The sequence below is a fragment of the Ruegeria sp. F12 genome (assembly GCF_056533885.1).
Map to the genome: position 1 here is coordinate 332,789 of NZ_JBQFOV010000001.1, position 112,972 is coordinate 445,760.

Consider the following 112,972-nt stretch of genomic DNA (forward strand, 5'->3'; position numbering starts at 1 on the left):
TTGGTCTTCGGCGGGGATCGGGTTAGCCACGAGTTGCCCGCCGGGCAGCCCAAGGGCGCGGCGAGTGGCGTGGGCCTTGGCGATGGCTTCGGCGGTGTCCATACGCAATGGCGCGGCATAAGGGGATTTGGCGGACCAGAAGGCGGGGAATTCGTCCTGCCCGTGAGCTATGACGGGGACGCCCAGCGTTTCAAGAACCTCGAGCGTTTTGGCCAGATCGAGGATGGCTTTTGCACCGGCGGCCACAACAGTCACAGGGGTTTGAGCCAACTCATGCAGGTCCGCTGAAATATCGAACGAAGTTTCGGCGCCTTGATGCACGCCGCCTATCCCGCCGGTGGCGAAGACCGGAATTCCAGCGTAGTGCGCTGCGATCATTGTGGCGGCGACGGTTGTGGCTCCGGTCCCGCCGGTCGAGATACAGGCCGCCATGTCCGCGCGCGAGATTTTGGCGACACCTTGCGCCTGACCAAGCGCTTTGAGCTGATCCTCTTCCAGCCCCACGTTCAGCACGCCGTCGATGACCGCAATCGTTGCTGGAACGGCACCTGCATCGCGGATGTCCTGTTCGACCTGCGCCGCGACCTCGATATTTTGAGGGTAGGGCATCCCGTGGGTAATGATGGTGCTTTCCAGCGCAACGATGGGGTGGCCTGCGTCTTTGGCGGCGCGGACCTCGGCCGAGTAGTGGATGTCGATCACAGTGGGGTTTCTCCGGAAACGTAAGTAGCAGCGGCGTGCAAGGCACGGGTCAGGGCAGCGTCGGGGGCGGCCCCGGCGGCCTCGGACGCGATATGCGCCGCCATGAAAGTGTCGCCCGCGCCAGTCACGCGTGTGACCAGAACGGACGGGGGTGTTTGGGTCAGAATCTCATCTGCGGTGCCCACGGTGGCCGAGTTGCCGCCATCCGTGACCAGCACCCGCAGCGCGCCGCGATCCAGCAGACCTTTGGCGGCGGATTCGGAATCGGTGAACTCGCGCTGACACAGGAGCCCAGCCTCTTCGAGGTTCACATAAAGCGTCGCGCGGGCATGTTTGAGGAAGGGCAACAGGCGCTCGGCCTTACCGGGTGAGGCAGGGGCCACGCGCAAATCGGCTTTTGCGAAGGCCGGGCTTTGGGCGATTTCTTCCAGCAAAGTTAGCGTCAGGTTGCCATCCAATGCGATGGGGCCTTCGAACGGTGTGTTCTCGTAGCCCAACGGTCCGTGCATCAGCGGGCGTAGGATTTTGTCCCCAGCAGCCTCAAGCGAATGCGCGTCGGCGATGGCGGCGATCAGACCATTGGCACCTTCGACAGCCATATAGCGGTCGGTCGGCAAATCCTGCGAGCGGTAGACGTGATCCGTGACCATGCCCAGCCGTGCGCAGGCATTGACCAGTTCGTCGCCTTCAGGGTCGCGGCCAATTGCGGTCAGCAGGGTGGGCGTCATACCGAACCGCACCAGCGTCATGGCGATGTTCATGGCCACGCCGCCGGGCAGGCGGGTGATCCGCCCCGGCACGTCTGACCCCTGCCGCATGGCGCTGGCAGATCGCCCGATCACGTCCCAAAGGACCGAACCGATACACAGGATTTCGCTAGTCTGAGTCATGCCCGTGTCATGCCGCAGCGCCCGCGCGGGTGCAAGGGTTAACGCTCACATCGCGCCGGTCAGGGCTTTCAGCGCGGCGACCGGATCGTCCTGCGACCAGATCTCGTCGCCAATACCGAAGAAATCGGTGTGCGGCGACAGTTCGCGGATCAGCTCGGGGGTCAGACCGCCTTCGGCCACGACCGGAACTTCGATCATTTCGGACCACCACTGAAACAGGTCTTTTTCTGCAATGGTGCCGTCGCCCAGGGCTGATGTGCCAACCGGGCCAAACGCCACGTAATCCGCGCCGTTTTCGCCAGCGGTCATGCCGTCATGGCTGGAGGCCGCGCAAAAGCTGCCCACGATGGCATCCGCGCCCAGTTCTTTGCGTGCCGCCCGGACCGAGCGCGCGCCGTCATCCAGATGCACCCCGTCCAGCCCCAGCCGCTGCGCCAGCAGGACATGGTTCGAGATCACGATCGCCACATCCCGTGCGTGTGCGACCTCGCGGCAGGCATCGGCGGCGCGGGCGATGGTGTCTTCGTCGCTACCCGCCAAGGCGAGGCGGATGCAGGCGATCTCGGTGCTGTCCAGCACGCGGCCCAACTGCTCGGGGAAGGTGCTCAGGGTGATCGTGGGCGGTGTGATCAGGTAAATCTGCGGCTGCTCGGGGGTGTCCATTGGCGCGTCCTTCGCTTTCAGTCTTTGGCGCGGTTTAGCGGATTGGGCCGGGGAAGCAATCTTTTTAGCCGGATATTGGCGCAATTGGCCGCCCGGACGGCTTGCCCTGCGCCAATGTGCCGATTACAGCAGGCGGAACTTTCGGAGACAGCCATGCCCAGCGACAAATCCCAGCCTTCCTTTGTGCTCGTGCGCCCTCAGATGGGCGAAAACATCGGTGCTGCCGCGCGGGCGATGTGGAACTTCGGGTTGGACCGGATGCGGATTGTTGCGCCACGTGATGGTTGGCCAAACCCCAAGGCTGTGGCCATGTCCAGCGGGGCGGGGCGGTTGCTGGATGAGGCGCAGCTTTTTGACGATCTGGCCGGGTCGTTGGCTGACAGCACCTTTGTGTTCGCCACCACGGCACGTCAGCGCGGGTTGACCAAGCCGGTCTACAGCCCCGAACGCGCCATGCAGATTGCCGCTGAAAAAGTCGCGGCGGGCGAAAAGGTTGCCGTACTGTTTGGCCCCGAACGCGCGGGGCTTGAGAATGAGGATATCGCCAAGGCCAACGCCATCATCTCGGTCCCGGTGAACCCCGAATATGCCTCGCTCAACCTCGGGCAATGTGTGCTGCTGACTGCCTATGAGTGGATGCGCCAAAGTGCCGATGTGGTGCATGAGGCCACTGATTTGGGCAAGGGCGATTGGGCGACAGGGATCGAGGTTGAAAAACTGGTCGAACATTACGAGGACCGGCTGGAAGAGGCGGGGTTTTTCTACCCGCCTGAAAAGGCCGAAGGGATGAAGACCAACCTGCGCAACCTGTGGTCGCGTATGCGGATGACGCGGGCCGATGTGCAGATGCTGCACGGGATCATGCGGCAGATGGTCCGCTGGAAGGACAAGGGCTAAGGCTGGACCTATCTTCCGCTTCACCCTAGCGTGCGACGAAACAAGGACATGAGGACAGCATGAGCGGCAAGCGCAGCATCTTCGAAGAGGTCTCGGGCGACCAGAAACAAGAGGCGGTTCAGCCCGGTATGATCGACCGTGGCCGGGGCGGCACGCGCAAGGCAATCCGGGCGTGGCTGATGATGCTGTTCGCGCTGGTCGTGGTGATGATCGCTGTGGGTGGCCTGACGCGCCTGACCGATAGCGGGTTGTCGATTACTGAGTGGCGACCGATCACCGGGGCTATCCCGCCGATGTCCGAGACAGATTGGCAATCCGAGTTCGACAAGTACAAGGAAATCGACCAGTGGCGCATCCAGAACCAGTGGATGGAGCTGGACGATTTCAAATTCATCTACTGGTGGGAATGGGGTCATCGTCAGCTGGGCCGCGTGATCGGTCTGGTCTGGGCCATCGGGTTCTTTGGTTTCTTGGCCGCGCGGAACATCCCCACGGGTTGGACTAGTAAGCTTTTGATCCCCGGCGTTCTGGGCGGGGTGCAGGGGGCTGTCGGTTGGTGGATGGTCGCCTCGGGCGTGACACAGGGCGAGGGGATGACTGCCGTTGCCAGCTACCGCCTGGCCACCCATCTGGGGCTGGCCTTTGTGATTCTCGGGTTCCTTGCGTGGTACATCTTTGAGTTGGGCCGCGAGGAGCGTGACCTGATGCAGGCCCGCCGCGCGAAAGAGGCGAAGCTGTTCTCGCTCTCGACCGGTTTGATGCATTTCGCCTTCCTGCAAATCCTGATCGGCGCACTGGTCGCCGGGATTGATGCCGGGCGGTCTTACACCGACTGGCCTTTGATCGGCGGACAGCTTTTGCCGCCCGATGCCACGATGCTGGAGCCGATGTGGCGCAACTTCTTCGAAAGTCCTGGTCTGGTGCAGTTTATTCACCGCTGTGCGGGCTATCTGCTGGTGATTTTCGGCTTCATCGTCTGGAGGCGCGGCGGCTCCAGCGCACATCCGCAGACGCGGTTTGCCTTTAACGCGGCTTTTGCAGCGCTGGCACTGCAAGTGGCGATCGGTATCGTGACTGTGGTCTACGCCGCGCCGTGGCAGATCGCGATTGTCCATCAGTTCATGGCCGTGGTCGTCTGGACCCTGATCCTGCGCGCGCGTTTCCTGACCGCTTACCCAATCGCAACCTCGATCCGCGGAGCGTGACATGACCGCCTTTGACGACCTGATGGCCTTTCAACGGGAAACCTCGGCGCTGGGGCAGATTGCCGGGCGGCTGGGCTGGGACCAGGAAACGGTGATGCCGCGCGGAGCTGCGCCGCAACGGGCCGAGGAAATGGCTGCGATCGAAGCTGTTCTGCACGCGCGCCGATCCGACCCGCGCGTGGCTGAATGGCTGGATCAGGCCGACCCGCAGGATGAGGTCGGCAAGGCGCAGCTGCGCGAAATCCGCCGATCCTATGAGCGCACGGTCAAAGTTCCCGCTGACTTGGCCAAAGCGATTGCGCGTGTCACATCCGCTGCGCAGGGCACATGGGCGCAGGCCCGCGCGGACGAAGATGTGGCCGCGTTCCTGCCCGCGCTGCAAAACGTCGTTGCCTTGAAACGTGAAGAGGGCGCGGCGCTGGCGCAAGGCGGTGACGTCTATGACGCCATGGTCGAGGATTATGAGCCCTACACCACGGGCACTCAAATTGCCGAAATCTTCGACCAGATGCGCCCGCGTCTGGTGGCCCTGCGCGCAGCTGTTCTGGACTGCCCCGCGCCGCAAGCCCTGACCGGTACATTTGACGAACTGACCCAGATGCGCCTGTCGCAGAAATTGGCGACCACCTTCGGCTATGACCTGAACACGGGTCGCGTGGACAAGGCGGTGCATCCGTTCAGCTCGGGCAGCGGGCTGGACGTGCGGATCACCACCCGTACCAGCGAGACCGATCCGTTCAACTGTTTCTACTCGACCATTCACGAAGTCGGCCACGCCGCATATGAGCAAGGTATCGACCAAGCTTATGCGCTGACCCCGCTGGGCAGTGGGGTGTCGATGGGCGTGCATGAAAGCCAAAGCCGGATTTATGAAAACCAGCTGGGCCGCTCGCGTGCGTTCACCGGCTGGCTGTTCGATCAGATGACAGCGGCCTTTGGCGATTTCGGGATTAGTGACGCCGACGCATTCTATGCCACCGTCAACGGTGTTCATAACGGCTATATCCGAACCGAGGCGGATGAGGTGCAATATAACCTGCACATCATGCTGCGCTTTGATCTGGAGCGCGCCCTGATGGCCGAAGACCTGCAGGTCAGCGATCTGGAGGCCGCGTGGAATGACCGTTTCAAGGCCGATTTCGGCTATGCGGTCGACAAGCCTTCAAACGGGTGCTTACAGGATGTGCATTGGTCGGTGGGGCTGTTTGGCTATTTCCCGACCTACTCGCTGGGCAATGTCTACGCCGGATGCCTGTATGAGGCGCTGCGCGCGGCGCTACCAGATTTGGACGCGCAGCTTGCGCAAGGTGACTCGACGGGCGCAACCGGCTGGCTGCGCGAGAACCTGCAACGCCATGGCGGGCTGTACGCCCCGCGCGAGGTCATAACCCGCGCAAGTGGGGTTGAACCGGGGCCAGAGCCACTTTTGGCCTATCTGGAAGATAAGTTCGGTAAGCTGTACGGCCTCTGACCCTCACGTTTCAGTGTTCGACCGTGGGAATCTTTGTGCCAGACGATAGAGTGCCCCAGAGGCGATTTGGGAGGGGCATGTGTCGATCAAAAACAAGTTGAAAACCCAAGCTGCGGTTGTGCTGACCAGCGAGGGCCTGCACGTCGCAAGACAGCGTATTGCCGAGGTACGGCGGAGGCTCAGCGGCAAACCTCACACCGTACAGTATTTTCACGATGTAGCTGACCCCTATTGCCACCTCAGCCTGCAGCTTTTGTTAGAGTTACAGAACAAATTTGATGTCCAGATCGAGCCGCATCTGATCTCGCGCCCGGCTTCGGATATCCAGCCTTTGCCCACCGAATACCGGCAGAATTCATGGGCCGACACTGTGCGATGGGCGCGACGTTTAGGGTTGGCAGCGCCACAGCAGCCGGCCCCGTCTGACGCGGGTTTTGCGCAAGCCGAGCGGCGTCTTGCGGCCCAGTTGGGTGACCAGGATTTTGCCTCAAAAGCACTGCAAATCAGCACTGAGCTGTGGTCAGGTCTGGATATCCCCGAAGGGGCGCACTCTGATCCGAATGTGGCGCGGCGGGCAGGGGATCAGGCTCTTGCCGCCGCCGGGCATTACCTTGGCGGCAGCTTTGCGTATGGGGGCGAATGCTATTGGGGGCCGGACCGGCTTGGATACCTGGACGGGCGTTTGGCGACGCTTGGGCTTGGGCCGTCGCACCCGCCCATTGTGCCGGACTATTCCGAGCCTTTCCCAGATGCAACAGGGCAGGAACTGGAGTTCTTTTTCTCGTTTCGAAGCCCGTATTCCTATCTGGCTTTCGACCGTGTACGCGATCTAGCCACGCGGACCAATGCGCGTTTGATCTTGCGTCCGGTGCTTCCGATGTTGATGCGTGGACTGCCCGTTCCCAAAGCGAAATCATCATATATCTTGGGGGATTGCGCACGCGAGGCGCGACGTCTGGCCATCCCCTTTGGTCGTATTAGCGACCCTTTGGGCGCGGGCATTGAACGGGGGTACGCCCTTTTGGATTATGCCGAAGCCGAAGGCCGCTTACCGGAATATTGCGCGGCTTTCATGACCGGCGCTTGGGCCCAAGGATTGGATGCCAGCACCGATACCGGGCTTGCGGAGGTCGTGCACCAAGCGGGTTTGGAATGGCAAACGGCCAAGACATTGATTGGCACTTCTGACTGGCGGGCCCGGGTCGAGGCCAACCAGGAACGTCTTCTCCAAATCGGGCTTTGGGGGGTTCCCAGCTTTCATCTGAACGGCCAAAGCGTTTGGGGTCAGGACAGGCTTTGGGTGCTTCAGGATCTTATGCGAGCACAAGCTTAACAAGCCATCCCGCTACGTGTGTGTCAAAGTATGACCTCGCCGCTCAACATGGGTTGCGCGGCGAGGTCACCAGATGGTTTTTGCCTATTCAGCCTCTTCATCTCCCTGATCGGCGATCCAAGCGACGCTGACGACTTCTTCGCCCTTGCCGGTGTTGAACACCCGCACGCCGCCTGCGCTGCGCGACCGGAAGGAAATCCCGTCAACCGGCACCCGGATCGACTGCCCCTTGGAGGTGGCCAGCATGATCTGATCGTCGATCTCGACCGGGAACGAGGCCACAAGCTCTCCGCCGCGCATAGCTTTGTCCATCGCCGCAACGCCCATTCCGCCACGCCCGCGCACCGGGTAATCGTGGCTTGAACTCAGCTTGCCTGCACCGCCCTTGGTGATCGTCAGGATCAGGTTTTCAGCCGCCGACATTTCGGCGTAGCGTTCCTGCGGTAGCACGCTGTCGGCGTTGCCTTCATCCTCATCGCTATCGGCTTCATCGGTGACACCGGCCATCAGGCGGCGCATCTTGAGGTAGGCTGCACGCTCGTCCGAGCTGGCGTCGAAGTGGCGGATGATCGACATCGACACGACCTCATCGTCGCCGTTCAGGCGCACACCACGCACACCAACCGACGAGCGGCTATTGAACACCCGCACATCCGTGGACGGGAAGCGGATCGCGCGACCGGATTTGGTAACCAGCATCACGTCGTCATCTTCGGAACAAATGCGCGCGTTGATCAGCTTGGTGTCGGCGTGTTCATCCTCGAACTTCATGGCGATCTTGCCGTTGCGCTTGACGTTGGTGAAATCCGAAAGACGGTTGCGCCGCACGGTGCCCGCGCTGGTGGCGAACATGATCTGAAGGTTCTCCCATTCCTCGTCTGGAACATCCACCGGCATGATCGCCGCAATGGAGACCCCGGTCGGGATCGGCAGGATGTTGACGATCGCCTTGCCCTTGCCGGTGCGGCCCGATTGCGGCAGGCGCCAGGTCTTGAGCTTGTAGACCATGCCGTCCGTGGTGAAGAATAAAAGCTGCGTATGGGTGTTGGCCACGAAGAGGGTGGTGACCACGTCCTCTTCCTTGGTCTGCATCCCCGAAAGTCCCTTACCGCCACGTTTTTGCGCCCGGAAATCGGCCAGCGGGGTACGCTTGATATAGCCGCCCGAGGTGACGGTCACGACCATGTCTTCGCGTTCGATCAGGTCTTCGTCTTCCATGTCGCCGGACCAGTCGACGATCTCGGTGCGACGGGGAACAGCGAACTGATCGCGCACTTCTCGTAGCTCATCGCCGATGATAGACATGATACGCTCGCGCGATGACAGAATATCCAGATATTCTTTGATCTTGGCGGCCAGTTGCTCCAGCTCGTCCGTGACCTCTTTGACACCCAGTTGAGTCAGGCGCTGCAGGCGCAGTTCCAGAATGGCGCGGGCCTGAACCTCGGTCAGGTTATAGGTGCCGTCGTCGTTCATCTTGGACAGAGGGTCGTCGATCAGACGCAAATAACCCTCGATCTCGGCCGCAGGCCAGCGGCGGGTCATCAGCTTTTCGCGCGCCTCAGCCGCGTCAGCCGACGAACGGATAGTGGCAACCACTTCGTCCACGTTCGAAACGGCCACAGCCAGACCACACAGGATATGGCTACGTTCGCGCGCTTTGCGCAGATCATAGGCGGTGCGGCGGGCGACGACGTCTTCGCGGAAGTCGATGAACGACGTCAGGAACCGGCGCAGGGTCAGTTGCTCGGGCCGACCACCGTTCAGGGCCAGCATGTTGCAGCCAAAGGACGTCTGCATCGGTGAGAAGCGGTACAGCTGGTTGAGCACTACCTCGGGCGTTGCGTCACGCTTCAGTTCAACGACAACACGCACGCCGTTGCGGTCGGATTCGTCCTGCACATGAGCGACGCCTTCGATGCGCTTTTCTCGCACCGCCTCGGCGATCTTTTCAATCATCGAGGCCTTGTTCACCTGATAGGGAATCTCATCCACGACGATGGCGTAACGGTCCTTGCGTAACTCTTCCACGCGGGTCTTGGCGCGGATGATGACGCTGCCGCGTCCTTCCAGATAAGCTTTGCGCGCACCGGACCGACCCAGCATGACGCCGCCGGTCGGGAAATCAGGTCCGGGGACGTATTCGATCAGTTGCTCCGACGTCAGGTCGGGATCGTCGATAAGCGCCAGTGTGGCATCGACCACTTCGCCAAGGTTATGCGGCGGAATATTCGTCGCCATACCAACAGCGATACCGCCAGCACCATTGACCAGCATGTTCGGAAACCGGGCAGGCAGGACGGTCGGCTCTTTGTCCTTGCCGTCGTAGTTGTCCTGAAAATCAACAGTCTCTTTTTCGATATCGGCCAGCAGGGCGGCGGCAGGCTTGTCCATCCGTACTTCGGTATAGCGCATGGCCGCCGGGTTATCGCCGTCCATCGAGCCAAAATTGCCCTGACCATCCAGAAGTGGCAGCGACATCGAGAAATCCTGCGCCATACGCACCAGCGCGTCATAGATCGCGCTGTCACCGTGCGGGTGGTATTTACCCATCACATCGCCGACCGGACGGGCCGATTTGCGATAGGCCTTGTCGTGGGTGTTCCCGGTTTCGTGCATGGCATACAGAATCCGCCGATGCACCGGTTTCAGCCCGTCGCGCAGATCGGGGATCGCGCGGCTGACGATGACCGACATGGCATAGTCCAGATACGAGGTGCGCATCTCGGATTCGATTGACACCGTCGGACCGTCATAGACGGGACGCTCGGGCGGGGTTTCATCCATGTTTTCTGGGGTTTCTGGCGTATCGCTCACGTAAACTGCCCGATCTTTAGCTTGGGTCTATATCTTGTGGAAGCACTCTATCAGACCCGGCACATAAGGTGCAAGCAAGCTGATCCTTTCCGGCAAAAAAGCCACGGTAACAGCTGGGTAACATATTGTTATCAGCCTGTTAGGGCGTTTGCGTGCTACCCTGAAGAGACCTTGCAAGAAATTGGGGGTCTATATGACGCAAAGCGAAACCGAATTGATGCTGAAAGGGTACGGGCTGACGACGGCGGAATTCTTCTACCATATGCCCGACTATATCCACGTCCTAAACACGTTCATCTGGCAGGATTACGATCTTGCCCCGGACCATCCGAAACTGTTCGATTTCATCGAATTCTGGCAGCGTGAGATTGAAGGTCCACTGCATTCGGTGCGCTACACGCACCGCAAGATGATCGCGCCCGGTGAATGGCGCAACATGGTGGGTGAGTTTCGGGTAAACTAGCCGACCCGCCAAGCATAGACCGAGCAGCCGGTCGATCCCGATCCGGTAAAGCTGTTGCCATCCTCGGACAGGCGGCCGCGCCATGTCACGGTGATGCCGGGGAAATAATCCGTTCCGTTAAGCTCTTGCTCGTTAAGGTAGACGACCGTGTTGGCTTTTTGCCCCAACGAATCCGTCAGGCTGCCCGTGAATTTGTTGCTACCCGCTCTGGTGTACCTAACTGAACCGGTCACTTTGACGACCAGCGCGCAGGTTGCTTTGAAGCTCCAACTTCCGCTTAGGGACACGGCCGAAGATGCTGTGGTGCGGGGGGCTGTAGGTGCAGGTGCTGCGACGCAGATAGTGCCGCTTTTGCCTTCCAGTTCGTCCAGCGCGTGCCGCGTGCCCAGATCGTCCGCACCCAGATTGGATTTGCTGGCGCGTCGGTAATCCGCAAAGGCGCGTTTGGTACGGGGACCTGCGACTCCATCGGCCCCGCCCGCATTGCATCCCAGCGCGTTCAAGGCCGCTTGAGTCGCCTGCATCACCTGCTTTGAATCCTGAATGACAGCGGGTGCAGGGGTCTCGGGGTCCTGCAACCCGGCACGCAATTGCAACGCGATTTCATAGGTATAGTCAGTGGACTGGTCCGCGTATGTCTCAAGAAACGTGTCCAGAGCCCAAACCGTACCGACGGACCGGGCTAATTCCAGATCGGCGCGCATCTTTTCAATCGGCGGCGTGACCGTATCGACGGAAGGCGCGGCGACAGCGGCCGGGGTGAAATAGAACTCGCCCAACAGCTCATCATAGTAAGCTGGGACTTGATTGTGCTGCACGGAGCGAGACAGATCTCGGACTTCGCGCCTGAGATCGGCGACCATGCTGCGCAGCTCTAGCCCCGGTTGCGCCAGACGTGGCAGCAAGGCGCGGGTGAAGACCGAGTTTGGTTCGGCCTCGTTATCATGCAGCCGGTCCAGCGCCATCTGGCCCGCCCCGGCCGAGAATATCACGAACATGCCTTGCGGCGCGTCGATGCGACCCAAACCGCGGGTGCCGCCGATGCTACGTCCGGCAGTGGTTTCAAACGGGTTGTCTCGGCAGGCGTCGATAATGGCGATTGATGTCCGCGCCCCGGTGCTACGCACGCGATTCAGCAGATTCGACAGGGCGATGGATTCGGATTTCACGAAATCGGTCTCACCAGCAAAGGGGGTTTCGATATCCGTGGGTAGAAGATAGTTCTCGCCGTCAATTTCAACTCCATGCCCGGCGAAGAAAACAAAAGCTGTATCCCCTGCCTCAAGCTGCGCGGTGAATTCCGAGATTCGTTGGTTCATGCCGCGGCGGTCCAGGTTCAACCCCTCGAACGTCTCGAACCCCAATGCCCGAAGCTGCCGCGACACCGCTTCGGCATCGGCAACGGCTTTTTGCAGGACAGGGACCGACTCGTATTGATTGTTGCCGATGACCAGCGCCAACCGGTCCTGCGCCCACAGCGGAACAGCCCAAATTATGAACCAAAAGGAAATCAGCCACTTCATTTCAAGCCCCGGTTTTCCAACATCCACTGACTTTATAGCGGATGACGGGGGCTCGCCTCAGTGACTTTGTTTACTTAGCGTCGTCTCAGCCCGAGCAACTGGCGCCACCCAATACGCAGAACTTGGCGCAATGTGGGTGGTTGAGATGCACGTCCGCCTCGGCCTCGGCCAGGGTCGAGCCCATTTCGAACTCGGGCTCATAAGCCAGTAGGGTACAGGCCAGAACGGCGGGTTTTTCTGCGCCTTTGCGCTTGACCACCATCCGAGCGTTCGAACACATCACTGCGTCAGGTGACTTGTCCAGAATGCCCCAGCAGGCCGTCGTGATCTCGGGCACTTCGACGGATTCGTCCATTTCCGGGAACAGCACTGTCTGTGCCGGGTTCTGTGCGTCGATGTCAAAGCCGTGCTGGTCAAAAAATGCAGCATATCCGGCGCGGCTGTCAGTATCGCTGTCGCCCCAAACCGTCCGACCGGCAACCGCCATGCGAAACCCATTGTCGCGCAGCCATTCCATGCCGGTCACGGTCTTTTCGAAACTGCCCTTGCCGCGTTCTTCATCATGCAGATCGGGGCGGTAGTGATCGACCGAAATGCGTAGGGTCAGCTTGTCGCCATACGTGCGTTGCAGCTCCAGCAGCCCTTCGCGCATCTTGCGGCGCATCATCGGTGCCATCGCGTTGGTCAGGATCAGAACCTCAAACCCACGCTCAAGCGCGGCACGGGTCATTTCGATCATCTCGGGGTTCATGAAGGGTTCACCACCCGTAAACCCGATCTCGCGCACCGGCCAGTTGCGTTCTTCTATCTGGTCTAGATAATGGCGCACCTCATCGGCGGTGATATAGACCAGCGCATCATTGGAAGGGCTGCTGAGGATATAGCAGTTTTGACACTCGATATTGCACAGCGTGCCGGTATTGAACCACAGCGTTTCGGGGTTCTTCAACGCCACCGACGCGCGGGTTTGTCCATTGGCTGTCACCAATTTGTCCTGAAACTTGCCGATATTGGCAGCGCTTGCGACGTTGTCTTTCATTCCGGTATCCGGTTCTTTGAAGTCATTGCACTGACTTAGACGGTTGGGGCGGGTTCGTTAAGTGCGACACGGACGTCCTGACAGAATTTTGAAGATGAGGGTTTCTGAACAAATGATTGCGCTAACATTGGACATGCGCCAGCGGTCAAGGTAAGGAAAACACATGGTTTCTCGCGTCATCCCTGTTGATCCCTTTGATCTGGTCATTTTTGGCGGAACCGGTGATCTGGCCCAGCGCAAGATCCTGCCGGCGCTGTTCCGCAGATTTTGCGCCGGGCAATGGGTGGACGGTGCCCAAATCATAGGCGCTGCGCGCACGGGATATGACAGCGACGGGTTCCGCGATTTGGTGCGCGAATCGCTCAAGACTCACGCGGCGAAGCAATGTCAGGACGTCTCGGCGCTCGAGTCGTTTTTGCGGCGGCTGGACTATGTAGCGCTGGATGGGGTCTCGGATGAAGGGTGGGGGCATTTGGCCCGCCGGCTAAAGCCCGGTCGGGTTCGGGCCTTTTACTTTTCGGTTGGGCCGCGCCTGTTTGGTCCGCTGGCAGAACGGATTGAGGCGCACGGGCTGATCACACCCCTGACGCGGATCGTGGTCGAAAAACCTTTTGGCCATGACCTGGACAGCGCGCAGGCTTTGAACGCTACTCTGGCCGCGCATTTCTCCGAGAACCAGATTTACCGGATTGACCATTATCTGGGCAAGGAGACGGTCCAGAACCTTATGGCCGTCCGTTTCGGGAATATGCTGTTCGAACCGCTCTGGAACAGCCAATACGTCGATCACATCCAGATCACGGTGGCCGAATCCGTTGGGATTGATGGGCGGGAAGAGTATTATGACCGCGCAGGCGCCATGCGTGACATGATGCAGAACCACCTGATGCAGCTTTTGTGCCTGATCGCGATGGAGCCTCCAGCGAAGTTCGACCCAGACGCGGTGCGGGACGAAAAGCTGAAGGTCATCCGCGCTCTGGACCCGGTCGAGCCGCATCACATTGTGCGCGGCCAGTTCGAGGGTGAGGGCTCGGGCTATCGCCAGGTCGTGGGCAACGAACGCTCGACCACGGAAAGCTATGTGGCGTTGAAGGCGCATGTTAGCAATTGGCGGTGGGCGGGCACACCTTTCTATCTGCGCACGGGGAAGCGGCTGGTGGCGCGCTCCTCGGTGATCAACGTGATGTTCAAGGACGCGCCGCACTCGATATTCGGTGCTGATGCGGGGCGTCATGCGAATGTGCTGTCGATCCGGTTGCAGCCGAATGAGGGCATCACGCTGAAAGTGACAATCAAGGAGCCGGGCCCGGGCGGCATGCGTCTGGTCGATGTGCCATTAGATATGAGCTTTGCCGAGGCGCTGGGGCCGGAAAATCAGGACCCGCCCGATGCCTATGAGCGGCTGGTTATGGACGTGATCCGGGGTAACCAGACCTTGTTCATGCGTGGGGATGAAGTCGAGGCCGCATGGGCCTGGACCGATCCCATCATCGCCGGATGGCAGGCACGTGGTGATGTGCCGAAACCTTATGATAGTGGCAGCACAGGACCGGGCGACGCCGAGCTGCTGATGAAACGGGACGGTCGCCGCTGGCAAGGAATAAACCCATGAATATACAGGAATACCCCGACAGGGACATGCTGGCCATCGACGTTGCCAATGCGTTGGCCGGAGATCTTGAGGCCGCCTTGCTGCACCACGATATGGTCTCACTTGCGGTGCCCGGCGGCACCACGCCCGGGCCGGTCTTTGACGGGCTATGTGCCGCCGATCTCGATTGGGACCGTGTGCGCGTCCTGCCCACCGATGAACGCTGTGTGCCCGGTGACAGCGATCGTTCAAACGAACGACTTATCCGCGAACGTTTGCTGACCAACCGCGCCTCGGTCGCGCAATACGTGCCGCTGTTCGTGGAAGGAAAAGACCCAGAGGCAGTGCTGCCCGAGATCGAAAGCCTGATCACGCCAGTTCTGCCCCTGTCCGTATTGGTGCTGGGCATGGGTGAGGATATGCACACGGCGTCTTTGTTTCCGGGGATGGCGGGGTTGGCGGCTGCCTTGGACAGCCACGCGCCGCCCTTGACCATCGCCCGTACCGAAACGCAGCCTGAGGCGCGTATCTCGCTGACGGCCCCAGTGCTGGACGGCGCGTTGTCCAAGCATCTGGTCATTTTCGGCTCTGCTAAGCGCGAGGCGCTGAACAAAGCCATGGCGCTACCGCCGGAAGAGGCTCCGATTGCCGCTGTGTTATCCGGCATGATGGTCCATTGGGCGGAGTGATGCGATGAAACTAGACGACCTCAAGACCCTTTCGGGCGGCACAAAAACCATTCTGGATCTGTTCGAACAGATCCCGAACCGGGCGCAGGAGTTCTCGGCCTCGACCGGGGATATGCTGTTTGACTATTCCAAGACCCAGATTGACGGCGATATCCGCGCGGCGCTGATCAAGCTCTGCGATGACGCCGGTCTGGCGGATCGGCGCGAGGCGATGTTCTCAGGCGCCAAGATCAACGAAACCGAAGGGCGCGCGGTGTTGCACACTGCGCTGCGCAACCTTGATGGCGGCCCGGTCCAGGTCGACGGGCTGGACGTCATGCCCGATGTTCTGGACACGCTTCACCGGATGCGAATCTTCGCCGAAGAGGTGCGCGGCGGCACTTACACCGGGGCGGGGGGCAGCTTTACCGACGTTGTGAATATTGGCATTGGCGGGTCCGATCTGGGGCCCGTAATGGCGACGCACGCCCTGTCGCCCTATCATGACGGCCCCCGGCTGCACTATGTGTCCAATGTGGACGGGGCGCATATCGCGGATACTCTGCGCCAGTTGGATCCGACGCGAACGTTGGTGATCGTCGCCTCGAAGACCTTCACCACGATCGAGACGATGACCAACGCCCGCACTGCACGGGCGTGGATGTCCGAAGGTGGCGGCGATCCGGCGCGTCAATTCGCAGCCGTCTCAAGCGCCTTGGACAAGACGCAAGCCTTTGGCATTCCAGCAGAGCGTGTTTTCGGGTTTGCCGATTGGGTCGGTGGGCGGTATTCGGTCTGGGGACCAGTTGGCCTGCCAGTGATGATCGCCGTGGGATCGAATGCCTTTGATGCGTTCCTGCGCGGTGGCCAGTCCATGGACGTGCATTTCCGCGCTGCGGAGTGGGCCGAGAACTTGCCGGTGATGCTGGCCCTTGTCGGTATCTGGCATCGGCAGGTTTTGGGCCATGCCAGCCGCGCGGTTCTGCCCTATGACCAGCGATTGCTGCGCCTGCCTGCATATTTCCAACAGCTTGAGATGGAATCGAACGGTAAATCCGTCGCAATGGACGGCGCGGCGTTGCACGTGCCCTCGGGTCCTGTGGTCTGGGGAGAACCAGGCACCAATGGCCAGCACGCCTTTTACCAGCTGATCCATCAGAGCACCGATGTGATCCCCTGCGAATTCATGGTCGCCGCAGAAGGGCACGAGCCCGAGTTGGCCCATCATCATCGTTTGCTGCTTGCAAATTGTCTGGCCCAGTCCGAGGCGCTGATGCGCGGTCGGTCTCTGGACGAGGCCCGCGACCGAATGGCCGCCAAAGGTCTGGAAGGGGCTGAACTGGACCGTCAGGCCCGGCACCGCGTCTTTCCGGGCAATCGCCCATCGACAACACTGATCTATCCGCAGCTTACGCCGTTTGTTCTGGGCCAGATCATTGCGCTCTATGAACATCGCGTCTTTGTTGAGGGCATATTGCTGGGCCTCAACTCTTTCGATCAATGGGGGGTCGAGCTGGGGAAAGAGCTTGCGACCTCACTGGGGCCGATCGTGGATGGCGAAGAGGACACCGCGGGCAAGGACGGGTCGACCGCCGCGCTGGTGGCCTATGCGTTGCGCCATCGGGGCAGGTAAAATCGGCTTGCCGTTGCGGCAGGCTGCATTCTTTTATTGTCAGACAATTAAATGATTGGCAGGGTTTGTCCTGACCATCCCGACGCAAACGTCGGGCCAGAACAAGGGGCCGCCGAACAGAAGCGGCCGCCACCAAGGGAGGATGTCCATGCTGGGACAAATGATGACGCAGCCGCTGCTGATCTCGTCGCTGATCAAGCACGCTGATTGCTACCATGGTCAGACTGAGATTGTTTCGGTCGAAACGGACGGCACGGTGACGGAAACCAACTGGTCCGAAGTGTCGACCAATGCACGGAAACTGGCCTCGGCCTTGACGGCATTGGGGCTTGAACCGCAGGCGCGGATCGGGACGCTGGCGTGGAACAACCGGCGCCATCTTGAGATCTACTATGGCACCTCAGGCGCCGGGTTCGTGTGCCACACGATCAACCCCCGTCTGTTCCCAGAGCAGCTGACCTATATCATCAACCATGCGCAGGACCGGGTGCTGTTCTTTGACGCGACCTTTATCCCTCTGGTCGCCGCGCTGCATTCTCACCTGACCGAAGTGCAGCATTTTGTGCTGATGGGGCCACGCAATGAGGATGCGATCGCGCAGGTGCCGGGTGTTCAGTTCTATGATGAGTTGATCGAGACCGGGGATGCCGGGTTTGATTGGCCCAGCTTTGACGAAAATACCGCGTCCAGCTTGTGCTATACCTCGGGCACGACCGGGAACCCGAAGGGTGTTCTGTATTCTCATCGCTCGACGGTGCTGCATAGTTTTGGATCGAATACACGCGATGTGATCGGGTTTTCGGCGATGGATGTCGTGTTGCCGGTGGTGCCGATGTTCCATGTGAACGCCTGGGGGTCGCCTTATGCCTGCGCGATGTCCGGGTCGCGCATGGTGTTGCCGGGGCCAGACCTGCACGGTGAAGCTCTGGTCAAGCTGATTGACTCATATGGTGTGACGCTCGCCATGGGTGTGCCGACGATCTGGCAGGGACTGCTGGCTTATGCGCAGGCATCGGGCAGCAAGCTGGAAACTCTGGAACGCACTGTCATCGGCGGGGCCGCGTGCCCGCCGTCAATGATCGAAACCTTCCGCGAGGTCTATGGCGTGGACACCATCCACGCCTGGGGCATGAGCGAAATGAGCCCTCTGGGGACCGCCAACCATCCGCTTTCGAAACATGCGAAATTGCCGATCGAAGCGCAGCACAAACTGCGCGAAAGCCAGGGGCGCCCCTGCTATGGGGTCGAGTTGAAGATTGTGGACGATGACGGCAAGGAGTTGCCGCGCGATGGCGAAACGCAGGGCGATCTGATGGTGCGCGGGCCGTGGGTGTTGGACAGCTATTTCCAGATGCAGGATCAGGATCTTTTGCAGGATGGCTGGTTTGCCACGGGCGACGTGGCGACGCTGGATGCGGATGGCTATATGACGATCCGGGACCGGTCCAAGGACATCATCAAGTCGGGCGGCGAGTGGATCAGCTCGGTCGAGCTGGAAAACATCGCCGTTGCCCATCCCAAGCTGGCAACAGCGGCCGTCATCGGGGTACCGCATCCGAAATGGGACGAACGCCCCTTATTGGTGGCGGTGAAAGCCGACGGCGCAGAGCCGAGCGAGGAAGAACTGCTGGCCTTTTTCGACGGCAAGATCGCCAAATGGCAAGTGCCGGATAAGGTTGTCTTTGTTGATGCTTTGCCACTGAACGCAACGGGTAAGGTTCTGAAACGCAACCTGCGCACGGATTTCGAAGACGCCCTGACGGGTTGAGGTCTGCGCTTGGGAAGAATGGCTCCGGCGGTAGGGATCGAACCTACGACCAATTGATTAACAGTCAACTGCTCTACCGCTGAGCTACGCCGGAACGGTTCGCGCCGTATAGCAATCACAATCTCTGTCGTCCAGAGGGGATGGTGAAGTTTTTTCGACGAAAAAACTTGGCCCGCGTGAAGGCAAATGTTTCGCGCCAAATCTGTGTGTTTTGAAGGAGGATTTGGCTCCGGCGGTAGGGATCGAACCTACGACCAATTGATTAACAGTCAACTGCTCTACCGCTGAGCTACGCCGGAACTGAGGGCCGTATAACAACACCGAAATTTGCCGTCCAGAGGGGATCGGCATCAAATGACGAAAAAGTTTACGCCTTATGGTAATCGGGTGAACTCGGCCTCGACGGACAGCACACCTTTGGGCGAAGCCATTGATCTGACGGTTAAATCGACCAGATGAGCAAATACGTTGCGCGTCGCGGCCGGAAGCAGTGCGGCGGGGGTTTCGGTGTAGATCCTCTCTGCCAGCTGGCGGGCTGTGCCGGGACGATCCTCTAATGCGGACAGAATCTGGGTCTCACGCGCTGTGCGGTGTTGGATCAGCCAGTCCAACCGGGCGGCAGGGTCGGTGATCGGCGCGCCGTGCCCGGCGTGAAACACCGACCAGTCGCCGGCGCGCAGACGGTGACAGGCTTGCATGAAATCCGTCAGGTCGCCATCCGGTGGCGAAACCAGGGAACTCGCCCACCCCATGACGTGATCTGCGGTGAAACAGGTCTGCCCCCAACCCAGCGCAATATGATTGCCAAGATGGCCTGGTGTGTGAATGACCTCTAGCTGCCAGTCATCGCCCGTGATGACCTGCCCATCGGTTAGTTCGATATCAGGGCGGAAGGCCGTGTCGATGCCCTCTCCGCCGCCGGTCAGCCCTTTTTGGGCGAGCTCTTGCATCACAGCGCTGCGCCCGGCCTCGGGGCCGCCAAAGGCCAGAACCGGCGCGCCGGTCCGCAGGGCCAGAGGGGCGGCAAGCGGGGAGTGATCCAGATGCGTATGCGTGACGATGATATGGCTGATGCGCTGGCTGGGGGTCAGGGCGGACAGAATCGCCTCGAGATGCACATCGCTGAGGGGGCCTGGGTCGATAACGGCACAGTCCCGCGTGCCCAGCAGATAGGTGTTCGTGCCTCGATAGGTCATAGGCGACGGATTCGGGGCCAGAATGCGCCTGAGGCCGGGCTGCAATTCGAAAGCCTGACCGGCGGGTGGATTGAAATCGTCGGGGGCCTGCATTCTGTGCTCTTTCTCTTGTCCGATCAGCCCGTTAGGTTTAGCGCATGTCGAGTGCCTGGCTCAAATCCTATATGCCGCGCAGCCTGTACGCGCGGGCGGCCATCATCCTGGTGTTGCCGGTTGTAGTTTTGTTGCTGGTGGTCGGTATCGCCTTTCTGCAAAAACACCTTGAGGATGTGACGGCACAGATGACCACCTCCTCGGCGCGCGAAGTCACGCTGATTCTGGAAACGATGGAGGGGGCTGAGACGCAGTTGCAGGCGCTTGCCGCCATACGGCAGGACCTTGTTGCCCTGGATATGAAAGCGCGGTTTCTGGGTATTGATGAACGTCCTGCGGTCGGAATGCGGCGCTGGTATGATTTTATCGCGCCGCAAGTTGCAGCGGAATTACACGCCAAGCTGCCACAACTGACGGCAGTGGCTTTGCCCAGCGGTGACGAGGCGCGCCTGTATCTTCAAACCGATCTGGGCCCGTTCGAACTGGTGCTAGATCGCCGCCGCCTGTCCCCGGCCGCACCACATCAGTTGATCGTGACGATGGTATTTTTCGCAGTCGTCATGACGACGATCTCGTTTCTATACATGCGCAACCAACTTCGGCCCATCACCCGCCTGGCGGATGCGGCCCAAGCATTTGGGCGCGGGCGGGTGGTACCGTATTCGCCAGGTGGCGCGATTGAGGTACGCGCCGCGGGGAGCGCGTTTTTGGACATGCGCGCCCGGATCGAGCGGCAAATCGAACAGCGCACCCTGATGTTGTCCGGTGTAAGCCACGATCTGCGTACACCTCTGACCCGGCTCAAGCTGGGATTGTCGATGCTGCCCGAAGATGAAGCCGCACCTCTGCAAAAGGATGTAGACGAGATGCAGTTGCTGCTGGATGCGTTCCTCGAATTCTCGCGCGGAGCAGCCGAGGGTGCTCCGGAACAGGTTGATCCGCGCCATTTGCTGCAAGTGATTGTTGATGACGCACAGCGCGCGGGTTACGACGCGCGTTTGGTTGCAACCGATGGGGAAGGGCAGGCCATGCTGCGTCCGACCGCGATCCGGCGGGCAGTCGAAAACCTGATTGGCAATGCTGTGCGCTATGGCAACAAGGCCGAATTGAGCCTCTCGTTGACCGCCAAAACTTTACGAATCCGGGTCGAGGATGATGGCCCCGGCATTGCGCCTGAAGACCGGGCAGAGGCGGTCAAGCCATTCTCGCGCCTTGATCCGGCACGCAACCAGAACAAGGGCAGTGGTGTGGGTCTGGGGCTGGCGATCGTCGCTGATATCGCGCGCGCGCATGGCGGAGTTTTACGGTTGGGCAAAAGCGACAAGCTGGGCGGGCTGAGCGCCGATATCATCATCGCACGTTAGAGGTTCAGCAGTATTTTAGGCAACGGATTTGGGGTGTGTGGTCTGGGTTTGTTGTTTCAACAATCAAGCCATTTTGTTTGCTTTCAACAACAAAGTAGCCAAAACCTATTGAATTGTGTATATATTAACTCAAAATGAATGTGCTGTAGTACATTCCGCTAGGGATGGTGAGTTTTTCAGCGTATTAAAGTTCAGTTAATATTCGGGGTTGTGGGTGTCGGGTATCGCTTTTCAAAGCGAGGTGGTTGCAGTGAACTGGATTATTGTTATCGGAATTGGTGCCGCGTTTGGCGCTGTTGCTATGGGGTGGTTTGAACCCTGCGACTCGTTTTACGAAGTCTGCCAATATGTCAACAATCGCGCACGGAACTGAATTTCCGGTTCCGGTAGGATCTAATAGTCAAAGCAAAGCACGAGGCGCCGCTCAGCTTCGTATCCAGTTATGGCAGATTTTGGTAGGCCCGGCAGGACTTGAACCCGCAACCAAAGCGTTATGAGCGCTCTGCTCTAACCAATTGAGCTACAGGCCCGCCTGAGCGCTTTGAGTATCACGGTGAACGCCCGCGTCAAGCCTGACCGTTGCAACATCTTCCACAATCGACTAACCCGCGCGGGAACCATTCATGAGGGGTTGGCCATGACAGCGGGCAAGAACGGAATCACCTATGCGGATGCGGGTGTTGATATTGATGCAGGCAACGCTCTGGTTGACCGGATCAAGCCTGCGGCCAAGCGGACCAACCGTTCCGGTGTGATGAGCGGGTTGGGCGGATTTGGTGCTCTGTTCGATCTCAAGGACGCAGGCTACACCGACCCGATTCTAGTCGGCGCGACCGATGGCGTGGGCACCAAGCTGCGCATCGCCATTGATACCGGCGTGGTTGACGGTGTGGGCATTGATCTAGTGGCCATGTGCGTCAACGACCTGATTTGTCAGGGCGCTGAACCGCTGTTTTTCCTCGACTATTTCGCCACTGGCAAGCTGGACACCGACACGGCCGCTCGGATCATTGAAGGCATTGCTGAAGGTTGCGTGCAGTCTGGCTGCGCCCTGATCGGTGGCGAGACGGCAGAAATGCCCGGCATGTACCCTGATGGCGATTTCGATCTGGCAGGGTTCTCGGTCGGCGCGATGGAGCGTGGCGCGCATCTGCCCGCAGGTGTGCAGCAGGGGGATGTGCTGCTGGGGCTGGCCTCGAACGGGGTGCATTCCAACGGCTACTCTCTGGTGCGCAAACTGGTCGAGATTTCTGGGCTGGGATGGGACGCCGAGTCGCCGTTTAGCGACGGTACGCTGGGCGAGGCACTGCTGACGCCCACGCGTCTTTATGTCAAACAGGCGCTGCAAGCGATCCGGGCAGGGGGCGTTCACGCGCTGGCCCATATTACCGGCGGAGGCCTGACCGAAAACCTGCCGCGTGTCCTGCCCGAGGGATTGGGCGCTCAGATCGACTTGAACGCTTGGGATTTGCCGCCCGTCTTCCGTTGGATGGCCGAGACCGGCGGGATTGCCGAAGCCGAGATGCTCAAAACCTTTAACTGTGGCATTGGCATGATCGTCGTCTGTGCCGAAGACCGCGCCGATGATCTGGCTGCTCTGCTGGTCGAAGCCGGCGAAACTGTCTCGCGTATTGGCACTGTCACTGACGCGCCCGGCGTGGCTTACTCTGGCAAACTGCTGTGAGTCACAAGCGCGTCGCCATCCTGATCTCGGGCGGGGGGTCCAACATGGTGTCGCTGGTTGATTCCATGGCCGGAGATCATCCCGCGCGACCCTGCCTGGTTCTGGCCAACGATCCGGAAGCGGGCGGTTTGAAAAAGGCCGCCGAGCGGGGCATTCCAACTGCGGCAATAGATCATCGCCCGTTCAAAGGTGACCGCGCTGCGTTCGAGGCGGAGCTGCTGAAACCGCTCGAGGCCGCGGGGCCCGATATTGTCTGTTTGGCGGGATTCATGCGTGTTCTGACCGGTGATTTCGTATCGCGGTTTCAGGGCCGGATGCTGAACATCCACCCTTCACTGTTGCCGAAATACAAGGGTCTGAACACCCATGCCCGCGCGATCGAGGCAGGCGATGCCGAACACGGATGCTCGGTGCATGAGGTGACGGCGGCACTGGATGACGGCCCGATCCTGGGTCAGGCCCGTGTGCAGATTGACGCTAACGATACGCCCGAAGCTTTGGCCGCGCGTGTGCTGGTTTGCGAACACAAGCTCTATCCCGCTGTGCTTCGACGTTATGCGAGCGGTGATCGGACACCAGTGTTGCTGCCATGATCTGTGCAGGGTGATTTACACGCCCGTGCTATTCGGCCTATGGTCTGCACAAGCGCTCGGATCGGTATGAAAGCGACGGGCAGTCACAAAGAACAAGAGCAAGAACACCACCGCGCATGAAGACCCTTACGACGACGCAAGAGCTGGCCGATTTCTGCGAGGCCGCCGCAAGCCATGACTATGTTACGATAGACACCGAATTCCTGCGCGAGCGGACGTATTATTCGAAACTGTGCCTGGTTCAGCTTGCCGTCCCATCCACGGATGAAAACAGCGCGGTGTTGGTCGATCCTCTGGCCGAGGATCTGTCGTTGGAACCACTATATGACCTGTTCAGAAACGAGGATGTGGTCAAGGTCTTTCACGCCGCCCGCCAGGATCTTGAGATTTTCTGGGTCGAAGCAAGTGTCTTTCCGACGCCGTTGTTTGACACACAGGTTGCCGCGATGGTCTGCGGGTTCGGTGAGCAGGTCGGGTATGAAACCTTGGTGCGCAAAATCTGTAAGCAGGGGCTGGACAAAACCTCGCGCTTTACCGACTGGTCGCGCCGTCCGCTGTCTGATGCGCAAAAGACCTATGCGTTGGCTGATGTGACTCACCTGCGGCAAATCTACGAATATCTCGCCAAAGAGCTTAAAAAGACCCAGCGCAGCCATTGGGTGGCCGAGGAACTGCGCACGCTAACCCATTCGGATACCTATGACATTCGACCGGAAGACGCGTGGAAGCGGGTCAAGACCCGCACAAACTCGGCCAAGTTTCTGGCAGTCGTCCGGGAACTGGCGCATTTCCGCGAGGCCTATGCGCAGCAAAACAATGTCCCGCGCAGCCGGGTGTTCAAGGATGACGCGCTGATCGAGCTGGCCTCGACCAAGCCCAAGTCGCCTTCTGATCTGGGCGGATCGCGCCTGCTTCTGCGCGAAGCGCGCAAGGGCGCGATTGCCGAAGGTATTCTGGCGGCTGTCAAAAAGGGTGTGAACTGCCCCCCCGAACAGATGCCGCGCGTGGATAACAGTCGCGACAAACTAAAGGTTAATCCAGCCCTCGCCGATCTGCTGCGCGTGTTGCTAAAATCCAAGACTGAAAGCTCGGGCGTGGCGGCCAAGCTGATCGCAACCAGCTCAGAACTGGATCAGATAGCCTCGGGCGAGCGGGATTTGCCAGCGATGTCGGGTTGGCGTTTCGAAGTGTTCGGTGAAGATGCCCTGAAGCTGTGCGAGGGTAAGATTGCCCTGGCTGCACAAGGCCAGACTGTCAAAGTCGTGGCTTTGTAAGAGGCTTATCGACGCCGCGATTCCAGCGCGTTTTGCTGACCTATGACCCGCACCAGCCGGATATTAGCCAGATCATCCTGTGTCACGTTGGTGGCGTCCGTCACTTTGCGCGAACGATCTGTCCCCTGATTGGTCGCATAGCTTGGGTAGCTGACGCGGAACGTGTACTCCAAAACGCCGTTCTTCGCGTTTTCTTCGCTCTCAACAGGGACAAGCTGGGCTCCAAACGCGCCTTGCCGCGCGGCCGTTCCGGATACGAAGATGATCGCGCCGCCGGGTGTGGGATCAATGCGCAACTGGTCAATGCGCGCGATGGGTACGCTGTTGTCCTCGGGTTCCGGGCGTCCAAACAGCCTTACGCGCTCGCGCTGTTGGGGCACCAGCGCATTTGGGTCGTAGGCTGCTGTTTCGGTCGGTGCAGGCGTCGATGTGCTGGACCCAAACCAGTTGCTTGGATTCGCGCGCGAGTCGCGCCACCCGCTGCAAGCCGACAAGGTAAGTGTAGCGACCAGAAGAACAGACAGTGTTTTTTGCATGGATCCAAAGCTCTGAGCGGTATTTCCCGCACTGGCCTAACGCAAATTCCTTGCTTTGAAAACCCAAACCGGGTCTGGACAGGCCCGGGTCGGCGGCATAGGTCACGAATGTGAATGCAATGAAAGGACCGTCGCACTATGGCAACGCCTGCCTTTGAAGAAATCGTCGAGGATTTCGAGTTTCTGGAGGACTGGGAAGACCGGTACCGCCATGTGATTGAGCAGGGCAAGGCAATGGAGCCGCTGGAAGATGCCCTTAAAGTGCCTGCCACAAAGGTGCATGGCTGCGCCAGCCAAGTCTGGCTGCACCCGGTGATCGAAGATGGTGTCTTTCACTTCGATGGGGATAGCGATGCGCTGATCGTGCGGGGCCTGATTGCGGTGTTGCGGTCTTTGTACAACGGTCTGCCCGTCGCTGATGTGCCCAAAGTAGACGCAGGCGGAGAGCTGGCGCGACTGGGCTTGAACGATCACCTGTCAGCACAACGGTCCAACGGTTTGCGTGCTATGATCGAGCGCATCCGCGAGGTGGCGCAGGAAAACGCCTGACGGGCCTTAGCCGCGCTTGGCCCAATCCGCCAGTGTCGTCTCCAGATCTCCATAGCCGGTAAAGCGCCGCTCGAACGTCAGCCCCATGCGGTCGGCGCAGTCCTTGGCGCGCGCGGTCAGGGCTGGGTCGTCGGTCTGGGCCTGATAGACCAGCTTGGTGTAATTGCCGAAATACATATCCCGCAGCTCGGGGTGGCGATCCAGACCCAGCGGTTTCCAGACAAAGGCATCGAATTGCCGGGCCAGGAAATCGGTCAGGTAAAAGGCGGTCGTTTCATCCTCGCCCCGTGCATCAAAGATATCATTGCCTTCGAAAAAAGAATAGCAATGCGGGCCTTTGATCATTTCGACGCCTAACTCGGCGCAGGCTTTCTGCAGCAGACCACCGGTGCCGCAATCGGCATAGACCACATAGACCGCGTCATATTGATCGCGGTGCTTGGCCACCGCTTCTTGCACGGCCTGTGTGATCCGTTCGGGGTGGACGTGCAGGATGGCGGGCAGGCAGGTCAGGGCCATGTGATCCCAGCCGTTGCGCTTCTTGAGGTCCAGAATCTCGCGGGCCAGTGCGCCGCAAGCCAGCAACAGGATACGCCCTTGTTCCGAGTGGCTTTGATAGCCATCCGTGGTCAGGCTGCTGTCATCGGGAACCCGTTCCTGTGTCATGTCACCCCCATGGGCCTTGGGTGTTGAACAAAAAAAGCCGCCCGGTTGCCGGACGGCCTTGAATTCGGAGTGTAGGTCCGATCAACCCGCCAGCTGGTTATGCTTGCGCGAGACGAAGTCCTTTGCCATTTCCACGGCGACGGCTGCGTCACGGCAATAGCCGTCGGCGCCGATCGCTTTGCCGAACTCTTCGTTGAGGGGCGCGCCGCCGACCAGAACGATGTATTCTTCGCGCAGGCCTTGCTCGACCATCGTGTCGATCACAACCTTCATGTAGGGCATGGTCGTGGTCAGCAGGGCCGACATGCCCAGAATATCGGGCTTTTCGGTTTCCAGCGCTTCCAGATAGTTCTCGACCGGGTTGTTGATGCCGATATCGACCACCTCAAAGCCGGCGCCTTCCATCATCATCGACACCAGGTTCTTGCCGATGTCGTGGATGTCGCCCTTCACGGTTCCGATCACCATTTTGCCGACGCGGGGTGCGCCGGTTTCGGCCAGTAGCGGCTTAAGGATGGCCATGCCGCCCTTCATCGCGTTTGCGGCCAGCAGAACTTCGGGAACAAACAGGATGCCGTCGCGGAAGTCGTGGCCCACGATGGTCATACCGCCAACCAGCGCCTTGGTCAGGATGTCGTAAGGGGTCCATCCGCGTTCCAGCAGGATGTTCACACCTTCTTCAATCTCTTCTTTCAGACCGTCGTACAGGTCGTCGAACATCTGTTCGACAAGTTCGTCGTCGTTCAGTTCGGACAGGACGATGTCTTCTTCATCGGACATGGGGCGTTTCCCTAGGGCTGTGCGGGCATAGCGCCCGTTGGTGGCATTTTTTCCGTTTTGGCCAAAACGTCGCATCCAGACTGTTACGATTGCGACCTTGGCGGTTCCGAGACCGACCTATACGGCAAAATCTCAATCAACTCGACGTCATTTCCCGCAAGATCATCCTGAATTGGTTTCAGGTTTCAGTCAAATCGAGGGGCGGTGCAAAGGTTTGAAAACTCTTGCGGGATGGTAACCAGGCCTTGCGATTCCGGCGGTTCGAGCCTAATTTGAGAGTGAGAACAAAAGGGAAACAAAAAATGTCGCGACCGCATGTCCGAGCCCGCGGTGTCGCAACCAACGCAGCAGGCCGGTTCGAACAATTCGAGACCGAGACCTGCACGGATGGGTGGGAGCTTGAGGAAGATCTTCTGCCCCTGCGCACCGAAGTGCGAACAGAAGTCGCGCGCAGTCTTATCACCTATAACCGGTCGCCCGATCTGCCGTTTGACCGCTCGATCAACCCGTATCGGGGGTGTGAGCACGGCTGCGTCTACTGCTTTGCCCGCCCGTCTCATGCCTATCTCGGGCTGTCTCCGGGGTTGGATTTTGAAACCCGCCTGATCGCGCGGCCTAATGCGGCTGCTGTCTTGCGCAAAGAGCTTTCATCGCCGCGTTACAAGGTGGCAACCATTGCGCTGGGGACAAATACGGACCCGTATCAACCGATTGAGCGGGATTTGAGGATCACGCGGGAATGTCTGTCCGTATTGCGGGACTTCCGGCATCCTATTGGGATCGTTACCAAAGGGGCCCTGATCGAACGCGATCTGGATATCCTGGCAGAGATGGCGCAGGACGGATTGGTGCGGGTTGGAATTTCGCTGACCACTCTGGACGCCGATCTGTCCCGCCGGATGGAGCCACGCGCGCCGTCACCGAACCGCCGTCTGGCGGCCATTCACCGGTTGACCGGGGCAGGGGTGCCAGTGCGGGTCATGACCTCACCCCTGGTTCCGGGCCTGACCGACCATGAATTGGAGGCGCTACTGGAGGCTGGCCGGGACGCAGGTGCGGATGCGGCAAGCTGGATCATGCTGCGTCTTCCGCGGGAGGTGTCCACCTTGTGGCAAGCGTGGTTGCACGACCACGAACCCGCACGCGCGGAAAAGGTCATGTCCAAACTGCGTGAAATGCATGGTGGTCGAGACTACGACCCGCGCTGGGGCCATCGGATGCGCGGTGAGGGCGAGTATGCCGCGCTGATAGCAAAGCGGTTTGCTTTGGCTGTCAAACGGCTTGGGCTTGCGACGCGCATGCCGCCTCTGCGAAGCGATCTGTTTGCAAGACCAGCGCAACCGGGGGATCAGCTCGCTCTGTTTTGAACCCAAAAGGTCGTGGCTTTTCTAAGGCTAAACATTGGCTTTTAGGCGTCTGTTTTTACAGGAATATTAAGTTTTGGCCATGCGATGAAACCCATCTGGATATCTCGTGACTGCCCCTATATCTCCCGAAGCTGAGGTAACTATTGAGGAGGAAAAGATGGGTACCCCCAAGGAAATCGAAGCAGCCGCGAAGAAGATGCAGGCCGCAACGGCGGTCTATCATAAATCACAACAAGAATTGGATAAGGCCAACAAGGACCTGTCGAAATACAATGACATCATCAAGGGCGGCAATGTCTCGGCGATGGGCCCGGCGACGAAAGAGCTGTCCAAAGTTGCGGCCAAAATCGGCACGCTACACAAAAAGGTCGGTGATGCGAAAAAGAAAATGGACGACGCGATCAAAGCGCTGAGAAAGGTCATGCCGAAATAGGCGGAAACGTCCCGATTTCGCCCACTGAGCGGGTGCTGTCAAAATGAAAAACCCCGCCAGGTAGCGGGGTTTTACTTTGTCGATAGGGTATTTCAGCGGTTTTCGATATCGACGTAGTCGCGGGTCGTCTCGCCCAGATACAGTTGACGCGGACGACCGATCTTGTTCTGCGGATCGGCGATCATCTCTTTCCACTGGCTGACCCAGCCCACGGTGCGCGACAGGGCAAAGATCGGCGTGAACATCGAGGTCGGGAAGCCCATCGCCTCGAGGATGATGCCCGAATAGAAGTCCACGTTCGGGAACAGCTTTTTCTCGGCAAAATACGGATCTTCCAGAGCCTGCTTTTCCAACGCCTTGGCAACCTGCAGCTTCGGGTTGTCTTCGATACCCAGCAGATCCAGCACTTCGTCGGCGGACTGTTTCATCACCTTGGCGCGCGGGTCAAAGTTCTTATAGACGCGGTGGCCAAAGCCCATCAGACGGAACGGATCGTTTTTGTCCTTGGCGCGGGCGATGTATTCGGGGATGTTTTCGACCGAGCCAATTTCTTCCAGCATCTCCAGACATGCCTGGTTCGCACCACCATGGGCAGGGCCCCACAGGCAGGCGATGCCAGCCGCAATACAGGCAAACGGGTTGGCACCCGAGCTTGAGGCCAGACGCACGGTCGAGGTCGAGGCATTCTGCTCGTGATCGGCGTGGAGAGTAAAGATGCGGTCCATCGCGCGGCTGAGGATCGGGTTCACCTCATATTCCTCGGCCGGGACGCTAAAGCACATGCGTAGAAAGTTCGACGCATAGTCCAGATCGTTTCGCGGATATACGAAAGGCTGACCGGTGTGATATTTGTATGCCCAGGCCGCGATGGTCGGCATCTTGGCGATCAGGCGATGCGAGGCAACCTCGCGCTGATGAGGGTCCGAGATATCGGTTGAATCGTGATAGAAGGCCGACATTGCGCCGACGACACCAACCATGATCGCCATCGGGTGCGCATCGCGACGGAATCCACGGTAGAAATACTGCATTTGCTCGTGCAGCATGGTGTGACGCGTGATGGTGGATTCGAATTTTTCCAGAACGGGCGCGGTCGGCAGCTCTCCGTACAGCAGCAGGTAGCAAACCTCGAGGAAGTGGGATTTGCCTGCCAGCTGGTCAATCGGATAGCCACGGTGCAGCAGTTCACCTTTTTCGCCATCAATATAAGTGATTGTGCTGTCACAGCTGGCGGTCGAGGTGAAGCCGGGGTCATAGGTGAACACACCCGCAGTGCCGTACAGCTTGCGGATATCGATCACATCAGGCCCGGCAGTCGGCGAATGAATCGGCAGCTCATATGTTTCGCCATGCACGGTAAGAGTGGCTGATTTGTTGCTGTCGGTCATATTTTCCCTTCCTCAATCTTGCGCAAAACGGAACGCTGTCCGATCCTGCGGGCAACGGATGCGCGCACGCGCGCAGTCCGGGTGTTAGCGGAGCAGCGTTACCCAAATGTGAAGATCGGGTTTAGTTCGCTGCATCAGATAGCCGCGCCAGAGTTTCCTCCTGGCCCAGCACAAGCATCATGTCAAAAACCGAAGGAGTTACGGCCCGACCCGCCAGGACGGCGCGCAACGGCCCCGCCAGCTTGCCGAACTTAACGCCCTTGGCTTCCGCAAAGGAATTCAAGGCTTCCTCCAGTTCGCTCCGCGACCAGCTAACATTTTGCAACTGCGGCGTCAATTCATTCAGTATACCATCGGATACTGATGCCAGCGCCTTGGCCGCTTTCTCATCTGGTTGGATGGGGCGGGAAGTCAGGGCAAAATGGGCCTTTTCAAGCAGTTCCGGGAAGGTGCGGGCCCGATCCTTGAGGCAATACATCGCACGTTCCAGATCACTCGATTGTGTATCGGTTAGCGCTGGCAATTGGGCCGCATCAAGGTAAGCTTCGATTTCCTGCCGCAGTGCAGCATCGTCCGAGATAGCGATATGTTGCCCGCACAGATTTTCTAGCTTTTTCAGATCGAACCGGGCCGGGCTTTTGCCGATCCCGTCCAGATCGAACCATTCCTTCGCCTGTGCGTCGGTGAAAAACTCGTCATCGCCGTGACTCCAGCCCAGACGCGCCAGATAGTTGCGCATGCCGGCGGCAGGATAGCCCATGGCCTGATACTCCTGAGCGCCCAACGCGCCGTGGCGTTTCGACAGTTTCTTGCCGTCGGGCCCATGGATAAGCGGGATATGGGCCCAGACTGGAACGTCCCAGCCCATGGCCTGATAGATCATCATCTGACGCGCTGCGTTGTTCAGGTGGTCGTCGCCCCGGATCACGTGGGTCACCCCCATATCGTGATCGTCCACCACCACGGCCAGCATATAAACCGGTGTCCCGTCCGAACGCAGTAGGATCATGTCGTCCAACTGATCGTTGCGGATGGTCACGTCCCCCTGAACCTGATCGCGGATCACGGTCGCGCCGTCCTGCGGGGCCTTGATGCGGACCACAAAAGGTGCGTCTGGATGGGTCGCGGCGTCGGCGTCGCGCCAGGGGCTGCGGTACAGGGTCGATTTGCCCTCGGCCTTCGCTTGTTCGCGGAAGGCGGCGATTTCATCTTGGGTGGCAAAGCATTTATACGCCTTGCCCTCGGCCAGCAACTGGTTGGCCACTTCGGCATGACGCGCCGCGCCCTCGAACTGGCTGATTACATCGCCATCATGGTCCAGACCCAGCCACGCCATACCTTGCAGGATGGCTGCCGTCGCCTCGGGGGTCGAGCGCTCGCGGTCGGTGTCCTCGATCCGCAGCAGGAACTTGCCACCGCGGCCACGGGCATAAAGCCAATTAAACAGCGCGGTGCGCGCGCCGCCGATATGTAGAAAACCGGTGGGCGAGGGGGCGAAACGGGTGACGACCTGATCGGACATTGTGTGGATTAACCTTTTGGTAACCGTGTCGGGCATAGTTTGGCGCCTGTCTAACGAGGCTGAGGGACGGGGGCAACCATGCGTGTTCTGGCCCGGGTCGAAGCCGCATTGCTGAACCAGACCGGGTACCTGTTTCCATGGTCTCCTGTGTGTCTGGCGATGGGGATCGGTCTGTATTTCTCGCTCCGGTTCGAACCGGCTTGGCAAGTCTACGTCTGTCTCGGCGCGGTCGTTCTTGCGGCTTGGGGGTTAGCCCGCAAGGCACGGTCCGGCTGGGCCTCGTTGGCAATCGGGGGGGCGCTGATCGCGGTCGGGTTCATACTGGCCGGTATCCGCGCCCATACGGTGGCAGAGCCGGTTTTGTCGTGGCGATACTATGGCCCGGTCGAGGGGCGGGTCGTCGCCATTGACCGCTCTGCGTCGGATGCGCTGCGGGTGACATTGGATCGGGTGCGGATAGGGGATGTGCCCAAGGCTCGTCGGCCGCAGCGCGTCCGGCTCTCGCTACATGGCCCAGTGGCGCAGATCGAACCGGGGCAGCGCATCATGACCACAGGGCATCTGTCGCCACCGCAAGGTCCGGTGGAGCCCGGTGGTTTCGACTTTCGCCGCCATGCATGGTTTCAAAGCCTCGGCGCGGTGGGATATACACGCGTACCGGTCCTGACGATTGCCGCAGCAAATCCCGAAGGGGTGCAGATCACAGCGTGGCGTATGGCGATATCCGGGCATGTCCGATCCATCCTGCCTGGTGAGGTCGGAGGTTTCGCCGCAGCCGTCACCACCGGAGATCGCAGCGGTATGGGTCAGAGCACGTTGGAGTCCCTGCGTGCATCCAACCTGGCGCATCTTTTGGCCATTTCGGGCCTGCATATGGGGCTGTTGACGGGCTTTGTGTATCTTGCGCTTCGTATCGGCCTGTCAGCAGTGCCCGTCTTGGCGCTCAGATGGCCTGTGCGCAAACTGGCCGCGATCGGGGCGCTGATCGCGGCGACGGTCTATCTGATGCTGTCAGGCGGTAGCGTTGCGACCGAGCGTGCCTTTGTCATGGCCAGCGTCATGCTAGGGGCGGTACTCATCGACCGCCGGGCCATTTCGTTGCGCGCGGTGGCCGTTGCCGCGCTGATCGTATTGATTCTGCGGCCGGAATCGCTGTTGAGCCCCGGTTTTCAGATGTCCTTTGCTGCCACCACCGCTTTGGTGGCTGTCTTCGGCCAATTGCGCGATGTCGGGCCGTTGCCTGGACCCAAATGGCTGAAATCAGTAGCCGGGTTGTTTATGTCCTCTGCAATTGCAGGGCTGGCGACGGCGCCGATCGGAGCGGCGCATTTTAACACGATGTCGCACTATGGCCTGGTGGCAAACATGCTGTCCGTGCCAGTCATGGGCATGGTCGTGGTGCCTGCCGCGGTGGTTGCTGCCTTGCTGGCCCCCTTCGGGCTGGAATCACTGGCGCTGGGAGTAATGGGGCTTGGGCTGGAGTGGATATTGCTGGTGTCCGAACGGGTCTCGGGGTTGGAGGGCGCCGTTGGACATGTCGCAAGCCCGCCCGGTTACGTACTGCCTCTCTGTGCATGTGGAGCGTTGTGGATCGCCCTTTGGCAAGGGCGTTCAAGATGGCTGGGGGTCAGCGCCGTGGCGGCTGCCTTTTTGCTGTGGGGGCAAGGCCAACGCCCCGAGGTTCTGATTGCTGATTCAGGCGGGCTGGTGGGCGTCATGACCGATCAAGGCCGCGCGCTGAGCAAGGAAAAAGGCAGCGGATTTATTGCGACGGTCTGGCTGGAAAACGATGGGGACGGGGTGGGGCAGCCCAATGCCGCGGCGCGTTGGCCTGAACCGAGTGCGATCCAGCGGTATTCATGGCGCGGGAAAGAGCTGATTCATCTGACGGGAAAAGGAGCAGCCTCGGGTTTTGGGGACTGCACGTCGAACCAGATCGTGATTGCTGCCGTAGAGGTTGATCTGAAGGGGGACTGTGATCTCTATGATCCTGCGCGGCTTTTACAAACCGGCAGTCTTGCCCTGTCTGGAAGTAAGGTCATGACCAGCCGAAAGATTGTCGGAGACCGGCTGTGGTCTCCGAAAACACGCGGCGACAAACGGGCTCAGTAGCTTCGGATCAGGCCGACCAACCGGCCTTGTACCTTGACCTTGTCCTCGGGCAGCACTCGGGTTTCGTAGGCGGGGTTCGCGGCCTCAAGCGCAATCGCATGCCCACGCCGGAAAAACCGCTTTAGCGTGGCTTCCTGATCTTCGACAAGCGCCACGACGATATCGCCATTATCCGCGACCGAGGTTTCTCGGATCACCACGACGTCCCCGTCATTGATTCCGGCGTCGATCATGGAATCACCCCGCACCTCAAGCGCGTAATGCTCACCCTTGCCAGAGACCATTGTGCCCGGCACTGCAACACGGTGCGAGACATGGCTGATCGCCTCAATCGGGACACCGGCGGCGATGCGACCCATGACGGGCAATTCCATTGCGTCAACGGTCACGGGGTCAAAATTGGCTGGGCGCGGGCCATCGGGCCTGTTACCTTCGATCACACGCGGCTTGAATGCGGCCGTAGGCTCACCCCCAAGGCTTTCGGGCAGTTTCACAATCTCAATCGCACGGGCGCGGTGGGCGAGGCGACGAATAAAGCCGCGTTCCTCGAGCGCAGTGATCAATCTGTGGATGCCGGACTTGGACCGCAGGTCCAGCGCCGCCTTCATCTCGTCAAAACTGGGGGGAACACCATCCGCTTGAACGCGTTTGTGGATGAATTCCAACAAATCCAACTGCTTCTTGGTCAGCATTGCTCACACCTCGTCGGTCATGCGTTTTCTTTTGTTCTACGCATGTTCACGTTTTGTGTCAATGGTTTTGGCGCATCAGATCGGCAGGTACTGAACCTCGTCCCCAGCCGAGCGCGCAGGGTCATGGGGCTGGCGCACTAACAGGGCGTTGGCTTGTGCTAGAACGCTTAGCAGCGAACTGTCCTGATCATCGCAGGCGCGGATGCCTTCATGGTCCAAAACGGCGCGCATGTAGTGTTCACGTGGCCCGTTCTGGCTGATATCGGCCGCCAGTTTTGCAGTGCGGAAGGGTTGAAGAACTTCTTCAATTCCCAACATCCGGCGGATCATCGGAACAAGGAAGAGATAGCCGCAAACCATTGCACTCACGGGATTTCCCGGCAGCCCAATCATCGCGCTTTGCCCTAGTCGTCCGGCCATCAGAGGCTTCCCGGGACGCATCCGGATCTTGTAGAAGGCGCGCTCCATCCCCAAATTGCTTGAGACATCAGAGACCAAGTCGTAATCACCGACCGATGCGCCACCGATCGTCACGACCAGATCGGCCCCTTCAGCCAAACCAAACGCGGTTTCCAGAGACGATTGCGTGTCGCGCGCTATCGGCAGGACTCGCACATGTGCTCCGGTCTTCTCGAGCAACGCCTTGAGGCCGAAAGTGTTGGACGCGATGATCTGGTCAGGGCCGGGGATCTCTCCGGGCATGACCAATTCGTCGCCGGTCGAGATCAGCGCGACAACCGGCTTGCGGGCGACGGGTACTTCCGCAATGTTCATTGCGGCCATCAGCGCAACATCTTCGGGTCGTAACTGTTTGGTCGCGCAAATTTTTGTGCCGCTTTTGAAGTCGACCCCGGCAGGGCGAATGTTCGTCTTCTCCCCTGGCTCGTCGGCAATGGTCAACAGATCGCCGCGCCGGTCGGTGTCCTCTTGGATCACGACGAAATCGGCCCCGTCAGGAACGGGCGCGCCGGTGAAGATGCGCACGGCTTGTCCCGGACCCACTGTACCTTGAAACCGCCGCCCAGCTGCAGCTTCGCCCACGACCTTGAACATGGCGTGCAGTTCGACCTCTGCGGCTTTGACCGCGTAACCATCCATCGACGAGGCCGCAAAGGGTGGTTGATCCCGTGTGGCAACGACGTCAGCGGCCAGGCACCGGCCTGCAGAGTCTGCCAAGGAAACGGTTTCGGACGGCAGGGGCGAAACCAGCTTGAACAGCAGCGCGCGGGCGTCTTCGACTGAGATCATGACGCCTCGTATCGCCCTGATTTACCACCATCTTTCAGCAATACGCGAATACCGCCGATCTCCATCGCCTTGTCCACTGCCTTGGTCATGTCATAGACGGTCAAGGCGGCGGTCGAGGCGGCAGTCAATGCCTCCATCTCGACGCCCGTCTGGCCCGAGGTCTTGACGGTCGCCTCAATCTGCACACCGGGCAAGTCCGGGTCCAACGTCAGTTCAACCGCGACCTTGGTGACAGGCAGCGGGTGACATAGTGGGATAAGGTCCGGCGTTTTCTTGGCGCCCATGATTCCGGCCAGTCGGGCCACGCCAAGAACATCGCCCTTTTTGGCCCGGCCTTCTGATATCAAATCAAAGGTTTCCTGCGCCATTTTAATGTGTCCGGCAGCAACGGCGACCCGATTTGTAACCGCCTTTTCAGACACGTCGACCATATGCGCCTGACCCTGTGCGTCGAAATGAGTTAACGGCATCACATCACTCCGGGGATGAGAGGATTGGCCAGCAGGTGGCGCGTAGCCGAGGCGACGTCGCCTTGCCGCATCAGGCTTTCGCCTATCAGGAAACTGCGCGCACCATAGCGGGCCATATCTGCAAGGTCGTCGGGGGTGCTTAGACCGCTTTCGCAGACAATAGTGCGATCGCCGGGCACCAGTTTTGACAAGCGACGGGTGGTATCAAGAGTTGTCTCGAACGTCTTGAGATTGCGGTTGTTTATCCCGATCAGAGGGCTTTTGAGGCCTGTCGCACGCTCAAGCTCTTCCTCGTCATGCACCTCGATCAGAACGTCCATGCCCCAGTCGAAAGCGGTCTGTTCCAACTCTGCGGCCTGAGCGTCCTCGACCGAGGCCATGATGATAAGGATACAATCTGCCCCCAGCGCACGCGCTTCGACTACCTGATAGGGGTCATACATGAAATCCTTGCGCAGTGCAGGCAGCGAACAGGCGGCACGCGCAGCGGTTAGGAACGGTTTGTCGCCCTGAAAACTGGGTGTGTCGGTCAATACAGACAGACAAGTGGCCCCACCCTCCGCATAGGCTGTGGCCAGGGCGGGTGGGTCAAAATCGGGACGGATCAAGCCCTTGGATGGACTGGCTTTCTTGATCTCTGCAATCAGGCCATACCCTGTGCGGGCGGCGGTCTGAATGGCTGCTGCAAACCCGCGTGTTTCACCGGCTTCTCGCGCTTCTTCTTCCATCGTTTCCAGTGATTTATGCGTCTTATCTGATGCAACTTCCTCAAGCTTATAGGCTTTGATTTTATCCAGTACCGTCCCGGTCATGCGGCCTCCTGAGTAATACGGGCCACAATGGCAATTTTGTCTTTCGCGTTTCCGCTGTCGATGCTTTCGGCTGCCTTGGCAACCCCGTCCTTGAGGTCCGAGGCCGCATCCGCAACCACCAGCGCGGCTGCGGCATTCAGCAAAACCGCATCCCGATAGGCCGATGGTTGGCCGTCCAGCAATGCTCGGAACGCAACCGCGTTTTCTTCGGGTGTGCCACCTAAGATGTCCTCGAAAGGGTGAACCGGCAGGCCAGCGTCCTCGGGGTGCAATTCGACCTCTTTGACGCGTCCATCCTCTAGCGCGGCAACCCAGCTTACACCGGTGATGGTCAACTCATCCGTTCCGTCGGATCCATGCACCAACCACGCGCGGTCGGCGCCCAGTAGACCCAAAGTCTCAGCCATCGGGCGGATCAGATCGCGGCTAAACGCGCCGGTCAGTTGCCGTTTGACGCCTGCGGGGTTGGTCAGCGGGCCAAGAATATTGAAGATCGTGCGCGTCCCAAGCTCTTGCCGTGTGGGCATGACATGGGCGATCGCCGGGTGGTGCATCGGGGCCATCATGAACCCGATCCCGGCCTCTTGCAGCGCCTTTTCAACTGTTCCTGGGCCGACCATAACGTTGATCCCCAACTGCCCCAGAGCATCAGCGGCCCCGGATTTCGAGCTGAGGTTGCGGTTTCCGTGCTTAGCTACTGTCACCCCGGTGCCGGCAACCACAAAGGCAGTTGCAGTCGAGATGTTCAGAGTGCCTTTGCCGTCTCCGCCAGTGCCGACGATGTCCATCGCGCCCTCGGGCGCTTGGACTGCGTTGCATTTGGCGCGCATGACAGCGGCGGCGGCGGCGTATTCCTCGACTGTTTCGCCCCGGGTGCGCATGGCCATCAGCAGCCCGCCGATCTGGCTGGGCGTGGCGGCACCGTCAAACAGAATGCCAAAGGCCTGTTCAGCCTCGGCGCGGGTCAGGGGCCGGTCGGCGGCGGCCCCGATCAGCGGTTTCAGAGCGTCGCTCATGCGGGAACTTTCATCTCGGACAGGAAATTCTTGAGCAGGGCGTGGCCGTGCTCGGATGCGATGGATTCTGGGTGGAACTGAACGCCATGAATGGGCAATTCTTTATGTTGCAGACCCATGATGGTACCGTCCTCCAATTCTGCCGTGATTTCAAGGCAGTCGGGCAGGGTGTTACGGTCCACAACCAGCGAGTGATAGCGCGTCGCCTCAAACGGCGATGGCAGCCCTGCGAACAGACCTTTGCTTGTATGGTGCATGGTGCCCATCTTGCCGTGGACGATCTCGTGGCAGCGGATGACGTCGCCACCAAAAGCCTGACCGATGGTCTGATGTCCAAGGCACACACCCATCAGCGGTGTCTGCGTTTCTGCCGCGGCCTTGGTCAGAGCCAGGCAGATGCCGGCCTGATCAGGATCACAGGGGCCAGGGCTGAGCAAGATGCCTGTCGGGTTCATGGCCATCGCTTCTTGCACATCCAAAGCGTCGTTGCGCCGGATCACCATTTCGGCCCCAAGTTCGCCTAAATAGTGGACGAGGTTGTAGGTAAACGAGTCGTAGTTGTCGATCAGCAGCAGCATGTGAGCACTTGTCTTAGATTGGGCATTTCGGACTGGCGATGCAGCCCCGAGCCGCGATATAATGTCGGGACATACATGCTCAGGCTTGCGGGGCAGCGTCAAGAGGACATCCGACCTGACGCGCCTGCAAGGTGAGTGTCGCAGAAGACGGCACATTGACAGTCGACGCAGGAATTGGACGAGAGGCAATTATTATGGGCGGATTTGTGGGTGGAATGATCGCAGGTGCGGTCGTTGTATTGCTGCTGGGCGCGGCGTTGTCGCTGAATACCCCCCTGACGCGAAAACCGGAGGTGGTTGAAAAAGCCCCTGAACCGGCCGAGATCGAAGCCCCGCAAGTGACCGAGGCCGAGGTTGGTACGATCGCCGATGCCGATGTTTTAACGCTGCCTGCCCCTGATCCGGCCCCGGCGGATGCGCCCGACACTGTGGCGGGGCTGTCCGAAGTTGAAAACGCGCCGAACACTGTCCCCGAAGTGAATGAGACCGCCGTTCAGGTCGATAGCGCCGAGCAGGTTGAAACCACCGACGTGGCCATTGCAACTGAAGCTCCTGTTGCCCCACAGGCTCCGACCTCTCCTCAAGTTCCTGAAGCACTGGCCGAGGCTCCGCTTGCCGAAGACGTGCCTGCCGTGATTGAGGAGGCTCCGACACCTCCGGCCCCTGTCGAAGAGGTGGTTGTGGAAGAGGTTGCGCCAGCGGAAGACACTCCTGCTTCCGAGCCGCTGCCCGAGGTGGCCGCCGTTGAGCCGGAACCGGAAACGCAAGACCCCGTTGCGGTTGAGCCGAAGGATGAAGAACCGACCCGTACCCTGCCGCGTATTGCCGCTGTGCCACAGATCGGGGCCGATCAGGCCACCGAGGGTACTCAGGGCGTCGGCCGGCGCGTTGTTCCCCTGACCGAGCGAGACGGCGGTGAACCCGTTGTTGAAACCGCCGACGCGGCCCCAGTTTCTAACAAGCCGATCGAGGCTTATGCCGCCGAATTCGACCAACCCGGCTCGGTGCCACTGATGTCGATCATTCTGATCGACGACGAAGGCGCGTATGGGGCCGAAGCGTTGCAGGACTTCCCTTATCCGATCAGCTTTGCCATCAGCCCGTCCGACCCCGAAGCTGCGGAAAAGATGGCCCGTTACCGCGCGGCAGGATTTGAGGTTCTGGCGATGGCGGACCTGCCCAAAGAAGCCAGCGCGCAGGATGCCGAGGTCTCGCTGTCTGTATGGCTGGATATGCTACCTGAAACGGTTGGCATTCTTGAAGGGGTCGATACGGGGATTCAGGGCAACCGCAAGCTGGCTGATCAAGTTGCGGCTATCGCAGGCGGCACTGGTCGCGGGTTGATCACTCAAGACAATGGGTTGAACACGGTGCAGAAACTGGCAGCGCGGAATGGCATTCCGTCCAGCGTAATCTTCCGTGATATCGACGGTGCGCGTCAGGAGCCGAAAGTGATGCGTCGCTTTCTGGATCAAGCGGCCTTTCGGGCCGGGCAAGAAGGTTCGGTTGTGATGTTGGGTCGTTTGCGCCCCGACACGATCTCGGCATTGTTGGTTTGGGGATTGGAGGATCGTGGCGGTCGCGTGACCATGGCACCGATCTCGGCCGTGATGAAGCGACAGGTTCAATAGGCGCGTTAACTGCGCCTATTTTCAGCTATTGCCCGAACCGGTGAAGCGCGCCGCATCCTCAGCAGCGCGGCGGATGGCGTTGGATTTATGGACTGTTTCCATGAACTCGGCCTCAGGGTCGCTGTCATAGACCACACCGCCCCCGGCTTGGATGTAAAGCTTTTGATCCTTCACGATGGCTGTGCGCAGGGCGATACACATATCCATGTCGCCCCCCGCGCTGAAATAGCCGACACCGCCGCCATAGATACCGCGCTTTTCGGGTTCCAGCTCATCAATGATCTCCATCGCCCGCACTTTCGGTGCGCCTGAGACGGTCCCGGCGGGCATACCGGCAAAGAAGGCGTCCAGCGCGTCTTTGTCGTCGGCCAGCTCTCCGACCACGTTCGAGACGATGTGCATCACGTGGCTGTAGCGTTCGATGATGAACTCTTCGGTCGGGCGGACAGTGCCAATCTTGGACACGCGCCCCGTATCGTTGCGGCCCAGATCCAGCAGCATCAGATGCTCGGCCAGTTCTTTCTTGTCGGCCAGCAGGTCGACCTCATTCGCCTTGTCCTCTTCGGGCGTCGCACCCCGAGGGCGGGTGCCTGCAATGGGACGGATCGTGACCTCATTGCCGAAGACGCGCACCAGAATTTCTGGGCTGGCGCCGACGACCTGAAATCCGCCGAAGTTGAAATAAAACATGAAGGGCGACGGGTTGGTCCGACGCAACGAACGATAGAGCGCAAAGGGCGGCTGGGGGAAATCCTGCGTCCAGCGCTGCGCCGGGACGACCTGAAAGATATCGCCCGCGCGGATGTATTCCTTGGCTTTTTCAACCGCTTCCATGTAGCCGGACTTGGTGAAGTTCGACTGCGGAGTCGCGACTTCCGATGCATCGCCAAGATCGCGCGATTCAGCAGGCATGGCGCGTTCCAGATCCCGCACGGCGTCCATGACACGCTCGGCGGCCTGTGCATAGGCCGCTTTGGCCGATTGCCCTTCGCTGACCCAGGCGGGCGAAACAACCGTAACCTCACCCTTGACGCCGTCCAGCACAGCTACGACGGACGGGCGCAGCATCACCGCATCAGGCAGCCCAAGCGGATCAGGGTTCACATTGGGCAGGTATTCCACCAGCCGCACCATGTCATAGCCCAGATATCCAAACAGCCCGGCAGCGGCCTGCGGCAGATCATCGGGCAGGTCGATCCGGCTTTCGGCCAGCAATGCCCGCAGGTTGTCCATGGGATTGCCGGTTTGCGGATCGAAAGCTTCGGGGTCGAAGCGGGCGGAACGGTTCAGTTCAGACGCTTCCCCCCGGCAACGCCAGATCAGATCGGGCTTCATTCCGATGATCGAGTACCGGCCGCGCACCTCGCCTCCTGTCACTGATTCCAGCATGAACGCGTCTTTCTGCGCGCCCGTCAGCTTGAGCATCAGCGACACCGGCGTATCCAGATCAGCGGCCAATCGGGTGTAAACGACCTGGTTCTCGCCTGCCTCATAGGCGCGGGCGAAGCTGTCGTATTCAGGTGTCAGGGCCATAGGGGTCTCTTAGTAGCTCGCTTGGACAGCGTTCAGGGCCTGTTGATCCACGACGGGACGGGCGCGAACCTGTGCGTCACGGACATAGGCGTCGAAAATATTCTGAGCCAGAGCTTGGTTCAACTGCGCCGCAAGGGCTTCGCGTGCCTGACGCAACTCGTCTGTCTCATCAGGCGGCAAAAGTTCTTCGAGCCGCACAACAAAGGCAGTACCAGTGCCAGGGATCACGCGCAGCTCTTCCAGTTCCATGTCAAACACGTCCGACATGAAAGTTGCGGGAACGTCATCCAGAAAAGCGGTCCGGGTCAGGGCGTTTTCCACGCGGAAGGGCAGGCCAGTTTCAGTGAAATCGCCATTGCTCTCAAGCTGTGCAAGAACGGTTTTGGCCTGCTCTTCCAGCGCCTTGTCCGTCTCGGCCTGCACCCATGCGGCAATCACGCGCTCCCGGGCGCTGTCCAGGGGTTCCGGGCGGCGGGGCAGAACTTCGTCCAGTCGCAGGGCAAAGATTGAGCCGTCCTCAAGGAACGCAACTTCGGGGAAATCGCCTTCGTTCACGTCCTGTGCGGCAACGCGGAACCCGTCATAAGCGGCCACGCCATCTTCGCTTTGGCGAGTCCAGTCGATCTGGCCCAGTTCCATCTCAGTCTCGCCCACCAGCTCTTCCAAGGTGGCACCACCCGCCAGCAGGTCGTTGATGTCTTCGGCTTGCGCCTCGATCTGGCGGCGGGCACGGTCAGCGGCCAGTTCTTCACGCAAAATTGGAGCGGCGTCTTCGAACGCAATGATGTTTTCCGCTAGCGTGCCGTTGATGCGGAACAGTGCCGGGCCCAGAGGCGACGGAAGGGGGCCAACAACATCGTCCAGTTCGGCGGCAAATACGCCGTCGGCCGCGTCGCCAAGATCGTCCCGGGTCACGTCACCCAGATCGACATCGCTGAGTTCAAGATCGCGGTCGCGCACCAGAGTTTCGAACGTTGTGCCGCCGACAGCGATTTGCGCCATGGCAGTCTCGGCAGCAGCCTCGTCCGAAAATGGCAGACGCTCGACTAAGCGGCGCGCGGGCTGTTGGAATTCCTCCGAGCGCTGATCATAGAGGCGGCGCACCGCGTCCTCATCCACCTCAACGCTGTTCAGCAGCATGTCGGGCGACAGTATTGCATAGGTCAGCCGCTTGGTGCGGGGCAGAGTGAACAGGTCGGCATTGTCGTCGTAATAGGCTTGAACCTGCGCATCGGTGGGCTGTCCGATTGGCTCAGACAGGGCGTCCGGGCTGACGGTCGCAACAGTAAAGCTGCGTCGCGCGCCGACGAAATTGGTCATCACATCTGTCAGGGTCTGGGGCATCTCGACGCCGCCCATGATCGCGCCCTGCACGATGGTGCGTGCAGATTCCTTGCGCAGATCGGATTCGAATTCGCTGTCGGTCAGGCCAACCTGATCAAGCTGAAACTCATACGAGTCGCGGTCGAAACTTCCATCCACCCCCTGAAAGGCCTGGATGGCCAGAATTTCCTTCTGCAGGTTCTCATCCCCGATCGAAAGGCCCAGCAGACCGACCTCATTATCCAGCGCTGCAAGCGCGGTCAGGCGCGAGAGGGCAAGCTGGTCCAGCCCGAACTCATGCGCCTGCGAGATTTGCATCGGTTGCCCGGTCTGGCTTTCGACGGCGCGGATTTCGCGTTGAAGCTCACGCACATAATCGTTGATCGAGATATCTTCGTTGCCTACCTGCGCGACACTGCGCGCGGTTCCGGTCAGGCTTGTGGCCCCGAACCCGGCAAGGCCCAGCATCAAAAGACCCATCAGGATCCAGACAAAGGTCTTTGAAAGGTTTTTCATGCCTGCGGCCATGGTGCCCTCATTTGTGGTTTTGTGGCAGATTGCTGCCCTGTCGGTTGCGGCCTTGAATACGACGCGGACCGGCGGGGGGCAAGCTCAGAAGGTAGCGTCGGTCAGCCGATCGAACAATTGGCGCAAGCCTTTGCGGTCTAGATTGGCAAAGGCGATGCGGACCTGCCGCTTGCCGGCTGGATCGTCCTGCGGCATGAACATGGTGCCGGGCAAAAGCAGGATGCCGGTTTCGGCCACCATGCGTTTGGCCAACTCGTCCGAGGGCAAGTCGAAAGGGTGTTCGAAATAGGCGAAATAAGCGCCTAGCCCCAGAAGTTTCCACCCCTTTTCCGCAAGATCGGGCAACATGTCCTGAATGGCGGCGCGTCTGTCGAGAATCTCATCCCGTTCTCCGGCGACCCATTGCGACAGGTTCTGCATTCCCCAAAGGGCCGCGAATTGACCCATCTGACCGGGGCAGATGGCGACGGTGTCGAGGAATTTTTCGATCTCGGCCAGAAGGTTTGGGCTGGTCGCGATTGCGCCGACCCTGTGGCCGGTCAGGCGGTAGGCTTTCGAAAAGGAATAGAGATGCACCAGCGTCTCGTCCCAACCGGGTTGTTGGAACAAGTCGTGGGGCGGGCCGCTGCGGCTGTCGAAATCACGGTAGGTTTCATCGACCAGCAGGCGAATTCCGGCCTCTTGCGCCAGATCGTAGAAGGCGCGGACCAGTTCCGCCGGGTATTCGACGCCACCCGGATTGTTCGGCGTCACCAGAGCAATCGCACGTGTTTTATCAGTAATCAGCGCGCGCGCAGCCTCGGGGTCAGGGAGCAAATCGTCCCCGGTTCGCAACGCGATGCTGCGTACCCCTGCCATGTCTAGCCACATTTTATGGTTGAAGTACCATGGGGTTGGTAGAATAACCTCATCCCCTTCGTCGGTGATGGCCGAGATAGTGGCGGCGAAAGCCTGATTGCAACCCGAAGTGATGGCGACCTGATCTTGCGAAAGGTCCGCGCCGTAATGGGTGCCGATTTGTTGGGCAAGTTCGGCCCGGAGTTCGGGGTTTCCAAGCACGGGCCCGTAGAGATGTGCGCTGTCTTCACTGACGGCAAACTCGGCCATGGCCTGACGCAAGGCAAGCGGCGGTGGATCGACCGGGGCAGCCTGGCTGACGTTGATCAAAGGACGGTCTTGAGTGAAGTCCACGCCCTCAAGCCAGCGGCGCGCCTCCATCACCGGAGGGGGGAAGGTGGCGCGGGTACGGGTTTGGGGCATGGCGGATCATTTTTTGCGAGGCTCTGCCTCGCGCTCCGAGGTATTTTTGAACAGAAGAAGGATCAGTCGGTGCCCCGGTAGGGTTCGACATATTGCAGGGCCATATCCCATGGGAAGAATATCCATGTGTCCTGGCTGACTTCGGTGATGAAAGTATCAACCATCGGGCGGCCTTTGGGTTTGGCATAGACAGTGGCAAAATGCGCCTTGGGGTACATGTCCCGGACCAGTTCCAGGGTTTTGCCGCTGTCGACCAGGTCATCGATGATCAGTACGCCGGTGCCGTCGCCCATCAGGCCGGCGTCCGGGGCCTTCAGAACTTCGGCTTCGCCTTGTTCCTGATGGTGGTAAGAGCGGACGCTGATCGTGTCGACGGTGCGGATGTCCAACTCACGGCTGACAATCATCGCCGGGGCCATGCCGCCGCGCGTGATGGCGACAACGGCGCGCCAGGCACCATCTTCGGGGCCTTGCCCGTCCAGACGCCAGGCCAGAGCGCGCGAGTCGCGGTGAATCTGATCCCAACTGATGTGAAAGCCTTTTTCGTGGGGCAGGCGGTCTTTGGCGCTCATGGATATTAACCTTTTTCAACGTCTGGTGCGTCAACGGCCTTCATGCCGACGATGTGATAACCTGAATCCACGTGCAGATTTTCACCGGTTACGCCTCCGCTGAGGTCAGACAGCAGATAGAGCGCTGAGTTGCCGACGTCATCAATGGTCACGTTGCGGCGCAGGGGCGAGTTATATTCATTCCATTTCATGATATAGCGGAAATCACCGATCCCGCTGGCTGCCAGCGTCTTGATCGGGCCAGCCGAGATCGCGTTCACACGGATGCCGTCTTTGCCCAGATCCTCGGCCAGATATTTAACCGAGGCCTCAAGCGCCGCCTTGGCCACACCCATGACGTTGTAGTGGGGCATGACTTGTTCTGCGCCGTAGTAGGTCAACGTGACTGCGCTGCCGCCATTGGTCATCATCTTCTCGGCCCGCTGCATTACGGCGGTGAAGGAATAGACCGAGACATCCATGGTCAGTTTGAAATTGGCGCGCGAAGTATCAACATAGCGGCCGCGCAACTCGTTTTTGTCGGAAAAGCCGATGGCGTGGACGACAAAATCCAAATGTCCCCATTTCTGCGAAAGCGAGTTGAATAGTTCGTCAATCGACTCTTCGTCGCTGACGTCGCAGGGCAGGACGATTTCACTGCCCAATTGAGCGGCCAGCGGGTCAACCCGCTTTTTCAGCGCATCGCCTTGATAAGAGAATGCAAGTTCGGCCCCTGCGTCAGACAATGCGCGGGCAATCCCCCATGCGATTGATTTGTCATTCGCCAGTCCCATGATGAGGCCGCGCTTGCCGGCCATCAACTGATTTGACATGTTCGGTTCTCCGCCTGTCCTTCGCATTATGTTGGGATGGTTTATGCCATTGGATGGCCTGCATCAAGGCCGTGTGCTCTTGCCCGTGGCGGGTTCTCGCCCTAGGGTGAACATTAAGAGTTTCCAGGGGATGGAAATGAGCGAACGAGACGGCATTTTCGCCGGTACCGATCCGTTTGAAATAGCGGCGCGGTGGCTGGACGACGCCAGGGACAGTGAACCGAACGATCCGAACGCGATTGCCCTGGCAACCGTGGATTCGACAGGTATGCCAAACGTGCGGATGGTCCTGCTGAAAGAGATCGAGGCTCAGGCCTTTGTGTTCTACACGAATTACGAAAGTACCAAGGCGGCCGAGTTGGACAGTGCCGGGAAAGCTGCTTTTGTGATGCATTGGAAATCTTTGCGGCGTCAAATCCGAGTTCGTGGTACAATAACTCGGGAAAACGGACCACAAGCGGATGAATATTATGCGTCCCGATCCCTAAAAAGCCGGTTGGGTGCATGGGCGTCGAAACAGTCACAGCCGCTCAGCAGCCGGACGGCTCTGATGGCCGAGGTTGCAAAGGTGACCGCAAAGCTGGGGCCGAATCCACCGCGTCCACCGTTTTGGGGTGGATACCGGTTGGAGCCGACAGAGATCGAATTCTGGGCTGACGGAGCCTTCCGTTTGCATGATCGGTTCCAGTGGCGGCGTGAAAACGCAGATACTGAGTGGCAGATACAGAGGCTGAATCCATGACATTCACGTGCCGCGAAATGCAACACTCGGAGTTTAAAGGATTTTTTCAGCTTGAAATCGTGGGGCAATCCCATACACATCAAAACCTTAACGAATTATTAAAACGCGCGATAGGAACACTGTGCCAGACGACCTGAACAACATGTACCGCGTACGTGGACACGTGAAATGGTTCGACCCTGCCAAGGGGTATGGCTTCGTTGTGTCCGATGAGGGTGGCCCGGATATTCTGTTGCATGTAAATGTCTTGCGGAATTTTGGCCAAAGCTCGGTCGCGGATGGTGCCGGCATTGAGATCATGACGCACCGCACCGATCGCGGTGTTCAAGCGGTCGAGGTGATCAGCGTTGATCCTCCGGCGCGCGCCGACTCTATGATGCTTGCCGATTTCGCCGAGCTGGACCCGGTGGCCATAGCCGAAGCCCCATTGGAGGCTGCGCGCGTAAAATGGTTCGACAAGGGCAAGGGATTTGGATTCGCCAATGTGTTCGGTCGGGACGAAGACGTGTTTCTTCATATTGAGGTTTTGCGCCGGTCTGGTCTGGCCGATTTGCAGCCGGGCGAGGCTTTGGCGATGCGGGTGATCGATGGCAAACGTGGACGTATGGCCGCGCAGGTTCTGGCCTGGGAAGCCGCGCTTGATAGCTAGAGCATGATGATCAGGGTTCTTTCGGTTGCTGCGACGATACTATCTGTATGGACGGGAACGGCCTTTGCGGCCTGTAGCGCGGATCGCGTGAACCTGAAAAATGAAAAGTCTCAGATCAGCTTCGATATCGAACTTGCCGTGACACCGCAGGAACGTGCGCGCGGTCTGATGTTTCGGGAATCCATGCCGCAACGGGCAGGGATGCTGTTTATCTTCGATCCGCCGCAGCGGGTCGCGTTCTGGATGAAGAACACACTGATTCCCCTGGATATGATTTTTGTGAATCGCGCAGGTGAGGTCGTGAATGTGCATAGTGATGCCATCCCCGGCGATTTATCGCTGATTGAGGGCGGCGATTCGGTCTATGCCGTGTTGGAGGTCAACGCAGGGCTGGCGCGGCGTTACCTGATTGAACCGGGCACGCAGATGCAGCACGAAGTTTTTTCGCAAGGTCCTGCAATTTGGCCCTGTTAGGGCTTTTCAAATCAGAACGGCCCCGTTAGGAAGGCGCACGGTCCGGGGCGTGGCGCAGTCTGGTAGCGCACCTGTTTTGGGTACAGGGGGTCGTAGGTTCGAATCCTGCCGCCCCGACCACTTTCTTTCAAGATGGAGCACCGCCCATCGCGCGATAAAGCGCGGTAAGGGCCTTGTCCAATTGTTCGCTTTCGACGGGCACCTGAATGTCGGGCGCATTCTGGCGCGGTACGTTGAAATAGAGTTCAGCGTCGACGCGGTATCCGCCGGAGTTTTTGGTCGAGGTTAGGCGCATCACGCTTTTGGGCAGATCCTGCGGGTAACCATCATAGTTGAGAATCAGAAAGGCCGTCGTTTCGGGGGGCAGCAACTCGGTGCATTCGAACAGGCGATTCCCGACACGCCTGAAATCTTCTCCAGGGCCATCACAGCCGACTTCGAACGTATCGAACAGCCGCGCGGGATAGGTTTCAAACTGCGCGCTGCGGGATGGAGGGGGCACATCTTGTGGTGTGCAGGCCACGATCAGCCCCATCAGGGGAAGGATTCCAATCTTCGACATCTCTGCTCGTACCTTTACTTCGTGCTGCCTTGGTCGGCGAAGCTGTTTTCGCGCCGAACAAACGCAGGGATGATTCTATTCGAGTTTAGATATCTTAACTTCGGTTTATCAAATGCCGATAACTGTGCCGGAAATCACGGTTAATTGTTCTGCAGAATTTTGCGCCGGTCCATTTGAACCCGTGGATGAACCTGTGGAGGAATCGGCCCACCCCGTTCAGCGCCGTTTGAGAGATCTTGGGTCAATATAAAAGATTCCAAAAATGACGGAAAAATGACGTTGACGATCTATGGCCGAATACGTCAGATTGTATGGGCCGAATATGGTGCCACTAAATCTGGTAGGAAATCCGGAGCGCGGCATAGGGCGAGGGTCGGAAAGCACAGCATAGAGACGTGCAACCGTTGAAACGGAATTTCGTTGCCATTGGCAGCGACCGGTTCCTTGCGCCCAATTTTCTGGCACGGCCAAAGGTTCGCTTTCTCGAACTTGAGGCGACAAGGACAAGTGATTGAATCTAGGGCGGCGGACATGAAGATTGACAGAAAATTCACCAAATCAGGACAAGACGCTTATGCGGAGCTGGACTTTGTTTCGGCAACGTCAGAAATCCGTAACCCTGATGGTACGATTGTTTTCCGTCTGGATGATATCGAAGTGCCCTCCAGCTGGAGCCAGGTGGCAAGTGATGTCATCGCCCAGAAGTATTTCCGCAAGGCTGGTGTTCCGTCCAAGCTGAAGAAGGTCAAAGAAAAGGATGTACCTGAATTCCTGTGGCGTTCGGTCCCTGCGGATGGCGCGGAATTCGAAGGTGAGACTTCGTCCAAACAGGTGTTCGACCGACTGGCGGGTGCATGGGCCTATTGGGGGTGGAAGGGCGGCTATTTCTCGACCGAGGAAGACGCGCGCGCCTATTTTGACGAGATGCGCTACATGCTGGCAACTCAGCGCGCCGCGCCGAACTCGCCGCAGTGGTTCAACACTGGCTTGCATTGGGCCTACGGAATAGATGGCCCGGCGCAGGGGCATCACTATGTCGACTATAAAACCGGCAAGCTGACCAAGTCGAAATCTGCCTATGAGCATCCGCAGCCGCACGCGTGCTTCATCCAGTCCGTCGATGATGATCTGGTGAACGAAGGCGGCATCATGGATCTGTGGGTGCGCGAGGCGCGCCTGTTTAAATATGGCTCGGGAACCGGGACCAACTTCAGCCATCTGCGTGCAGAGGGCGAAGCGCTGTCGGGTGGCGGCAAGTCTTCGGGCCTGATGGGCTTTCTCAAGATCGGCGACCGCGCCGCTGGCGCGATCAAATCAGGCGGAACAACCCGTCGAGCAGCAAAGATGGTAATCGTCGATGCAGATCATCCCGATATCGAGCAATTCATCGAATGGAAGGTGATCGAAGAGCAGAAGGTGGCCTCGATCGTTGCCGGATCGAAGATGCACGAGAAGATGCTGAACGGCATTTTCGAGGCCATCCGCAGCTGGGACGGTGCCGCTGATGATGCTTATGATCCGAACAAGAATGACGGCCTGAAAACGGCTGTGCGCGAGGCCAAAAAGGTTGCGATCCCCGAGACTTACATCAAGCGCGTGCTGGATTATGCCAAGCAGGGTCATGACAGCATCGAGTTCCCGACCTACGACACGGACTGGGATTCAGAAGCCTACAGCTCCGTCTCGGGCCAGAACTCGAACAACTCGATCCGCGTGACCAACGCGTTCCTGACCGCCGTTGAGAAAGACGCCGATTGGGAGCTGATCAACCGGACCGATGGTAAGGTCGCAAAGACCGTTAAGGCCCGCGATCTTTGGGAAAAGGTTGGACATGCGGCATGGGCCTGCGCCGATCCGGGCATTCAGTTCCACGACACGGTCAATGAATGGCACACATGCCCAGAAGATGGTGAGATCCGCGGCTCGAACCCGTGCTCGGAATACATGTTCCTAGATGACACGGCCTGTAACCTGGCGTCGATGAACCTGCTGACCTTCCTCAAGGATGGTGAGTTCCAGGCGGCTGACTATATGCACGCCTCGCGTCTGTGGACCCTGACGCTGGAAATCTCGGTGACCATGGCGCAGTTCCCTTCAAAGGAAATCGCGCAACTGTCCTATGATTTCCGCACTTTGGGTTTGGGCTATGCGAATATCGGCGGTCTGCTGATGAACATGGGCTACAGCTATGACTCGGATGAGGGTCGTGCAATCTGCGGCGCGCTTACCGCGATCATGACTGGTGTGGCCTATGCGACTTCGGCGGAAATTGCCGGTGAGCTGGGTGCTTTCAAAGGCTATGAGCGCAATGCCGACCACATGCTGCGCGTCATCCGCAACCACCGCCGCGCGGCGCAGGGTGTCGTGACCGGCTATGAGAAGCTGGCCGTGAAGCCGGTGCCTCTGGACCACGGCAACTGCCCGGACAAACGTTTGATCGACTTGGCCATGTCGGCCTGGGATGAGGCGCTGAGCCTTGGCGAAAAGAACGGCTATCGCAACGCGCAGGCCACTGTGATCGCGCCGACCGGCACCATCGGTCTGGTGATGGATTGTGACACCACGGGGATTGAGCCGGACTTTGCTCTGGTCAAGTTCAAGAAGCTGGCCGGTGGCGGTTACTTCAAGATCATCAACCGCTCGGTGCCTTCGGCGCTGGAGAAGCTGGGTTATTCCTCGTCTCAGATCGAAGAGATCGTGGGCTACGCGGTTGGTCATGGCACCATCGGCAACGCGCCGGGGATCAACCACACCTCGCTTACCGGTCATGGGTTCGGCCCGAATGAACTGGCCAAGGTGGATGCGGCACTGGAAAGCGCGTTCGACATCCGGTTCGTCTTCAACCAGTGGACATTGGGCGAGGATTTCTGCACCGGCGTTCTGGGCATCCCGGCCACCAAGCTGAATGACCCGACTTTCGACCTTCTGCGTCACCTGGGTTTCACCCGCGCAGATATCGAAGCGGCGAATGATCACGTCTGCGGAACCATGACACTGGAAGGCGCGCCGCACCTGAAAGAGGAACACTATTCCATCTTCGATTGCGCCAACCCGTGCGGCAAGAAAGGTAAGCGTTTCCTTGGGGTTGACAGCCACATCACCATGATGGCGGCGGCGCAGAGCTTCATCTCGGGCGCGATTTCCAAGACGATCAACATGCCGAACGACGCGACCATCGAAGACTGCCAGAAGGCATATGAGTTGTCGTGGTCGCTGGGTGTGAAGGCGAACGCGCTGTACCGCGACGGCTCGAAACTGTCTCAGCCTCTGGCCGCTGCATTGGTTGAGGATGATGATGAGGCCGCCGAGGTTCTGGAAAGCGGCACACCGGCCGAAAAAGCTGCCGTGCTGGCCGAGAAGGTCATCGAGAAGGTCGTCGTCAAGGAAATCGTCCGGTCTCACCGCGAAAAGATGCCCGAGCGTCGGAAGGGTTATACTCAGAAAGCCATCGTTGGCGGCCATAAGGTCTATCTGCGGACGGGTGAGTATTCGGATGGCTCGTTGGGTGAGATATTCATCGACATGCACAAGGAAGGCGCTGGCTTCCGCGCGATGATGAACAACTTTGCCATCGCGGTCTCGGTCGGCCTGCAATACGGCGTGCCGCTGGAAGAGTTCGTGGATGCCTTCACCTTCACCAAGTTCGAACCGGCGGGGATGGTGCAGGGCAACGACTCGATCAAGAACGCGACGTCGATCTTGGACTACATCTTCCGCGAGCTGGCCGTCAGCTATCTGGACCGCACTGATCTGGCCCATGTGAAGCCCGAAGGCGCGACCTTCGACGATATCGGTCGGGGCGAGGAAGAGGGCGTCTCGAACGTCTCGGAAATCAGTGAAACAGCGGCCTCCAAGTCATTGGAAGTATTGAAGCAAATCAGCTCGACCGGGTATCTGCGCAAGCGGTTGCCGCAGGATTTGGCCATGTTCACGCCGCAAGCGGATGCAACCGGAATGGCGGAACCTGCCGCCGTGTTCGAAGCCCCTGCTGAAACCGCAGTGGCGACCGGTATGGACGCCCGCACAAAAGCCAAGATGCAAGGGTACGAGGGCGATCCCTGTGGTGAATGTGGAAATTACACGCTGGTGCGCAACGGCACCTGCATGAAATGCAACACCTGCGGTGCGACCAGCGGGTGTAGCTAAGGCAAACGCCCCGTCAGGCGGGGTGTAGGGACCTGGGCTTTCCCCCGAATGCCCGGTCCCGACGAAAACGGAAGAAGGCGCCGAGACTTACCTACGATGCCTTTTTCCACTCGGCCGACATGCCCGTGTCGGCCGGGAACAGGGTGGGGCGGAATATTGCTCTTTCCCACTCTCTCACGGGACGGGTGCGCTCGTCCCATGCGCAGTCCAGGCCGCAGGCAAAAAAACACCGGGCGGTCAACGAGATGAGCCTGGATGGCGAAACTTAAAGGGGGCCTCGGCCCCCTTTTTTTCAAATACTTATGTTGGCAAATGAATGTTAAATTTCTCGCGAATCGCCGCGTCCAGCATGGGATCGAACCGTGCGGGTGACGGTGCGGACAGGATTTCCTCTTTCCGGGCCGTGGCCTTGGCGATCAGGTCAGGCTTGTCCAATTCGGCCCATTCTTTGGGTGACGTTCGGTCGCCATAGGTCGGGTACACGTAATCGGCTTGCATCCGGCTGAGCGTTGCTTCGGTGCCCAGATAGTGACCGGGGCCGCCCATGCAGACCTCGGCCATCTGATCAAGGGCAAGGGTCTCGTCCGTAACCTCGATCCCCCGCACGCAGCGCTGCGCTTGACCGATAAGATCGTCCCCCAAGATAAGGCTTTCAAAGCAAAATCCAAGAAGGGAGGCGTGCATACCAGCGGCCTCATAGACCATGTTCACCCCGGACAGGCCGGCCATAACGTTCGAGCACATCTGCTCCCATCCGGCCTGCATGTCGGGCAATTTTGAATCTGACGCACCAGCGGCGGCACCGCCCGGCAGATCGTAGAAATGATGCATCTGGGCGCAGCCTGCGGTCAGCAGCGCTTGTTCGCCCGACCCGATGGACATCGCGCCTGTGCGCAGGTCCAAGCCAAATGGCCATGTTCCAAAAACCGCAGGGGCCCCAGGGCTTACGGCATTTACGTAAACCAACCCTGCAAGACATTCCGCCGTCGCCTGAGCGATAGCTCCCGCGATAGTCGACGGTGCGGTCGCCCCCGCCATTCCGGCCGAGAGCAGCAGAACCGGCATTCCAGCTTTGATACATTCCTCCATCACTTCGCAGCTTTCGGTGGCGAATTTCATCGGAGGCACTACGAAACAGTTCGAATTCGACACGAAAGGCCGCTCACGCCATTTGTCCTCGCCGCCAGCAATCATGTGCAGCATTTCCACTGCGGGGGCTACATGGCTAGGTTCGGTGAACGAGGTGCCGATATGTTTGAAGGTGCCGGAGCAAGCGGCATAGACCGTGTTCAGATCCATTTCCAGATTGTCGGTGATGTCACGACACACCATAGGGCGTTGAACAAAATGGATATTGTCCAGTTGCTGGCAGATGCGTGCGGCGTCGTGCAGGTCTTGCACGGTCGAATCGCGGTACTCTCGCCCCTCCACATCGACCATGCTGACAGCGGCGCCTGCGGTGCCATAGTGGACGCGGGTACCAGACAGCTCCAGATCGGTTTGCCCATCGCGGCTGTGCAGGGTTACCGAGCGGTTCGCCTTGGCGATCGTATCCTCGACCAGTGCGCGCGGAAACCGGATGCGTCCGTCCTCGCCCAAGGTACAGCCAGCGCCCACCAGATAGTCGATTCCGCTTTGCGGTGCATCGGCAAGTCCGATGGTTTCCAGCGCTGTCAGCGCGGCTTGGTGTATTTGCTCAACCTGTTGAGCGGTCAGAGGTTTATACGTACCGCCCTCAAGGCCGGGGCGCACTGGGCGCAGGTGATCGGGTAGGGCAGTGGCGCGGGCAGCACGGCGCGCGGCGCGTCCGCCGCTGCGCGAGGATGTACGGGATTGGTCGTTCATTTCAGGATCCGATAGATGAAAAGCGTACAGGGTGGCGTCAATTAGCGCCCGAATGGACGCCCCCGCGCCGCGCGACCGCGATCCGCCCCGATTGTACGGCTGATCAACCGGATTTTCCAAACGTCGCTTTGCATGCGGATCCTCGCTTCGTGACGTTCAGTCTTTCAATCCGAAACGTCGCAATCTGTTCTGTTTGCGACCTGATGGGTCAAAAGCGAAACAATCCGTGTCGTCAGATCGCTTAGGTGACGTAAAGTAAAGAAAAGACCCCATTTTGCGGGAAATCTGTTATACTTCGGTCACTTGTTTAACAGCTTTTCGTGATCTCAATTGAATTTTAACCATTTGCATACAGTTCTGTGCCAGTCTCTGAAGAATACTCAAATTTTTTTATGAAAGGCCTTCGCAAGGCGATGAAACTGTTCCGCGCATTCCTTGCCTCCATTTTGGTGGCCCTCGCAGCCCCCGCTGCGGCTGAGGATTGGAGCGGTGCCTATGCTGGTTTCAGCTTTGGCTATGCGGATGCGGATGGGCCCAACGGGTCAAGCGGAAGCGATGCCAGCTTTGGCCCGCATGTCGGATATGATTTCGATTTCGGCAATTTCGTTCTGGGCGGAGAGCTTGAATATAACCAACTGTCCCTTGGGTTAAGCCAAAATGAAGGCAGTCTGGACAGCACGACCCGGCTGAAGCTGCGCGGAGGGTACGATTTCGGCTCCGCTTTGGGATATGTCGTAGTTGGCGCTGCGCGGGCCGAGACCTCGGCGGATGATGACACCGCTGCGGTTTATGGCATTGGAGTTGCTTACCCGATCAACGATCGGTTCGTCATCAGTGGTGAGGCGTTGCGGCAGGAATTTGACGATGCCACCCAATCCGAAGGAGGGCTGGATTCCAACGTGTTCAACCTGCGCACCACGTTCCGGTTCTGATTCAACTATCGCCCTGAACTCAGCTCCGCTGCAAAGCAGCATATGGTCCGCAAAGCGGCGGCAAAACGATCGTCGTCTATGGTCATGGCAACGCGGATATGTCCTGCGGCGGCTTGGCCGAAACTTTCGCCCGGCATGACGGCAATCGCGTGCGTATCCAGCAGGGCATTGGCAAATCCCTCGCCATTCAGGCCGGTGGGGCGAATGTCCAGCATCAGATACATCGCGCCCTGGGCTGGAATCAACCCGACCGTGTTTTGCGCGGCCAGAATATCCATCGCCAGCTTGCGACGTCTGCGGAAAGGGGCGGCGATGCGGTTCTCAAGCTCGGGGCCTGCGTTCAACGCGAAAACCGCAGCGTCCTGAATGAAACCAGGAACGCCATATGTCGTGTGCGTGGCCAGATTGATCATGTGTTCGATCACATCCGGAGGTCCGGCAACCCACCCGCACCGAGATCCGGTCATGGCGTGGGATTTCGACATCGAACCGATTACCAGCGTGCGGGCGAGCATATCTGGCAGTGCACGGGGCGAGATATGCGTGCCGTCCCACACTTGGGTGTCATAGACCTCGTCCGAGATCAGCCAAAGGTCGCGCCTGCGGCAGACTTCCGCAACGGCTTCCAGGGTTTGGCGCGAATAAACGATGCCAGTGGGATTGTTGGGCGAGTTGATCAGAAGTGAGACAGCGCCCTCCGACGCCGCGTCGATCCTGTCTGCCCGTGGTTGGAACGCGTCTTCTGCCGTCGTTTGAACCACACGCGCAACCGCTCCGGCCCCTCGGATCGTGCCGGGATAGGTGGCATAGTAAGGGTCGAGATACAGGCCCACATCACCGGGGTCACAGACGGCTACATGCGCGGCGAACAGGGCCGACTGACCTCCGGGCGTGATCAGAATATTGTCTCGGGTTGTATTGACTCCGGTGCGGGTCTGAATGCGGGCGGCCACCGTCTCGCGCAGCATTTCAGTGCCGGGCACCATGGCGTAGCCCGTATGGCCTTGGCGTGCAGACAGTTCCATCTCGGCCAAGATCGACGGATCGGTGCGAATGTCATGTTCACCAATGGTCAGTTCGGTAACCGCTTGTCCCTCACTTATCATCCGGCGGGCGCGATAGAACACACCCCACCCGTCGCTGCCGCCTTGGGTAAGCTGCGTGATCCGCTGCGACAGTTTCATGGCCGGTCTCCGTCAGGGTCTTACGCGAGTTGGGCCAGAGAGACTTGCGATTGTCAATCGGATCAGAGCCGGAAATCAGGGGCTTGGCGTGGTGGCGCGCGCGTGATAATCTCATCCTATGAACCCGATGAACTGCATCATTATCTGCTGCATTTCCTGCTGATTTATCACGCGGGCCGGTTTCTTTCGTTTTCATCCCTGAGACAAGTTGCTAAGCCCGCGCTAACGCGAGACGCCACGCTGTTCTTAGGAGCTGACCGATGACCACGATCAAACTGCACAACACACGGACGCGGACGAAAGAGGATTTCGTGCCGATCAGTGCTGATAATGTGCGGATGTATGTCTGTGGCCCGACGGTCTATGACCGCGCCCATCTGGGCAATGCGCGGCCCGTGGTGGTGTTTGACGTGCTGTACCGGTTACTGCGTCACACCTATGGGGCGGATCACGTAAATTATGTGCGTAACTTTACCGACGTGGATGACAAGATCAACGCGACCGCCCTGGCGCGTCAAAAGGCCGGCGCACCGGGCGCGTTGGAGCAATTGGTGCAGGAACGCTCGGATGAGACGATCGGCTGGTATCTGCATGATATGGGGGCGTTGGGCGCACTAGAGCCGAACCAGATGCCGCGTGCGACTGAATATATTCCGCAGATGATCGCGATGATTGAAGGGCTGATCGACAAAGGCCACGCCTATGCTGCAGAGGGGCATGTGCTGTTCGCCGTAGACAGCTGGAAAGAGCGTTATGGCGCTCTTTCGGGGCGGTCGGTTGATGACATGATTGCAGGGGCACGGGTCGAGGTTGCGCCCTACAAGAAGAACCCTATGGATTTTGTGCTGTGGAAACCGTCGAGCGATGAGCTTCCCGGCTGGGACAGCCCGTGGGGACGCGGGCGTCCGGGGTGGCATATCGAATGCTCGGCCATGAGCTATGAGCTGTTGGGTGAGAGTTTCGACATTCACGGCGGCGGCAATGATCTTATGTTCCCGCATCATGAGAACGAGATCGCGCAAAGCTGCTGTGCCCATCCCGAGGGTGAGTTCGCGCGGGTCTGGCTGCACAATGAGATGTTGCAGGTCGAGGGTAAGAAGATGTCCAAGTCTCTGGGTAATTTTTTCACCGTGCATGACCTGTTGGACCAAGGTGTTCCGGGTGAAGTGATCCGGTTTGTGTTCCTGCAAACGCATTACCGCAAGCCTATGGATTGGACCGAGAAGAAGGCCCGCGAGGCCGAGGCGACGCTGCGCAAGTGGCGGGCGCTGACAGCGGGCATCGAGCCCGCCGCCAGCGCGGCCCCCTCGGTGATCGCCGCGCTGAGTGATGACCTGAACACGGCGGGGGCTGTCGCGGAACTCCACCGTCTGGCGGCAGAGGGTGACGCGGCGGGCCTGTTGGCCAGTGCGCAGGTTCTGGGGCTGTTGGAGCCTGAAATGGGTGCTTGGGCTGATACGGGATCAGCAGATCTTTCGGGTCATGCCGCGCGTCTGGCCCAGGCGCGCGCCGAGGCGATGCAAAGCAAGGACTTCTCGGAAGTGGACCGGTTGAAGGCGGCCTATGTCGCGGCAGGCCTGGAAGTGAGGATGAGCAAGGTCGGTGTGGAGCTTGTGCCGGGGGCCGGGTTTGACGCTGCCAAGCTGGAGGGCGTGTAATGTCGAAGGAACGGCTTTATCTATACGACACCACGCTGCGCGACGGGCAGCAGACCCAAGGGGTGCAGTTCTCGACCGCTGAAAAGGTGCAGATCGCCAAGGCTCTGGATGAGCTGGGTGTGGACTATATCGAGGGCGGCTGGCCTGGTGCAAACCCCACCGACAGCGCGTTTTTCGAGGTTGCACCAAAGACCTCGGCCCGGTTGACGGCCTTTGGTATGACCAAACGGTCGGGGCGTTCGGCTGAAAATGACGATGTTTTGGCCGCTGTTATGAACGCGGGGACGCAGGCCGTCTGTCTCGTGGGAAAATCGCATGATTACCACGTGACCCACGCGTTGGGGACCACGCTGGAGGAGAATGTTGAGAATGTCCGCGCCTCGGTCGCGCATATCGTGGCGCAGGGGCGCGAGGCGCTGTTTGACGCCGAGCATTTCTTTGACGGCTACAAGGACAATCCCGCCTATGCGGTCGAAGTCTGCCGAGCGGCGCTGGACGCAGGCGCGCGCTGGGTTGTTCTGTGCGATACCAATGGCGGTGCGCTGCCCGCCGAGGTGTCGCGCATCGTGTCTGAGGTGATTGCCGCAGGGCTGCCTGGCGATCGGTTGGGCATTCATACGCATAACGATACCGAAAACGCGGTGGCCTGTTCACTGGCCGCTGTCGACGCAGGCGCGCGGCAGATACAAGGCACGCTGAACGGGCTGGGTGAACGGTGTGGGAATGCGAACCTGACTGCTCTGATCCCGACCTTGTTGCTGAAAGAACCCTATGCCTCGCAGTTTGACATCGGCGTCAGCACGCAGGCGCTGGCTGGGCTGACGCGAGTCAGCCGGATGTTGGACGATATCCTGAACCGGGTGCCCAGCAAGCAGTCGGCCTATGTGGGGGCCTCGGCCTTTGCCCACAAGGCGGGGTTGCACGCCAGTGCGATCCTCAAGGATCCCTCGACCTATGAGCATATCGACCCCGGTGCGGTCGGCAATGCGCGGATCATCCCGATGTCTAACCAGGCGGGCCAGTCGAACCTGCGCAAGCGTCTGACCGAGGCGGGGCTGTCGGTGGAAAAAGCCGACCCGGCGCTGGGGCGTATCCTTGACAGGATTAAGCAGCGCGAGGCCGAGGGCTATTCCTATGACACCGCGCAGGCCAGTTTTGAATTGCTGGCGCGGGATGAGCTGGGTCAACTGCCAGAGTTCTTCGAGGTCAAGCGCTATAAGGTCACGGTCGAGCGGCGCAAGAACAAGTACAACAAGATGGTCAGCCTGTCCGAAGCCGTGGTCGTGGTGAAGGTCGACGGCGAAAAGAAGCTATCGGTCAGTGAATCTCTGGACGACGATGGCAGCGATCGAGGCCCGGTGAACGCGCTTTCCAAGGCGCTGGCTAAGGATCTGGGGCAATATTCACAGGTGCTGGCCGATATGCGGCTGGTGGATTTCAAGGTGCGTATCACCCAAGGCGGGACCGAGGCTGTCACCCGCGTCATCATCGACAGCGAAGACGGGCAGGGGCGGCGCTGGTCCACCGTTGGCGTCAGCGCGAACATAGTCGATGCCTCGTTCGAGGCGCTGCTGGATGCGATCCAGTGGAAGCTGGTGCGTGATTGCGAAAGACAGACTGCGGTGGCCGAGTGAGCGTTGCCTTTGACGATGACGTAAAAGCCTGCGCGGCACTGGTGCATCGCGCCGATCCGGATCGGTTCATGGCGGCGATGGCTGCTCCGGTTGCCGCACGGGTTGTTCTGTTCCCTATCTATGCACTGAATGTCGAGGTCGCGCGCGCGCCCTGGGTCACGCAGGAAACCATGATTGCCGAGATGCGTCTGCAATGGTGGCGGGATGCGTTGCAGGAGATTGCCGAAGGCAACACGGTGCGCAGGCATGAGGTCGTCACACCCTTGTCCCGCGTTCTATCACCACATCTGGCTGTCGCATTGGATGAATATGTGGCTGTAAGGCGCTGGGATATTTACCGCGACCCGTTCGAGGATCAGGCGCATTTCGATAATTATCTGTATCAAAGCGCAGGGTCGCTGATGGTCGCTTCGGCGCAAGCCTTGGGTGAAGCCGACGAGCAATTGCTGCGCGATTTTGGTTATGCTGTAGGCGTTGCCAACTGGTTGCGGGCGATCCCAGAACTTGAAGCACGCGGTCGTATCCCATTGTTGGACGGGACACCTGCAGGGGTGCAGGCGCTGGCGGGATCGGCGTTGGAGCGTTTAGAATCCGCACGAGCGAACAGATCGCGTGTTTCGCCCGAGGCATGCCCTGCGATGCATGTAGGTTGGCAGACCGATTGGGTGTTGCGCAAAGCGATTGCAGAGCCCGAGCGCGTTGTGGCCGGTGCGTTGGCGCAAGGCGAAATTCGTCGGCGGGCGTCACTGATGTGGAATGTTGTCCGAGGACGCTGGTAGGTTTCAGGCCGTTTCCGGCTCGGCCGGGCGCAGGACCAGCCACAGCAGCGCGCCTCCGGCCAGTGTCAGCAGTGGGATCATGGCAAGGTTCACGGCTGTCCACCCTTCAACCGGGGATCCGCCCGAACAGTTCATCAACCCGCCCGAGGACAATGAGGCCAGTGTCACGCCTCCGAACACCAACAAGTCGTTGAGGCCCTGCATCCGCCCGCGCTCGCTTACGTCATGCGAGGCGGCTAGCATCGTGGTAGCGCCAATAAAGCCAAAGTTCCAACCAATGCCCAGCAGGATCAGGGCAATAAAAAAGTTTTCTAGCTCAACACCTTGCAGCGCGACGACACCGGCGCCTGCCAGAATGGCAAGGCCAAGGGCGACGATTTTTTCCACCCCGAAGCGCGCGATCAACTGACCGGTAAAGAAACTGGGGATATACATGGCCAGCACATGGCCGGTCACCACATCCGCCGCATCATTGGCCGAGAAGCCGCATCCCACAACAGCCAGCGGGGTCGAAGTCATCACTAGGTTCATCAGCGCATAGGACACCATTGCGCAAATGATGGCCACGGCGATGCGCGGGGTTTTCAGCATCTCAAGGCGCGTACGACCTGTAGATGCGCCTTCTTCTGCTTTCGGTGGCGTTGGAATATCCAGAAAGAAGAACAGGGCCGATCCGATGATGTTCAGCGCGATGATCGCCAGATAGGTGCCAAGGAACGGAATCACATAGGCAGTCGAAGTCAGTTTGACGATCTGTGGGCCAATAATGGCGGCCGCAAGGCCGCCAGCCATGACATATGAAATCGCCTTGGGCCGGAATGCCTCGGACGCGGTATCGGCAGCAGCAAAGCGATAGAACCCGTGCGCGCTCATGTAGACACCGGTCAACAGACTGCCCAGCAAGAACACCGGAAACGACCCGAGGTAGAGGCCATAGGCCCCAACCAGCCCGCCAAACGCGCCCGCCGTGGCGCCCACCAGAAACCCGGTCCGTCGTCCCCAGCGTTGCATGATGGCCGAAATCGGTGTTGCCGCCAGCATCGAGCCCAGAACGATCAGTGAGATTGGCAGCGTTGCCAAACAGGCATTGGTAGCCAGCGATTGACCGGCCAACCCGCCAACGATGAATACCATTGGCATCTGCGCACCCAGCATGGCTTGGGCTGCGACCAGCACCGCCACGTTACGTTTGGCTTGGCTGTCATTGGGGGCGGTGTCGGTCAACGTCATGCGCTCATGGGTATCCGCGAAAACCGCCTTGTACAAGCGGGTTGCATATGCGGCAAAGCAGCCTAACGTGTGCGCAATCAAACAGGTTGGGGCCCGCATGTCCGTCGGACGTATCATCGAAACCAATGACTGCGTGCGGGAAGGGGCCGAGTGGCTGGGCGATGCCTGCCCGCGCATGGCTTACGCAATGGAGCAGGTGGGGCCGTTGCCCCTGCGTCGCAAGCCTGATGGGTTCGCGCAGCTGCTTAGCGCGATTGTCAGTCAGCAGGTCAGTGTGGCCTCGGCGAATGCGATCTGGAAGCGCTTGCAAGAGGCGAAACTGACCGGTCCGCGTAAGATCATGTGGGCCACGGATGATGACCTGCGCGGCGTAGGGCTGAGCCGTCAGAAAATCCGTTATGCTCGCGCACTGGCCTACGCACGCATTGATTACAAGGCGTTACGCGACATTCCCGATGAAGATGTGGTCGCTATTTTAACCGAGGTTCCCGGCATCGGGGTCTGGACGGCCGAGATTTATGCCATGTTCTCGCTGGGCCGAGCCGATGTGATTGCACCCGGCGATCTGGCGCTGCAAGAGGCCGCGCGTATTCTCTACGATTTGCCCAAGCGACCGACCGACAAAGAACTGCGACAGATGGCCGAGGCGTGGTCGCCCTGGCGCTCGGTTGCGGCGCGGGTGCTGTGGGCCTATTACCGGGTGGCCAAGGAACGAGAAGGGATCAGATGACTAGAGTATTGAATGCGCTCCGAAAAGAGCCGGTTTCGGGCGACACACGCTCGGTCGTGGTGTTTGTGCATGGCTATGGCGCTAACGGGGCTGACCTGCTGGGTCTGGCCGATCCGCTTGGTGAACACCTGCCGGACACGTTGTTCGTGGCGCCCGACGCGCCCGAGCAAATCCCCGGTATGCCCAACGGATTTCAATGGTTCCCGATCCCGTGGATCGATGGCTCCTCCGAAGAAGAGGCGCGCCGTGGCATGGAGATGGCGGTCGAAGATTTCAACGCCTTCCTTGACGCGCTGATGGTCGACGAGGACGTTTTACCTGAACAGGTGGTTCTATTCGGGTTTTCACAGGGCACGATGATGAGCCTGTATGTCGCCCCGCGTCGCGAGGATCCGGTCGCCGGGATCGTGGCCTTCTCGGGCCGGTTGCTGGAGCCAGATCTTCTGCCAGATGAAACCGTCAGTCGGATGCCGGTCCTGCTGGTGCATGGTGACGCTGATGACGTGGTTCCGCCTCAGTCTCTGCCCGAAGCCGCCGAAGCTCTGCAAGCCGCTGATTTCAAAGAGGTCTACGCCCATGTCATGAAGGGCACCGGCCACGGGATCGCCCCCGATGGCCTGAGCGTGGCACTGGCCTTCATGCGCGATAAGCTGAGCCTTTGAACCCCTATGTGGGTCTGAACGAGTTTAAACCAGAAAGGATTGGCAATGCTGGTGGTCACAGGAGTGGTTGAGGTCGCGCCAGAAGGTGTTGAAAAGGCTGTAAAAGCAGCGCAGGAAATGGTGTCGGAAACGGTGCAGGAAATAGGCTGTATCGTTTATGAATTCAGCCAGATTCTGGGGCGTCCCAACCTGTTTCGTGTCTACGAAGAATGGGAAAGCCAAGCCGCGCTAGAGGCGCATTTCGCCACTACGCATATGGCTGCGTTTCGGGCGGCTCTGGCCGAGGTTGGCGTGATCTCGAACAGCGTGTGCCGGATTGTGGGTGGTGAGAAACAGCCACTGAGCTAAGGTCAGCCCCACAGGTGGGGTTCTGCGAACTCCACCGAATTACCTGCCGGGTCGCGCACATAGATCGAACGCGCGCCGTTGGGCCAGTCGAACTCCGCATCAATTGGCACGTTCCAGTCCAGCAGATGTTTGCGCATCGCTTCGATCTGCGCGCGCGGCATGGACAGGCACACATGGCCCGGTCCACGCGCGCCGTGCGGCGGCACGGGCAAGTCTGGGTTCTGGGGCGGTTTCTCGGTCTCGTCCGCGTTGAACACCAGCAGAACCGAAGCGCCGACCCGATAGAATACATGCCGGTCGGCAATGCGCTGGATTTTCTCTAACTCCAGAATCTCACCATAGAACCGTTCAGCGGCGTCCAGATCATCGACATAGATCGCAGCCTCGAGAATACCATTGGGGGTCGGGATATCTGGTGTGATCTTCATGGCGTAAGCCTATCACAAATCGCGGTTTTTGTCACCGGCGCGTGCGGCGGTCGCGTTTACGTTGTGGGGCCGCGTTGAACGCAGGTTCGGGCAAGCTGTCCCATTGGCCGGGCTGCAATCCGTCCAGTGCCCAGTCGCCGACACGAGCACGGATCAAGCGCAGGGTAGGGTGTCCAACAGCCGCCGTCATACGACGAACCTGTCGGTTCTTACCCTCGCGCAGGATCAATTCGATCCAGCAATCCGGCACCGTCTGACGTACCCGGATTGGAGGGGTGCGCGGCCATAGCCCTTCGGGTTCGTCCATCAGACGAGCCTTGGCGGGGCGCGTTACGCCGTCTTTCAACTCTACCCCGTCGCGAAGTGCCTTCAGTGCGGCGGTGTCGGGCTGCCCCTCAACCTGAACCCAATAGGTTTTGGACATTTTGTGTTTGGGATCTGAGATATGGGCCTGCAGACGGCCATTGTCTGTCAAAAGCATCAAGCCTTCGCTGTCCCGATCCAACCTACCGGCCGGGTAGACACCGGGTAGGTCGATGAAATCCGACAGGGTACTGCGCGGCGAGCCTTCATTGGCGCGGTCGGTGAACTGCGGCAGCACGTCAAAAGGTTTGTTGAATCGGATGAACCAGGCCATGGGCCCGCCTTAGCGTGCAGGACACAGCGGCGCAAGCTGTGGATAACCGTCACGTCTCTGTTACGGATTCGGAATAACCAATCCCGAGATATTGTGGAAACTCGGGGCTTGTCAGAGTTTTAACACGATATATAGTTAAGTTAAGGCCGGGGCGGGTGTTCCCCGCTCTGATGTCAAACGGGCAGAGCAGAGCGAGGAGCGATTCTGATATGGACGCAGACTTCAGGACCGAATTTGTCAGGGAACCCGGTGCGCTGAGGCATCATCCGGCATTGGTTTTGAACGCCGATTATCGCCCCTTGTCCTACTACCCTCTGTCGTTGTGGCCCTGGCAAGAAGCGATCAAGGCGGCCTGGCTGGATCGGGTGGATATCGTGGCCGAATATGACGAGGTCGTTCGAAGCCCCAGCACCCAAATCCGAATACCGTCGGTTGTTGTGCTGAAAGATTACGTAAAACCCAGAAAGCGCGTGGCCTTCACGCGCTTTAATTTATTTCTGAGGGATGAATTCCGCTGTCAGTATTGTGGCAGCCGGGGTGATCTGACCTTTGACCATGTGGTGCCGCGCGCCGCAGGTGGCGTGACCAGTTGGCAGAATGTTGTGGCGGCGTGCAGCCCTTGCAACCTGCGAAAGGGGTCGAAATCCTTGCGGCAGGCGGGGATGAGCTTGCGTAAACCTCCGCGTCAGCCCGATGCCGAAGCGTTGCGCAATATCGGGCGGAAATTTCCACCCAATCACCTGCATGACAGTTGGATCGACTTCCTTTACTGGGATGCGGAACTGGACGAGTTCTGACGCCACGCCGCCAGCCAGATCAGCACCAACCCGGCCGAGATCACGGCGTTCCATCCGGCCATCGATAGACCAAGCATTTGCCACGGGATATCGTCGCAGCGCACCAGCGGTGCTGTCATGATTTGATCGAACAAGTCATTGGTCGACATCCCGCCGATATCGCCCGACGTGCAGCTTGTCGGACCTTCCCACCAGCCTTGCTCGACCCCCGCATGAAAGACGCCAATGGCCGAAGTGGCCAGTGCGGCGAGCGCGCCCAGCAGCGGCAGCAGTCCAAAGCGCGGCAGCGCCAAGGCCAAAGCGCCGACCACGGCAGCGGCCCCATGTGGGTAGCGCTGCCAGATGCACATTTTGCACGGTGCCAGACCGCCAAGATACTGAAAGCCCCACGCCCCCAGCAACAGCGCAGCCGACCCGCCGGCCGCACAGAAAATCAACAGAGTACGTCGTGTCATAGGTATTTCACCACCAGAAAGCCGCCAAAGAGCAAAAGGATGAACAGGGTGAACATAAGACCAAGGCGCTTTTCGATGAAACCTCTGATGGGCTCGCCAAAGCCCCACAGCAGACCCGCCACCAGGAAAAACCGTAGCGCGCGGGCCAAGATCGAGGTTGCAATGAACGTGCCCAGCGGCATCCCTGTCCAACCCGACATGATGGTGATCACCTTGTATGGGAAGGGGGTCACACCTGCAGCCAGCACGGCCCAGAAGCCGAAATCGTTGAAGCGGGTGTTGAACTCCTCCATCGCGTGGCCTTTGCCCATGGATTCAAGGATGGGTGCACCGATACTTTCGTAAAAGAACGCCCCGATGGCATAGCCCAACATTCCCCCCAGAACCGAGGCGACCAATGCGACACTGGCAATCAGCCACGCGCGAGACGGGCGGGCGATGATCATCGGAATCATCAACACGTCCGGGGGGATCGGAAAGAACGAGCTTTCGATGAACGCCACAAAGGCAAGCGCCCACAGCGCGTGCGGATGTTCGGCTAGACGAAGGGTCCAGTCGTAAAGAGATCGCAGCATCAGACGCTCAAATCCTGTTTCATTCCCCGCCAGCCAAATCATGCGCTTTGTGGGGCGTCAACCTTGCAGGTGAAACAAACCTTTCGCGCGGTGTTTTTTGCCTCTGGACCTTCTGGGCCATGGGCGCTAATCCAGTGTTCGTTGCCCAAGTGGCGGAATGGTAGACGCAGGGGATTCAAAATCCCCCGATGGTAACATCGTGAGAGTTCGAGTCTCTCCTTGGGCACCACCTCCGCAAATTGTTCTGATACCTTACCCGAACAGGGGTCATTTCTTGGGTCGAAGCACGAGCCAGATCAGAAATCCCATATAGGCAAAGACGTTCACGTTCAGAACGGTATCGATCAGGGCTTGGCTCATGAACGGGCCTCTTGCGATAGGGATTTGAACAGGCAGATCACCAGAACTGGAACGATGAAGACAAATGCGATGGCCGACAGTGCGATGATAGAGCGGACAAGTCCGATATCCCCGACCAGAATCATCGCAAGCCCCAACGCTCCGAGAATGGCACCCCAGACAGTTCGAATACGCGGCGAGGGATTCTGATCGCCGCCGGTTCCGATCATGGCAAGAGTGAAGCCGGCGCTGACGACACTGGTTACGACAAACAGGAACGCCGCCAACACGGTCGCGGCCCGCGTGATGGAATCCAAGGGGAACCGTTCCAGCAGGGCAAACGTGGTTGCGTCCAAATTCTGGGCGTTGATAACCGATAGTGCCCCGTCCTGACGCAGGGCGTCATAGAAGCCAAGGCCGCCAAAAATACCGAACCAAAGTATCGAAAACAGGGTGGGTGCTATGATCACGCCGACAAGAAATTCTCGGATCGTTCTCCCGCGCGAGATCCGGGCGATGAATATGCCGACAAAAGGCGACCACGCCAGCCACCAGATCATGTAGTTCAGTGTCCAGCTTTGGAACCAGTTTACGATGGTTTCGTCAAAAAATTCGGCCGTCGAGAATCCAGCGGGTAAAACTTCGAACAGGTAGCGGCCAAATCCGGCGACAATGTCATTCATCAAAAATGAGGTCGGGCCCAGAATCAAAAGATAAATCATCATGGCCACGGCAATCAGCATCGCCGCGTTCGACAGTTTCGCCATTCCATCTCCAAGCTCTTTTCGTAGCGGGATGATGAACGCGATACAAAGCGCAATGAACACCGGGTAGGTCAGGACCTCGGGCGTATCTATTCCGATCAGGCCAGCCACGCCGGTTTGTATCTGGAATACACCCATTGCCATTGACCCGGCCAGGCCGACCGCGATGGCGACGATGGACAGGAGGTCAAAGATCCATCCCATCGCACGAGTCCAGCGTACATCGCCCAACGCCTCGACGACGGGTGCGCTTAGCAACATTGACCCACCCCGACGATAGGCGAAATAGGCAATGACAAGCGCTACAATTCCGTAGATCGCCCATGCGTGAAAGCCCCAGTTCAGGTAGGTCACGAACATCGCATAGCTGGCGGCTTCGGCATCGTTATTGTACTGTTTGAGAACCTCGAAATGAGTCAGAGGTTCGGCTGCGCCATAAAACAACAGCCCAACACCCATTCCGGCCGCAAACAGCATCGCGATCCAGGCGGGTGTCGAGAACTCGGGCTCGGTCGCGTCGCTTCCCAGACGGATATCGCCAAAGCGTGACAGGGCAAGGAAAATAGCCACGAAAAGAAGGCCGCTGACCTCAAGCATGATGAACCAGCCGCGGCTGTTGAACTGAGTGGCCACCGCAGTTTCAGCCAATCTGCCCAACCCTTGAGGGTCAGCGAGACCCCAACCGGCAATCGCGGCACTGAGGAGCAACGCAGTAATCAAAAGCGGGCTTGGTCCGTTGTTTTCCAAGTTTTTTCACCTTCTGGTCTGTTAGGCTTAGTTAATCCCATCCCCGGCTTGAAATAAAGCATGGGACATACTGTGTCGCGCTGCGTAGCGGCCGAAAGGGGGTCGACCGTTCTACTGAGGGGAATTTTCGTCATCGGCCCTCAGATATGCGGTGCCGGGACGTTGCGCTGCGGGCGGGGGTTGACAAGCCGGGTCTCTGAATGAAACGTCGAAGCAGTTGGGAGACGTAGAAAATTCAGATGTTTGACCCTGTTGCCAGGTTGAACGGTGCAAAGCTTGTGCATGTGCCCGGCCAGGGCGCTCTGAAAATTCTCTCAAACACAATAAAAACATGGGAGTTATTCAAATGAAACACAGCAGAAAACTGGCCCTTGGCTCTGTCGTTGCCGCATTTTTGTCGCCTGCGGCTTATGCTGAGGAGTTTATCACGATTGGCACGGGTGGTGTAACGGGCGTTTATTATCCGACGGGTGGCGCGATTTGTCGTTTGGTGAACAAGGGCCGTAAGGAGCATGGGGTTCGGTGTTCGGTGGAATCGACGGGTGGGTCGGTTTACAACATCAACACCATCCGCGAGGGTGAGCTGGAGTTTGGTGTGGCGCAGTCTGACTGGCAGTACCATGCTTACAACGGCACCTCGAAATTCGAAGATGCGGGCGCGTTTGAGAACCTGCGCGCGGTGTTCTCGGTCCATCCTGAGCCGTTCACGGTTGTGGCGCGCGCGGATGCGGGGATTTCCAGCTTTGAAGACCTCAAGGGCAAGCGCGTGAACATCGGCAACCCGGGTTCGGGTCAGCGCGGCACGATGGATGTTGTGCTTGAGGCCGTGGGCTGGACGCTGGACGATTTCGAGCTGGCCTCGGAGCTGAAAGCGGCTGAGCAGTCGGCGGCGCTGTGCGACAACCAGATCGATGCGATGATCTACACCGTGGGTCACCCGTCGGGCTCGATTCAGGAGGCGACCACTGCGTGTGATTCCGTTCTGGTGAACGTGACCGGCGATGCGATCGATGGTCTGATCGACGGCAATTCCTACTACCGCACCGCGACCATCCCCGGTGGCATGTATCGCGGCTCGGATGGCGACACCACGACCTTTGGTGTAGGCGCGACCTTTGTGACCTCGGCGGATGTATCCGATGACGCAGTCTATGCGGTTGTCAGCTCGGTCTTTGAAAACTTTGACGATTTCAAAAAGCTGCACCCGGCATTTGCGAACCTGAAGCCCGAAGAGATGATCTCGGACGGTCTGTCGGCGCCGCTGCATCCGGGTGCCGAGAAGTACTACAAGGAAAAAGGCTGGCTGCAGTAAGCCGGACCTGATGTGGGGCGCGCCTGTGACGGGCGCGCCCCTTTTGCACCCGGAGCAGCCGGGTGGACGATAAGGCCGAAACGGCCATATGACGGGGAGACGCCAGATGAGTTCCGACACACAATCCAACCGCCCGCTATCCGAGGAAGAGCTTCAGGATCTGGTGGCGTCCTCTGACGCGGGCGCGCGCAATCCGGCGGGGAATGTGGGGCTGTTTCTGGCCATCGTGGCGGTGCTGTGGTCGGTCTTTCAGGTGGTGCTGGCCTCGCCCTTGTCGAATGTGCTGCTGCCGGGCAGCGTGGTGAACAACTCGCGCCAGATCCATCTGGCCTTTGCGATCTTTCTGGCCTTTGCGGCCTATCCGGCGCTGAAATCCAGCCCGCGCAATTACATCCCCGTGCAGGATTGGATCATGGGCGTGGTGGGTGCGGTGATCGCGCTTTATGGTTATATTTTCTACGAAAAAGTCGTGAACAATGGCCTGCTGGCCGATGACGTGGACAAATGGGTGGCCCTGGCTGGGTTGCTGTTGCTGTTCGAGGCCGCGCGGCGTGCGCTTGGCCCGGCGATGGCGATCATTGCCACGATTTTCCTGGCCTATGTGTTCTTTGGCTCATCCTCCTGGGTGCCCGAGGTGATCCAGTGGAAGGGCGCCAGCCTGAAAAAGGCCATGAGCCATATGTGGATCACGTCCGAAGGTGTGTTTGGCATCGCTTTGGGCGTCTCGACCAAGTTCGTCTTCCTCTTCGTGCTGTTCGGTGCGCTTTTGGATAAGGCGGGTGCGGGCAATTACTTTATCAAGATGGCCTTTGGCGCGCTGGGTCACCTGCGCGGCGGCCCGGCCAAGGCGGCTGTGGTGGGGTCTGCGGCGACCGGGCTGATCTCGGGTTCTTCGATTGCCAATGTGGTGACTACCGGCACCTTCACCATCCCGCTGATGAAGCGGGTGGGCTTTTCCAGCGAACAGGCGGGCTCGGTCGAGGTCGCCTCTTCGGTGAACGGTCAGATCATGCCGCCGGTGATGGGGGCAGCGGCCTTTTTGATGGTGGAATATGTGGGCATTTCCTATGTCGAGGTGATCACGCATGCCTTCCTGCCGGCGGCGATCTCGTACATCGCACTGGTCTATATCGTGCACCTTGAGGCGGTGAAGCGGAACATGCCGACGCTGGGCAACCGCGTGGTGTCGATGGGCCGCACGATCGGCGGTATGGCGCTGTTCTTTGTGGGCTTTGCCGGGCTGTGCTATGGCATCCAATACCCGATCAAGGCGGTGATTGCGCTGATGCCGGGGGCGTCTGGTCTGGTGCTGTCGGCGCTGGTTGTTGTGGCCTATATGATCTTGTTGAAACTGGCCTCGGGCGTCGAGGATCTCGTCCCCGATGACCCCAACGCCAAAGAGGTCGAGCTGCCGGTCATTGCCGAGATCTACAAGGCCGGTCTGCATTACCTGCTGCCGATCATCGTGCTGGTCTACTTCCTGATGATCGAGCAGAAATCGCCGGGTCTGTCGGCTTTCTGGGCCACCTCGCTGCTGTTCGTGATCCTGCTGACGCAGAAGCCGCTGAAGTCGATCTTTCGGGGTGAGAACAACACGGCCAATGCCTTCATGGCTGGCGTGGCCGACCTGTGGAACGGCCTGATCGACGGCGCGCGCAACATGATCGGCATCGCACTGGCCACCGCCACTGCAGGCGTGATTGTGGGCACCGTGACGCTGACCGGTGTGGGGCAGGTGATGGCCGATCTGGTCGAGTTCCTGTCGGGCGGCAACCTGATCGCCATGCTGGCGCTGGTGGGCCTGCTCAGCCTTATTCTGGGTATGGGCCTGCCGACCACGGCGAACTATATCGTCGTCAGCTCGCTGATGGCGGGTGTGGTCGTGGAACTGGGCGCGCAGGACGGTCTGATCGTGCCGCTGATCGCGGTGCATCTGTTTGTGTTCTACTTCGGCATCATGGCCGATGTGACGCCGCCCGTGGGTCTGGCCAGCTTTGCCGCTGCTGCCGTGTCAGGAGGCGACGCGATCAAGACGGGCTTCACCGCCTTCTTCTATTCCTTGCGCACCGTGGCGCTGCCGTTCGTGTTCATCTTCAACACCGATCTCTTGCTGATTGATGTGGGCTGGGTGCAGGGCATTCTGGTGGCCATCTCTGCGACCATCGCGATCCTGATCTTCACCGCCGGCACCATGGGCTGGTTCCTGACCCGCAACCGCATCTACGAAAGCGTGGCGCTGATCCTGATCGCCTTTGCGCTGTTCCGTCCGGACTTCTTCATGAACCGCATCGCGCCGCCCTTCGCGCAGATCGACCCGGCACAGCTGGAGCAAGCCGTGGGCGACGCCGCACCGGGCAGCACCCTGCGGATCGAGGTCGCGGGCCCCGATTTTGACACCGGCAACATGACCGAAACCACCGTGGTCCTGACGGTCGGCGACGAGGGTGATGGTGCGGCCCGCATCGACGCCCTTGGCCTGTTGCCGCTTGAGGAGGACGGCCTGGTCAAGCTGGATGAGCCTCTGTTCGGCACCCCGGTCTCGGACGAGCTGTCGAACTTCGACTACTACGCCGACGAGCCCGTCCGCATCACCACCGTGCAGGCCCCCCAGAACCAGCCCCCCAAAGAGCTGATCTTCATCCCGGCGCTGATCTTGCTGGGCTTCATCGCCTTCCTGCAACGCAGCCGTGCAGCCCGCACAAGCGAACAAGAGGTAACATCATGATCAAATCCGTCCTCTGTGCCGTAGATGCCGGGAAGCCCGAAACCGATGCCGAGGTCCTACGTCAGGCCGCGCGGCTGGCAGAGCTCGACAATGCTCAGCTTGATGTTGTTACGGTGCTGCCCGATTTTGGGGAATCCTTTGTCGGCAGCTTCTTCGAGCCCGAGCATCACGAGCAAGCCGTGACCAAAGCGCAAGAAGCGCTCGAGGCGCTGGGTCAATCGGTCCTGGGCGAAGCGCGCAACGCACAGGTACGCCATGTGGTCGCCACGGGCACGGCCTATCAGAAAATCCTGCACACGGCCAAAGAAGCAGGCAGCGACCTGATCGTCATCGGCGCACACCGGCCCGACCTCAAAGACTACCTCCTCGGCCCAAACGCAGCACGCGTCGTCAGACACTCAGAAGTCTCCGTCTACGTCGTGCGCTGATCAATAGCCGGTCATTTCAAGGTAGCCGCGCCCTGTGTGACTGCCCGATACCATGATCGGGCCTTCCCAATACTCAAATCGCGTTGCCATCCATGCTTTGGGCGTCAGGGCCGTGACTTCGACATCCACTCCGCGTTCAGGCAATTCAACGCGCCAGCGAACGGGGATGTCTCGCCCTGCGATCCGCGCTTTGTCCAGCGGGGTGAAACGGGTTGACCCGTCCGGCAACGGGGTTGTGGTGCCATCTGCGCCAATCCATGTGGACGCCGTGAAATCTTGTTGCGTCCCGCGAAGACGGAATGCCATCAGCTTGTCTCCGTCGTCAAAACTGAGCGAGAACCAGTCCCATCCGATCTGATCCGCGGCCAGAGGTTGCGAGGACCATTCTCGATCCAGCCAGCCCTGACCCTGCACGGCGACATTGCCTTCCGGCAGGTGCAAAGTCCCCTCAACACGGTAGAAGGGCTGCGAATAGTAGTGGCTTGCCTGTCCTTCAGCGGATTTTACGGAATATCCGTCCGCCCCGTGAAACACCAACGGGCCTTGGGCTGTCAGGCTCAGGTCATACGTGAACTCTGCGCCGCTGGCACGCAGCTGCAAGCTGTTCAGATCATTCCCTCGCATATACCAATCATCGACCCATGCCTCGAACGGCGAGGCCGTCACTCCGGCCTGACCGATGCCGCCGCGCGAGAGACGCTCGGCCAGAAAATGGTTGTCAGGCGTGGTGACGGCAGCGTGGCCCAGCCAAAGCTGAGGGTTTTGCCAGCCATCCGTTTCAAAGGGCTTCAGCGCTGAACGGAACAATGTCCACTGGATACCATAATCGCGCCCGTCCTCGCCTTGCAGATTGGCCGTCAGGTACCACCACTCGATCCGGTAGTCGGGGTGAGGACCATGGTCAGCCGGGAATTGAAATTGATATCCGCGTTGGGGGATCGCAAAGCCTTCGGCAGATCCGCCTAGGCCCGCATAGCCTTGCGCGTGAGCCCAATTGGGTAGAAGCAGAACGGCGATCAAAAACCAAGCCCTAACGTTCATTGGCAAATACCCTCAGTAAGTCCGCAGGTGGCAGGCGCAGCAGGCGCAAGGCAGGCAGGGCGGCCGCAACAAAAGCCGCCAGAATGGTCAGCGCCAGAAGATAGGCCCAATCCACAGGGAAAAGATACATCGGCAAGCGCCAGCCAAAAGCCTCGACATTGATGACGGCCAGCAGGACCCATGCAAGTGCAAGCCCAAGTGGCAGCGCCAGCACTGCTGTCAGTGCGGCCAACAGGATACTGCGCAGCACCTCGAGCCACGCCAGCCGATTCCGGGTTAGCCCCAGCGCCCAGACCGGCGCGATCTGGGGCAGGCGCTGGGTCCACAAGGTCAGCAGGCTGGTCAATATTGCAAACCCGGCCACACCCAGCGTCAGGACATTCAGTGCCGAGGTTACGACAAATGTCTTGTCGAACACTGCCAGCGATTGCGCCTTGATCGCCGCTTGCTGAACCACGGCGCCCGACGGCAGATCGAACCGGTCTCGCAACTCCTGCGCCAGAGCCGAGGCACGCTCGGGCGGTATGCGAATGCCGAACTGCCGTGTCTCGACCCCCGGCGCGATCATGTCCAACAGTGGCATTGCGACAATGGCCTGCCCGGTCGGGTTGCCATAGTCGGAATAGACGGCGGCGATGGGCAAGGTGGTCGCCGATGTCAGCGCCAACTCATCGCCGGGCCAGAGGTTCTGACGGCGGGCGAGTTGCTCGTTGATCAATACTGCGCGCCCCTGCATCACTTGGTCCCACGCGCCGTCGGACGTGGCGATCAGCGGCCAGTTTTCGCGATAGGTCGGATGGTCCAGAACGCCGTAGAGGAACAATGGCCCGCTCTCATGAGCAATTTCGGTGTTGCGAATGGGCAGGATCATATCAACCTGCGGGGCAAGCCACTGTGTGATCTCTTGGCCCTGCGCATCGTCGGCGGCGGTCAGGTAGAGTTCCGAGGCCAAACGCTGATCGAGCCATCCTGTAAAGGTCAGGCGGAAGCTCGACACCATCGTGCTGACGCCGATATTGGCGGCCAGTGCCAGCAGTAGGGCCATCAATGCCAGCGAAAGGCCCGGTAGTTGCGCGCGCATATCAGACCAGACCCATTGCGCGACGGGGCCGTTCGCCCGAGCCCCGAAGCCGCGCAACAGGATGGACAGAAGGAACGGAAGCAGCAGGGCAGAGCCGGTCAGAAGGCCCGCGACCAGGATGAACCCAGCGATCAAGCCTCCGATCGCCAATTGCGCGCCGATACCCAGAGCAATCGCGGCTACTCCGGCCATCGCGATCACCCGTCGGCCCGAGGCAGCGCTGCGCCAGGCTTGAACGCCTGCCCCGGACAGCAGCGGCAGGTGGGCTAGTCGATACAGGGCGTGACCGCTGGCCAGCAAGGTACCACCCAGCGCCATTGCAAGTCCGGCCAAAGCCCATTGTGGTTGCAGGCTGATCTGCCCGCTGACTGGCGCGCCGTATAGACCGCGCAGCGTGGCGGCCACATCAGGCAACAAGGCACCAGCGATAAAGAACCCGAGCAGCAGACCCAACACGCCGCCGATCAGGGCCAGTAGGGTCAACTCGGCCAGAATGGTCCAGACCAGCCGCCGCATCGACACGCCAAGGGCGCGCAAGGTGCGGATCATCGCGCGCCGTTGGGCGAAGGCCAGCCCAACCGTGCCATGCACGATGAACAGGCCCACTGCAAAGGACAAAAGCCCGAAGGCGGACAGGTTCAGATGAAAGCTGTCGGTCAATTGCGCGGTGTCCAATTGGTCCGCGGCGGGGATACGGTCGAGATCGGGGGTGATCTCTGGCAGAGCGGGCAGGCCCTTCGGTTGTTGTGGCAATACGACCAGGTGGCTGATCTGGCCACGACGGTCCAGCAGGGTTTCAGCCACGCCGATATCGGTCAGGATCAAACCGGGTGGCAGGGCGTCGCTGATCAGGACCGGCGGCAGAGACTGCTGGTTTTGCAACCGGTCGGCCACTGGGGGCGTTGTCAGCAAGCGACCCGGTGCGGTTAGCATATCGGCAGGGTCAGGCGGGGCAGCCCCTTCTTCGACCTGAGTAACAGCGGGTAGGGCCGGGTAAGCGACCATATCAACACCAAGCAACCGGAATCTGTTTTCTCCGATACGAACCGAGCCTTCAAGCACAGCGGCCACCTGCCAACCTGCGCGTCTGAGCGTTGCATATTGCTCAATCGGGATCGTGCCCGAGGGGTTGCGCAGCGTGTCGAAGCGGCCCAGCAGCAATTGCTCGTTGGCGCGCTGATAGCTGGCCCGCGCCTCGGCATTGATGGCCTGAACCGCAGACCACAGGCCCGTGGCCAGCGCGATGCCGATCAGCAATGTGGCCAGTTGCAACCGATGCGCCCGCCAATGGGACAGCAGAGCCAGCAGGACGACACGCGTCATGCCACCCGCCCACCAGACAGATGCGCGTGATGATCCAGTCGCCCGGCAATGTCCTGTGAATGCGTGACGAGTAGTAGCGCCGCCTTGGTTTCCGCGATCAGGGACAGCATCAGATCCAGCACCGTGGCGCTGGCGGTTTCGTCCAGATTTCCCGTCGGCTCATCCGCAAGCAGCAGCTTGGGTCTTGTTGCCATGGCGCGTCCGATGGCGACGCGTTGCTGCTGGCCTCCCGACAGGGTCTCGGGGTAGCGGTCCAGTAAATCGGACAGTCCCAGTCGCGTGGCCAGATGACCGACCCATTCTGCATCCAGCCGGTTCGCAAGCCGCGCGTGAAAAGCTAGGTTCTGCGCGACGGTCAGTGAAGGGATCAGGTTGAACTGCTGAAACACCAATGCCGCGCTTTCACGGCGCAAGGCCGCCCGACCGGGATCGTCCAAACCGGACAGAGCGGTCCCGTCCAGCGTGATCTCGCCCCCGTCGAACCCATCAAGCGCACCCACAAGGTTCAAAAGCGTGCTCTTGCCGCTGCCGCTTTCGCCCGTCAGCGCCAGAGTTTGCCCGCGATCAAGGTTCAGCGTCACCCCTTGCAAAACGGGGCGACCACCCGGATAGGATTTCCGAACGTCGTCGATCTTCAGCAGCATTTCCAAGCCTCTAACGATGTCCGTCACAATGTGGACCCTTCGGCATTGGTGTCCAGATCAGAGTTGATTTCGCACCCTTTCGTCGCAGCCGGGCAGGTGGGGTTGTTCAGCCCTGTTGAACACGTCATGGTGAGGTCAAGTGGTCACAATGAGACGGGCGAGCATGACATTACCAGAGCAAATTGTCTGGGGCAGTCTTTATCTGGGGATTTGCTTCCTGATCGAGATCGTGCTGCTGACTTGGTGTACGCAGGTGATCCGAGTGCTTTCTCTGCGGTTGGAGCAGAGCAAACGGTTCTTTACCATCGCAGCACCTTTATGTACCGCGCTGGCGTTTATCGTTCTGATTCATACGTTTCAGGTCTGGCTATGGGCCGTTGTGTGGGTGCTGGGGGAAACACTGCCGGAATGGAACGAGGCGCTCTATTTCTCATTGGTGACATTCACGACACTTGGCTATGGCGATATTGTCTTGGGTGAGGGGCTGAGGATTTTCGGCGCCTTCGCCTCGGTGACGGGCCTGTTGGCGTTCGGGTTGTCCACAGCCTTCATGGTCGCCTTGATGACCCGTGTTTTTCAGGAAGAGTTGATCTCTTAAAGGATCGGCGCAAAGAGCCGCGCCAGAGGGGAGCCGAAGCGGATATAAAGGCGTTGTTCGGACAGGTCGCGGTCCAGCTCGTAGCTTTGTTCGAAATCCGCCTCCAGCATTTGGGCCACCGCATTGGCGGCGCGGCTGTCAAAAAAGAGCGCCATGGCCTCGAAATTCAGGCGGAAGGATCGGTTGTCTAGATTCGTGGTACCGACGGCGGCCAACGTGTCATCCACGACAAAAGCTTTTTGGTGCATGAACCCATTGGTATAGCGGAAGACCCGCGCGCCACAGTCGCGCACCTCGTCGAAATAGGCAAAGGCTGCCAGCCAGGGCAGGCGGTGATCCATCACTTCGGGTACCAGAATGCGCACGTCTACCCCGCGCAGGGCAGCGTGCTGAAGGGCGGTCATTATGTCGATATCGGGCACGAAATAGGGCGATGCGATCCACAAACGCTCTTTCGCCTCGGTAATGGCGGCAAAGAACATCATTGAACCGGTTTCTGTTTCGTCACCGGGACCAGTTGCAACCAAAAGCGCGTTCATGTCCTGATCAGACTCCGAGCCTGCCCAGTCCAGATCGTCGATCAGGTCTTCTTCATGGGCCCAGTGCCAATCTTCGGTAAAGATCAATTGCAACTGCCGGACGATATGACCGCTCATCTTGATATGCGTATCGCGCCAGTGCCCGAAATAGTTGTCTTGCCCCAGATATTCGACGCCTACATTGTGCCCGCCGATAAACCCGGTTTCACCATCGATGATCACCGTCTTGCGGTGGTTGCGGTAATTGAGCTGAAAGCGGTGTTGTGGTCCGCGCCGATCACGCGGGTTGGCAATCTCGACCCCGGCTTCGCGCAGCGTGTCCAGATAGGCCGTGGGCAGGCCATAGCTGCCGACAGCGTCAGTCATGAAGCGCACGCTCACGCCACGCTGGGCCGCGTCGATCAGTTTGGACTGCAACCTTTGGCCCAGCGCGTCATCGCGCACGATGTAGAACTGTATCAGGATGTAGTTCTGCGCCGCATCAATCGCCTCGAATATGGCGTCGAACGTGGCTTGCCCGTCGACCAGCAACGCGGCCCCGTTCCCGCGCGAGACGGGCAGGTGGGCAAGTGCCTCGAACGGGCGCGGGTTGATCCGCATCGTGGCCGGATCGGGTCGTGAGAAATCGGCGAATGTCTTGATCCCTTCGACCACACTTTCGCTGTGCTTGCGCGCGATGCGATAACCGCGAAACCTGTGGTGGCCCAGAAACAGATAGAGCGGGACGCCAAACACCGGGGCCGAGATCAGGAACACCACCCAGCCTACGGCCCCTTGCGGCGTGCGCGCGGTCTGCGCGGCGCGGATCGCAAAGACTGCCGCCAGCACATAAAGCGCAAAGACAAGCGCAGAAACAAGCAATGTCCACACGGGGTTATAGGCCCTCGTTCCAGTTATTTGCCCCAGTGTATCCCCGTTTGCGATCCGGGGCTATACGCGTGCTGAGATTAAGGCAACCGAGCCGCCAATTGCGCGAGGTCGGCCCGCAAGGTGTCCCGAACCTCGCCTGAATTCGGGCGGTCGCGCAGCGTTTCAAACCAATGCAGAGGTGGCCGCTTGCCCGCAGCCCTGTTCCAGCGCAGGCCGCGCAAAGTGCTTTGCGAGGTGTTGTTCAGCCGGTCCGGGATCTCGGTCCCGTTCAGCACCGCCCAAACACCTGTCCAAAGTCGGGCGACTGACCACGGGTTGTATCCGCCGCCACCCAACACCAGCAGGCGTGGCGCCAAGCCGCGCAGGGCCGCCACGGTGCGCCAATGGGCGTTGTTGGACAGGGTTAGGCGCGACAGAGGGTCCTCGGCCACTGCATCGGCCCCGCATTGCAGCACAATGGCCTGAGGTCGGAACGACGTTGTGGCGGGCAGGATCAACTGGTCGAGGATCGTATAGAACTCATCATCATTCAGCCCGCGTTCGACGGGCAGATTGAAGGCGGCACCGCCAGCCGTGTCCGTCAAAGCGCCGGTAAAGGGCCAGCGGCGCGTTTCGTGGACCGAGATCATGCGGATTTTGGCCGACCCTGCAAATGCGCTTTCAACCCCGTCGCAGTGATGGGCGTCAATATCCACGTAGACGATTCGATCCAGCCCGGATTTCAACAAGGTCAGTATCGCCAGAACCGGGTCGTTCAGATAGCAAAACCCGTTGGCGCGGTCCGCAAGCCCATGATGCGTGCCGCCTGCGGGGCTGAAAACGATGCCGCCCTCGCGCAGCAGTTCGGCACCCAGCATCGACCCTCCGGCGGCGGTGGCGGGACGGCGGTACATCTCGGCAAAAACAGGGTTGGACAAAGTTCCCAGCCCGTATCGGCTGCGGGTGTCATTCGAGACGGCCTGCTCGGCCTCGGCCTGTTGCAGCGCGGTGATGTAGTCCGGCGTATGAAATGCGTGCAGGGCAGAGGGTTTTGCGCAAGGACTGACACGGTAGTTCTGCTGGTTCAGCCAGCCTTGCGCGCGACACAGGTCGATGACCGTCGACACACGCGGAATCGCCAGCGGATGCTGTGTGCCGTAGGTGGAGTTCCGATAGATCTCTGACCCGATGAACACAGGCTGCATGGTTCACCCTGCGCGCGGGTCTTCGCCCAAGCTTCCATCCAGCGACATCATGATCGCAATCGGCCTGAGTGCTGGGATATGGCTGAACACGATCAGAATGCAGACGGTCAGCGGCACGCTGAGGAACGCGCCAATCATGCCCCAGACCGTGGTCCAGAAGGTCAGCGCCAGAATGACAAGGAAGGTCGACATGTTCAGCGACCGCCCCAGCATGGCCGGGTCTACGAAATTGCCGATCAGGAATTGGATGGTGCCGCACCCCAGCACGATTATCAAAAACGGACCGATGCTTTCAAATTGAACCAGCGCGATCATGGCCGGGAAAATGACCGCAATGATCGAGCCGATCGAGGGGATGAAATTCAGCGCGAAGGTCAGGACGGCCCAGGTCTCGGCATATTCCAGCCCGAGAACACGGAAGATCGAATAGCTGATCCCGGCCGTGACCAGGCTGATAAAGGTCTTTACCCCCACATACCGTTGCAGACTAAACGAAATGGCATCCAGCACCGCCGCGAAGTCTGCTCCGGTTTGAGGGTTCCCCGCAACCAGTTGTATTTTCTTGCGAAACGCCAACCGCTCGGCCATCAGGAACGCAACATACAGGCTGATCAGAAAGAACTGATTCAGCAACGAGGTAGCGCTGCCCAGCATTACGCGCGCGACATAGGACATGTCGATGCTGATCAGATTGTCACGGATAAAGCTTGTAACGTCATTGCCCACCAGCCCCGCGATCCGGTTCACGGCGCTGTCGAACTGATCTTCGTAGGTGTTGATCGAGCGGGCAAACTGTGTCGCCTGACTGCCCAGAATATACATGATCATGAACAAACCGGCCAAAACAACGATAACACCGGCGATGTTGGCCACCCAGACCGGCACGCGCGTGATGGAGATGACACGATCGCTGACCGCGATGATTAGAACGTTGATCAGCAAGGCCATGGTCAGCGGGATCAGAAAGGCGGACCCAGCATAAAGGCCCAGCACCACCAGCGTGGCGACTATCGCGGTGTCACGCACGACCGACAGGCGCAGTCGCGGTCGTGTCACATGTGGGTCCTGATCCAAAGGCATCGTTTTGTCTGTTGCCATTCTAGCTGTCTTGAGAAGCCGATTTACTGCCCTGATCCTGCACAGCCGAGCAGGATTATGCAATGCGCGCAAGCGTTTGGGAGTATTAATTTGCGTTGAACCGGGTTTTGACGGTTCTGTGATCCTGCGCGCCGCGTTAAGATTTGGACATGAGCGCCAATATGATTCCTTCCGCAAACCGACCCCTTCAGGCGCTATGGCTGGCCTTTGGCCGGTTCAGTGCCAAAAACGGAATGGTCATGAGCAGCCATGTTGCCATGTCCCTGATGCTGGCCCTGTTTCCCTTCGTCCTGTTCACAGTCGCCTTGGCGGGGACACTGTCGCAAGACTATGTCACCAATGAGTTGATCGAGCTGATTTTCGGCGCTTGGCCCAAAGATGTCGCCGATCCGATCGTGGCCGAGCTGAGAGCAGTTTTGCAGGCTTCGAACTCCAGCGTAATCACGCTGGGGGGGCTGTTGGCAGTGTTTTTCGCCTCGAACGGGGTGATGGCAGTGCGGGCGGCGATGAATCAGGCTTATCATGATCAAGACAGTTGGCCGTTTTGGAAAACCCGCCTTTACTGTCTTGGACTGGTGATTGCCGGAGGAGCGACCGTTCTTGCGATTGCTGCAGTCGAGGTTGTCTTGCCAGTATATACAAGGCTTGTGTCCGAAAAAACGGATGTGAACGTGTCCAATTGGCTGTCCGTGGATCGGCTGCGCTGGACCTTTACAGTGGCGGTCCCAGCGGGGCTTGTGATGCTGGCCCATCTTCTGCTGCCGACGCGGCGCCACAAGCTGACGCAAATCCTGCCCGGCGTGGCGTTGACGCTTGCGCTCTGGGCGGCGGGCGGGTGGGGCTTCTCGATCTATATCGGGCAGTTCGCCTCGTACAACGCGACCTATGCGGGGCTGGCCGGAGTGATGGCGGCACTGATTTTCCTGTACCTCTGCGCGGCCATGCTGATTTTGGGGGCCGAGTTCAACGGGGCGTTGATGGATCTGGGCGAGGCGGCGGACTAGCTTCACCACATCCCGGCGCTGTGCTGCCTTGTTTGGGTCATTTTCCCGGCAAACTCTGCGTGTATCGGTACAGACAAGGTCAAACCCGTCTGTGTTAAAAGGTGCCCAATGTCAGATAAACCGGTTCACACGTCGCAACTGCAACGCCCGCTGTCGCTGGCACAGCGGATCGAAGATTTGCGGACCCGCAAGCCGGAATACCTCAACCATGGGGACGCGCTTTTGATGCAAGGGATTGCTACCGCATCGTTGCGCCAGCAGGTTCTGGCAGGAGACTTCCTGTCGATGGAAGATTAAGTCTCGCCGCGAAACCCTGTCGCCACAACGAATTTTTCCGAACTGTCGGACCGCGAGGCAGGCGGTTTCACGTTGGCGACCTTGGTGAATTTCTGCTTAAGCAGCTTTTGCAAATCGCCCTCGGCCCCTCCGGCCAGAACCTTCGCGACAAATGTGCCGCCTTCTTCCAGCACATCAAAGGCGAAGTAAGCGGCAGTTTCACACAGTGCCATGATGCGCAAATGGTCGGTTTGCTTGTGCCCGGATGAGGCAGCGGCCATGTCCGACATCACCACATCAGCCTTGCCGCCCAACCACTCTTTGACCTTCTCGTCGGCATCGTCTTCCATGAAGTCCAGCACATGCGCGGTTGCGCCCGCGACGGGTTCGACCTCCTGCAGATCAACGCCCAGTACGGTGCCGATCCGCTTGCCGCTTTTCTCGCCAAGCGCGTTCACTCTTTTGACAGCCACCTGCAACCAACCTCCGGGCGCGCAGCCCAGATCAACGACGCGTGCACCGGGAACGAGAAAGCGGAATTTATCGTCCAGTTCCAATATTTTGAATGCTGCACGCCCTCGGTACCCCTCGGCCTGTGCGCGTTTAACATAGGGGTCGTTCAATTGCCGTTCCAGCCAGCGGGTCGAGCTGAGTTTACGCCCACGCGCCGTCTTGACCTTAACCTTCAGGTCGCGTTGCCCGCGACCCGAGTTGCTTTTTCCAGTTGGTGTCTTCGCCATCAGAACGGTCCGTCTTCCAATACGCCGTCCGCGCTCATCTGCGCATAAAGCAGTCCTTCACGCAGCCCCCGGTCCGCCACGGAAAGGCGGTCGGTGGGCCAGCAGCGCAAGAGGGCCTGCAAAATGGCCGAGCCGGACATGATCAGGGCCTGCCGGTCGTCGCCAATGCGCGGGTCCCGGCGTCGACCCTGAGGGCCGAGTTCTAGATACCCTCGTATCACTTTGTCAATCTGATCGCTGGTCATGCGCAAACCGTCCACCTTGGTCCGGTCATAGCGCTTCAACCCCAGATGTGAGGCAGCCACGGTCGTTACCGTCCCGCTGGTGCCAACGATCTGGAACCCTTCGCGGGCCTGTTCGTCCTTGTAAGGCGCAAAATCGGCGAGGTTCTCTTCAAAAAACCAGCTCATCAGAGCAAAGCGGGCTGAATCGTCCTCAACATCGTTGAACTGATCACGCAGCGTTGCCACACCCAGCGGAACGCTGATCCAATCCACCACCTTGGCCGCAGGGAACGGGCTTTCGACCGGGTGAAACCCATGGTGCAACCGCATGATCGCGGCAGGCCGGTCACGGCGCGCAATGGATGAGATATCGATCCACACCAATTCGGTCGAGCCGCCGCCGATATCGACCACCAGCAACTGTTCAGTCTTGGTCGACACGAGCGGCGCGCATGAGATCACGGCCAGGCGTGCCTCTTCCTCGGGCTGGATGATCTCAAGCGTCAGGCCGGTTTCGCGCTTTACCTGACGGATGAAATCACGCGCGTTCTTGGCGCGGCGGCAGGCCTCGGTCGCGACAAGGCGCATCCGTTTGACTTTATTGCGTTTCAGCTTCTGCTGGCAGATGCGCAAAGCCTGAATGGTGCGCGCCATCGAGGACCGAGACAGCCGTCCGGTCCGTTCGAGCCCCGCACCCAACTGCACGGATTTCGAGAAACTGTCGACCACATGAAAGCCGCTGCCCTTGGGCTGGGCAATCAACATGCGACAACTATTTGTACCCAGATCCAGCGCCGCATACAGCGCATCGGGATCGGGCCTTGCCGGCGCGGGGCTTTCGACCGCCTTCGGGAACGCGCCCGCACCTTTGGGACGCTTGGGCGCCATCTTCAACGCCCTCCGATTTTCGAGTTACCCCGACCATAGGTCGCGCGTTCTTGTCGCGCAAGACGCTCATTATTGTGATGAGGATTTTGATATGCGCGTTTGATGCCGAATTCGTTACAACCCCGGTATCCCGTCGTAGGCAAAACGTCGTTTGAAATGCGCCTTGTGTCGAAAACCGACCGACCTGCGACCATATAGATGTTTAGAACCGGTCCATCTGGTTAGGAGGAATCATACGCGATGCCTGACGTTACCATCGTTTACTGGCGCGACATCCCTGCTCAAGTCATCGTCGGCAAAGGCCGTCGAGGTGCCAAGCGGCAGTTGGAGGAGCGGTTCGAACAAGCCATCGACCGAGCGGCGATGAAGGTGAATGCCAAGGACAGCGATGCCTATCTGGCCGAATGGCGCAAAGCAGATCCTTTCGCGGTCGAGGGCGAGCCCTCGGAGATCGCCGAAGCCGAAGCAGCGCGTCTGGAAGCGGAATATGATCAGGACCGTATCAAAGCTCTGATCGCAAATGACGGTTGGGCATGAGCCCGAAATCTATATGGGAGGCCGCTATGGCTTTGCTGAACTTCAAAAAACGTGATGCCGCCGAAAACGGCCCTGTGAACCCGACCGTCGAAGCCTTTTTGCAGGGCTATTCGATCGAGGTGATGCCGCGCACCGCCGAAAAGGTCGAAGATTTCCGCGCGCTGCTGCCTGAAGGCACTCGCGTCTACATCGCCCATATCGAGGGCACGCCCATCAAGGACATGGTCAAGACCGCCAAGCGCATCGCTGCCGAGGGCTATCCGGTGATGCCGCACTTCCCCGCGCGGATCATCAAGGACGCCGGGACGCTGGAAAACTGGATTTCGATGTATCAGGGCGAAGCGGGCGTTGAGCAGGCGCTTCTGCTGGCCGGTGGTGTCGAGAAACCCCATGGCGATTTCCACAGTTCGATGCAGCTGATGGAGACCGGTCTGTTCGACAAGGCAGGCTTCAAGCGTCTGCACGTGGCAGGCCACCCCGAGGGCAATAAGGATATTGACCCGGACGGTTCGACCAAGAACGTGGAAGACGCGCTGCGCTGGAAACAGAAATTCAGCGAAACCACCGACGCCGAAATGGCGTTGGCCACTCAGTTCGCCTTTGACGCCAAACCGATCATCGCTTGGGCCGACAGCCTGAAAGAGGCAGGGATCGATTTGCCGATCCATATCGGTATCGCGGGTCCGGCCAAGCTGCAGACCCTGATCAAATTCGCCATCGCCTGCGGTGTTGGCCCCTCGCTGAAGGTTCTGCAAAAGCGCGCCATGGACGTGTCCAAGCTGCTGCTGCCCTACGAGCCCACCGATGTTCTGACCGAGTTGGCCAACCACAAGGCCGCCAACCCGGACTTCAACATCACCAACGTGCATTTCTTCCCACTTGGCGGTATCAAAACCAACGCCACCTGGGCCATCAACAACGGCGGCGCTTCGGCAAAGCCTGCAAACTCCTAAGGAACGGACATGACCCGTACTGTCGTCGAATCAAAAACAAAAACCGCCGTTCTGGGCTTTGACGAACCGTTCTGCGTGATCGGTGAACGGATCAACCCCACGGGCCGCAAGAAACTGGCTGCGGAACTGGAAGCGGGCGATTTCTCGACTGTTGAGAAAGACGCGCTGGCACAGGTTGCGGCAGGCGCGACCGTTCTGGATATCAACGCGGGTGTCGTCTACAACTCGAACCCCAACCCGAACGAGACCGAGCCGCCGCTGATGACCAAGATCGTCGAGTTGGTGCAGGGTCTGGTCGACGTACCGCTGTGCATCGACAGCTCGGTTCCTGGTGCTCTGGAAGCCGGTCTTGAGGCGGCTGAAGGCCGTCCACTGCTGAACTCGGTCACCGGTGAAGAAGAGCGCCTGGAGCTGGTTCTGCCGCTGGTCAAGAGATACAACGTGCCGGTTGTGGCGATCTCGAATGACGATACCGGGATTTCCGAAGACCCCGATGTACGGTTCGACGTGGCCAAGAAGATCGTGGAACGTGCAGCCGATTTCGGCATTCCGGCGCATGACATCGTGGTTGACCCGCTGGTCATGCCCATCGGCGCAATGGCAACCGCTGGCCAGCAGGTTTTTGCGCTGGTCCGTCGTTTGCGTGAAGAGCTGGGCGTGAATACCACTTGCGGCGCGTCCAATATCTCGTTCGGCCTGCCGAACCGCCACGGCATCAACAACGCCTTCCTGCCGATGGCGATGGGCGCAGGCATGACCTCTGCGATCATGAACCCGGTCGCGCTGCCCGTTGGTCCCAAGAAGCTGGCTGAAAAGAAGGCCGAAGTAGAAGCCAAAGGTATCATTCTGCCTGCGGATATGGATGATGAGACTTTCTGCCAACTGTTCGGTCTGGGCTCGACCCAGCCGCGTGCCGGCAAGGAAATGGAGGCTATCCGCGCCGCTAACCTGCTGACCAACAATGACCCCCATGGCGGGGCTTGGATCAAGTTCAACAAATCACCTGAAGAAGCCGCAGCAGCCGGTGCTGCAGGCGGTCGTCGCGGCGGTGGCCGTCGTCGTCGCGCCTGATCCGTCGGCAAGAAAGAACAGAAGGCTGGGTCAACTGCCCGGCCTTTTTTGTTCTGGATTTTCTTGTCCTTTGGTGAAGGTTGCGACTTGTGTTTGGGAAAGCGGCAATGCTATCCCCAACCCCGCGGCGGGTATGATGTAATGGTAGCCTGTCAGCTTCCCAAGCTGAACGCGCGGGTTCGATTCCCGCTACCCGCTCCAGTTTTCCCAGATCACGCGGCCCGGCGCGCCTGAAACAAGTTGATGATTGCCGGGATTTCGATGCCGTTTTCGGTGTCGAATTGCTCAAGGTTTTTGGCAACGTCGGCTTCAATGGCCGCTACATCCTCGTCGGTTCCATTGAAATGGCCGATCACACGGGCCGCCGGTCCAACTCGCGTACACAGCGCAGCGGTGCCCGGCACACCGTTGAAACCAGGCAAGGACAATGGCACGGGGTCTGCCTTGATGTCGGTCAGTCCAGCGTCGTTCATCATCCCGGCGACATAGTCCAGATCGTGAAAGGCAAGCGGTCCGGGGGCAAATCGGCCATATTTGGGCGGATTGCCCAGCCGCGCCGTGGCAGAGACGTGAGGAATCTTGAACCAAGGATTGCCTGCAAGTGGCCCCCATGCGGCAAAAGTCATCTGTCCACCGGGTTTCAGCGCGCTTGCGATATTGCGGAATGCTGCAGCCGAGTCCTGAAAGAACATGACCCCGAACCTCGAAATCGCAGCATCGAACTCGCATTCCAAAAAAGCCTGTGTCTGGGCGTCAGCGTAAAGAAAACTCATATTTGTCAGGTTTTCAGCGCGTGCGCGCTCCTGGGCGCGGTCCAGAAAGGCCTGCGAAATGTCTGCGCTTTGGACATGACCCGAACCGCCGACACGCTTCGCCGCTGCAAGCGAACTGACGCCGGTGCCACATCCGATGTCCAATACCCGCATACCTTCGACAATATTGGCGCGGCTTAGAACAAGGTCCAGCACTGGGGTGAATACGTGATCCAACTGATCCTCGTATGTCAGCCATTTCACGCCCGACGGCGACTTGCCCCAATACTCAGCCTGTTCTTCGTTCGGTGTGTGCATTGGGGCCTCCGTCGTTTGATCCGACTATGACCTGCGGCGGCGACGACGGCCAGATTTTTCGTCATCCCCGCCGCCGGTGTTGAAGGACGGCGCGGGCAGGGTGACCACCTGCGCCAGTTCTGGGAACGGGTCGGTTTTATGCGGGATCGCGTTGGCGGCGACGAAATGTTCCTGAAACTTTGGCTCGATGGCGGTTTCGACCTTGGTGATCTCGCGCACAACACGCTCGATTTCCTTGCGCGATCCGATGTTGCACAAAGCGATCCGGGCACCGGTGCCAGCCGCGTTGCCCGCGCTGGAAACCTTGTCCAGCGGCGCGTCTGGGATCATGCCCAGAACCATCGCGTGTTTGGTCGAGATATGGGCACCAAACGCCCCGGCCAGAACCACGCGGTCAACGGTGTCGACCTCCATCTCATCCATCAGCAGGCGCGCACCGGCATAGAGTGCCGATTTCGCCAGCTGGATGGCGCGGATGTCACCTTGGGTCACGGTGATACGCGGGCCGCCCTCGGCGCTGGCATCGTGGATCAGATAGGCGTGGGTGCGGCCTTCGGGTACGCAGCGGGCGGTGCCGGTTTGCTCGGCGGACCCGATCAAGCCGCTTTCATCCAGCAGCCCGGCGATGCGCATCTCGGCCACAGCCTCGATAATGCCCGAGCCACAGATGCCAGTGATCCCGGTGGTGGCGATATCCTGATCAAAGCCGTCTTCGTCCGACCACTTGTCCGATCCGATGATGCGGAAGCGGGGTTCCTTGGTTGCAGGGTCAATTTCGATGCGCTCAATCGCGCCGGGGGCGGCGCGCTGGCCGGAACTGATCTGCGCGCCCTCAAACGCGGGGCCGGTGGGCGAGGAACAGGCCAGCACGCGTGTGGTGTTGCCCAACAGGATTTCAGCGTTGGTGCCCACGTCCACGATCAGCACAAGGTCTTCGGACTTGCCGGGTTCCTCGGAGAGCGCAACGGCGGCACAGTCGGCTCCCACATGGCCCGCGATGCAGGGCAGGATATAGACCTGCGCGCGCGGGTTCATCTTGGTCAGGTCCATCTCACGTGCGGGCAAGGACATGCTCTCGGATGTGGCCAACGCGAAGGGGGCCTGCCCCAGCTCGACCGGGTCCAGACCCAGCAGCAGGTGGTGCATGACCGGGTTGCAGACGAAGACCGTTTCAACGATCAGACTGGCGTCGATCCCGGCCTCATCCGCGATCGAGGTGGTCAGGTCGTTGATTGCCTCGCGCACGGCACGGGTCATTTCCTGATCACCGCCGGGGTTCATCATGGCGTAGGAGACGCGGCTCATCAGGTCTTCACCAAAGCGGATCTGCGGGTTCATCAGGCCCGAGGACGCCTTGACCTCACCGGTTTCCAGATCGGTCAGGTGGGCGGCGACGGTGGTTGAGCCAAGGTCGATGGCCAGACCGTACAGCCCCTGTTCATGCAGGCCGGGCCAAATTTCGACCACCTTGGCGACCTCATCCTTGTGGCCTTTGTGGACGGCCACCGTGACCTCCCATTTGCCTTTGCGCAGCACCGGTTGCAGCTTGGCCATCAGCGACAGATCGGCGGTGACGGCGTCGATCTTCCACTGCTCGCGCAGGGCGCGTTCCAGCCGCTCCAGATCACCCGTAGGCGAGTGCATGTCGGGTTCCTCGACCACCACGAAATATAGCCGCGTGGCTGGGTCCATGGTGATGGCGCGTGCAGCAGCCGCTTTGCGGACGACCTGACGATGGACCTGAGATTCAGGGGGCACGTCGATCACGATATCGCCCTGAACCGTCGCCTGACAGCCCAGACGGCGGCCAGGCTTGAGCCCGCGTTTGTCGTCATAGCGTTGTTCAACCGCGTTCCATTCGCTCAGCGCGTCCTCGGATACGGTGACACCGTGCTTGGGAAACTCGCCATAGCTGGGCGTGATCTGGCACTTCGAACAAATCCCGCGTCCGCCGCAGACCGAATCCAGATCGACACCCAACTGCCGGGCGGCGGTCAGAACCGGGGTGCCAACGGGGAAATGCCCGCGTTTGCCCGAGGGGGTAAAGACAACAAGGGGGTCGGTGGTCATGTCGGGCCTGCCTTTTGTATTCGCGCGTATGCCGGGGAAGATATGGGTTTGTGCGCAAAGGGAAAGGCCAATCAGCGGCACGTTTGTCACCGGTTGCGTCGTTTTTTGCCGCGGCAATGACCCGCAGGGGAAAACTAGTTCAGATCAGGGGCTTTCCCTTGGGTTCAATCCATGTCATAGGGTCGCCGTCAAACGGGGTTTTGCATGGGGTTAGCAGATGCAGATTCGTGAGGCACTCACCTTTGACGACGTACTTCTGGTTCCGGGCGCATCATCAGTGCTGCCCGCAACGGCGGATACGACCACGCGCGTGACGCGCGAGATCACCATGAACATCCCGCTGCTGAGTTCAGCGATGGATACGGTGACCGAGGCGCGGATGGCGATTGCCATGGCACAGGCCGGTGGGATCGGCGTGATCCACAAGAACCTGACGACCGAGGAGCAGGCCCGCGAAGTGCGCCGGGTCAAGCGGTTCGAATCCGGTATCGTCTATAACCCCGTGACCTTGCGCGCCGATCAGACGCTGGCCGACGCCAAGGCACTGGTTGAGCGGTACAATTTCACCGGCTTCCCCGTCGTTGATCCCGAGGGCCGCGTCGTGGGTATCGTGACCAACCGCGACATGCGCTTCGCGACCTCGGACGACACGCCGATCCACGCAATGATGACCACCGACAATCTGGCAATGCTTCAGGAACCGGCTGATCTGGAAGAGGCGAAAAGCCTGATGAAGGCCCGCCGGATCGAAAAGCTGCTGGTCGTAGATGGCGCAGGCAAGCTGACCGGCCTGCTAACCCTGAAAGACACCGAACAAGCAGTGCTGAACCCCACAGCCTGCAAGGACCGTCTGGGCCGCCTGCGCGTTGCAGCGGCAACCTCGGTCGGGGATGCGGGATTTGAGCGGTCCGAACAGCTCGTGGATTCAGGCGTCGATATCATCGTTGTGGACACTGCGCATGGCCATTCGCAGGGTGTGCTCGACGCGGTGCGGCGGGTGAAAACTCTGTCGAACGAAGTGCAGATCATCGCGGGCAATGTCGCCACCGGTGACGCGACCAAGGCGCTGATTGATGCCGGTGCGGACGCGATCAAGGTCGGGATCGGGCCGGGCTCGATCTGTACCACGCGGATGGTGGCCGGTGTGGGTGTGCCGCAGCTGACGGCGATCATGGATTGTGCCTCGGCTGCCGGGGATGTGCCGGTGATTGCCGATGGCGGCATCAAGTTCTCGGGCGATTTCGCCAAGGCGATTGCGGCGGGGGCGTCCTGCGCCATGGTCGGTTCGATGATCGCGGGCACCGATGAAAGCCCCGGCGAGGTGATCCTGTATCAGGGCCGCTCGTTCAAATCCTATCGCGGCATGGGCAGCCTGGGCGCGATGGCGCGTGGCTCGGCCGATCGATATTTCCAGAAAGACGCCGCCAACGACAAGCTGGTGCCCGAAGGGATCGAGGGGCAGGTGCCCTACAAAGGATCCGCCAGCGCGGTTGTGCACCAACTGGTCGGCGGTCTGCGCGCGGCCATGGGATATACCGGCTGTGCCACCGTGGAAGAGATGCGCAGAAACTGCAATTTCGTAAAGATCACGGGTGCAGGGCTGAAAGAAAGCCACGTGCATGACGTGCAGATTACACGCGAAAGCCCGAACTATCGGGTGATGTAAAACCTAAACCATTGCGACACGGCGCTCGGTTTGGGCGCCGTTTTGCATTCCAGCCACCATATCGGACAGACCTATGATCCCAGCAGCCCGCGTACAGGCCTCGATCGAGATCCTTGATCAGATACTCTCGGGCGTTCCGGTTGAAAAAGCGTTGACGGGCTGGGCGCGGCGCAGCCGGTTTGCGGGCTCCAAGGACCGGGCCGCGATACGGGATCACGTATTTCAGGCGTTGCGGTGCAAGCGATCTTATGCCGCGTTGGGCGGGGCTGAAACCGGGCGTGGCCTGATGATCGGCGCGTTGCGTGCCGTTGGGGCGGATTTGGCTGAAACGTTCACGGGTCAGGGTCATGCGCCAGATGCGCTGACCGATGACGAAGCGGGTTGCGATTTCGCGTCGGATGCCGAGCGCTATGACATCCCCGACTGGTTGTGGCCCATGTTTCAAACGTCTCTGGGAGATGAGGCAGTGGCGGTTGCCCAGGCACTGCAAAGCCGGGCACCGGTTCACGTGCGGGTCAACCTGTCCAAGTCGGATCGGGCAGCTGCTATTGCCGCTTTGGCGGCCGACGGGATTGCGGCGCAAGAACACCCGGCATGTAACACCGCGCTGGAGCTTGGGGAAGGCGCGCGCAAGATTGCGCAAAGCCGCGCTTATTCCGAAGGTGTGATTGAATTGCAGGATGCTGCCAGTCAGGCCGTTGTGGCAGCACTGGATTTGCGACCAGGTTTGCGCGTTCTGGACTATTGCGCTGGCGGCGGGGGGAAATCTCTGGCTTTGGCGGCCCATTCCAGGGTCGAGGTTTTTGCCCATGACGTAAACCCCGAACGGATGCGCGATCTGCCCGCGCGCGCCGAGCGGGCCGGTGCGCGGATCAAGATGCTGGCAACCGATGAGGTGGCGTCCCAAGCGCCTTTCGACATTGTGCTGGTCGATGCGCCCTGTTCCGGCAGTGGATCATGGCGGCGGGCGCCGGCGGGGAAATGGGCGTTGGATGCGCAACGGCTGACTGAATTGACAGCGCTTCAATCCCGAATTCTGTCAGACACGTCTGTCTTGGTCGATGCAGGCGGTGTGCTGGCTTATGCAACATGCTCGATGCTGAACGAGGAAAACGGTGCCGTAGTAGATAAATTTACGTCCGCCCATCCTGACTGGTCAGAGAGTTTTCGCAAACTGTGGCTGGCGTCCCACGGAACGGATGGGTTCTTTGCAGCACACTTGACGCGATAGATGGTCGCGAAATAACAACCTTGAGGAGAGTGTCTGAATTTCATTAAACGGACATTAACCTATTTTGGGCACACTTGCGCGAACGCCCCAAGACCAGAGTTGTTTATGTCAGAAACCACAGATGTTTTTTCCGACCTCGCCCTTCGCAAAACTCCGGCAGTGGCGCGGCTGACGCTGTTGGCTGTTGTTGGAATTCTGGTCGCCATAGCCCCCTTGGCAGGCGTGTTGCCGGGCGGCTGGGGTGGGGGGTTTATCGTTGCGGGAATCTCGCTTTTAGCGGCAGGTGCGCTGGTTGCGGCACGCGGTGGCATCATGGATTGGGCCACGAGGAAATCCGCGGGGGTGATGGCAGCATTTGCGGAACAAGACCTGTTTCCCTGCATCACCGCCAATGCAGATGGCGTCATTCTGACCGCAAACACCGCCGCACGTGAACGGTTTCATGCAACGCCAGGCACGCGAATTGATAAGTGCCTTACGGCCATTTTTGCTAATCCGGCGGCGATTTTACTGCGCCTTCAGGCAATGGCCGAAATCCACGGCAAAGCGCGAGAAGAGTTTGTTTCCGTCGGTTCAACCGTTCCGATATCGGTGTTTGGGGTGAACAATGACTTGTTTTGCTGGCGGTTTCATCTGGAAGCGCCGGGTCAGTGGGAAGACGTTTCGGTCCCGGTAGTGACGCTTGGACGCAACGGAGCAGTGATACGTTCCAACAGGATGGCGAAACATCTTCTGGGTCAGACACCGGAAACAGCTAAACAGCTCCTTTCCAGTGAGCCGCCTGAGGATGGTAAAATCGTCTCGATTGACACCAAGGATGGTTCGGTTTCCGTGGTCACTAAGGAACTGTCCAAATCGGGATCGGTCGTCGACTTGGCTCTGGTTCCAGTGGACACTTCAAACACTCCTCGAACTGAGGCTCCGTTTGCTGACCTTCCGGTTGCCATCATGTGTCTGTCGCCTAACGGAGAAATTCTGGACGCCAACCGGCTGGCCGTGAAACTTGTTGGCGAGATCGTTCCAGGCCAGACAAATGTTGTCCAGATTATGCAGGGGCTCGGCTATCCCATCTTGGATTGGCTGGCCCGCGCAGCGGCCGAAGACAGCCCGCCAAGTTCGGAGTTTCTGCGCTTGCCACGGCAGGACAAAGAGATGTTCGTGCAGGTGACGCTGAGCCGCGTGGTAAATAACGGCGAGGTCTGCCTGATCGCGGTTCTGAACGATGCCACCGAACTCAAGACGCTTGAGGCACAATTCGTACAGGGCCAAAAGATGCAGGCCGTCGGTCAGTTGGCCGGGGGCGTGGCGCATGATTTCAACAACCTGCTGACGGCGATTTCGGGGCATTGCGACCTGTTGCTGCTGAGGCATGATCAGAATGATCCTAACTATGGTGATCTGGTGCAGATTAACCAGAATGCCAACAGGGCGGCAGCACTGGTCAGTCAGTTGCTGGCCTTCTCTCGCAAGCAGACTTTGCAGCCCGAGGTGTTGGACTTGCGGGACACGATCTCGGACCTGATCCATCTATTGAACCGGCTGGTGGGTGAGAAAATCCGCCTAATCCTCAGCCATGATCCAGTGCTGAAACCGGTGCGCGCCGACAAGCGGCAGTTGGAACAAGTGTTCATGAACTTAGTCGTGAATGCCCGCGACGCCATGCCCGAAGGTGGCGAGGTGCGGATCGAAACTGAAGTGGTGTCGCTGACTGAGCCTCTGCGCCGCGATCGCGCTACAGTGCAACCGAGGGAGTATGTCACCGTCAAGGTGATCGATAGTGGTACGGGTATTCCGGCGGACAAGTTGCAAAAAGTGTTCGAGCCTTTCTACACAACTAAACGTACGGGCGAGGGGACGGGGCTAGGCCTGTCAACGGTCTACGGTATTGTGAAACAGACCGGCGGTTTTATCTTTGTTGACAGCGTTTTGGGCCGGGGAACCGAGTTTACGGTTTATCTGCCGGTCTCAGCTGCATCCGAACGTGTCGAAGAACCCGCCGTGCAGGCACCGCAAACACAAGCTGCGCGTCAGGGTGAAGGCGTAGTTCTGTTGGTCGAGGATGAAGCACCGGTGCGCGCCTTTGCAACCCGCGCGCTGCGCCTGAAGGGCTATACCGTTTTGGAAGCAGATTCGGCGGAAGAGGCGCTGCATCTGCTGGAAGACGGGGCCCTGAATGTCGATCTCTTCGTCACCGACGTGGTGATGCCGGGCATGGATGGCCCAACCTGGGTGCGTCAGGCGATGAAAGACCGTCCAGATGTCCGCGTCATTTTCATGTCAGGATATACCGAAGGGGCATTTGGCGACTCGGGTCCCGAGCTTGCGCATTCGGCTTTCCTGCCGAAGCCGTTTTCCTTGAACGAACTGACCGAAGCGGTGTTCCAGCAATTGAACTGAAACAGTCAGAGGGCCGCGTCGTGACACGCGAACTCGGCCGCATGTTTGCGCCGGAACTTGCGCTCGGTTTCGGCGCTTAGCGTCAAGTCACGGAGGGGAGAGACATTCTCGCGCGGTAGTGTGATCTCCATATTCAGACGGGATTGTAGGAAGCTCAGGATTTTGTCCTGATGTTCATATTTGAAGACGTGCGTCGCCCCGAATCCGTTGCTGCGGGTGCGGAAGAACTGGCTCTGGCTGCCGACATCCGCATATTCCGGACGCGGGGATTGCATATAGGCCTGAACATAGTCGTCAAAGCTGAGATCATGGGTTGAATGAGGGTGATTCAGCCGCTCGGGACGGCTGCGGAATCGATACCAACTGCCCAGCCAGTCGATCGGTTCGCGGACCACGGCCATGATCTCCATCTCTGTGTCGTGCATTTTTCTGAAAATGTTCTGAAAGAAACGGTCATAGCGCCGGACCGGAGCATGTTTCAGGTCGGGCGGTCCTGTGACAACGATATCCGCCCGGTCCCGCAAAGCGCTGTGGTAAGCGGTGCTGCCGGTTTTGGGGACGGACAGAAATGCAAGACGTTCCTTATAGAAAACAAGCATTTAATCGTCCCTGTCAGAGTTCATTCTTTTTTGCAGATTGGCGTAAACGACTCTTTAACACAATTGCCGAAAGGTAAGTTCTGTAAGTTTTAGTTGAAATGTTCTCTTTTTGGTCTCATAAGGAACAAGAGGCGAACAAAGCAGTGATTGCCGCCCGTTCAAGGGTGTGACACAAGAGAAGGCGACAGGACAATGGCGGATCTTCTGACGATGAGCGACAAGAAAAACGCAGACAAGCAAAAGGCGCTCGACAGCGCGCTGGCCCAGATTGAACGGCAGTTCGGCAAGGGCTCGATCATGAAGCTGGGCGAGGATTCCAAACAGGATATCGAGGCCAGCTCGACCGGATCGCTGGGTCTGGATATCGCGCTGGGGATTGGCGGTCTGCCGATGGGCCGAATTGTTGAGATTTACGGGCCAGAAAGTTCGGGCAAGACCACGCTGACGCTGCATTGTATTGCAGAACAGCAAAAGCGCGGCGGTGTCTGTGCGTTCGTTGACGCGGAACACGCGTTGGACCCGCAATATGCTCGTAAGCTGGGTGTCGATCTGGATGAGTTGCTGATCTCGCAGCCCGACACGGGCGAGCAGGCGCTTGAGATCACTGATACTCTGGTGCGCTCGGGTGCGGTGAATATGGTTGTGGTCGACTCGGTCGCGGCGCTGACGCCGAAATCTGAGCTGGAGGGCGACATGGGCGACAGCAATGTCGGCGTGCAGGCCCGTCTAATGAGCCAGGCGATGCGCAAGCTGACCGGCTCGATCAGCCGTTCGAATTGTATGGTGATCTTCATTAACCAGATTCGGATGAAAATCGGCGTCATGTTTGGCAGCCCGGAGACGACCACTGGGGGCAACGCGCTGAAATTCTACAGCTCGGTGCGTTTGGACATTCGGCGTATCGGCGCGATTAAGGACCGCGATGAGGTTGTCGGCAACCAGACCCGCGTCAAAGTTGTAAAAAACAAGGTGGCCCCGCCGTTCAAGCAGGTGGAATTCGACATCATGTATGGCGAAGGCATCAGCAAGATGGGCGAGCTGCTGGATCTGGGCGTTAAGGCCGGTGTGGTTGAGAAGTCGGGCTCTTGGTTCAGCTACGGGGACGAGCGGATCGGGCAGGGGCGTGAGAATGCCAAACAATATCTGCGCGATAACAGTCGCTCGGCGTTGGAGATTGAGGACAAGATCCGCGCCGCGCATGGGTTGGACTTCGACATGCCGCCCGGTGCCACTGAGGATGACGATATTCTCGAAGCCTGACGGCATCCCGGAATTGTGAGCGCGGGGCGGTCCATTGGGGCCGCCTTGTTTCGTTTGCGTGGCCTCCCCTGTGGACTATCCGCAGGGACAGCGATAAACCCGTTTTCGAACAAGATGATTGCGCGCTGAGAGAGCCTTATGCCCACGCTGAACGATATCCGATCGACCTTTCTGAACTATTTCGCCAAACAGGGGCATGAGGTTGTGGCTTCAAGCCCGCTCGTGCCGCGCAATGACCCGACCCTGATGTTCGTGAACTCGGGCATGGTGCAGTTCAAGAACCTGTTCACCGGGCTTGAGACGCGCGACTACAGCCGGGCGACCACTGCGCAGAAATGTGTGCGCGCAGGTGGCAAACACAACGATCTGGACAATGTGGGCTACACCGCGCGCCACCACACATTCTTTGAGATGCTGGGGAATTTCTCGTTCGGGGACTATTTCAAGCATGAGGCGATCCCCTTCGCGTGGGAGCTGATCACCAAGGAATTCGGCATCGACAAGAACCGCCTGCTGACCACTGTCTATCACACCGACGATGAGGCATTCGAGATCTGGAAAAAGGTCGGCGTGCCCGAAGACCGGATCATCCGCATCGCCACCAATGACAATTTCTGGCAGATGGGCCCGACCGGTCCCTGTGGTCCATGCACCGAGATTTTCTATGACCATGGCGACCACATCTGGGGCGGCCCTCCGGGTTCGGCCGAGGAAGACGGCGACCGCTTCATCGAAATCTGGAACATCGTGTTCATGCAGAATGAGCAGTTTGAGGACGGCTCGATGGTGGAACTGGACATGCAGTCCATCGACACTGGCATGGGGCTGGAGCGGATCGGCGCTCTGCTACAGGGCAGTCATGACAACTATGACACGGACCTGTTCAAAACGCTGATCGAAGCGTCTGCCGATGCCACCGGTGTGGATCCTTATGGCGATCAGAACGTGCATCACCGCGTGATTGCGGATCACCTGCGGTCGACCTCGTTCCTGATTGCCGATGGCGTGATGCCCAGCAATGACGGCCGCGGTTACGTTCTACGCCGGATCATGCGCCGTGCAATGCGCCATGCGCATTTGCTGGGTGCAAAAGACCCGGTGATGCATCGCCTTGTGCCCTCGCTGGTGCAGTTGATGGGCGCGCAATATACAGAACTGGGGCAGGCGCAGGCGCTGATCGAAGAAACGCTGCTGCTGGAGGAAACCCGGTTCAAGCAGACCCTCGATCGCGGTCTGAAACTGCTGGATGATGAGGTCGCGGGACTGCCCGAAGGTGAGGCTCTGCCCGGTGATGCGGCGTTCAAGCTCTATGACACCTATGGCTTCCCGCTGGACTTGACGCAGGATGCGCTGCGTGAAAAGGGCCGGACCGTGGATACCGACGGGTTCGATGCGGCCATGGCCGAACAAAAGGCCAAAGCACGCGCTGCTTGGGCAGGTTCGGGTGAGGCCGCGGATCAGGCTGTTTGGTTTGATGTGCTGGACAGTGCCGGGGCCACGGATTTCCTGGGCTATGATACCGAAAAGGCCGAAGGACAGGTTGCGGGTCTGGTCGTGGATGGCGCGCTGGTCGAAGCTATTGAACAGGGTGGCACAGGCTGGGTCATCGTAAACCAGACCCCATTCTATGGTGAGGCCGGTGGTCAGGTCGGCGATACCGGTGAAATCCGTCGTCTAGAGAACATGCAGGACGTTGCCAAAGTCGAAGACACGCGCAAATTTGCTGAAGGCAAGGTCTATGCGCATAAGGTAACGGTCAGCCAGGGTAAACTGTCCAAGGGCGACGCGGTCGAGCTTGAAGTCGATCATACCCGCCGCAGCGCAATCCGGGCGAACCACTCGGCCACGCACCTGCTGCACGAGGCATTGCGCGAAACGCTGGGCGATCATGTGGCCCAGCGGGGGTCTCTGAACGCAGCGGATCGTTTGCGGTTCGATTTCAGTCATTCCAAGGCGCTTGCTCTTGACGAAATCCAGAAAGTCGAGCGGGAGGTGAATGATTTCATCCGACAGAACTCGGCCGTTGAAACACGGATCATGACACCGGAGGATGCGCGCGCATTGGGCGCTCAGGCGCTGTTTGGCGAGAAATATGGTGACGAAGTGCGCGTCGTGTCGATGGGCAAAGCGGCAACTGGCAAAGGTCAGGACGGTGAAACCTGGTCCATCGAACTGTGCGGCGGTACGCATGTGCGTCAGACCGGAGATATTGGCACTTTCGTTGTGCTGGGCGACAGTGCCAGCAGTGCCGGTGTGCGTCGGATCGAGGCCCTGACTGGGGATGCCGCCTTCCGCTATCTGTCGGCGCAGGATCACCGTCTGGCGCAAGTTGCACTCGAGCTGAAAGCGCAACCCGATGATGTCGTTGGCCGGGTGAAATCCCTGCTGGACGAGCGCAAGGCATTGCAGAACGAAGTGGCGCAACTGAGACGTGATCTGGCGATGGCAGGCGGTTCAGGGCAAGGCAGTGCCGAGGCCAAGGACGTGAACGGTGTGCCGTTCCTGGCACAGGCCCTTACAGGCGTGTCTGGCAAAGACCTTCCTGCTTTGATCGACGAACACAAAAGCCGTCTTGGCACGGGCGCTGTTCTGCTGATCGCGGATGCGGGCGGCAAGGCGGCGGTGGCCGCCGGCGTGACCCCGGATCTTACCGATAAGGTCTCGGCCGTGGATCTGGTGCGCGCGGCGGTGGCCGAACTGGGTGGCAAAGGCGGCGGTGGTCGCCCCGACATGGCACAAGGTGGTGGTAAGGACGCTACAAATTCCGAGGCTGCGATCAAAGCGGCCGAAGACGTTTTGGGAGGATAATATGGCAGCTCTCTGGATTGCGCATGTGACGGTGACGGACACAGAAGCATATGGGAAATATGCAGAATTGGCCGGACCGGCGATTGCCAAGCATGGTGGAACATTCATCGCGCGCGCGGCACGCTTTGTACAACTTGAAGGCAAAGAACGCCCGCGCAATGTGGTCGCGCGCTTTCCATCGCTTGAGGCCGCGGTCGAGTGTTACAACTCGGATGAATATCAGGCTGCGCTGGACTTCGCACGTGATGCAAGCGAGCGAGAATTGGTGGTTGTTGAGATCACCGAATAGAATCGCACCTGCTGTCGTGTACCTGTGAAGGGTGACAGCACTTTGATGCGCGGATTTTGGCCCAGTCGGACAAGTTTTGCTATGTATCGATTGGGTCATTAATTTGATTTCAGAGAATCTTTTATTTTCAAATAGTTGATTTGTTATCCGTTGAGGCGGAACAAAGCGCGCGCCCCACAATTGTGACAGCAGCACCGCAATTCTTGCCTGAAATGGTCATATTGAGTGACGAATTTCCGCCTCTTTTCCCCGTCAATTTTCCCTTAGATTGCGTCGACGTGCCCGTTTACCGATAGTTTCCGAAATGGGGATACGGTCCGGTTTGTCGGCAATCGCTTGGATGAACCAGGATCGAGGGACAGGCATGAAATCGTTTGGCAGTGAACTCGGAACCGTTGTTGGGCGCCTTGTACCTGCGACGGCTCGGGCTGTTGGCCTAGCTGCATTGGCATCCGGGGCACTTTTTGCAACCGCCCCGGCCGAAGCCCGAGAAAACAGCTTTATCCAGACAGCTGTTTCGTCTCCCCCACCTTCAGGTGCGCGACAATTGTGCCGACAATATACTTGGGCCTGTTCCAGCAAGCGCTCGGTCGTGCTGACCAGTCAGCAAGAGATGCAGATTGTGAACCGTGTGAACCGCCGCGTAAATGCGACGACGCGTGAAGTGACCGACCAATCGCAGTACCGCACGCGCGAACGCTGGGCGTTGCCGACTTCGCTTGGCGGTGATTGCGAGGATTTTGCCCTGCTGAAGAAACGTGATCTGATCCGAGCAGGTATTGATCCCAGCAAGCTTTTGATCGCCACAGTGCTCGATAGACAGAGAAACGCGCATGCCGTTCTGGTCTATCGGTCCGCATCAGGAGATTTGGTTTTGGACAATCTAACCAACCGGATCAAACGCTGGTCGGATACCCGCTATTTCTTCTTGCGGATGCAAGACCCCCGGAAACCCAGCAGTTGGGTGGGAGTCTACGGGCGTTCTTAGCGTGACCCGATATTAGAGCGCAGGACGAAAAAAGAGGCGACCGGTTGGTCGCCTCTCTGTCTTTGGGTAAACGGGCCCAGATCAGCTTTCGTCGTCATTGGCGCCGCTGCCTTGGCCAGGGCTTGCGCCCTCGGAGCCGTTGCCGCCTCCGTTGTTGCCTTGGTTACCGTTGTTGCCGCCGTTCCCGTTCCCGTTGCCGTTCCCGTTTCCGTTGCCACCGCCGTTGCCGTTGCCGTTGCCGTTGTCACCGCCGTCGCCGTTGTCACCGCCGTCGCCGTTGTCACCGCCGTCGCCGTTGTCACCGCCGTCGCCGTTGTCACCACCGTCGCCGTTGTCACCACCGTCGCCGTTGTCACCACCGTCGCCGTTGTCACCACCGTCGCCGTTGTCACCACCGTCGCCGTTGTCACCGCCGTCGTCGTTGCTACCGCCGTCGCCGTTGTCACCACCATCGCCGTTGTCACCACCGTCGTCGTTGTCACCACCGCCGTCGCCGCCGTTACCGTTGTCGCCATCGTTATCGGATTCATCCGCATCACCGTCGCCGGTGCGCTGTGTATTTGAAGCGATCGTTGCGGTAGGAATATCCGTCAGAACCGCCGCAAAAGCCGGGCAGAACTCAGATGTACGTGCCAGAATGTCTTCGAAATCTGCGCGTCTCTGAATATAGCGCAGCATCCGCGCGTCAACCACAGAGCATCCGCACAGAGTTTCAGTTGAAACCGACTGACGCGCTGTTTTTACGGTGCACTTGTCGGCGGCCAAGGCCGGTGCCGCAAACGGAATTGCGGCCGAAATGAAAACAATTGACAATAAACGAGATTTTACGCGCATGGCGTTACTCCTTAGTACTCATTAAGCCGTATTTGCACGAACACTCGTGCCATACTTTAAACATAATTACAGCCATCCCTCGTCACATTTTCAAGAAGTGCGGGAAAAAGAAAAGCCCTCAATTTCGGGGCAAAAAAGGAAAATATATTAAAAACAACAATAAAGCCCGCCGGCGAGGCGGGCCTATATGTTGTGTGTTTTTCCGTGGTGGACGCAAATATGTCACGATTGTGGAATTGTTTCCACACTGTGAACTGTTTTACAGTCTTTTAGCTAGGCGGACTTTGCCATGCGTTTGCGTTCGTGCGGGTCCAGGAATCGTTTGCGCAAGCGGACCGCATTGGGCGTGACCTCGACCAATTCGTCATCGTCGATATAAGCGATGGCTTCCTCCAACGAGAACTGGACATGAGGCGTAAGGCGCACCGCATCGTCCGAGCCGCTGGCACGAACGTTGGTCAGCTTTTTGCCCTTCAGCGGGTTCACTTCCAGATCATTGTCGCGCGAATGCTCGCCGATCACCATACCCTGATAGACATCTGTTTGTGGCGCCACGAACATGCGGCCACGCTCTTCAAGGTTCCACAGGGCGTAGGCGACCGCCTGACCTTTCTCCATCGAGATCAGAACGCCCGCGCGACGTCCGGGGATCGCTCCCTTATGCGCGGCCCAGCCGTGGAACACGCGGTTCAGGACACCGGTTCCGCGGGTGTCGGTCAGGAATTCACCGTGATAGCCGATCAGTCCGCGCGAGGGGACATGCGCGATGATGCGGGTCTTGCCGGCACCTGCAGGGCGCATCTCGACCAGTTCACCCTTGCGTGCACCTGTGATTTTTTCGATCACAGCGCCCGAGAATTCGTCATCCACGTCGATGGTGACTTCTTCGATGGGCTCCAGCCGCTGGCCGTCTTCTTCGCGGAACAGGACCTGCGGGCGGGAGATACTGAGTTCAAACCCTTCGCGGCGCATGTTTTCGATCAGAACGCCCATCTGCAATTCGCCACGGCCTGCGACCTCGAACGCCTCGCCACCGGGGGTGTCGCTGATGCGGATGGCGACATTCGATTCGGCCTCTTTCATCAGGCGGTCACGGATCACGCGGGACTGGACCTTTTTGCCGTCACGACCGGCCAGAGGCGAGTCGTTGATGCCAAAGGTCACTGTGATGGTCGGCGGGTCAATGGGCTGAGCGGGCAGGGCCTCGTCCACCTGCGGGGAAACCAGCGAATCTGCCACGGTTGCCTTGCTCATGCCTGCGATGGTGACGATGTCACCGGCTTCGGCCACGTCGATGGGCTGTTGCGCCAAACCACGGAAGGCCAGAATTTTCGAGGCGCGGAAGTTTTCGATCAGGGTCCCGTCGCGCGACAGGGCCTTGAGGCTGTCACCCGCTTTCAGAGTCCCGCTTTCCACACGGCCGGTCAGAATGCGGCCGATGAACGGATCGCTGCCCAGCGTGGTGGCCAGCATGCGGAAGGGTTCGTTTTTTTTGTCGGCCTGTTTCGGCGCAGGCACGTGATCCACGATCAGATCAAACAGAGCGGTCAGGTCCTTGCGGGGGCCATCCAGCTCCATATCCGCCCAGCCCGAGCGGCCCGAGGCGTACATGGCCGGGAAGTCCAGTTGATCATCATCGGCGCCCAGATTGGCGAACAGGTCGAAACATTCATCCAACGCGCGGTCGGGTTCAGCGTCGGGCTTGTCGACCTTATTCAGCACAACGATCGGACGCAGGCCCAGTGCCAGCGCTTTGGAGGTCACGAATTTGGTTTGGGGCATCGGACCTTCAGCGGCATCTACCAGCAGAACTACGCCGTCGACCATCGAGAGGATGCGCTCTACCTCGCCGCCGAAGTCGGCGTGGCCAGGGGTGTCGACGATGTTGATGCGGGTGCCTTTCCACTCGACCGAAGTCGCTTTGGCAAGGATGGTGATACCGCGCTCGCGTTCCAGATCGTTGCTGTCCATGGCGCGTTCCGCCACGGCCTGATTTTCCCGGAACGCGCCGGATTGTTTGAGCAGCTCATCCACCAGGGTCGTTTTACCGTGGTCCACGTGAGCGATGATTGCGATATTGCGCAGGTCCATGAGGTCAGCCTTAAAACGGGAAGTTGCCGCGCGCATAGCGCGGTTTGAGCAAATAGGCCAGCCCTAACCGCTGGTCAGTGCCCTGCAGTCTTGGAAAACAGGTGAATGACGAGGATTCCGGTCAGGATCATGCCCAGTCCAAGCACGGCGGGCCAGTCTAACCGCTGACCAAAGACCAAGAAGCCGATGATGGCAATCAGCGCAATGCCCATACCGGACCAGATTGCATAGACGATCCCGACGGGCATGTAACGAAGGGTCAGCGCCATCAGATAAAACGCAATTCCGTATCCGACCACCACGAGGACCGAGGGCCAGAACCGTGTGAATTGCTGGCTGGCTTGCAAAGCGGTGGTGCCGATGGTCTCGGCGATCACGGCAAACAGCAAAATGAGATAGGCTTTGGGCATCGGAGTCTCGATCTGAGTGTGGCGGAGTGGATTGATCACGAAACTATCGGCGCAGGCAAGGTCTTTCTTGCGCGCAGTAACGGGTGTGAAAATCGCGCGGACTTACTTCAATTGGTCAGGATTACCGGACTGTTTTTGACAAGGAAAACTGGCACCAGAACGACAGATTTTTTGAGTTCAGAGTTCATTATAATGACGAGTTTTGCGAAATCCGTGATCGCTCTTTCAGCCCTGATCGTTCTTTTCGGCTGGTTTATCAGCGCCGGGTCAACCCGTGACAAAGCAGATCAGGACATGGTGCCCGAAGCAAGCGCTCAGGTCTGATTCAATATCGAGGCAAGAGGTCAAGCGGGTTCGCGGCTGGCGAAATAAGCCTCAAGCTGCGGCCGCAGCCATGACCAAAGCTGCGGTGCGCCTCGGTTGATCGGAACGCCAACGCGGCTGTCGATCTGCGCAAGGCTCACGTTATAGTCCACCCATGATCCGCCACCGGTGGCGAGGTTGCCGATCGGTGTTTGGAACCGGTCAATGGCCTTTGCAAATTGTGCATCAGGCGTTTCGGCCGTTTCGAATTCGAGCCAAATCGCGTGAAACGCGTCGCGCTGGTCGGTGGGCAGAAGCCCAAACAGACGCTCCGCGGCAGCACGCTCTTCGGCTTCCTGCGCGGCTTTGTCTACTTGGCCGTGGATAGGGTGGTCGCCAGCATCGATTTCCACAATGTCATGCAACAACAACATCCTGAGCACGCGCGAGATCGAAACCTCAGAACCGCCATATTCCGCCAAAACCCACGCAAACAGCATGATATGCCAGGAATGTTCAGCCGAGTTTTCAAAGCGGTCGTTCGACAACAATCGCGAGGCCCGCAGAACCGCTTTCAACCGATCGGCTTCCACCAGAAAGGGCAGGCGGGCCGAAAATGTGGTCTCAACTGGGGTTTCATCGCGCAAGATCGCATGGGCGTGGGTGAATGCCGCTGGCAGCGCCGTCTCAAGATAGGCCGCGCGCCTTGCGTTCAGGTTATCTCTGGCAATCTCGATGTGGTCGGGGTTGGGGTTGGGCGCGCACAGGACCTGGAACAAAGGCTGGCACCGGTCCAGTCGCTTGGCGAATTGCGCGTCAGGCGTCGCGTCTGCTTCGAACTCTTGCCAGAGGGACAGAAATGCTTGCGCCTGATCCGACGGCAACAGGCCAAAAAGCTCAAGCGCCGCTGCGTGTTCGGCTTCCTCTACCGCGTCCCAGTCTGTTTGCAGGTGGATGGGATGATCGCCGACCACGATCTCGACCAGATCATGCAGCAACAACATCTGGATCACGCGGTCGATCTGCACCTGTGCCTTGGCCAGTGGGGACATGACCAGCGCCCATAAGGCCAGATGCCAGCTGTGCTCGGCGGCGTTTTCGGCCCTGGACTGATCCAGCAGCGTGTTGGCGCGGCTGACGGATTTCAGCTTGTCCGCCTGTTTCAGAAACGAGACCTGAGCGGACAGCCGTTCCGTCATTGCTTTTCGATCGCCTTCACCTGACTGCGATGTTCCGCCAGTCTTTGCACCACGAATTTGCGCGCTTTGCGTTCGGCCAACCGAACGCGGATTTCGGTCAGAAACGCCTCTTCCAATGTTTGGGAAGACGCGCCCAGCATTTCGCCAACTTCGACAAAGAACCGGTCGTCGCCGGTTTCATCCATCACTTTCATTGTGTCTTCGGCCAGCTTGGACGCCAGTGAAGTGATCGTGTCGGACATCAGCGCGTATTCTCGGTCAGGCGGCGTTTCACATAGTCGCTGACGTCGGTAATCAGCGTGTCCATGTGGCGGTCCTGGAAGAAGTGATCAGCACCCTCGACCTCATTATGGGTGATGGTGATGCCCTTTTGCTCGTGCAGTTTGTTGACCAGCGATGTGGTATCCGCCGGAGGGGCTACCCGGTCTGCCGATCCGTTGATGATCAGCCCCGAGGACGGGCAAGGGGCCAGGAACGAAAAGTCGTACATATTGGCAGGCGGCGAGACGCTGATAAAGCCGGTGATCTCGGGGCGTCGCATCAGCAACTGCATCCCGATCCATGCGCCAAAGGAAAACCCTGCGACCCAGCAATGTTTCGAGTTGTTGTTCATCGACTGCAAATAGTCCAGCGCCGAGGCTGCATCGCTTAGCTCGCCCACGCCCTGATCGTATTCGCCCTGGCTGCGACCCACGCCACGGAAGTTGAACCGCAGAACGGTGAACCCCATGTTATAGAACGCGTAGTGCAGGTTATAGACCACCTTGTTGTTCATGGTCCCGCCGAATTGAGGATGCGGGTGCAGCACGATGGCGATCGGTGCGTCTTTTTCCTTTTGCGGGTGGTAGCGGCCTTCCAAGCGGCCTTCTGGTCCGGGAAAAATCACCTCGGGCATGTGTGCGTCGGTCCTGTCTTTTTCTTCTGGGTGCCCAGAAATACTTGACGGTTATCGTCGGGCACCTTAGAACGGTTCTAATTTAGATGCTGGGCGCCGAAGCGCTGCCTGTCGGAGATACGCACTGGCAGCGGCGACGTCAATGATTTCGCGCGTAAACTGCGATGAGGGAATGCAAATGAAGCTGTCGACCAAGGGTCGTTATGCGATGGTGGCGCTGGCCGATATCGCCCTTCAGCCCTCGGGCGGGCTGGTGACGCTTGGCGAAATTTCGGCGCGTCAGGATATCTCACTGCCGTACCTTGAGCAGCTCTTCGTCAAACTGCGCCGGGCCGACTTGGTATCGTCGGTGCGTGGACCGGGTGGCGGCTATCGTCTGGCCCGCCCCGCATCCGAGATCCGCGTGGTTGAGATTCTGGCCGCAGTCGATGAAACCGTCGACGCGTTGCAAAAAGGCGCGGGTGCGACCGGGGCGCTGTCTGGCAGCCGGGCGCAATCTCTAACCAATCGACTGTGGGAAGGGCTGAGCGCCCATGTCTACGTTTTCCTGCATCAGACGCGCCTATCGGATGTGATTCAGAACGATCTTGCGCCTTGTCCGGCGGTGCCCAGCCTATTTGCCGTTGTGGACGAATAAGATGACAGGGAACAAACAAAATGTTCTGGTCGGCGAAAAGGTGAATCCGTGACACGTGTTTACCTGGACCATAACGCAACAACCCCACTGCGCCCCGAGGCACGCGAGGCGATGATTGCCGCGATGGAGATGTGCGGCAACCCGTCCTCGGTCCATGCCGAAGGTCGCGCGGCCAAGGCAGTGATTGAGCGTGCGCGGGCACAGATTGCGACTGCATTCGGGGCGGATGGTGCGGATATTGTATTCATATCAGGATCGACCGAAGGGGCAGCGCTGGCTTTGGAAGGTCGAGGTCTGCACGGGGCTGCCATTGAACATGATGCTGTTCGCGCGTGGACTACGGAAGACTTGCTAGTTTCACCGGAGGGGGCAGTTACAGTGGCCGATCCGGCGCAATCCACGCTGCAACTTGCCAATTCCGAGACAGGGATCGTGCAGGCGTTGCCAGCAGGTCTGGCGGTTACGGATGCGACTCAGGCGTTCGGGAAATTGCCGGTGGCGTTCAACTGGCTGGATGCGCAGATGGCATTGATCTCGGCCCATAAGCTTGGTGGTCCAAAAGGCGTTGGCGCGGTTGTGATGAAGCGCGGCACCGATCTGCCCGCCCGGATCAAGGGCGGCGGGCAAGAGATGGGACGGCGCTCGGGTACCGAAAATGTCATTGGAATCGCGGGGTTCGGGGCTGCTGCTGAAGCTGCGGCGCGTGATCTGGCCGATGGAGTTTGGGAGCAGGTCAAAGAATTTAGAAATATTCTAGAAAAGGCCCTTGAGGCCGGTTCTAAATCTACTATTTTTGTCGGGAAAGATCACGAACGCCTGCCGAACACCCTGTGTTTCGCCACCCCCGGTTGGAAGGGTGAGACGCAGGTCATGCAGATGGATTTGGCTGGATTTGCAATCAGCGCAGGTTCGGCCTGTTCCAGCGGCAAGGTGCGCGCAAGTGCGGTGCTGACCGCGATGGGATTTGACGAGGTAACAGCTGCCAGCGCAATTCGCGTCTCGCTGGGGCCTGCGACAACGGAAGAAGATGTGCTGCGTTTCGCGGAAACGTGGCTTGAAAAAGAGAAAAAGCATCGCGCGCGGGCCGCGTGATCAGACGGAGGGTGTCTTATGGCCGCTTTGGACCAGACCCAGGTAAAAGAGGGTGTCGATCAGGAAACCGTGGATGCGGTACGCGAGGTCGGAACCTATAAATACGGCTGGGAAACTGATATTGAGATGGAATACGCGCCCAAGGGCGTGAACCCTGATATCGTGCGCCTGATCTCGGAAAAGAACGAAGAACCCGAGTGGATGACCGAATGGCGTTTGGCCGCGTTCGAGCGCTGGACTCAGATGGATGAGCCGAACTGGGCGATGGTCAGCTATCCCAAGATCGATTTTCAGGACCAGTATTACTATGCCCGTCCCAAGTCGATGGAGGAAAAGCCCAAGTCCTTGGACGAGGTCGACCCCAAGCTGCTGGCGACTTACGAAAAGCTCGGCATCCCACTGAAAGAACAGATGATTCTGGCAGGTGTAGAAGGTGCCGAGGATGCCCCGGCTGAGGGTCGCAAGGTTGCTGTGGACGCGGTGTTTGACTCGGTTTCTGTTGGCACCACGTTTCAGAAAGAGCTGAAACAAGCCGGCGTTATTTTCTGCTCGATCTCTGAGGCGATCCGCGAGCATCCCGAACTGGTCAAGAAATATCTGGGTTCGGTGGTTCCGGTCTCGGACAACTTTTACGCCACGCTGAATTCGGCCGTGTTCTCGGATGGCTCGTTCGTCTACATCCCGCCGGGCGTGCGCTGCCCCATGGAGCTGAGCACCTATTTCCGCATCAACGCGGAGAACACAGGTCAATTTGAACGCACCTTGATCATTGCCGATAAGGGCTCGTATGTGTCCTATCTGGAAGGCTGCACCGCACCCCAGCGCGATACCGCACAGCTGCACGCGGCTGTGGTCGAGATCATCATCGAAGAAGATGCCGAGGTGAAATACTCGACCGTCCAGAACTGGTTCCCCGGTGATGAGAATGGCAAGGGCGGCATCTATAACTTTGTGACCAAACGCGCCGATTGCCGGGGCGACCGGTCCAAGGTGATGTGGACGCAGGTCGAGACCGGTTCCGCTGTAACATGGAAATACCCGTCCTGCATCCTGCGGGGCGAGGAAAGCCAAGGCGAGTTCTATTCGATTGCCATCGCCAACAACTATCAGCAGGCTGACACCGGCACCAAGATGGTCCATCTGGGCAAAAACACCAAGTCACGCATCGTGTCCAAGGGCATCAGCGCGGGTAAGGCGCAGAACACCTATCGTGGTCTGGTCTCGATGCATCCCAAGGCTAAGAACAGCCGCAACTATACCCAGTGTGACAGCTTGCTGATCGGCGACAAATGCGGGGCGCACACAGTGCCGTATATCGAGGTCAAGAACAACTCATCGCGCGTTGAGCATGAGGCGACCACATCCAAGGTGGATGACGATCAGCTGTTTTACTGCCGTCAGCGCGGCATGGACGAGGAAGAAGCCGTGGCGCTGGTGGTAAACGGGTTCTGCAAGGACGTGTTGCAGGCGTTGCCGATGGAGTTTGCCATGGAAGCGCAGCAACTGGTCGCCATCTCGTTGGAGGGGTCGGTGGGTTAACCACCTGCCTGTTTCAAAAAGGACGTCTCACATTGGCTGCGCACTCGAAATATGTGCTGAAAACCGCTGCGCCTGCCGGGTATTGCGCCCGGCGGACCGCTGGGGTTTTGCGCGGCGCTGGCGTGGGGCGGAGATAGGCGATGGAACAGTCTGTAGCGCATCCCGACAAGCAGCCGGTCAAGCTGTATTGGTGGGCCAGTCGTCCCAATTTTGGCGATGACCTGTCACGCGATGTCGTGTCTTTCGTGGCCGGCCGCGATGTGGTCTGGACCAAACCTGTGCGGGCGGATTTGTTTGCGATCGGGTCCATCATGTCATTGGCCCGCAAAGGGGCGCTGGGGCGTGGATCGTCACATAAGCCGATGATCTGGGGAAGTGGATGTCTTGAACCGCTTGCGGCCGATTTTGTCGAGACGTTGCAGCCGCCGAAAACCGTGCGCGGGCCGATCACGGCGTCCCTGCTGAACCTGCGGGGCGTAACCTACGGTGATCCCGGTATACTCGCGGCCAAGGTGCATGCCCGGAGCGAACCACAGCAGGATATCATCGGCATCGTTCCGCATCACACTGAGGTTGACGATCCTACAATTCAAAATCTGGTCGGCTCAGACCCGCGTTTTCGCCTTATCGACACGCGGCGTCCGGCCAAGGTCGTGTGCGATGAGATCGCGGCGTGCTGCGTGGTGTTTTCGTCCAGCTTACACGGGCTGATCGTGGCCGACAGCTACGGCGTGGCCAACCATTGGTTTGCCCACAAGGAAATACATACGAAGCCCGGTTTGAAATTCTACGATTATGCAACCGGAATAGAACGTGCTTTGCCCATGCCTCTTGGGGTGGACGACATTGCGCAAAAAGCGAAACAAGAGCCTCCGGCAACGCTGACATACCAGGATGGTATCGAACGCAGTCAGTCGAACCTGTTGGAGAGCTTTTCAACGAACAGTCAGGAAACGGAACTCCATCATGCTTGAAATCAAGAACCTGCACGTGAAACTTGAGGAAGAAGAGAAGCAAATCCTTAAAGGTGTCGATCTGACGGTCGAGGCCGGTAAGGTGCACGCGATCATGGGGCCGAATGGCTCGGGTAAGTCGACGCTCAGCTATGTGCTTTCGGGGCGCGACGGGTATGAAGTAACCGATGGGTCGGCGACTCTGGGCGGTGAAGATCTGCTGGAGATGGAACCGGAAGAGCGCGCCGCCGCTGGCGTCTTTCTGGCGTTCCAATACCCGGTCGAAATTCCGGGCGTGGGCAACATGACCTTCCTGCGTACCGCCGTGAATGCCCAGCGCAAGGCGCGCGGTGAGGATGAGCTGTCAGCGGCTGACTTCCTGAAAGAGGTCCGCACCAAGGCCAAGTCGCTGAAAATCGACGCAGACATGCTGAAACGCCCTGTCAATGTTGGCTTCTCAGGCGGTGAGAAAAAGCGCAACGAGATCCTGCAAATGGCGATGCTCGAGCCCAAGATGTGCATCTTGGACGAAACCGACTCGGGTCTGGATGTGGACGCGATGAAGCTGGTGGCAGAGGGTGTGAACGCGCTGCGCGACGAAGGACGTGGGTTCCTGGTGATCACGCACTATCAGCGTTTGTTGGATCACATCAAACCGGACGTTGTGCACATCATGGCGGACGGCAAGATCGTCAAAACCGGTGGCCCCGATCTGGCACTGGAAGTTGAAAACAACGGTTACGCCGACATTCTGGCCGAGGTGAACTGATGGCTCTGCCCGAAGTGAAACAAACCGCTACCGAGGCGCGGTTGGCCAATCTGGTCATGCCCGACGCCGGTTGCACCCGTGCCGCGCGCGAAGACGCGCTGGCCCGTGTGCTGGAAATGGGTCTGCCCGGTCGCCGGGATGAGTATTGGAAATACACCCGCCCGGATACGCTGGTCGCGCCCGAGGCCCCTCGGGCCGCACTGTTCGATCCGGACGAGGCCATGTTGTTCGCCGATCTGGACCGTTTGAAGATCGTTTTCGTCGATGGCGTTTTCAGCCCTGAGGAATCCGATGATCTGACTCTGGAAGGTGTCACCATCGACC

At 59.2% G+C, this 112,972-nt stretch carries 102 protein-coding genes and 6 tRNA genes (2 of these 108 cut by a window edge); 56 read left to right on the plus strand and 52 right to left on the minus strand.

What is annotated here, in order from left to right; all coding sequences use genetic code 11:
* The 3 genes in view from ACR0CA_RS01690 to ACR0CA_RS01700 are tightly spaced (at most 45 nt apart) and all read right to left on the minus strand, a layout consistent with a single transcriptional unit that may run on beyond the window.
* Positions 1-702 carry the 5' portion of a pseudouridine-5'-phosphate glycosidase gene (locus ACR0CA_RS01690; protein WP_480897264.1) on the minus strand. The gene continues 204 nt to the left of window position 1, outside the view, so only the first 702 of its 906 coding nucleotides appear in the window; it begins with the start codon at positions 700-702; the stop codon falls past the left edge of the window.
* The gene (locus ACR0CA_RS01695; RefSeq protein WP_480897265.1) at positions 699-1,592 is read right to left on the minus strand and encodes a PfkB family carbohydrate kinase; all 894 of its coding nucleotides are present in this window, start codon (positions 1,590-1,592) and stop codon (positions 699-701) included. The genes ACR0CA_RS01690 and ACR0CA_RS01695 overlap by 4 nt, the downstream gene beginning before the upstream one ends.
* 45 nt (positions 1,593-1,637) lie before the next feature.
* Positions 1,638-2,255, minus strand: coding sequence for a thiamine phosphate synthase (locus tag ACR0CA_RS01700; protein WP_480897266.1), 618 nt, complete (start codon positions 2,253-2,255; stop codon positions 1,638-1,640).
* Between the two features lie 153 nt (positions 2,256-2,408).
* Here ACR0CA_RS01700 and ACR0CA_RS01705 point away from each other — a divergent pair, with 153 nt between their 5' ends.
* The 4 genes from ACR0CA_RS01705 (at position 2,409) to ACR0CA_RS01720 (ending at position 7,161) form a co-directional block, all read left to right on the plus strand.
* Positions 2,409-3,152, plus strand: a complete 744-nt coding sequence (locus ACR0CA_RS01705) for an RNA methyltransferase (RefSeq protein ID WP_170752876.1) — start codon at positions 2,409-2,411, stop codon at positions 3,150-3,152.
* Between the two features lie 59 nt (positions 3,153-3,211).
* Positions 3,212-4,357 carry a heme A synthase gene (gene ctaA / locus ACR0CA_RS01710; RefSeq protein WP_480897267.1) on the plus strand — a complete coding sequence of 382 codons (1,146 nt, stop codon included), beginning with the start codon at positions 3,212-3,214 and terminating at the stop codon, positions 4,355-4,357.
* A gap of 1 nt (position 4,358) precedes the next feature.
* Positions 4,359-5,828, plus strand: coding sequence for a carboxypeptidase M32 (locus ACR0CA_RS01715; protein WP_480897268.1), 1,470 nt, complete (start codon positions 4,359-4,361; stop codon positions 5,826-5,828).
* Between the two features lie 79 nt (positions 5,829-5,907).
* On the plus strand, positions 5,908-7,161 hold the full coding sequence (locus ACR0CA_RS01720; protein ID WP_480897269.1) for a DsbA family protein: 1,254 nt from the start codon (positions 5,908-5,910) through the stop codon (positions 7,159-7,161).
* A gap of 84 nt (positions 7,162-7,245) precedes the next feature.
* Here the strand turns inward: ACR0CA_RS01720 and gyrA are convergent, their stop codons facing one another.
* Positions 7,246-9,978, minus strand: a complete 2,733-nt coding sequence (gene gyrA / locus ACR0CA_RS01725) for a DNA gyrase subunit A (RefSeq protein WP_480897270.1) — start codon at positions 9,976-9,978, stop codon at positions 7,246-7,248.
* A gap of 193 nt (positions 9,979-10,171) precedes the next feature.
* Between gyrA and ACR0CA_RS01730 the strand changes: the two genes are divergently transcribed.
* A complete protein-coding gene (locus ACR0CA_RS01730) occupies positions 10,172-10,441 on the plus strand; it encodes an usg protein (RefSeq protein WP_170774269.1) in 270 nt (89 codons plus the stop codon).
* Here ACR0CA_RS01730 and ACR0CA_RS01735 read toward each other — a convergent pair.
* Together ACR0CA_RS01735 and ACR0CA_RS01740 are read right to left on the minus strand one after the other, a co-directional pair.
* Positions 10,438-11,964, minus strand: a complete 1,527-nt coding sequence (locus ACR0CA_RS01735) for a caspase family protein (RefSeq protein ID WP_480897271.1) — start codon at positions 11,962-11,964, stop codon at positions 10,438-10,440. The genes ACR0CA_RS01730 and ACR0CA_RS01735 overlap by 4 nt on opposite strands.
* Positions 11,965-12,049: 85 nt before the next feature.
* Positions 12,050-13,003, minus strand: coding sequence for a radical SAM protein (locus ACR0CA_RS01740; protein ID WP_480897272.1), 954 nt, complete (start codon positions 13,001-13,003; stop codon positions 12,050-12,052).
* 163 nt (positions 13,004-13,166) lie between these two features.
* Here ACR0CA_RS01740 and zwf point away from each other — a divergent pair, with 163 nt between their 5' ends.
* From zwf to ACR0CA_RS01760, 4 genes are all read left to right on the plus strand, one after another.
* Positions 13,167-14,615, plus strand: coding sequence for a glucose-6-phosphate dehydrogenase (gene zwf / locus ACR0CA_RS01745; protein ID WP_480857223.1), 1,449 nt, complete (start codon positions 13,167-13,169; stop codon positions 14,613-14,615).
* Entirely contained in the window at positions 14,612-15,283 is a 672-nt protein-coding gene (gene pgl, locus ACR0CA_RS01750) for a 6-phosphogluconolactonase (RefSeq protein ID WP_170774261.1), read from the plus strand. The genes zwf and pgl overlap by 4 nt, the downstream gene beginning before the upstream one ends.
* Positions 15,284-15,287: 4 nt before the next feature.
* Positions 15,288-16,895: a glucose-6-phosphate isomerase gene (gene pgi / locus ACR0CA_RS01755; RefSeq protein WP_480897273.1), complete on the plus strand. Its 1,608-nt coding sequence runs from the start codon at positions 15,288-15,290 to the stop codon at positions 16,893-16,895.
* Between the two features lie 148 nt (positions 16,896-17,043).
* Entirely contained in the window at positions 17,044-18,663 is a 1,620-nt protein-coding gene (locus ACR0CA_RS01760) for a long-chain-fatty-acid--CoA ligase (protein ID WP_480897274.1), read from the plus strand.
* 19 nt (positions 18,664-18,682) lie between these two features.
* Here the strand turns inward: ACR0CA_RS01760 and ACR0CA_RS01765 are convergent.
* The 3 genes from ACR0CA_RS01765 to ACR0CA_RS01775 all read right to left on the minus strand — a co-directional run bounded on the left by ACR0CA_RS01765 (position 18,683) and on the right by ACR0CA_RS01775 (position 19,952).
* Positions 18,683-18,757 (minus strand) — tRNA-Asn (locus tag ACR0CA_RS01765).
* Between the two features lie 130 nt (positions 18,758-18,887).
* A tRNA-Asn gene (locus ACR0CA_RS01770) sits at positions 18,888-18,962 on the minus strand.
* A 75-nt stretch (positions 18,963-19,037) separates the two neighbouring features.
* Positions 19,038-19,952 carry an MBL fold metallo-hydrolase gene (locus tag ACR0CA_RS01775; protein WP_480897275.1) on the minus strand — a complete coding sequence of 305 codons (915 nt, stop codon included), beginning with the start codon at positions 19,950-19,952 and terminating at the stop codon, positions 19,038-19,040.
* A gap of 44 nt (positions 19,953-19,996) precedes the next feature.
* Here ACR0CA_RS01775 and ACR0CA_RS01780 point away from each other — a divergent pair, with 44 nt between their 5' ends.
* Entirely contained in the window at positions 19,997-21,316 is a 1,320-nt protein-coding gene (locus ACR0CA_RS01780) for an ATP-binding protein (protein WP_480897276.1), read from the plus strand.
* A gap of 453 nt (positions 21,317-21,769) precedes the next feature.
* On the opposite strand, the gene ACR0CA_RS01785 is transcribed toward ACR0CA_RS01780, so the two are convergent.
* Positions 21,770-21,846 (minus strand) — tRNA-Ile (locus ACR0CA_RS01785).
* A gap of 107 nt (positions 21,847-21,953) precedes the next feature.
* Here ACR0CA_RS01785 and purM point away from each other — a divergent pair.
* The 3 genes from purM (at position 21,954) to rnd (ending at position 24,867) form a co-directional block, all read left to right on the plus strand.
* Positions 21,954-23,000: a phosphoribosylformylglycinamidine cyclo-ligase gene (purM, locus tag ACR0CA_RS01790; RefSeq protein WP_170782471.1), complete on the plus strand. Its 1,047-nt coding sequence runs from the start codon at positions 21,954-21,956 to the stop codon at positions 22,998-23,000.
* A complete protein-coding gene (purN, locus tag ACR0CA_RS01795; RefSeq protein ID WP_170774249.1) occupies positions 22,997-23,593 on the plus strand; it encodes a phosphoribosylglycinamide formyltransferase in 597 nt (198 codons plus the stop codon). Before purM ends, purN begins: the two co-directional genes overlap by 4 nt.
* A gap of 116 nt (positions 23,594-23,709) precedes the next feature.
* Positions 23,710-24,867 (plus strand): ribonuclease D, encoded by a 1,158-nt coding sequence (gene rnd, locus ACR0CA_RS01800; RefSeq protein WP_480897277.1) that lies wholly within the window; start codon positions 23,710-23,712, stop codon positions 24,865-24,867.
* 5 nt (positions 24,868-24,872) lie between these two features.
* Here rnd and ACR0CA_RS01805 read toward each other — a convergent pair whose 3' ends face one another.
* Positions 24,873-25,403, minus strand: a complete 531-nt coding sequence (locus tag ACR0CA_RS01805; protein ID WP_170774245.1) for a hypothetical protein — start codon at positions 25,401-25,403, stop codon at positions 24,873-24,875.
* Positions 25,404-25,541: 138 nt separating this feature from the next.
* Here ACR0CA_RS01805 and ACR0CA_RS01810 point away from each other — a divergent pair, with 138 nt between their 5' ends.
* Complete coding sequence (locus ACR0CA_RS01810) at positions 25,542-25,952, plus strand: SufE family protein (protein WP_480897278.1); 411 nt, start codon at positions 25,542-25,544, stop codon at positions 25,950-25,952.
* A 6-nt stretch (positions 25,953-25,958) separates the two neighbouring features.
* Here ACR0CA_RS01810 and ACR0CA_RS01815 read toward each other — a convergent pair whose 3' ends face one another.
* Both ACR0CA_RS01815 and ACR0CA_RS01820 read right to left on the minus strand, forming a co-directional pair.
* Positions 25,959-26,618 carry a DUF1638 domain-containing protein gene (locus ACR0CA_RS01815; RefSeq protein ID WP_170788650.1) on the minus strand — a complete coding sequence of 220 codons (660 nt, stop codon included), beginning with the start codon at positions 26,616-26,618 and terminating at the stop codon, positions 25,959-25,961.
* 81 nt (positions 26,619-26,699) lie between these two features.
* Complete coding sequence (locus ACR0CA_RS01820) at positions 26,700-27,398, minus strand: corrinoid protein (RefSeq protein ID WP_170774239.1); 699 nt, start codon at positions 27,396-27,398, stop codon at positions 26,700-26,702.
* 302 nt (positions 27,399-27,700) lie between these two features.
* Here ACR0CA_RS01820 and ACR0CA_RS01825 point away from each other — a divergent pair, with 302 nt between their 5' ends.
* Together ACR0CA_RS01825 and ACR0CA_RS01830 are read left to right on the plus strand one after the other, a co-directional pair.
* On the plus strand, positions 27,701-28,765 hold the full coding sequence (locus tag ACR0CA_RS01825) for a PA0069 family radical SAM protein (RefSeq protein ID WP_480897279.1): 1,065 nt from the start codon (positions 27,701-27,703) through the stop codon (positions 28,763-28,765).
* Between the two features lie 157 nt (positions 28,766-28,922).
* Positions 28,923-29,198: a hypothetical protein gene (locus ACR0CA_RS01830; protein WP_480897280.1), complete on the plus strand. Its 276-nt coding sequence runs from the start codon at positions 28,923-28,925 to the stop codon at positions 29,196-29,198.
* Between the two features lie 92 nt (positions 29,199-29,290).
* Here ACR0CA_RS01830 and gltA read toward each other — a convergent pair whose 3' ends face one another.
* The gene (gltA, locus tag ACR0CA_RS01835) at positions 29,291-30,586 is read right to left on the minus strand and encodes a citrate synthase (RefSeq protein ID WP_170774233.1); all 1,296 of its coding nucleotides are present in this window, start codon (positions 30,584-30,586) and stop codon (positions 29,291-29,293) included.
* Between the two features lie 121 nt (positions 30,587-30,707).
* The gene (gltX, locus tag ACR0CA_RS01840; RefSeq protein WP_480897281.1) at positions 30,708-32,108 is read right to left on the minus strand and encodes a glutamate--tRNA ligase; all 1,401 of its coding nucleotides are present in this window, start codon (positions 32,106-32,108) and stop codon (positions 30,708-30,710) included.
* A 78-nt stretch (positions 32,109-32,186) separates the two neighbouring features.
* Between gltX and ACR0CA_RS01845 the strand changes: the two genes are divergently transcribed.
* Entirely contained in the window at positions 32,187-34,220 is a 2,034-nt protein-coding gene (locus ACR0CA_RS01845; RefSeq protein ID WP_480897282.1) for a ComEC/Rec2 family competence protein, read from the plus strand.
* On the opposite strand, the gene lexA is transcribed toward ACR0CA_RS01845, so the two are convergent.
* The 6 genes from lexA to ACR0CA_RS01875 form a co-directional block, all read right to left on the minus strand.
* Complete coding sequence (lexA, locus tag ACR0CA_RS01850) at positions 34,214-34,912, minus strand: transcriptional repressor LexA (RefSeq protein WP_480897283.1); 699 nt, start codon at positions 34,910-34,912, stop codon at positions 34,214-34,216. The genes ACR0CA_RS01845 and lexA overlap by 7 nt on opposite strands.
* A gap of 75 nt (positions 34,913-34,987) precedes the next feature.
* Positions 34,988-36,160, minus strand: coding sequence for a molybdopterin molybdotransferase MoeA (locus tag ACR0CA_RS01855; RefSeq protein ID WP_480897284.1), 1,173 nt, complete (start codon positions 36,158-36,160; stop codon positions 34,988-34,990).
* Entirely contained in the window at positions 36,157-36,630 is a 474-nt protein-coding gene (moaC, locus tag ACR0CA_RS01860) for a cyclic pyranopterin monophosphate synthase MoaC (RefSeq protein WP_480897285.1), read from the minus strand. Before moaC ends, ACR0CA_RS01855 begins: the two co-directional genes overlap by 4 nt.
* Entirely contained in the window at positions 36,630-37,442 is an 813-nt protein-coding gene (gene trpC / locus ACR0CA_RS01865; protein ID WP_480897286.1) for an indole-3-glycerol phosphate synthase TrpC, read from the minus strand. Before trpC ends, moaC begins: the two co-directional genes overlap by 1 nt.
* Positions 37,439-38,458: an anthranilate phosphoribosyltransferase gene (gene trpD, locus ACR0CA_RS01870; RefSeq protein ID WP_480897287.1), complete on the minus strand. Its 1,020-nt coding sequence runs from the start codon at positions 38,456-38,458 to the stop codon at positions 37,439-37,441. Before trpD ends, trpC begins: the two co-directional genes overlap by 4 nt.
* Positions 38,455-39,036, minus strand: coding sequence for an anthranilate synthase component II (locus ACR0CA_RS01875; protein WP_480548074.1), 582 nt, complete (start codon positions 39,034-39,036; stop codon positions 38,455-38,457). The genes trpD and ACR0CA_RS01875 overlap by 4 nt, the downstream gene beginning before the upstream one ends.
* A 194-nt stretch (positions 39,037-39,230) precedes the next feature.
* On the opposite strand from ACR0CA_RS01875, the gene ACR0CA_RS01880 reads away from it, so the two are divergent.
* Positions 39,231-40,667, plus strand: a complete 1,437-nt coding sequence (locus ACR0CA_RS01880; RefSeq protein WP_480897288.1) for a divergent polysaccharide deacetylase family protein — start codon at positions 39,231-39,233, stop codon at positions 40,665-40,667.
* Between the two features lie 21 nt (positions 40,668-40,688).
* Here ACR0CA_RS01880 and trpE read toward each other — a convergent pair whose 3' ends face one another.
* From trpE to fabI, 5 genes are all read right to left on the minus strand, one after another.
* Positions 40,689-42,200: an anthranilate synthase component I gene (gene trpE / locus ACR0CA_RS01885; RefSeq protein ID WP_170782456.1), complete on the minus strand. Its 1,512-nt coding sequence runs from the start codon at positions 42,198-42,200 to the stop codon at positions 40,689-40,691.
* Between the two features lie 9 nt (positions 42,201-42,209).
* Positions 42,210-44,051, minus strand: coding sequence for a peptidyl-prolyl cis-trans isomerase (locus ACR0CA_RS01890; RefSeq protein WP_480897289.1), 1,842 nt, complete (start codon positions 44,049-44,051; stop codon positions 42,210-42,212).
* A gap of 84 nt (positions 44,052-44,135) precedes the next feature.
* Positions 44,136-45,311 carry an aminotransferase gene (locus ACR0CA_RS01895; protein ID WP_170788639.1) on the minus strand — a complete coding sequence of 392 codons (1,176 nt, stop codon included), beginning with the start codon at positions 45,309-45,311 and terminating at the stop codon, positions 44,136-44,138.
* 62 nt (positions 45,312-45,373) lie between these two features.
* Complete coding sequence (gene gpt, locus ACR0CA_RS01900) at positions 45,374-45,883, minus strand: xanthine phosphoribosyltransferase (protein ID WP_170774211.1); 510 nt, start codon at positions 45,881-45,883, stop codon at positions 45,374-45,376.
* A gap of 5 nt (positions 45,884-45,888) precedes the next feature.
* Positions 45,889-46,695 (minus strand): enoyl-ACP reductase FabI, encoded by an 807-nt coding sequence (gene fabI / locus ACR0CA_RS01905; RefSeq protein ID WP_170774209.1) that lies wholly within the window; start codon positions 46,693-46,695, stop codon positions 45,889-45,891.
* Between the two features lie 136 nt (positions 46,696-46,831).
* Here fabI and pdxH point away from each other — a divergent pair, with 136 nt between their 5' ends.
* From pdxH to ACR0CA_RS01925, 4 genes are all read left to right on the plus strand, one after another.
* On the plus strand, positions 46,832-47,437 hold the full coding sequence (gene pdxH, locus ACR0CA_RS01910; RefSeq protein WP_480897290.1) for a pyridoxamine 5'-phosphate oxidase: 606 nt from the start codon (positions 46,832-46,834) through the stop codon (positions 47,435-47,437).
* A 142-nt stretch (positions 47,438-47,579) separates the two neighbouring features.
* Entirely contained in the window at positions 47,580-48,086 is a 507-nt protein-coding gene (locus ACR0CA_RS01915; RefSeq protein ID WP_214647936.1) for a cold-shock protein, read from the plus strand.
* A gap of 6 nt (positions 48,087-48,092) precedes the next feature.
* The gene (locus tag ACR0CA_RS01920; protein ID WP_170782453.1) at positions 48,093-48,560 is read left to right on the plus strand and encodes a DUF192 domain-containing protein; all 468 of its coding nucleotides are present in this window, start codon (positions 48,093-48,095) and stop codon (positions 48,558-48,560) included.
* A gap of 43 nt (positions 48,561-48,603) precedes the next feature.
* Positions 48,604-48,680 (plus strand) — tRNA-Pro (locus ACR0CA_RS01925).
* A gap of 7 nt (positions 48,681-48,687) precedes the next feature.
* Here ACR0CA_RS01925 and ACR0CA_RS01930 read toward each other — a convergent pair.
* Positions 48,688-49,122, minus strand: a complete 435-nt coding sequence (locus ACR0CA_RS01930) for a hypothetical protein (RefSeq protein ID WP_480897291.1) — start codon at positions 49,120-49,122, stop codon at positions 48,688-48,690.
* A gap of 531 nt (positions 49,123-49,653) precedes the next feature.
* Between ACR0CA_RS01930 and ACR0CA_RS01935 the strand changes: the two genes are divergently transcribed.
* The gene (locus ACR0CA_RS01935) at positions 49,654-53,268 is read left to right on the plus strand and encodes a vitamin B12-dependent ribonucleotide reductase (protein WP_480857183.1); all 3,615 of its coding nucleotides are present in this window, start codon (positions 49,654-49,656) and stop codon (positions 53,266-53,268) included.
* Positions 53,269-53,568: 300 nt separating this feature from the next.
* Here the strand turns inward: ACR0CA_RS01935 and ACR0CA_RS01940 are convergent, their stop codons facing one another.
* A complete protein-coding gene (locus ACR0CA_RS01940) occupies positions 53,569-55,113 on the minus strand; it encodes a trimethylamine methyltransferase family protein (protein ID WP_480502413.1) in 1,545 nt (514 codons plus the stop codon).
* 413 nt (positions 55,114-55,526) lie between these two features.
* Between ACR0CA_RS01940 and ACR0CA_RS01945 the strand changes: the two genes are divergently transcribed.
* A complete protein-coding gene (locus tag ACR0CA_RS01945) occupies positions 55,527-56,045 on the plus strand; it encodes an outer membrane protein (RefSeq protein WP_480897292.1) in 519 nt (172 codons plus the stop codon).
* Positions 56,046-56,050: 5 nt separating this feature from the next.
* Here the strand turns inward: ACR0CA_RS01945 and ACR0CA_RS01950 are convergent, their stop codons facing one another.
* A complete protein-coding gene (locus ACR0CA_RS01950; protein WP_480897293.1) occupies positions 56,051-57,229 on the minus strand; it encodes a pyridoxal phosphate-dependent aminotransferase in 1,179 nt (392 codons plus the stop codon).
* A 260-nt stretch (positions 57,230-57,489) separates the two neighbouring features.
* Between ACR0CA_RS01950 and cysS the strand changes: the two genes are divergently transcribed.
* Genes cysS through ACR0CA_RS01965 form a run of 3 tightly spaced genes read left to right on the plus strand, consistent with a single transcriptional unit; the run spans position 57,490 to position 61,300 of the window.
* A complete protein-coding gene (gene cysS / locus ACR0CA_RS01955; RefSeq protein WP_480897294.1) occupies positions 57,490-58,887 on the plus strand; it encodes a cysteine--tRNA ligase in 1,398 nt (465 codons plus the stop codon).
* A complete protein-coding gene (gene cimA, locus ACR0CA_RS01960) occupies positions 58,887-60,521 on the plus strand; it encodes a citramalate synthase (RefSeq protein ID WP_480897295.1) in 1,635 nt (544 codons plus the stop codon). Before cysS ends, cimA begins: the two co-directional genes overlap by 1 nt.
* Positions 60,518-61,300, plus strand: a complete 783-nt coding sequence (locus ACR0CA_RS01965; RefSeq protein WP_480897296.1) for a squalene/phytoene synthase family protein — start codon at positions 60,518-60,520, stop codon at positions 61,298-61,300. The genes cimA and ACR0CA_RS01965 overlap by 4 nt, the downstream gene beginning before the upstream one ends.
* A 3-nt stretch (positions 61,301-61,303) precedes the next feature.
* Here the strand turns inward: ACR0CA_RS01965 and ACR0CA_RS01970 are convergent, their stop codons facing one another.
* Complete coding sequence (locus ACR0CA_RS01970) at positions 61,304-62,530, minus strand: MFS transporter (RefSeq protein WP_480897297.1); 1,227 nt, start codon at positions 62,528-62,530, stop codon at positions 61,304-61,306.
* A gap of 97 nt (positions 62,531-62,627) precedes the next feature.
* On the opposite strand from ACR0CA_RS01970, the gene ACR0CA_RS01975 reads away from it, so the two are divergent.
* From ACR0CA_RS01975 to ACR0CA_RS01985, 3 genes are read left to right on the plus strand one after another with little or no spacing between them, the layout of a single operon-like run.
* Complete coding sequence (locus tag ACR0CA_RS01975) at positions 62,628-63,260, plus strand: DNA-3-methyladenine glycosylase family protein (RefSeq protein ID WP_480897298.1); 633 nt, start codon at positions 62,628-62,630, stop codon at positions 63,258-63,260.
* Positions 63,257-63,922 carry an alpha/beta hydrolase gene (locus ACR0CA_RS01980; protein WP_170788629.1) on the plus strand — a complete coding sequence of 222 codons (666 nt, stop codon included), beginning with the start codon at positions 63,257-63,259 and terminating at the stop codon, positions 63,920-63,922. The genes ACR0CA_RS01975 and ACR0CA_RS01980 overlap by 4 nt, the downstream gene beginning before the upstream one ends.
* A gap of 45 nt (positions 63,923-63,967) precedes the next feature.
* Positions 63,968-64,270 (plus strand): putative quinol monooxygenase, encoded by a 303-nt coding sequence (locus ACR0CA_RS01985; protein WP_480897299.1) that lies wholly within the window; start codon positions 63,968-63,970, stop codon positions 64,268-64,270.
* Between the two features lie 2 nt (positions 64,271-64,272).
* Here the strand turns inward: ACR0CA_RS01985 and ACR0CA_RS01990 are convergent, their stop codons facing one another.
* Positions 64,273-64,698 (minus strand): VOC family protein, encoded by a 426-nt coding sequence (locus tag ACR0CA_RS01990; protein ID WP_170774181.1) that lies wholly within the window; start codon positions 64,696-64,698, stop codon positions 64,273-64,275.
* 31 nt (positions 64,699-64,729) lie between these two features.
* The gene (locus ACR0CA_RS01995) at positions 64,730-65,335 is read right to left on the minus strand and encodes a pseudouridine synthase (RefSeq protein ID WP_480502404.1); all 606 of its coding nucleotides are present in this window, start codon (positions 65,333-65,335) and stop codon (positions 64,730-64,732) included.
* Between the two features lie 209 nt (positions 65,336-65,544).
* Here ACR0CA_RS01995 and ACR0CA_RS02000 point away from each other — a divergent pair, with 209 nt between their 5' ends.
* Positions 65,545-66,132: an HNH endonuclease gene (locus tag ACR0CA_RS02000; protein WP_170774178.1), complete on the plus strand. Its 588-nt coding sequence runs from the start codon at positions 65,545-65,547 to the stop codon at positions 66,130-66,132.
* Here ACR0CA_RS02000 and ACR0CA_RS02005 read toward each other — a convergent pair.
* Complete coding sequence (locus tag ACR0CA_RS02005; RefSeq protein ID WP_480897300.1) at positions 66,102-66,587, minus strand: disulfide bond formation protein B; 486 nt, start codon at positions 66,585-66,587, stop codon at positions 66,102-66,104. The genes ACR0CA_RS02000 and ACR0CA_RS02005 overlap by 31 nt on opposite strands.
* On the minus strand, positions 66,584-67,162 hold the full coding sequence (locus tag ACR0CA_RS02010) for a YqaA family protein (protein WP_170788626.1): 579 nt from the start codon (positions 67,160-67,162) through the stop codon (positions 66,584-66,586). The genes ACR0CA_RS02005 and ACR0CA_RS02010 overlap by 4 nt, the downstream gene beginning before the upstream one ends.
* 143 nt (positions 67,163-67,305) lie before the next feature.
* Here ACR0CA_RS02010 and ACR0CA_RS02015 point away from each other — a divergent pair.
* Positions 67,306-67,391 (plus strand) — tRNA-Leu (locus ACR0CA_RS02015).
* Positions 67,392-67,518: 127 nt separating this feature from the next.
* Here ACR0CA_RS02015 and ACR0CA_RS02020 read toward each other — a convergent pair.
* Positions 67,519-69,012 (minus strand): BCCT family transporter, encoded by a 1,494-nt coding sequence (locus ACR0CA_RS02020; RefSeq protein ID WP_170774172.1) that lies wholly within the window; start codon positions 69,010-69,012, stop codon positions 67,519-67,521.
* A 346-nt stretch (positions 69,013-69,358) separates the two neighbouring features.
* Between ACR0CA_RS02020 and ACR0CA_RS02025 the strand changes: the two genes are divergently transcribed.
* The 3 genes from ACR0CA_RS02025 to ACR0CA_RS02035 all read left to right on the plus strand — a co-directional run bounded on the left by ACR0CA_RS02025 (position 69,359) and on the right by ACR0CA_RS02035 (position 73,477).
* Complete coding sequence (locus ACR0CA_RS02025; RefSeq protein ID WP_480719396.1) at positions 69,359-70,324, plus strand: TAXI family TRAP transporter solute-binding subunit; 966 nt, start codon at positions 69,359-69,361, stop codon at positions 70,322-70,324.
* Between the two features lie 106 nt (positions 70,325-70,430).
* Positions 70,431-73,049 (plus strand): TRAP transporter permease, encoded by a 2,619-nt coding sequence (locus ACR0CA_RS02030; protein WP_480897301.1) that lies wholly within the window; start codon positions 70,431-70,433, stop codon positions 73,047-73,049.
* On the plus strand, positions 73,046-73,477 hold the full coding sequence (locus ACR0CA_RS02035) for a universal stress protein (protein ID WP_480897302.1): 432 nt from the start codon (positions 73,046-73,048) through the stop codon (positions 73,475-73,477). The genes ACR0CA_RS02030 and ACR0CA_RS02035 overlap by 4 nt, the downstream gene beginning before the upstream one ends.
* On the opposite strand, the gene ACR0CA_RS02040 is transcribed toward ACR0CA_RS02035, so the two are convergent.
* From ACR0CA_RS02040 to ACR0CA_RS02050, 3 genes are read right to left on the minus strand one after another with little or no spacing between them, the layout of a single operon-like run.
* A complete protein-coding gene (locus tag ACR0CA_RS02040) occupies positions 73,478-74,518 on the minus strand; it encodes a lipocalin-like domain-containing protein (protein ID WP_480897303.1) in 1,041 nt (346 codons plus the stop codon).
* Entirely contained in the window at positions 74,508-76,922 is a 2,415-nt protein-coding gene (locus ACR0CA_RS02045; RefSeq protein ID WP_480897304.1) for an FtsX-like permease family protein, read from the minus strand. Before ACR0CA_RS02045 ends, ACR0CA_RS02040 begins: the two co-directional genes overlap by 11 nt.
* The gene (locus tag ACR0CA_RS02050) at positions 76,919-77,566 is read right to left on the minus strand and encodes an ABC transporter ATP-binding protein (protein WP_480897369.1); all 648 of its coding nucleotides are present in this window, start codon (positions 77,564-77,566) and stop codon (positions 76,919-76,921) included. Before ACR0CA_RS02050 ends, ACR0CA_RS02045 begins: the two co-directional genes overlap by 4 nt.
* Positions 77,567-77,729: 163 nt before the next feature.
* On the opposite strand from ACR0CA_RS02050, the gene ACR0CA_RS02055 reads away from it, so the two are divergent.
* Entirely contained in the window at positions 77,730-78,164 is a 435-nt protein-coding gene (locus tag ACR0CA_RS02055; protein ID WP_170769812.1) for an ion channel, read from the plus strand.
* Here the strand turns inward: ACR0CA_RS02055 and cls are convergent.
* The 3 genes from cls to ACR0CA_RS02070 all read right to left on the minus strand — a co-directional run bounded on the left by cls (position 78,161) and on the right by ACR0CA_RS02070 (position 81,855).
* Positions 78,161-79,573 carry a cardiolipin synthase gene (gene cls / locus ACR0CA_RS02060; RefSeq protein ID WP_480553028.1) on the minus strand — a complete coding sequence of 471 codons (1,413 nt, stop codon included), beginning with the start codon at positions 79,571-79,573 and terminating at the stop codon, positions 78,161-78,163. The two genes, ACR0CA_RS02055 and cls, sit on opposite strands and share 4 nt — an antisense overlap.
* A gap of 77 nt (positions 79,574-79,650) precedes the next feature.
* Entirely contained in the window at positions 79,651-80,757 is a 1,107-nt protein-coding gene (locus ACR0CA_RS02065; RefSeq protein ID WP_480861026.1) for an acetoin utilization protein AcuC, read from the minus strand.
* Positions 80,758-80,760: 3 nt separating this feature from the next.
* Positions 80,761-81,855 carry an AI-2E family transporter gene (locus tag ACR0CA_RS02070; RefSeq protein ID WP_237215588.1) on the minus strand — a complete coding sequence of 365 codons (1,095 nt, stop codon included), beginning with the start codon at positions 81,853-81,855 and terminating at the stop codon, positions 80,761-80,763.
* Between the two features lie 161 nt (positions 81,856-82,016).
* Here ACR0CA_RS02070 and ACR0CA_RS02075 point away from each other — a divergent pair, with 161 nt between their 5' ends.
* Both ACR0CA_RS02075 and ACR0CA_RS02080 read left to right on the plus strand, forming a co-directional pair.
* Positions 82,017-82,859 carry a YihY/virulence factor BrkB family protein gene (locus ACR0CA_RS02075; protein ID WP_480873929.1) on the plus strand — a complete coding sequence of 281 codons (843 nt, stop codon included), beginning with the start codon at positions 82,017-82,019 and terminating at the stop codon, positions 82,857-82,859.
* A 108-nt stretch (positions 82,860-82,967) separates the two neighbouring features.
* Positions 82,968-83,156: a hypothetical protein gene (locus ACR0CA_RS02080; RefSeq protein WP_170769808.1), complete on the plus strand. Its 189-nt coding sequence runs from the start codon at positions 82,968-82,970 to the stop codon at positions 83,154-83,156.
* Here the strand turns inward: ACR0CA_RS02080 and ACR0CA_RS02085 are convergent.
* A complete protein-coding gene (locus ACR0CA_RS02085; RefSeq protein ID WP_170769807.1) occupies positions 83,153-83,875 on the minus strand; it encodes an RlmE family RNA methyltransferase in 723 nt (240 codons plus the stop codon). The genes ACR0CA_RS02080 and ACR0CA_RS02085 overlap by 4 nt on opposite strands.
* Complete coding sequence (locus ACR0CA_RS02090) at positions 83,875-84,987, minus strand: Ppx/GppA phosphatase family protein (RefSeq protein WP_170769806.1); 1,113 nt, start codon at positions 84,985-84,987, stop codon at positions 83,875-83,877. The genes ACR0CA_RS02085 and ACR0CA_RS02090 overlap by 1 nt, the downstream gene beginning before the upstream one ends.
* Before the next feature lie 240 nt (positions 84,988-85,227).
* Here ACR0CA_RS02090 and ACR0CA_RS02095 point away from each other — a divergent pair, with 240 nt between their 5' ends.
* The 4 genes from ACR0CA_RS02095 (at position 85,228) to ACR0CA_RS02110 (ending at position 87,749) form a co-directional block, all read left to right on the plus strand.
* Positions 85,228-85,524 carry a virulence factor gene (locus ACR0CA_RS02095; RefSeq protein WP_170769805.1) on the plus strand — a complete coding sequence of 99 codons (297 nt, stop codon included), beginning with the start codon at positions 85,228-85,230 and terminating at the stop codon, positions 85,522-85,524.
* Positions 85,525-85,550: 26 nt separating this feature from the next.
* The gene (locus ACR0CA_RS02100; RefSeq protein ID WP_480897305.1) at positions 85,551-86,477 is read left to right on the plus strand and encodes a methylenetetrahydrofolate reductase; all 927 of its coding nucleotides are present in this window, start codon (positions 85,551-85,553) and stop codon (positions 86,475-86,477) included.
* A gap of 9 nt (positions 86,478-86,486) precedes the next feature.
* Entirely contained in the window at positions 86,487-87,548 is a 1,062-nt protein-coding gene (locus ACR0CA_RS02105) for a methyltetrahydrofolate cobalamin methyltransferase (RefSeq protein ID WP_480897306.1), read from the plus strand.
* Between the two features lie 127 nt (positions 87,549-87,675).
* Positions 87,676-87,749: transfer RNA gene (locus tag ACR0CA_RS02110), tRNA-Gly, on the plus strand.
* 11 nt (positions 87,750-87,760) lie between these two features.
* On the opposite strand, the gene ACR0CA_RS02115 is transcribed toward ACR0CA_RS02110, so the two are convergent.
* A complete protein-coding gene (locus ACR0CA_RS02115; protein WP_480897307.1) occupies positions 87,761-88,618 on the minus strand; it encodes a class I SAM-dependent methyltransferase in 858 nt (285 codons plus the stop codon).
* Positions 88,619-88,642: 24 nt separating this feature from the next.
* Positions 88,643-90,688, minus strand: coding sequence for an ASKHA domain-containing protein (locus tag ACR0CA_RS02120; protein ID WP_480897308.1), 2,046 nt, complete (start codon positions 90,686-90,688; stop codon positions 88,643-88,645).
* A gap of 217 nt (positions 90,689-90,905) precedes the next feature.
* Between ACR0CA_RS02120 and guaB the strand changes: the two genes are divergently transcribed.
* The 3 genes from guaB to ACR0CA_RS02135 all read left to right on the plus strand — a co-directional run bounded on the left by guaB (position 90,906) and on the right by ACR0CA_RS02135 (position 95,982).
* The gene (gene guaB / locus ACR0CA_RS02125) at positions 90,906-92,354 is read left to right on the plus strand and encodes an IMP dehydrogenase (protein WP_480897309.1); all 1,449 of its coding nucleotides are present in this window, start codon (positions 90,906-90,908) and stop codon (positions 92,352-92,354) included.
* A 73-nt stretch (positions 92,355-92,427) separates the two neighbouring features.
* Positions 92,428-93,585 (plus strand): RsmB/NOP family class I SAM-dependent RNA methyltransferase, encoded by a 1,158-nt coding sequence (locus ACR0CA_RS02130; protein WP_480897310.1) that lies wholly within the window; start codon positions 92,428-92,430, stop codon positions 93,583-93,585.
* A gap of 105 nt (positions 93,586-93,690) precedes the next feature.
* Complete coding sequence (locus ACR0CA_RS02135; RefSeq protein ID WP_480897311.1) at positions 93,691-95,982, plus strand: ATP-binding protein; 2,292 nt, start codon at positions 93,691-93,693, stop codon at positions 95,980-95,982.
* 5 nt (positions 95,983-95,987) lie between these two features.
* On the opposite strand, the gene ACR0CA_RS02140 is transcribed toward ACR0CA_RS02135, so the two are convergent.
* Positions 95,988-96,581 carry a gamma-glutamyl kinase gene (locus tag ACR0CA_RS02140; RefSeq protein WP_480897312.1) on the minus strand — a complete coding sequence of 198 codons (594 nt, stop codon included), beginning with the start codon at positions 96,579-96,581 and terminating at the stop codon, positions 95,988-95,990.
* A gap of 192 nt (positions 96,582-96,773) precedes the next feature.
* Here ACR0CA_RS02140 and recA point away from each other — a divergent pair, with 192 nt between their 5' ends.
* The 4 genes from recA (at position 96,774) to ACR0CA_RS02160 (ending at position 101,926) form a co-directional block, all read left to right on the plus strand.
* Positions 96,774-97,841 (plus strand): recombinase RecA, encoded by a 1,068-nt coding sequence (recA, locus tag ACR0CA_RS02145; RefSeq protein WP_170354230.1) that lies wholly within the window; start codon positions 96,774-96,776, stop codon positions 97,839-97,841.
* 138 nt (positions 97,842-97,979) lie between these two features.
* Positions 97,980-100,649 carry an alanine--tRNA ligase gene (alaS, locus tag ACR0CA_RS02150; protein WP_480504286.1) on the plus strand — a complete coding sequence of 890 codons (2,670 nt, stop codon included), beginning with the start codon at positions 97,980-97,982 and terminating at the stop codon, positions 100,647-100,649.
* Position 100,650: 1 nt separating this feature from the next.
* Positions 100,651-100,938, plus strand: a complete 288-nt coding sequence (locus ACR0CA_RS02155; RefSeq protein WP_170769795.1) for a DUF1330 domain-containing protein — start codon at positions 100,651-100,653, stop codon at positions 100,936-100,938.
* 364 nt (positions 100,939-101,302) lie between these two features.
* Positions 101,303-101,926, plus strand: a complete 624-nt coding sequence (locus tag ACR0CA_RS02160; protein ID WP_480873908.1) for a transglutaminase-like cysteine peptidase — start codon at positions 101,303-101,305, stop codon at positions 101,924-101,926.
* A gap of 81 nt (positions 101,927-102,007) precedes the next feature.
* Here ACR0CA_RS02160 and ACR0CA_RS02165 read toward each other — a convergent pair whose 3' ends face one another.
* The 3 genes from ACR0CA_RS02165 to ACR0CA_RS02175 form a co-directional block, all read right to left on the minus strand.
* On the minus strand, positions 102,008-102,760 hold the full coding sequence (locus ACR0CA_RS02165; RefSeq protein WP_480897313.1) for a hypothetical protein: 753 nt from the start codon (positions 102,758-102,760) through the stop codon (positions 102,008-102,010).
* Positions 102,761-103,033: 273 nt separating this feature from the next.
* Complete coding sequence (typA, locus tag ACR0CA_RS02170) at positions 103,034-104,851, minus strand: translational GTPase TypA (protein WP_170782417.1); 1,818 nt, start codon at positions 104,849-104,851, stop codon at positions 103,034-103,036.
* 74 nt (positions 104,852-104,925) lie between these two features.
* On the minus strand, positions 104,926-105,261 hold the full coding sequence (locus ACR0CA_RS02175) for a DMT family transporter (protein ID WP_480897370.1): 336 nt from the start codon (positions 105,259-105,261) through the stop codon (positions 104,926-104,928).
* Between the two features lie 192 nt (positions 105,262-105,453).
* Between ACR0CA_RS02175 and ACR0CA_RS02180 the strand changes: the two genes are divergently transcribed.
* Entirely contained in the window at positions 105,454-105,585 is a 132-nt protein-coding gene (locus tag ACR0CA_RS02180; RefSeq protein ID WP_480897314.1) for a hypothetical protein, read from the plus strand.
* A 20-nt stretch (positions 105,586-105,605) separates the two neighbouring features.
* Here the strand turns inward: ACR0CA_RS02180 and ACR0CA_RS02185 are convergent, their stop codons facing one another.
* Genes ACR0CA_RS02185 through ACR0CA_RS02195 form a run of 3 tightly spaced genes read right to left on the minus strand, consistent with a single transcriptional unit; the run spans position 105,606 to position 107,658 of the window.
* Positions 105,606-106,763, minus strand: coding sequence for an HD domain-containing protein (locus ACR0CA_RS02185; protein WP_480897315.1), 1,158 nt, complete (start codon positions 106,761-106,763; stop codon positions 105,606-105,608).
* On the minus strand, positions 106,760-107,005 hold the full coding sequence (locus ACR0CA_RS02190) for a hypothetical protein (RefSeq protein ID WP_170769790.1): 246 nt from the start codon (positions 107,003-107,005) through the stop codon (positions 106,760-106,762). Before ACR0CA_RS02190 ends, ACR0CA_RS02185 begins: the two co-directional genes overlap by 4 nt.
* Complete coding sequence (locus tag ACR0CA_RS02195; RefSeq protein WP_170324952.1) at positions 107,005-107,658, minus strand: alpha/beta hydrolase; 654 nt, start codon at positions 107,656-107,658, stop codon at positions 107,005-107,007. Before ACR0CA_RS02195 ends, ACR0CA_RS02190 begins: the two co-directional genes overlap by 1 nt.
* A gap of 178 nt (positions 107,659-107,836) precedes the next feature.
* Between ACR0CA_RS02195 and iscR the strand changes: the two genes are divergently transcribed.
* The 6 genes from iscR to ACR0CA_RS02225 form a co-directional block, all read left to right on the plus strand.
* Positions 107,837-108,295, plus strand: coding sequence for a Fe-S cluster assembly transcriptional regulator IscR (gene iscR, locus ACR0CA_RS02200; RefSeq protein WP_170782415.1), 459 nt, complete (start codon positions 107,837-107,839; stop codon positions 108,293-108,295).
* A gap of 48 nt (positions 108,296-108,343) precedes the next feature.
* On the plus strand, positions 108,344-109,387 hold the full coding sequence (locus tag ACR0CA_RS02205; RefSeq protein WP_480897316.1) for a cysteine desulfurase family protein: 1,044 nt from the start codon (positions 108,344-108,346) through the stop codon (positions 109,385-109,387).
* A gap of 18 nt (positions 109,388-109,405) precedes the next feature.
* On the plus strand, positions 109,406-110,926 hold the full coding sequence (sufB, locus tag ACR0CA_RS02210; RefSeq protein ID WP_480897317.1) for a Fe-S cluster assembly protein SufB: 1,521 nt from the start codon (positions 109,406-109,408) through the stop codon (positions 110,924-110,926).
* Between the two features lie 140 nt (positions 110,927-111,066).
* A complete protein-coding gene (locus ACR0CA_RS02215) occupies positions 111,067-111,900 on the plus strand; it encodes a glycosyltransferase family protein (protein ID WP_480897318.1) in 834 nt (277 codons plus the stop codon).
* On the plus strand, positions 111,893-112,648 hold the full coding sequence (sufC, locus tag ACR0CA_RS02220) for a Fe-S cluster assembly ATPase SufC (protein ID WP_170769785.1): 756 nt from the start codon (positions 111,893-111,895) through the stop codon (positions 112,646-112,648). The genes ACR0CA_RS02215 and sufC overlap by 8 nt, the downstream gene beginning before the upstream one ends.
* Positions 112,648-112,972: the start of a SufB/SufD family protein gene (locus ACR0CA_RS02225; RefSeq protein WP_480504293.1), read on the plus strand. The gene runs 956 nt beyond the window's last position; only the first 325 of its 1,281 coding nucleotides appear in the window; its start codon is at positions 112,648-112,650; the stop codon falls past the right edge of the window. The genes sufC and ACR0CA_RS02225 overlap by 1 nt, the downstream gene beginning before the upstream one ends.

Excerpts from the sequence above, each read along its gene's own strand:
- ACR0CA_RS01695 (WP_480897265.1), bottom strand. The coding sequence starts at position 1,592 with ATGACTCAGACTAGCGAAATCCTGTGTATCGGTTCGGTCCTTTGGGAC.
- ACR0CA_RS01700 (WP_480897266.1), bottom strand. The coding sequence starts at position 2,255 with ATGGACACCCCCGAGCAGCCGCAGATTTACCTGATCACACCGCCCACG.
- ACR0CA_RS01705 (WP_170752876.1), top strand. The coding sequence starts at position 2,409 with ATGCCCAGCGACAAATCCCAGCCTTCCTTTGTGCTCGTGCGCCCTCAG.
- ctaA (WP_480897267.1), top strand. The coding sequence starts at position 3,212 with ATGAGCGGCAAGCGCAGCATCTTCGAAGAGGTCTCGGGCGACCAGAAA.
- ACR0CA_RS01715 (WP_480897268.1), top strand. The coding sequence starts at position 4,359 with ATGACCGCCTTTGACGACCTGATGGCCTTTCAACGGGAAACCTCGGCG.
- ACR0CA_RS01730 (WP_170774269.1), top strand. The coding sequence starts at position 10,172 with ATGACGCAAAGCGAAACCGAATTGATGCTGAAAGGGTACGGGCTGACG.
- ACR0CA_RS01735 (WP_480897271.1), bottom strand. The coding sequence starts at position 11,964 with ATGAAGTGGCTGATTTCCTTTTGGTTCATAATTTGGGCTGTTCCGCTG.
- ACR0CA_RS01740 (WP_480897272.1), bottom strand. The coding sequence starts at position 13,003 with ATGAAAGACAACGTCGCAAGCGCTGCCAATATCGGCAAGTTTCAGGAC.
- zwf (WP_480857223.1), top strand. The coding sequence starts at position 13,167 with ATGGTTTCTCGCGTCATCCCTGTTGATCCCTTTGATCTGGTCATTTTT.
- pgl (WP_170774261.1), top strand. The coding sequence starts at position 14,612 with ATGAATATACAGGAATACCCCGACAGGGACATGCTGGCCATCGACGTT.
- pgi (WP_480897273.1), top strand. The coding sequence starts at position 15,288 with ATGAAACTAGACGACCTCAAGACCCTTTCGGGCGGCACAAAAACCATT.
- ACR0CA_RS01760 (WP_480897274.1), top strand. The coding sequence starts at position 17,044 with ATGCTGGGACAAATGATGACGCAGCCGCTGCTGATCTCGTCGCTGATC.
- ACR0CA_RS01775 (WP_480897275.1), bottom strand. The coding sequence starts at position 19,952 with ATGCAGGCCCCCGACGATTTCAATCCACCCGCCGGTCAGGCTTTCGAA.
- ACR0CA_RS01780 (WP_480897276.1), top strand. The coding sequence starts at position 19,997 with ATGTCGAGTGCCTGGCTCAAATCCTATATGCCGCGCAGCCTGTACGCG.
- purM (WP_170782471.1), top strand. The coding sequence starts at position 21,954 with ATGACAGCGGGCAAGAACGGAATCACCTATGCGGATGCGGGTGTTGAT.
- rnd (WP_480897277.1), top strand. The coding sequence starts at position 23,710 with ATGAAGACCCTTACGACGACGCAAGAGCTGGCCGATTTCTGCGAGGCC.
- ACR0CA_RS01805 (WP_170774245.1), bottom strand. The coding sequence starts at position 25,403 with ATGCAAAAAACACTGTCTGTTCTTCTGGTCGCTACACTTACCTTGTCG.
- ACR0CA_RS01810 (WP_480897278.1), top strand. The coding sequence starts at position 25,542 with ATGGCAACGCCTGCCTTTGAAGAAATCGTCGAGGATTTCGAGTTTCTG.
- ACR0CA_RS01815 (WP_170788650.1), bottom strand. The coding sequence starts at position 26,618 with ATGACACAGGAACGGGTTCCCGATGACAGCAGCCTGACCACGGATGGC.
- ACR0CA_RS01820 (WP_170774239.1), bottom strand. The coding sequence starts at position 27,398 with ATGTCCGATGAAGAAGACATCGTCCTGTCCGAACTGAACGACGACGAA.
- ACR0CA_RS01825 (WP_480897279.1), top strand. The coding sequence starts at position 27,701 with ATGTCGCGACCGCATGTCCGAGCCCGCGGTGTCGCAACCAACGCAGCA.
- ACR0CA_RS01830 (WP_480897280.1), top strand. The coding sequence starts at position 28,923 with ATGGGTACCCCCAAGGAAATCGAAGCAGCCGCGAAGAAGATGCAGGCC.
- gltA (WP_170774233.1), bottom strand. The coding sequence starts at position 30,586 with ATGACCGACAGCAACAAATCAGCCACTCTTACCGTGCATGGCGAAACA.
- gltX (WP_480897281.1), bottom strand. The coding sequence starts at position 32,108 with ATGTCCGATCAGGTCGTCACCCGTTTCGCCCCCTCGCCCACCGGTTTT.
- ACR0CA_RS01845 (WP_480897282.1), top strand. The coding sequence starts at position 32,187 with ATGCGTGTTCTGGCCCGGGTCGAAGCCGCATTGCTGAACCAGACCGGG.
- lexA (WP_480897283.1), bottom strand. The coding sequence starts at position 34,912 with ATGCTGACCAAGAAGCAGTTGGATTTGTTGGAATTCATCCACAAACGC.
- ACR0CA_RS01855 (WP_480897284.1), bottom strand. The coding sequence starts at position 36,160 with ATGATCTCAGTCGAAGACGCCCGCGCGCTGCTGTTCAAGCTGGTTTCG.
- moaC (WP_480897285.1), bottom strand. The coding sequence starts at position 36,630 with ATGCCGTTAACTCATTTCGACGCACAGGGTCAGGCGCATATGGTCGAC.
- trpC (WP_480897286.1), bottom strand. The coding sequence starts at position 37,442 with ATGACCGGGACGGTACTGGATAAAATCAAAGCCTATAAGCTTGAGGAA.
- trpD (WP_480897287.1), bottom strand. The coding sequence starts at position 38,458 with ATGAGCGACGCTCTGAAACCGCTGATCGGGGCCGCCGCCGACCGGCCC.
- ACR0CA_RS01875 (WP_480548074.1), bottom strand. The coding sequence starts at position 39,036 with ATGCTGCTGCTGATCGACAACTACGACTCGTTTACCTACAACCTCGTC.
- ACR0CA_RS01880 (WP_480897288.1), top strand. The coding sequence starts at position 39,231 with ATGGGCGGATTTGTGGGTGGAATGATCGCAGGTGCGGTCGTTGTATTG.
- trpE (WP_170782456.1), bottom strand. The coding sequence starts at position 42,200 with ATGGCCCTGACACCTGAATACGACAGCTTCGCCCGCGCCTATGAGGCA.
- ACR0CA_RS01890 (WP_480897289.1), bottom strand. The coding sequence starts at position 44,051 with ATGGCCGCAGGCATGAAAAACCTTTCAAAGACCTTTGTCTGGATCCTG.
- ACR0CA_RS01895 (WP_170788639.1), bottom strand. The coding sequence starts at position 45,311 with ATGCCCCAAACCCGTACCCGCGCCACCTTCCCCCCTCCGGTGATGGAG.
- gpt (WP_170774211.1), bottom strand. The coding sequence starts at position 45,883 with ATGAGCGCCAAAGACCGCCTGCCCCACGAAAAAGGCTTTCACATCAGT.
- fabI (WP_170774209.1), bottom strand. The coding sequence starts at position 46,695 with ATGTCAAATCAGTTGATGGCCGGCAAGCGCGGCCTCATCATGGGACTG.
- pdxH (WP_480897290.1), top strand. The coding sequence starts at position 46,832 with ATGAGCGAACGAGACGGCATTTTCGCCGGTACCGATCCGTTTGAAATA.
- ACR0CA_RS01915 (WP_214647936.1), top strand. The coding sequence starts at position 47,580 with ATGTACCGCGTACGTGGACACGTGAAATGGTTCGACCCTGCCAAGGGG.
- ACR0CA_RS01920 (WP_170782453.1), top strand. The coding sequence starts at position 48,093 with ATGATCAGGGTTCTTTCGGTTGCTGCGACGATACTATCTGTATGGACG.
- ACR0CA_RS01930 (WP_480897291.1), bottom strand. The coding sequence starts at position 49,122 with ATGTCGAAGATTGGAATCCTTCCCCTGATGGGGCTGATCGTGGCCTGC.
- ACR0CA_RS01935 (WP_480857183.1), top strand. The coding sequence starts at position 49,654 with ATGAAGATTGACAGAAAATTCACCAAATCAGGACAAGACGCTTATGCG.
- ACR0CA_RS01940 (WP_480502413.1), bottom strand. The coding sequence starts at position 55,113 with ATGAACGACCAATCCCGTACATCCTCGCGCAGCGGCGGACGCGCCGCG.
- ACR0CA_RS01945 (WP_480897292.1), top strand. The coding sequence starts at position 55,527 with ATGAAACTGTTCCGCGCATTCCTTGCCTCCATTTTGGTGGCCCTCGCA.
- ACR0CA_RS01950 (WP_480897293.1), bottom strand. The coding sequence starts at position 57,229 with ATGAAACTGTCGCAGCGGATCACGCAGCTTACCCAAGGCGGCAGCGAC.
- cysS (WP_480897294.1), top strand. The coding sequence starts at position 57,490 with ATGACCACGATCAAACTGCACAACACACGGACGCGGACGAAAGAGGAT.
- cimA (WP_480897295.1), top strand. The coding sequence starts at position 58,887 with ATGTCGAAGGAACGGCTTTATCTATACGACACCACGCTGCGCGACGGG.
- ACR0CA_RS01970 (WP_480897297.1), bottom strand. The coding sequence starts at position 62,530 with ATGACGTTGACCGACACCGCCCCCAATGACAGCCAAGCCAAACGTAAC.
- ACR0CA_RS01975 (WP_480897298.1), top strand. The coding sequence starts at position 62,628 with ATGTCCGTCGGACGTATCATCGAAACCAATGACTGCGTGCGGGAAGGG.
- ACR0CA_RS01980 (WP_170788629.1), top strand. The coding sequence starts at position 63,257 with ATGACTAGAGTATTGAATGCGCTCCGAAAAGAGCCGGTTTCGGGCGAC.
- ACR0CA_RS01985 (WP_480897299.1), top strand. The coding sequence starts at position 63,968 with ATGCTGGTGGTCACAGGAGTGGTTGAGGTCGCGCCAGAAGGTGTTGAA.
- ACR0CA_RS01990 (WP_170774181.1), bottom strand. The coding sequence starts at position 64,698 with ATGAAGATCACACCAGATATCCCGACCCCCAATGGTATTCTCGAGGCT.
- ACR0CA_RS01995 (WP_480502404.1), bottom strand. The coding sequence starts at position 65,335 with ATGGCCTGGTTCATCCGATTCAACAAACCTTTTGACGTGCTGCCGCAG.
- ACR0CA_RS02000 (WP_170774178.1), top strand. The coding sequence starts at position 65,545 with ATGGACGCAGACTTCAGGACCGAATTTGTCAGGGAACCCGGTGCGCTG.
- ACR0CA_RS02005 (WP_480897300.1), bottom strand. The coding sequence starts at position 66,587 with ATGACACGACGTACTCTGTTGATTTTCTGTGCGGCCGGCGGGTCGGCT.
- ACR0CA_RS02010 (WP_170788626.1), bottom strand. The coding sequence starts at position 67,162 with ATGCTGCGATCTCTTTACGACTGGACCCTTCGTCTAGCCGAACATCCG.
- ACR0CA_RS02025 (WP_480719396.1), top strand. The coding sequence starts at position 69,359 with ATGAAACACAGCAGAAAACTGGCCCTTGGCTCTGTCGTTGCCGCATTT.
- ACR0CA_RS02030 (WP_480897301.1), top strand. The coding sequence starts at position 70,431 with ATGAGTTCCGACACACAATCCAACCGCCCGCTATCCGAGGAAGAGCTT.
- ACR0CA_RS02035 (WP_480897302.1), top strand. The coding sequence starts at position 73,046 with ATGATCAAATCCGTCCTCTGTGCCGTAGATGCCGGGAAGCCCGAAACC.
- ACR0CA_RS02040 (WP_480897303.1), bottom strand. The coding sequence starts at position 74,518 with ATGAACGTTAGGGCTTGGTTTTTGATCGCCGTTCTGCTTCTACCCAAT.
- ACR0CA_RS02045 (WP_480897304.1), bottom strand. The coding sequence starts at position 76,922 with ATGACGCGTGTCGTCCTGCTGGCTCTGCTGTCCCATTGGCGGGCGCAT.
- ACR0CA_RS02050 (WP_480897369.1), bottom strand. The coding sequence starts at position 77,566 with ATGCTGCTGAAGATCGACGACGTTCGGAAATCCTATCCGGGTGGTCGC.
- ACR0CA_RS02055 (WP_170769812.1), top strand. The coding sequence starts at position 77,730 with ATGACATTACCAGAGCAAATTGTCTGGGGCAGTCTTTATCTGGGGATT.
- ACR0CA_RS02065 (WP_480861026.1), bottom strand. The coding sequence starts at position 80,757 with ATGCAGCCTGTGTTCATCGGGTCAGAGATCTATCGGAACTCCACCTAC.
- ACR0CA_RS02070 (WP_237215588.1), bottom strand. The coding sequence starts at position 81,855 with ATGGCAACAGACAAAACGATGCCTTTGGATCAGGACCCACATGTGACA.
- ACR0CA_RS02075 (WP_480873929.1), top strand. The coding sequence starts at position 82,017 with ATGATTCCTTCCGCAAACCGACCCCTTCAGGCGCTATGGCTGGCCTTT.
- ACR0CA_RS02080 (WP_170769808.1), top strand. The coding sequence starts at position 82,968 with ATGTCAGATAAACCGGTTCACACGTCGCAACTGCAACGCCCGCTGTCG.
- ACR0CA_RS02085 (WP_170769807.1), bottom strand. The coding sequence starts at position 83,875 with ATGGCGAAGACACCAACTGGAAAAAGCAACTCGGGTCGCGGGCAACGC.
- ACR0CA_RS02090 (WP_170769806.1), bottom strand. The coding sequence starts at position 84,987 with ATGGCGCCCAAGCGTCCCAAAGGTGCGGGCGCGTTCCCGAAGGCGGTC.
- ACR0CA_RS02095 (WP_170769805.1), top strand. The coding sequence starts at position 85,228 with ATGCCTGACGTTACCATCGTTTACTGGCGCGACATCCCTGCTCAAGTC.
- ACR0CA_RS02100 (WP_480897305.1), top strand. The coding sequence starts at position 85,551 with ATGGCTTTGCTGAACTTCAAAAAACGTGATGCCGCCGAAAACGGCCCT.
- ACR0CA_RS02105 (WP_480897306.1), top strand. The coding sequence starts at position 86,487 with ATGACCCGTACTGTCGTCGAATCAAAAACAAAAACCGCCGTTCTGGGC.
- ACR0CA_RS02115 (WP_480897307.1), bottom strand. The coding sequence starts at position 88,618 with ATGCACACACCGAACGAAGAACAGGCTGAGTATTGGGGCAAGTCGCCG.
- ACR0CA_RS02120 (WP_480897308.1), bottom strand. The coding sequence starts at position 90,688 with ATGACCACCGACCCCCTTGTTGTCTTTACCCCCTCGGGCAAACGCGGG.
- guaB (WP_480897309.1), top strand. The coding sequence starts at position 90,906 with ATGCAGATTCGTGAGGCACTCACCTTTGACGACGTACTTCTGGTTCCG.
- ACR0CA_RS02130 (WP_480897310.1), top strand. The coding sequence starts at position 92,428 with ATGATCCCAGCAGCCCGCGTACAGGCCTCGATCGAGATCCTTGATCAG.
- ACR0CA_RS02135 (WP_480897311.1), top strand. The coding sequence starts at position 93,691 with ATGTCAGAAACCACAGATGTTTTTTCCGACCTCGCCCTTCGCAAAACT.
- ACR0CA_RS02140 (WP_480897312.1), bottom strand. The coding sequence starts at position 96,581 with ATGCTTGTTTTCTATAAGGAACGTCTTGCATTTCTGTCCGTCCCCAAA.
- recA (WP_170354230.1), top strand. The coding sequence starts at position 96,774 with ATGGCGGATCTTCTGACGATGAGCGACAAGAAAAACGCAGACAAGCAA.
- alaS (WP_480504286.1), top strand. The coding sequence starts at position 97,980 with ATGCCCACGCTGAACGATATCCGATCGACCTTTCTGAACTATTTCGCC.
- ACR0CA_RS02155 (WP_170769795.1), top strand. The coding sequence starts at position 100,651 with ATGGCAGCTCTCTGGATTGCGCATGTGACGGTGACGGACACAGAAGCA.
- ACR0CA_RS02160 (WP_480873908.1), top strand. The coding sequence starts at position 101,303 with ATGAAATCGTTTGGCAGTGAACTCGGAACCGTTGTTGGGCGCCTTGTA.
- ACR0CA_RS02165 (WP_480897313.1), bottom strand. The coding sequence starts at position 102,760 with ATGCGCGTAAAATCTCGTTTATTGTCAATTGTTTTCATTTCGGCCGCA.
- typA (WP_170782417.1), bottom strand. The coding sequence starts at position 104,851 with ATGGACCTGCGCAATATCGCAATCATCGCTCACGTGGACCACGGTAAA.
- ACR0CA_RS02175 (WP_480897370.1), bottom strand. The coding sequence starts at position 105,261 with ATGCCCAAAGCCTATCTCATTTTGCTGTTTGCCGTGATCGCCGAGACC.
- ACR0CA_RS02180 (WP_480897314.1), top strand. The coding sequence starts at position 105,454 with ATGACGAGTTTTGCGAAATCCGTGATCGCTCTTTCAGCCCTGATCGTT.
- ACR0CA_RS02185 (WP_480897315.1), bottom strand. The coding sequence starts at position 106,763 with ATGACGGAACGGCTGTCCGCTCAGGTCTCGTTTCTGAAACAGGCGGAC.
- ACR0CA_RS02190 (WP_170769790.1), bottom strand. The coding sequence starts at position 107,005 with ATGTCCGACACGATCACTTCACTGGCGTCCAAGCTGGCCGAAGACACA.
- ACR0CA_RS02195 (WP_170324952.1), bottom strand. The coding sequence starts at position 107,658 with ATGCCCGAGGTGATTTTTCCCGGACCAGAAGGCCGCTTGGAAGGCCGC.
- iscR (WP_170782415.1), top strand. The coding sequence starts at position 107,837 with ATGAAGCTGTCGACCAAGGGTCGTTATGCGATGGTGGCGCTGGCCGAT.
- sufB (WP_480897317.1), top strand. The coding sequence starts at position 109,406 with ATGGCCGCTTTGGACCAGACCCAGGTAAAAGAGGGTGTCGATCAGGAA.
- ACR0CA_RS02215 (WP_480897318.1), top strand. The coding sequence starts at position 111,067 with ATGGAACAGTCTGTAGCGCATCCCGACAAGCAGCCGGTCAAGCTGTAT.
- sufC (WP_170769785.1), top strand. The coding sequence starts at position 111,893 with ATGCTTGAAATCAAGAACCTGCACGTGAAACTTGAGGAAGAAGAGAAG.